We start from the raw sequence: 115,343 nt of genomic DNA on the forward strand, positions 1-115,343 counted from the left end.
GCCACCCGCCAAACCGCGAATGTTCCAACCCAAAAGCAATGAGTCTGAAACACTGTTTAGCGTGATATGAAAGGGCGAAGTTTGCCCGTGCAGGTAAAAAGTGTATTTAAAAGTAGTGCCCTCTTTAATTAACGTTGTTAATTTTTGTGCCGATGCGCCTAAGCCCAGCATCAGCAATAGTATCATATAACTTACTTTCTTCATTTTACAGTGTGTTATGCCGGTGGTTAATATTTAACAGGAGGTAATATTCTGGTTCCCCATGCAGATGGTTTATCGTCCATTTCCAGTTCCAGTTCACCACCCATCGCAACATCATCATGTTCTATCCAGGCCTGGTTAAATGGTTTGCCATTCAGGCTTGCAGATTTGATGTAAATATTTTCATCGCTCAGTTTTTTAGCGATTATCTTGAAATCCCTGCCATTCTCCTGGTGCAAAATGCTTTGCTTAAGCAAAGGCGAATTAATAAGATAATAAGACTGTCCAGCGTTAGGATACAGCCCCATCATTTGAAATGACAGCCATGACGACATAGCGCCAGAATCATCATTACCCGGTAACCCAAAATGTGAAGTATTATAGTTTTTAGCTATGATCTGACGGATGCGTTTACTACTAAGATCGGGGCGGCCTATCCAGTGATACAGGCAAGGTGTTAAAAATGATGGCTCGTTAGCTACGTTGTAATATTTGTTATCGAACAGCGTATCGAGCCTGCGCCTGAATGCCTCTTTACCGCCAGATTTAGCAATTACAATGGGAACCTGATGCGGGATGCTTAACGAATACTCCCACGAAGTTGCTTCGTATAAAAAAGCACACCAATGGCATACATACCACGGAAACTCACGCGTAAGCGGTGTATACTTGAATGTAGGATGCTGATTATTAGCTTCGCCATAAACAATATTGTCTAACCAATGCCCTGCAGCATCTCTAGGCATAATAAAGCCAGTTGCGCCATGATCCTGATAATCATCGCGCCATAAGTTACGCCAGTTATCAGCCTGCTTTAAAAAACGCTGATAGATTTTATCTTTTCCTAACCCTTTAGCAACAACCGCAATGCAGTAATCATCATAAGCATAATCAAGCGTTCGGTTACCCGAGCGTGCAAAATCATAAGATACATAACCCAGCTTGTTATAGTCAGTTAATCCGCCTCTTCCTTCTTTTTCTCCATTTCCACCGGGTGGAACGGTAGCGTCTTTAAGCATAGCTTCTAAAGCCAGGTTATAATCAATGCCCGGCAGCTTTTTAACATATGCATCGGCAATTAATACCTCAGCATTTGAACCGCCTTGTGTACGCCCGTTATAATTGCCGCTGCGCGAATCGGGCATATAGCCATCGTGCTTATAAATATTAAGCAACGCGTTCACAATTTCAATTTCGCGTTTGGGCGATATTAAAGTAATTAATGGGTTTGATGACCTGAAGGTATCCCATATGGCATAAAAATCATCATAATAAGGCTTATCAACCGTCCACAATGGATTTTCACCAGTACGATCTGCAGGCATCAGCATGGTATGATACAGCCCGGTGTAAAAGAGTTTCTTCTGGTCTAATGTGGCATCATCGTTAACTTCGATCCGGCTTAAAAGTGCTTCCCATTTATTTTGCACCTCGCCTAATACCCGTTCAAAACTCCAATGAGGGATTTCCTGGTCTACGTTTTCTTTAGCTTTCAACTCGCTGATAAAAGAAATGCCAATCTTAACCTTTAGCGTATCAGAAAGGCTGTTTTTAAATGCCAGTAAAGTACCTGTTTTTTCACCTGCATCAAACTGTTGTTTTTTACCAGGATAAAGTTTATCACCTTTCCAGGTAGTATAAGTTATAACCGGGCTGTCAAACACGGCATCAAAAAACACAGTATAAGCAGCACCATTATTCCAACCGCCACGAATTCGGCTATACCCCCTTACTTCGTAAGCCGATACCATTTCTATTTCCGATCCTACAAATTGCTGGGCCTCGCGTGCATCAGGTTCCGGCTGCTCGCCTAAAAAGAAACCTGCATCAATTTTCAAGGCTTTTTGTGCTTTTTCAGGGTAAGTAAACCGATAAATAGCAGCTCTTTCTGCGGCTGAAATTTCAGCTTTGATCTGATTCTTTTTAAGTGTAACGCCATAGTATCCCAATGCCACATGCTCATTCTCTCGCATTGAAGATTGCTCTGTTTTATTCAGCGCACCTACAAATGGCATAAGCTGAATATTACCGTATTTAGGGCCCCCACCCGTTCCACTTACATGCACCTGGCTAAAACCTGTAACTGGTGTAGGATCCGGTAACCACCCGCTATTGGGTGCCGAGGTACAATCAGGGCTGGGTTTAATCATACCAAAAGGACAAGATGGCCCCACAAAAACCCGTCCTAATCCTTCTGAACCAATCATCGGATCAACATATTGGTATAATTTTTTCTGTGCACGTGCTGGTGTACACCAGTTAAATGCTGCTATTAATAATAAAGCACTGATTGCCCTGTAATACGCCATGTTTTTGGTGAGTGTTATAATCAGCGATAAAGATGAAGTGGGCTTATGACATTACTCACTTTATTAGGTTAAATAATTATTAAGTATTAATCAGGTTATTACGTTTTTTGTACTCCTGCCAATCATAAGCGAACAAATTAAGAAGAAAACTACCCATAACTATGAACCAAATTATACCGCAAAAAAAATGCAGGCGACATCCATCAACCTGCATTTCATTATTAACTATAACTAAACTTCTATTTGGGATTATTTCCGAAAAGGCTTTTCAATTTCTCATTTAAGGCTTCACCTCTCAGATCTTTTGCAACAATCTTACCACTTGGGTCTACCAAAAAATTCATAGGGATCGCAGTTACCTCGTATAGTTTGGCCGCTGCGTTTTCCCATCCTTTCAGGTCACTTACCTGTTTCCAGATTAACTTATCATCAGCTATAGCTTTCAGCCACTTCTCACGATCGGTTGGTTTGTCCAGTGATACACCCAGGATTTCAAAACCCTTTGCATGATACTGGTCATATGCCTTAATCAGATTTGGGTTTTCCCTTCTGCATGGCGCACACCAGGATGCCCAAAAATCAACCAGTACATATTTACCCCTGTAATCAGAAAGCTTAACTATTTTGCCATCCACATCAGTCTGAGAAAATTCAGGTGCTTCAACGCCATCCTGTGTTTTTTTGGTTGAGGCAATTCTTTCTGCCACCTTTTTTCCCAAATAACTGTTTCTCAGATTTTCATTGATACCCAGAAAAACCTTTTCCGCAGCAATCGCATCAAATCCCGGGGCCAGTGTTGAATTCAGTGCCATTACCGACATATACTGATCAGGATTTTCCTTTACATATTTAAGCTTGGCCGCTACAATCTCATCGGCGATCACCTTTGCGCGCTCCTCCAACGTTTTTATATAATCCTTATCCTGTTTCTTCGCTTCTGGCTGCGCTTTAAATTCATTATCCAGTACCTTATATTTATCATAAAACGGACGCAGGTAATTGTCTACCTTACCACTCTCTTCAGTTAGCGTCGAGCCGGTAATTACAGCTTTTGAGATTGAATCTGTAGGAGTCACAAAGCTGATGTTTTCATTATCAAGAAGAAAAGATTTTGCATCTCTTTTTGGAGCTACACCACTATTCTTATTAAGCGTATGCCTGATCATGACATTTGCGTCAGTTGGCGAAGGGGTTGAACCTTTAAATTCAAATTTGCCATCCACAATCATCACAGAATCCACTTTCGGCTTCCCATTGTCATTTATAATAAGAAAAGCTTTTGCAGGCTTATTCAATTTTCCTACCTGGCCTTTAACCGTATAACCGTTCTGAGCCTCAGCAAAAAGAGACAAGCTTAGCGCCATACCTATGAGCATTATTATCTTCATATTGTTTTTCATTGTGTAAATTATTTAGTTTTTATGTTTTTTTTTGCCGATGAAGAATGATTTTCGAGCAAACGGTTATAAATTTTATTGTCATTCAGTATGGCCATTGCTTCGGTAAAAGCCTTGCTTGCCTGGTTGCGTACCTGTAATTCGTATCCCCTGCCTATAAAGAGCTGGCCGGCAATTTCTGCCTTCAGCTCCAGACACAGCGCTTTTTGTGCCACCTGGTTTCCAGCTTCGGGAAGAGTAATTTTGATTGTTTGGGCCTGCTTATAAAGCTGATCCAGCAGTGCCGCAGGAACTTCAAATGCCTTATTAAAAGAGGAGAAATCTTTATAAGTATTCATGAGGCGCTCACGCTGCTGCTGTACATAATCGAAAGCAATCTTGGTAGTTAGCCCGCTGTTCATCGTTTTGGCCATCCAGCTGCTGTAAATAGCAGTGTCAATAGGTACAAACTTATCCGGCATAATACCGCCTCCACCATATACAATCCGCTGACTTTTTCTGGTTTTATATTTCAGGGAATCCGGGAAATGAATATGGCTGGCATCTGTCAGCTCTCCCGAAGCCATCCTTCGGTTGAAATCCTGAAAGTAATCCGTTTTGCTATTACCATAAGGTTTCTGTATCGATCTGCCTGAGGGGGTAAAATACCTCGCCTGGGTTAGCCTGATGACTGATCCGTCAGGTAAAGATAAACCCATCTGCATCAAGCCTTTTCCAAAACTCCGCCTGCCAATCACTACAGCGCGGTCCCAGTCCTGCAGCGCACCTGTCAGTATCTCACTCGAAGAAGCCGTACTCTCATCAATCAGCACCACCAGCTGGCCATCAGTAAATTGACCAAAGCCGCCGGTCATGTAATTATCATGTACCCCGGAGTTAGTCACCGCATAAAATACTTCGGCCCCCTTTGGGAGAAACTCGTCCGCTACGCCGATCGCTGCCTCTACTAATCCGCCGCCATTACTTTGCAGATCGAGTATCAGCTTAGTCATCCCCTGAGCTTTCAGGCTTTTTAAAGCTTCGTCCATTTCGCGGCGTGTAGACTGGCTAAAAACAGCCAATGAGATATAACCTGTGTTTTTGTCCACCATGTAACTGGTATTGATCGACAGTTCAGCAATTGATTCACGCATCACACTCAAGTGGAGGGGCTGCTGCTGTATACGTTTAACATCCAGTTCCACTGCTTTGCCCTTTTCGCCCCTGATCATTTGCATTACCTCCTGATTCTTCAGGGATTTCCCAAAAATGGATTTACCGTCTACGCTAATGATCTGGTCACCAAGTTTCAGACCTGCTTTTGCTGCCGGGCCGTCAGGGTTCACCCCAGTAATAAAAGTACTGTCATTCACCATTGAAAACTGAATTCCGATACCCGCGAAACTTCCGGTGAGTGACTGCTTCATCGCTTCCGCTTCTTCCCTGTTCATATAACTCGAATGTGGGTCCAGGCTGGCGAGCATCGCTTTAATCGCTGCATCTACAATGGGCTCATCCGGTACAGGATCAACATAATTCTGCTGGATCAGCGACAATGCCTTTTCCAGTTTCACTTTAGGGTTCATCTGTGCATGGGTATTTAGTGCAAATAATGAGATGCCCAATACAACTATTCTGGTTAAATTTCTTTTCATCTTTATTTCTCTGTACGTAAAATTTCTATCGCCATTGCCAGCTCATCTTTCAGCTCACTCGGACTGCCGCCATAACCCTCAGAACTATATCTGACTATACCGTTTTTCACAATGATCTTTCTTGGGATTCCGCCCGATTTGAATAAAGGGGTCAGGCTTTTGAATACCTTGCTTTGTTCACCGTTATCTCCAACAGCATCATGCAGGAGTTTAAAACGGTACCCCTGAGACTTCACATAATTAACCGACTTAGCTTTATAATCCCCAAACTGCATCGTTCCTATCATATAAATCTCAACTTGAGGGTCTTTGGTATATTGATCGATCAGCAGTTGCATCCCCGGGAAAGCCATGATGCATGGACGGCACCAGGTGGCCCAGAAATCAATCACTACGATTTTGTCTTTCCAATCAGATGAATTTACAAAACCGCCATCTGCACTTTCCAGCGTGAAAGGCGGTAATGGATAGCTGACCATACCAGCCATTACATGAGCACGCATTTCGGCTTTTTTATCCTCTGGTATCAATGCCGACAAATATTTTTCGTATCCTTCAACACTACCTTTGTGCTGATCCATATAAATCTGTTTCATTTCCACAAACATGGCCGGTGTAACCGCATTTGCTTTAACACTGGCTTCCAGCAATGCAAAAACTGCTTTGCTCTCTCCCATTTCCTCCAGCATCTTCATGTGCATTTCATTCAGGTCTGCATTTCCGTACTGTCCCTTTGGAGAAAGATTTTTGAAAGCCGCGAGCCCGTCCTGGTAATTTTTCGTCGCATAAGCCAGGCTGATATGCGTAAAAATCCGGTCATCAAGCTGATTGTCCGCATTTGCCTGCTCCTTCTTTACATCGCCTCCAAAATCCTCACGGTAAGAGCCATCTGTCCTTCTTTCAAACAGGTAGGGCAGAATTTTTCTACTCAATTCGAACAGCACCTTTTTATCCCCGTTATTTGTCATTTCAGACTTGGTCAGGTTCCAGCGGTAAACTTCATTGGCAGTCTTGAAATCGAAGGCTTTAAACATCGCCAGGAACTGATCATAGTGCTTGCTGCTAAAATAATTTACTTCCAGGCCGGTATGTATAGTATAATAGATAAATGCCTGTTTGTTGGGATGCTGTATCCATTCCTGATAAGGAAAATCTTTCAGAAAATTTTCTGCCGCGTTACGATAGCCTTCATCCGTTTTCTGTGTAGCTACCCGGTTATAGGCAATAAACCTTGCAGTACTGCCCTTTGGATACTTCTTGAATATGATTTGCTCTACTTTTGCAGCTTGTTCAGCAGAGTGGAGGTTAAACGCATAGTAACGCTGAATCGCTGCCAGCAAGTCCTCATCAATCTTCTTGTTTTTCAATTCATGCTGTAATACCTGGTCTGCAAAACTTTTGAACTTTGCTTCATCCATGGTATTCTTTTTCAGCTCAAGATAGTCTGCCAGATACCTGCTTACAGCTGATCCTTTGATGGCAAATTCTCTGGTTAAAAGCGAATCAATTTTGCCTGCACTCAAAACAGGGTTCACATAGCCATTTAAAAGCATATTGCTGTTTGGTGTAATAAACCTGGCTTCAGCAATATAGGTTCCCGGAGCAGTTTTTTTATTGGTTGACAGTACAGCAGTATAGAAACCGCGGCCATGATTGTTGTCCGATGCCTCTATTTTTTCTTCTGTTCCCTGAAAGAATTTTACCGCTGCAAATACTGCGTTTGCGGGGAATTGATAGCTTGCGGTCCACAGGTTATTGACTTTAGTCATCAACAGGGTGCTGCTTCGCCATTCTGACCCCTCACTCCAGATTAAGCTGCCAGAGATCTGGTCACTAAACTCCAGGTCTCCGCCTTTAGGGTCATATTGCAGGTCAGCCTGCTGACCTGCTACAGGTGATTTTGGAGACCAGCTGAGTTGCTGTGCGACCGACCGGTTGCTGAAAAAGATGCATAGCAATAGCCAGCATATACTTGCGATATGTTTATTCATGTTGTGATTTGTGTCGTTTATCTTGGGTTTTGTTCTAATTCAGGACTAAGTAAGATATACTTGTCCCCTATCGGAAAAATATACCTGTTACTGTTAGGTGCAAGCGTATACGTCTGGTTCTTAAATGTTCTGGTTTTGGTTTGTGCAAATGCCGGATCCAGGTTCAGGCGTTTCTGGTCAAACCATCTCATTCCACTGCCAACAAACTCTTTGCGCTTTTCGTCTATCACTGTTTGTAACGCGGCATCGGCAGTGCCGGTCGGCAGATCTGTATAATCCGCAGGAAGAAAACGTTTTTTGCGTAAATTATTGACCATGCTAATTGCTGATGTGGCATTTCCGGCACGTGCAAGGCATTCCGCTTTAACGAGCATCATTTCAGGGACAGAAGGACCATTGACGATCACAAACTCACCGTTTAGCAGATATCTTGAATATGCCCTTCCTGTAAACGTGCCACTGAATGAACGCCCAAAAACTGATCTTGCACCTGTAAAAATCTGGTAGCGAAGATCTCTTGTGCCCATAGAAGTCAGCAAATCATTACTGATAGAGACTGCTGTAACAGTTACCCCTGTAGTTTTAGACAATAACACTTCAGGATCATTCAGCCTTGTAGGTACCGTACCCGGAGCAGTTGCATATTTTTGGAGATCAAGCAATGTACTTTGCAGGGTCAATGAACTGTCCGCATATAATCCGGCCCGGTTAAAATCACGCATATTCAGGTAAGTTCTCGACAGGATCGCATAAGCGGAAACCTTTGCAGGTTTCATATTGTAATCTGGTAGTGCAGGCAGCCTGGAAACAGATTCCGTCAGGTCCTTTTGAATCTGAGCGTATACCGCTGCTACCGGCTGACGCTTTAAGCTGGTATACAAATTTGGTGTAAGCAATAAAGGAACACCTAAATCAGTCGATGAAGTGGCTGAATTATATTGTTTTCCATACATATTTACCAATATCAGATAAGCATAAGCACGGTGCACAAGCGCCTCTGCATAAATCTGTTCTTTATCTGCGTTTGTTCCGCCCTGTGAATCACGCACACCGGCAATAACTTCATTACAGGTATAAATAGTTTTATAGAGCCCGTTCCAATCGCTGTCACCTTGTGAATCACTGGTATATTTAGCTGACCAGGTATATACATTACTTTGTATATCGTCCATCGCAAGAATTCGCGAAGGATCTGTGATTTCGGTATCATCACCAGAAAAGATGGGGTAACTGCATGTACCTTCAAGATTCTGGATGTTATTCATTACATACCTGAAATCAGTCGTATATTTGAGTGTTCTTACATTCTTTTGTTCAATTTCTACATATTTTCTGCAACCTGTCCCAAAAATTAAGAGTGTTGCAAATAGTATTAAATATTTTGTTCTCATGTTTTCCTTTAAAATGAAGCGTTCAATCCAAATACATAACTCTGTGTTGGTGGGAGGCCACTAAATTTGACCGTATTGACATATTCCGGATCAATTCCATCTTTATTTGCTCTCCAGATCAACCCCAGGTTCCTTACATTCGCAGAGATGGTCAGTGATTTGATCATACCCGCAGGAAGCATTCTTTGCGGAACCACATAGCCTAGTGAAACCTGTTGCAGTCTGATATTGTCTGCCTTGCGAACCAGCAGATCAGAGTTTGAATATCTGTTAATGCTGCTAAAGTTCACATCGCTCAGTCCCGGTACATTGGTTGTAGCTTCATCCCCAGGGTTTCTCCAGCGTAATGCAAGATCTGCGTTTCTGCCAAGCACGCCGGAGAAATTCCCCTGAAATGTTGGATAGCTATCAAGTGACGTCTTGGTAAACACATGACCAAAGTATCCGGTAATTTGTACGTTAGCTTCAAACTGACCATAACGGAAGGTGTTCATAAAGCCAGCTGTATAAGGAGCTACCTGTCTGCCAGCATATTTGAGATCCTGTTTGGTAAATGCTGAAGTTAAGTTTGTCGTGCTGGAGATAATATTGTTATTACGGTCATAGATCTGAGATTGTCCTTTGTTATCCAAACCTGCCCAACGATATACATAAAGGGAGCCTAGCGGCATACCAGCTACAGTACTACCGCTTCCGGCAAGAGAACTGGCATTATTTTCATAACGTACGTCAGTAACCTTATTTGTATTATAAGAGAAATTAAGGGTTGATTTCCAGCTGAACATACCAGCGTGAAGCACTTCACTGTTCAGTCCGAACTCATAACCATTGCCATTTAGCGTTCCACTGTTGAATACCAGGGATGACCAGCCGTAAGTAGCATTATAGGGGTAATTACTCAAAATCCCGGAGGTACGTTTTTTGTAAATGTCAAATGTACCTGATAGTTTGTTGTGGAATAAGTTAAAGTCCAGTCCAAGGTTATACGAGCGGGTAGTTTCCCAACTCAATGCTGAGTTTGCCGGAGTGCTGATGTTGGCCAAAGGCTGCCCGGTGCGCTGATCTGTACCTGTTATATCAATTAATGTCAGATTGGTTCCGCTAAGCGGGATAGAACCTGCAGTTCCTACTGTTGCACGTACCGAAAGATTATTGATCCATTTTATATCCGACAAAAAGTCCTCTCTAGTAGCATTCCACCTTACACCAGCAGACCAGAATGGTTTAGCTCGTTTAGATCTGTCCAGCCCAAGCTGCGTGTAATCGTCAAACCTTACGCTACCAGTAGCGAAATATTTATCATTGAATGCATAAGAGGCATTACTATAATAAGAAAGATAGCGTTTACGGGTCTGCAATATGCCACTCAGATTTTGGCCCAGGTTGCTTGAGTAACCATAAAATGTCATGTATTGATCCGTAGGATTTGCCGCGCCAATCCCCCCTGTGTCCTCGTTATATCCATAACGTGTCTCATTAGTCCTGGTACTACCTGTTTCCCTGATCTCTGCACCTGCGATAATATTCACATGATGTATATTGTGAAGGGTGAAATCAGAATTCAGCTGACCGCGGAGTCCGGTATCATAAGAGTTTTCATTAGCGGTATAAATTTTGCCGCCATAAGGTACATTATATACCAGTTTACCATTCGTAACCACAGTTCCTGTATTGACAAGAATCCTTGAATTATAACTATTTAGCTCATCCAGCATAGTGTTGTAACCTATCTGACGCTGACTGGATATGGAAACATCTGCGTTCAGCCAGCTGGTAATCTTTCCGTTCAGCCCGGCATTGAACCTGAATACATTATTCTTACTGGTATAGTTTGAATAGTTCAGCTGATCCACTGCATTGTAGCCAAAAGGAAGATAGCCTTGTGCAGTATAACTATCTGCTATAGATTGCCTGAAAATATTAGTCCGGAAAATCGGATTGCCACTTGCATCCAGAAGCAGATCATAAGGTCTCAATGACGTTAAGTTGCTGGATAAAGCATCTACACCGCTGCTATTATAAATACTTTTGGAGTATTGGTAATTCAGCAGTGTCCGTAAGGTAATGCGCTTGTTCAGAAAGCTGGTAGAAGTGTTGGCATTTAAAAATGCATTTTCTCCCACATTCTTTTTAAATACCGGGACATCTTTAACATATCCGCCTGATACATAATAGTTGCTATGTTCAGTACCACCTGAATAGGAAAGATTATACTGATTATTGATCGCGTTCTGCATCAGATTATCTTCAATCTGTTGCTGTCCGTTTCTGGAAGAAATTTCTGCCAGGGCTGCATCCCTCTGCTGCACTGTTGCTGTGCCCCGCTTTACCTTAAACATCCATTCTGTAGCCTCACTGTTATTTTGCGCATAAATTTCATTACCAGGAGTGGCCAGGGCAGGATCCGTAATAAATCCCTTATCTACCATTTCCTGCTCCAGATTCACATATTGGGCGCTATTCATCCATTTTAGTTTGGATAAAGAAGGGTTTTTGGAGATGCCGAATACATAGCTAAAGTTTAGTGAAGGATTAGAAGCCTTACCTTTCTTGGTATCAATTACAATTACGCCATTAGCTGCCCTGGATCCCCAGATAGAAGTAGCCGAAGCATCCTTAAGAAAAGTAATCTGTTCGATATCAGCTATATTCAGGTTGCTGATGATCGGATTTCCAAATGTACTTCCTGTTCTTTGGGTAAGTGTTGGCTGGTCACTTGAATTGATCATCACAAATCCATCAATAACGATCAGCGGTAAACCTCCATTGCCACCATAATTGTTTACGCCCCTGATCTGGACCGTATTATTCTTAACGTCGAATTTAACACCAGGAACTTTACCTTCCAGCCTATCCATCAGGTTCACTGCCGGAGTTTTGGCCAGTTCCTCGCTGGATACCACCGTATAGGCACCTGCAACACGATCTCTACTAATCTTTTGGTATCCTGTGGAGACCACATTTATTTCTTTCAGATCTGCCTGTACCGGTCTCATAATGACCAGAGCCGGCGAACCGCTTTTCCTGTCAACGAAGATCTCTTCAGTTTTGTTCCCAACATACGTGATCTGCAAAACGAGCCCATTTTTAGGGATATTAGTAATCAGCACCTCTCCTTTTGAATTGGTAGTATACATTTTGTTCCGTGTCTTGTCGTAAACATTTGCTCCCGGGAGCAAACGGCCGACAGAATCCTGTACAATGATCCTGACTTCTTCAGCAATCACCGCTTCGGCAATACGTTCTGTGAGCGTCCGCTCTTTAATGACAATAGTACGTCCTTCAAATGAAAAGCCAAGCGATTGAGCAACAAGTGATTGCTGAATGGCCTCAAAAACAGAAACACCTTTTACATTGATACTGACAGGTTTCGCATGCAGTACCGCATCAAGATCATAAATGATCGAATAGCCGGTTTGCTTGCGTATTTCACGCAGCACATGTTCCAGTGAAGCATTTTTCTCGACCATTGTCACTTTCTGGGCCATCGTAGATGCGCTCAACTGCATGAAAGCAACCAGTAAAATCAGGACAGTCAATCGCATAACAAGGAGAAATCTATAGACGTACGCATGACGTACCTCAAAATTTAAAGTAAAATTTTTATACATTTGTTAAGGTTTGGTTACGCAGATGCCCATGTTTTCGAAGGCAGAGCAAATGCACAGGTTAATTAGTTGATATTTAATATTGACACCCGCCAGATTCAAGACCAGAAGTGTTTCAGCACTTCTGGTTATTTTCTATGTGGGTATGTAGTTTACCTTGAAACTATAACCCTCCTTCCTTCAATCGTAAAATGAACTTTTCCTGTTGATTGTATATGATTCAGTATAGCTGAAATATTAGTCTCTCTTGACATCCATCCGCCAAGCATCAGGTTCTTCGGAGCTGATTCCTCATAACTGACCTCCACACCATACCAGCGCGCCACTTTTCGCATTGCGCTGGCCAGGTCTTCACGAAAAATAAACTCACCATTTTTCCAGGCCATGGCCACTTCTGTATCAGCAGGGGATACATCAAGTTGTAAGCCTTTCAGTATGGCTTGTTGCTGCGGTTTTAAAACAGCACTTTGAGCTGAAGGGATGTTCACTACAACACTTCCTTGTAGTAGCGTAGTAGTGACCACCGGTTCATCCGGATAGCTGTTGATATTGAAATGTGTACCTAAAACTTTAACCTGCTGATTGAGTTTTCCGGATTTCATCACTGTTACTACAAAAGGAATTACTGCCTTTCCGGATTTTTGCATGAGGTGTGCAATTTCAAAATATCCTTCCCCTGTTAAGCTCACTTTACGTTCATCCTGATCAAAGGCAGTTGGGTAGGTCAGCGAAGATGCTGCGTTGAGCCAAACTTTTGAGCCATCCGGCAGTATGACCATATATTGTCCGCCTACTGGTGTTTGTATTGTATTGGGCTTATTGGACTGGGCCTGTCCAGGTTTAGTATGGTAAACGAGTTGTCCATTTTTTGTTTTCACAATACTTAACCCGCTTTCTGCAAGTAATACGCCATTCTCAGCATTGCTTAAATCAACCCTTTTACCATTGGCAAGGGTAAGAAATGCACTGTTTTTGCCTGGGGCAATATCTTTTCCCTTACTGATGGTAAAGCGTTCCACAGGCTGATTACTTTGTTTATAATAGAGGACAGACAAACTGCAGATCATTAGAATCGCAGCAGCAACGGCCCATCTCGAAATGCGAGACAGACGCACTACTTTGGAGGGCGGAACACTGTCATTTTTAATTGCCTGCTGAATATTCATCCACATCCTGTCATTCTTTACTTCGTAATCGTGTTGCACATCAGTTTCTGCAGCTTGTTCCGCTTTCAGAAGATACCAGGTTTCAAGCCTTGCAGACACTTCAGCTGTGGCTTTGCCATCCAGAAAGGCATCAATAATATCTTCAGATTTAAGATTTTTCATAATTAATTATACGGTAGTATAAAAGGATGACAGTTTACCCGGATCAATGTTGTATGCCATATTAAAAAAAAGTTATATTTCTGTTAATCTTTGCTGCACTCATCGCTGAAATAGCGCACAACCTCATCCGAAGATGGGACCAGCAAAATATATATCAGTTGAAACTAACGACTATATAGATAATTAGAACCACTGGCTTTATGCTGATACTATTATAATAAGGTAAAGAAAAGGGCAATATGGTTCCCCAGTTTTCTGCGGAGAATGGTGATAGCTTTGTTCATTTGTGTCTTTACAGTGAGTTCAGAAATATTCATCGCCTCAGCAATCTCTTTATAGGATAGATGATCAATCCGTTTTCTTTCAAAAACTTCCCTCATTCTGGATGGCAGTTGCTGTATTTCCTGTTCTATCAATTTAGCAAGGATCTTTTCCCGGACCAGGTGATCCGAAAGTTCATATCCATCCACCATAAATCTTTCCAGATCACTCCGGTAGGAAGCATGTACGCTACTCTTTGCAATAATATTGAGTACGGTGTTTCGTACCATGGTGTACAGATAAGCACCAAGAGTTGTATGGTCAGGAAGATTAGGGGCAGTCTTCCAGAATTTTATAAATATATCCTGAACAACATCCTCAGATTCAGCATCTGATTTAAGCATTCTAAACGCATGGCGGTACAAAATAGGCCAATAACGCTGATATATTTCGGAAAAAGCCAACTGATCACCACTTTTGAGCATCAAAAGCAACGATTCATCATTCAAATCAGCAATCCCATAGTCCATTTTACAACATTATGACTGTAAAATAAGTACTATTAATATAACATCCTAAACTATAATCAAAAATACTGTTAGTATTTAAGTATTTTCTCGTAGATGATCTTATAATTACCGTGTAAGATAATACAATTAACGTCAGGTCTTCAACCGACTTGCGCTTACTTCCCATTGCTTGAGGTAATAGTAACAAATTGAGATCATTCTGGCAGTGATACTTCCAAACATTTGCTCCTATGCTGGGAACTAATAATTCAAGTAAATATAAATTAAACAGATTTGGATTTATAAGTGTTATACGCTCACCCAGCTGAAGATTGTTATGCAAGAAAAAAAAGAGTCAGACGATTTTAGGACACGTTTCCACGAATGTGATGCCAAGTTCAACACGATCTTTGATCTTACAAGCGTAGCCTCGAAGATCATACGATCAGACTTAACTATTTTAAAGGTTAACAAAGCCCTTTGCGAACTTTTAAGCTATCTACCTGAAGAAATTGAAGGGACTAAGATCCTGGATCATGCCTGTGAAGAATATATAGCGCACTGGCACAGGCTTCAGGAAGAACTGTGGTCCAAGAAAGTTCCTCATTTCAAACTACAGGCATGCTTGTACCGTAAAGACCGGAGCATCGTCTGGGTAGACGTTACCACTATTCTATATAACGACCAGGGCGAAACATTCGGTTTCACTGTTCTGGATGATATTTCCGGGTTAAAAAAACATGAAGAAAGTGAGAAACGTTTGAACGTAGCCTTAAAATATTCTGATACCGCCGTATGGGAACTCAATCTGGAGACTAATGAAGTTTTCCGTTCCCCCGACCATGATCAGATTTTTGGATACGGGCAAAGGCAAGATTACTGGACGCTGGAAAGCTATTATCCGCACATCACTGAGCAGGATTTACCTGGATTTAAAGCAGCAATCCAGCACATCGAAGTTGAAGGTGGCATTGATGTTCAAGTCCGGCTCCTTAGAGCTGACGGTATACTACAATGGCTGAACATGAAAGGAAAAACCGAAACCAATGAAGATGGAAAAACTGTAAAACTGATCGGTGTGATTAACGACATCACAAAAGATAAAATCGCCGAAAGGCACAAAGACGACTTCATCAGCATTGCCAGCCATGAACTCAAGACTCCGGTTACAAGTTTAAAAGCATCCCTGCAATTACTTGAAAGATCTACGGAACCACATTCAGGCCGAAACAAGCTGTTAGTTTCCCAGGCAAATAAAGGTATAAACCGGATCTCCCTGATCATAGACGACCTGCTCAACGCAGGCAAAAATTACCGTGAGCAGCTTGAATTCCGAAAGACAACTTTTAACCTTTATGAACTTGCAAAGGAAATATGTGACCAGTTTGCCTCCTCAGAAACTCAAACCGTCACATTGACCGGAGACAAAGAGCTCATTATCCATGCCGACTCAGAACGTATCGGAAGGGTACTCACCAACCTGATCAGTAACGCGGTAAAATATGCTCCAGGTTCAGCAGAGATTAAAGTTGAGCTGCAAGATGAAGCAGCATTTGTAAAAGTATCAGTAACTGATAAAGGGCCAGGAATCAGTAAAGAAAAGATGCCTCTTCTTTTTGACCGCTACTACCAGGCAGATAACCAACAAATACAATACTCAGGACTGGGTCTTGGCCTGTTTATCTGTGCCAATATCATCCGTAAACATGATGGAGAGATTGGGGTTGATAGCGAACCCGGTAAGGGTAGCACGTTCTGGTTTACTTTGCCGAAATCAATTCTAAATTAAACTTTGGGCTCGTCAAGCGTAAAAAAAACACGGAATACCGATATCTTTGCCAAAAAAAATTACACTGGAATTACTTCCGGTTTTCAACTTGTCTTTTTACTTTTTTTATTACGCTTACCCCACCATATTAAAAAACCAGAGATAGGTAATGATGCGCAGATAGAACTGGCTAAAAATGCCAGTATCTGGGTACCCAGGCCATAGATACGTCCGGTATGGATATCTTTATTTGAGTTACGCCATTTTAAACCCAGTGGCTTCTGACTATGAATCAGCTGATCAAATTGTTGTCCGTTACGCCTATCAAAATAAAAATAACTCATATTGCGCCAGCCGTCACTGGAATGTTTATGATATACGAATGCCATAAGGCTTTGTTCATCTTTCTGAGGGATGCTTAAACCTATAGTCTCGTAATTGTCAGCAACTTGCTTTTGTATGGATGCAAGTATATTATCCAGGGTATTGCCAGTATTATTAGAAACAACGCTTGAGATTTTAGGAGGGGTACGCATCAGCTCAACTCTGCCCGGTGAACCGAGTATACGGTATATCCCGCTTTCCCACCATCTAAAAGACCATACCAAGCCAGTGATGGCAATAATCATCACAATTGGCAGTACATAAAACCCTAAGCTGTTGTGCAGATCGTAATTTACTCTTTTCCATTTAGCACTCCACTTCACAGACATGTTTCGCTTAAGTTGCTTCATATTTTTCGGCAGCCAGAGCATAAAGCCTGTAATTAGCATGATCAGAAACAGCAATATGGATGAACCTATAACCAAGCTACCTACAGGCTTCACCAATAAAAGCTGCCGGTGCAGTTGCTCGGTAACATTAAAGAATTCGTGTTCAACGTCAATAATGCCCATTACCTTGCCAGTATAAGGGTTTACATATACATCTTCACGATAGGCAAACTGACTGAAATAGCTAAGGGACATTTTTTCCTTTTTATTAACTTTTGATGCAGAAAATATATAGCTGCGGTCTGCTTCATTGATCCGGATATCAGTTACGGGTTTCTTGTTGCCCAGTTTTTTTTGAGCTATGCATAATAACTCAGAAACCGGCCTTACAGGGCCGGTTTCTTTCACTTTTACAAGATCACTGTGAAAAAAGTCAAATAGCTCATCTTCAAACACCAGGACACACCCGCTTACAGCCACTATGACAACGATGATACCTGTAGACAAGCCTATCCATAAATGTAGCCAGGATGCGATAGCCTTAATTCGCTTCCAAAGCATATTAAAAGTCGTATGTTAATGTTAACAAATAGTTTGAGGGTGCACCTGGGAACAGCCTGATATAATCATACCCCCCTACCCAATATTTTTTACCTGTGATGTTGTTGGCATTAACCTGGATCTGCACTTTATTAACACGATAATAAGCGGCAGCATTAATCAACAGATACTCAGGAATCGTTTGGGAAAGATTGATAGATAAATTACGTTTGCCAACGTAGTTTGATCCTAAGCCAAAACCAAAGCCGCTTAACTGTCCACTTATAAAGTTATACCTTGTCCAGATATTGGCTGTATTTTTTGGTGCATTAGGCTTTTGCAAGCCAAGTTCAGCAGGCACAAGGCTCTCTACAATTTTAGCATCGTTATAGGCGTAAGATGCCAATATGCTCCAGTTTGGCAAGATACGACCCGTAATATCAAACTCAAAACCACGGGCACGTTCTTTACCAACCGGTCTTAACAGGTCAGGATTAATGAGGTCATTGGCATTATAAAGCGTATTTCTTTGTTCAATTTGATAAATTGAGGTGGTAATAGCTAAACGGTTGTCAAACCAGCTACTTTTAGCACCAAATTCTATCATGTTGCTGGTAACCGGGGCAAACGGTCCACCCGCATTGGGATTAGCAAGGTTAGCCGCGGTTTGCGGGTTGTAGCCCATCACATAGCTACCATATACATTTATATTTTTTGTTGCGCTATATATTAATCCAAGACGGGGTAACCAGGCGCTGGAGTGCGTTTTTCCTTCCGTCGAAGTCGCATAATTTATAAAGTCGGTATAATACTCATAACGTATACCAAGCAATGCTTGAAAACGGCCTAATTTAATTTGATCCTGTACATATCCTGCATTCAGATAGTAGTATGTTGGCGCAAGAGTTGTTGGTGCAAAAAATGCCTTACTATCATCTTGCATTCGTTGTGAATTGATCGAATTAGTCAAGTCGAAAGATGGGATGTTAGGTACAGGATTACCTTTAGGGTCGCGCAGATACTTCAAACTGTCCTTTGCAACGTAGCTGGCGATAGTGCCTGTATTGGTCGCATTTCTATAACCAGAAGCAGTAAGTTGTGAGGCACCGGCAGGCATTTTTTCACTACCATAGTCGTAACCAACAACAATTTTATGTTCAACACTACCGGTTTTAACATTGTAATTAAAGTATCCGCTTAAATTGTCAATATACCGTTTGCGTTTGCGTTGGAACACCTGCATATTAACCAGGTTAGGTATATCTTTACCCAACTTATCTTTGGCAAAAGCGTTTGCACTACGGTGCTCATAAAGATCTTCCTGATAACCGGTTTTTGAATAGGCCAGGTTAAAGCTTAAATTTTCATTAAAACGGTGATTGGCTGAAAGCGTAACAATATAAGTTTGTTCGTTCAGGAAGTCATTGGCCGTACTTAACGCGAGGGATTGCGGAGTAGAATAAAGATCGTTACCAATAACAGACTGCCCCCTGTCGAGCCTCGAACGAGAGCTGTTATATACCATATCAAAATTGATCTGTGTTTTTTCAGATGCCACGAATGATAAAGATGGGGCAATTACAATATTTTTGTCAAACTGCAGATCCCGGAAAGATCCTGCATCCTCGTAACCAAGGTTTATTCTGTATAGCAGCGTACTATCTTTACTGGCAGGCCCGGTAAAGTCAGCCAAACCACGTAATGTATTGAAGCTGCCTAATGACATACTAAGCTGACGGCGGGTTTCATTCAGTGGCTTTTTAGTTACCCTGTTAACCACACCTCCAGGGCTGGCATTACCATATAGTGCTGATGAAGGACCTTTTAATACCTCAACACGTTCAAGGTAGTTCGTCAGTGGTTGTTTCCAAAAGCCGGTGCTTGTACGCAGCCCATTAACCAACTGCGTGTTACTTTGGCCGTTAACACGGAATCCTCTAATGGTCAAATCATCATAAAATGTGAACTGACTTACGCCGCTGAAGTTTTTAACGACATCACCTGTGCGTATTGCCCCCTGATCGGCCATTAACTCTTTACTTGCGTAAGATACAGATTGTGGGAGATCCTTAATATCAGTTTCAGTTTTGTTGCCGATAAAGGTCGACTTGGTTTTGTAAGTTCTTTCTTTACGCCCTGTTATCTCAACTTGCTGTAAGGATGAGTTATCGGCTGAGAGGGATATATTTTGTGTAATGTTTGCACCTGTAACAACCTTTATCTTATAGTGGGAAGATACATATCCGAGGAAACTTACACGTAAAGTATAGTTTCCAGGATCAAGACTAACGGAGTAACGCCCCTTCACATCGGCAATTGCAGTTAATGAAGTACCTTGAACAATAATAGTAGAACCAGGCAGCGGATCGCCTTTGTCATCGATTACAGTCCCTTTTACCGTTTGCGAAGTCTGTTGTCCATGCGCTGGAATAGTGAAATAAAGTGAGCAGATTAAAAATAGAAATGGAATAGATAAAAGTTTTATCATTTTGTGCGGTTGAGATTATTATATGTGCCGCAAAAATACATTCTTATTTATATTAAATCCAAATAACATTTACAAAAAATAATAGGCCTGATTATTTTGTTTAAGTTATGTCTTCATTTTACCACTACTTTTCCCTTGGCACTTCCAGTCTCTACATATTCAAGAGTTTCATTCATCTGATCAAAATGAAACACAACGGCCCTGATCACATTCTGTTTAATCAGTTTGGAAATTTCATGTAATTGTTTACTATCTGCCCTCCTTAAAACCAAATTTGGTGGCGATTATGACATTTTACGAATGGGCTGGAGTGCCTCACCAAGCAGGTCCTGATTGGTAAAAGGCCCATAGGCTTCTGCCGTATCAAATAAATTTACGCCAAGGTCTGCGGCTCTGTGAATTAACGTAATCATTGCCTGTTTATCGGGTATGAAGCTATGGTGGTAACTCATTCCCATGTTAGAATGTTTTAATAAATTACTACAAATACAAAAATCATGATAATATACAGTGGCATTTGTATTTATGAAATATCCGCTTGCGTAGCCTGCTTAAGGATTCAGGCTTCACACCGAGATAAGAAAATAATTGAAACTGAGAAATTTGATTAAACAGTTCTGGACGAGTAGCTAATAGATGCGCAGGAGAACTCTTCTTATTTGTAATTGACGAACAGTATACCATAACCTATCTTTGCATCGTTAGATTTAACATTAATCTGCGAATCGTATTTAACAAAATACCTGGCATTAAAGTAAGTAATTTTTATAAGCTTTTTTGAAATTAGCAGCTACCTGTTAAAAAAAATAATCAATTATGAAATTTAAAATTCATGTCATCGCTATTACCGCATTTTTACTGTTTGGCTGTTCAAAAGAAAAGCTTCAAAATGAAGGAAACGCTGATTCGCAGATAGCTGATTCGCAGATACAAGGACTCGCATCTATTGATGGCAATACCTATTATCAAACCATTGATGGGTTAGGCTTTTCCAGTGCGTGGTGTGGCACACTTACTACAGCCAAAAACGATGCACTTTATAATACACTGGGCTTTTCTTTGTTAAGGGTACGTTTCGACCAGAATAATGACTGGACCGATGAAACAAACAATGCCGCAGCAGCGCATGCCCGGGGTGCTAAAGTATTAGGCTGCCCCTGGAAAATACCTACCGCTTTCCGATCAGGCAATACTATTCCATCTAACCAGTATGTTAATTTCTGCAATTGGCTGGGTAGTGCCGCTTCAACAATAAAATGTGATTTTGTATCTATAAAAAATGAGCCCGATGGGTCTTCAGAAGATGGTAATCTGGATGGATACCAGATACGTGATATGATTAAAGCAGGCGGATCAAATATTGGCAAACCTATTGTTTGTGCCGATGCTATTAATTTTAACGATGTTTATACTGACCCGATACTGAACGATGCCACCGCTGCCGCTAAAGTTTCTTATGTTTCCGGACATCTTTATGGAAATGGCAATTATGTACATCAAAATGCATTAAATAAAGGGAAACATGTTTGGATGACAGAATACTATGTTTCCAATAGCCGTGACAATATGGATAACTGTTTAGTTTTGGCTAAAAATATTAGTGATTGTATGAACAACAAATTTAGTGCTTACTACTTTTGGTGGGTTAATGATAATGATGCAAGTGTTAACCTGGTTAATCAAAGCGGTACAATTTATAAAGCCGGCTACACTGGCGGCCAGTTTGCCAAATGGATAAGACCTGGAAAACAAAGAATAGCATGCACCTATAATCCTGTCTCTAACGTTTATATAACAGCTTACAGTGGAGGCGGATTGGTAATAGTAGCTATTAATACAGGCACTTCAGCAGTAAGCCAGTCTTTTTCGGTAGCTAACGTTAGCGGTATTAATTCGCTAAATATTCATCGCACATCGACTAATGAAAACATGTCTTCGATAGGATCCGTTGCCATTTCAGGCAATGCATTTAAGTATACGCTTCCCGCCAAAAGTATTACTACTTTTCATCAATTTTAGCCAGCAGTACACTTTATAAGTATAGCCCAACAAAATGTATCAAAAATAGGAGATGAACAGCAGTGTACCGAAAAAGGTAGCTTTGGGATCAACCTATATTTTAAGGTTTTTTTATTTTGACTGATTTTTGTTCTTGCTTTTAAGTAAAAACATATAGCAGCCGAAAGAGGTTATAATTCCCAAAAAACCCATTAAACTATAAACAAAGCCAACAGATAATCTACTTGTAATTAGCGTAAAAAATAAGATGCCCAAAGATACAATTCCACTGTCTGAAATCAATACTGACATTACTTTTCCCCTGATTTCTGTTGGTGTGTTGAGCTGAAAGATGCTGCGGCCTGTACTTCTGAACAATTGACTCATTAATCCTAAGGCGAAAATGATTAGAAAAAGGAATAACGAAGTGCCTGCAAAGCCCAATAAAAACAAGAAAAAGCAGGAAAGCATTCCCATCCAGGGCCATAACCGGAGTAGATTATCTTGAGTGATATATTTCAGCAAGAGTCCGCCGAGTACAGCACCAAAGGCCTCTGTGGCACTAATCAACCCAAAAGATTTTGCATCTAAATGTAGTGTATTTTTTACCAGTAGCGGAAGCATGGCACCAAATGGAAAAAGAAAAAACATGAGTGTAACACTCAATATCAAGCTATTGCGCAAAACAGGAGATTGCCTGATATAAGAAATTGCAAAAACATAGCCTTTCTTTGCAAGTCCCTTACCGATATCATCTTTATGGATTGGTATAACAGGGAGCAAAAAAAGAATTAAAAAAGAGGGTATCTGTAGGCAAAAATCTGCAATAAGCAGTGGCGTGATAGTCATGACTGAGAGCAAGTATCCGGCTAAAACCGGAGCAAAAATAGCCGCCAGGTTTAAACTGGAAGCATAAAAACCCACGGCCTTTGCAATGTTTTCCTTTTTAACGATATCTGGCAGCAATGCATTTCTGATACTGGGTTCAGCACTGTCAAAAACATTCCGCAAAAAAACAACCGCTACAATATAGATCCAGTGCAAACCAGATAGGTTCCAGATCACAAAAATTTGTAAACCTGTAGTAACCATTAATCCTGAATATACTCCAATAATCAGCTTTTTGCGATCCATCCGGTCGGCAAAATAACCACCAACAAAGCTCATAAAAAACCGTGGAACTGTTCTGGCAAAAAACACCCAGCCCAGTACCTCTGCAGATCCTACTGAATCAACAATATACCATCCTAATGCAGAAAGCGTCATATAATCGCCTAATGCACCAATAAATGAACAAATTAGAAATTTAGGATAAAACGTACCTGACAGATCTTGATCTGCCAGGTTGTTTTCTGCTTTTTTATTTAGAAATAGGGCCATTAGCTGATATTGAACATAGGATTGGGAATAGCCTGGTATAAAGTTTTCTCAGCAATACGCATTTTCAATAAGGGTTTTATCATCAGGTCCGGACTAAAAAGCATTTTGCAAAAGTCATTCTTTACCTGATCCGGTACTTTACAACTTTGGATAATACGCATGCTGGTTTCTTTGACTTTTCTCCAGATCTGCTGCTCAGGTATTGCATATGCGCTAGCCGTACAACTAATGATTCCACCGATAAGGTTATTGAAAAGTGTATGCATTAATTCGCTGACAGTATCTCTGTAGTTCATAAAAGTTGACGCTTCGCCATAAAAAAGGTGTTTCTGTTCGTTCAGGGATTGGTACGTATCTGCTACTTGTACACTACCAAGATCCCGGTAAGCCAGTGCGCATACCTGATGAAATTCATCAAAAACGATCATCGTATTTTGTCCGTGAAGATCCAGGGCGATACCTTCATGAAGAAATACTTCCAGCGGCATGGCTAACAGGGTTTCAATCAACTGATCCAGGTAAATTTCTACCGGCAATCTGGACTGATCGATAAACTGACAAAGAAGTGGGTACGGGTGTAATTTAGTGGAATGCGTTAAAGCCGCTGCAACAACCATCGTTTCTCCTGGTAAACAATAGTTGATCGGATCATTTCTTAAAAGAAAAGACAATCCCGGATTTGTTTCTCCCTGAATTTTAAAATGTGCCGCACACACATCACTGATCATTCGTCCACGTTTATTAGCCATGGAGGGGATCTTCTGCATCATATCCGAAATCAACTTGCTAAATTCAATACCATTATATAAATCCCGGAGCGTTAATGATCTTTTAACGCTGGTAGCCTGAATATTAACAGGAACCTTAATGTGATAGAACGGTTGGTTTAGCGTTGCTGGTAAAAGTGCCGTTCTCATGGATAAAGTGGGCAGGACTTCCATAGCCTCATCTTCGAGTTTAAATAAAATTCCACTATCTATGTGCGCTTTATATGCTTTCGAAATAACATTTTCGTATTGCCAGGGATGAACAGGCATAATCAGATAATCCTCAGCTTGTTTATACGATAACAATTCAGCACTGTATTTCGTCCAGATATCTATTTCATCAGAATATACCAGCTGTGATCGATGTACGGCAAGGAGCTGTAAATTAACCTTCGGCGAAAATTCCGGACTGTAAGCCAGTACATCTTGCCTTGAAAATCCCATTTTGGTTTTGGCACAAACATGGATGGGATGCCCCTTAAAAGGTATAATTTCTGAATTTAATAATGTTTCCCGTTGCTGAAAAACAGATTGCTTCGCCAAAATTGCCGCTTTAATATAGTGGCTGACCTGATCAGTATGCTCAGCTTCATAATCAAACGCCATAGCCAGATGATCTAAACAATTATTAATTTCTGCCTTGATTTTTTCGCTACAGGCATCCTCCGTTTTCCACGAGTCCAGTATACAGCTCAGCAGTGTCATCACATCAAGCTCTGTTAAACCACCATCATTTCTGAGTAATACCACTGATAAATAAACCGTAATATTCCTATCATTTGCTTCTATGCAGGATAAAACTCCAGCATTGGAAGGAAGAACAATCCGTCTCACTTTAAACTGATCGTTAACAGTAGTTAAAATAAGCTGCCGCTGATCTGAACTTTCATTAATTAGTGCATAGAGCAATCTTTGCATGACTTCCTGACAAGCTTGAGCGTAACCTGCTGTTTCAGTTTGCGGCAAAACAGTTAAAGATAATTGTTGGCCTGAGTTATTCATGATGGGATTTTCTAAATAAATAATCAAGATATTGGGAAACCACACGTCTGGGTTTTCCTTCGGTTGGATACTCATGATCGACCATGCTGGGCCGGATATTTACCTCAATCACCGCAAATGCAGATTCCTGATGAGATACTGCGATATCCTCACATCTGATATCAATCCCAATTACATCAATAGCAGATACCCTTGCTATTTTTTTGGCGAGCTGAAGGTTGTCTGGATGAATATCTTCCGTTCTATCAATCGCCAGTGCACCGGCCCACCCATTTCCACAATAGCTGATGTAAATTTTTTCAGCATCGCGGGGGATATACTGAAAGTCTAGTCCCTGTAATGCCAGCGCCTGTACTACATCTTCCATCGGAACCGGAGAAAGCATTTTAAAATTCCGATCATAAACAGCCGTACCCTCTGTTTCTCTTTTATCATTTTCAATTTCTATAAGTTGTTCCAGCTGATCTTTTCCATTGCCGGTTACATAAGCCCATTCGTTTAATAGTACGCCAGCAAGCTCATCTCCAATAAGTAAAATCCGGTAATCCTTACCTGCAGCCTGCTGCTGAAGAATAGCATGGCTACTTACTTTTCGAACATTTAAGAAAGCATGCTCCAATTCTTTTTGACTGGAGATATTCATGTGGATTTCAACTCCCTTATTGGTATCGAATGGTTTAATTACCAACGGCTTGTGTTTCTTCAGGAATGACACAGCATCTTGCTGAAGATCAGTGCAGAACATAAATTCAGGAATAGGAATTCCGTGGTTTCGAAGTAAAGTATTGGTCGCTAACTTGTTTTCTGAAATGGTAGCTGCCATATGGCTTACATATGGAGACACCCCACGGTTGATGAATATTTTACGGTCTTCTTTTTGAAGCACAAAAATTTCTTCATCTCCTGGTACCAGAAGTTCACAGCTGATGCCTTGTTCCTCACACCTTTTATGTATCAGGACACTATGTATATTTTTATATCGCATGTTGATCGGTAGATTTAGGTATAACTTATCATTTAAAAGTTCATAGCAAGAGAACCAATAATCTGTCTCAGCATTTGCGGCTGTGCATCACTGTTCCAATACTTTTGGTTGGATAGATTATTCATTTTAACCGATGCTCTCCAGGTTGGTTTATTATAACTAACTGCTGCATTTAATACCGTATAGGAAGGTATGGTAATGGTATTTGCGGCATCCCAGTATACATCACTTACATAATTGCCCCCAAAGCCACCACCAAAATTTTTCAAAAATCCGCTAACACACTGGTAATTCATCCAAAGGTTAAAGACCTGACCTGGAGCACCGGCAACTTTTTTCCCGATCAGTGAGGGCGTACCTGATATAAATTTGTTGCTGTTCCGGGCATATCCGGATAGGATGTAAAAATGATCAACAGGCTCTGCATTCAATTCCGCTTCAAAACCCTTACTTCTTTGTGTACCACCCTGTAAGCTGAAGTTATTGTTGTCGGTATAAGTAGCATTATTAACCTTGATATCGTAAAAGCTTAAGGTAAAGCCCAAATGTTTATTTAGCAGATCTGTTTTCACTCCGCCCTCCCATTGGTTGGCTTGTTTTGGTTTAAGCCTGAGTGTACTGCCATCAGGCTGGGTAACCGGGCCCTGATTTAGAAAGCCATTCATGTAATTTCCAAAAACAGCAACTTTCTGATCTACAATTTGATAAATCATTCCAAATTTAGGAGAAAGGGCCGTTTGCTGGTAATTATCTTTTACCGGAAGACTATTCTCAATGCTCGCTTTGTTAACAAACTGATCCAATCGCAAACTTGCCATCACAAGAAGGCGCTTGGTTAGATTAATTACGTCAGAAGCATAAATACTATAATTGGTTTGCGTATTCTGATAATAGCCTGGTTTAGCTGCTGCCATCAGGGCATTGGCACGCTGGGCAAATAATGGAGAGAAATTTTTATTTACATTAATGGTATCATAATTAAAATAAGCGTAGTTCAATCGCGTAATTGTACTGGTAAAATCTGCGCCAATAACTGCCCGGTTACGCATCTTGCCTATTTTAAAATCACCATTAAAGTTCTGTTGAAATTGAATGAATGAGAGTGTACGGGCGCTATACATCCCAATATTCCTGGTCATGGTAGAATCCGTCAGCCATCTTGGATAAAGCTGATTGGCATAATCTACATAACCATTACTGAAATTCAAATTGGTAGATGAAACCCATTGATCAGACAATTTGTAGGTTGCCTTGGTAAAGAAATTAGAAATGGTTGTTTTAGAATCCACATCGTCACCACCTATATATTTTTTGTAGTCAATAGGAATATCCTTGAAATTTTTAAAGGTGGTATTGGGGCCGAATGATGGGTAAGGTTGCTGTGTTCTGGTTACTGCTGCAAATTCAGCATCAACAAGGAAAGTAAGCCTGTCGTTTACTTTATAAAGAAAACTTGGGGCAGCACTTATACTCTTATAGCGTCCGATATCCTGAAAACTATCTTCTGCATGATAAGCCGCATTCAGCCTTAATAATGTTGTTTTTGATGAATTTAAAGGGGTATTGATATCAGCAGTAATTCGCATCAGGCTATTGCTGCCAGTAAAAACGGCCACTTCTGTTGACGCCACAGGATTAGGTGTTTTAGTAATTTTATTAATTAATCCACCAAATGATATCGCACTTGATCCAAAAAGCGTTCCGGCAGGGCCTTTTATTACCTCAACCCGCTCAATATTGATGGGATCAGACTCTGCCCGATATTGAGTTACCATGCCATTCCTGATCGCATTTCGGGTATCGAACCCTCTAATCCAGGCACTTACCGTACCGATAGGGGTATAATAAGCTACTACGCCAGCGGCATTATTAATGACATCCTTACTGTTAAGGGATAATTGATTGCGGATAAGTTCTTTTGGAATAACAGAATAAACCTGAGGGTTCTCCAGGTTTTTTAATGGGATTCTGGCTACCTGATCGCTCTCCTTATATAAATATTTATGCGCCCTGAGCGCACTGACAGCAACTTCTTCCAGTTCTTTGGAGGTTCCATGGATCACAAAATCAACATTTATGGTTTCGCCAGATTTTACTTCAACAGTTTTGGTCTGAGTCTGGACGCCTATAGCAGAGAGTTGGATAATTTGATTTCCTAAAGGAAGATTTTTGATTTTATAAACACCACTTCCGTCCGTCACGCTTCCGAGTGTAGTTCCTGAAACGGTTAGGGTTATACCAACGGCAGCATTGCCATCAGTCGTGGTGATTTTTCCTGTAATGGTTGCTGACTTTTGCGCCTTAACCATCAGTACTGGGATCAACATTAAAAAAAGTACGAGTTTGATTTTCATATAAATTTAACCTTAAATAAATACTATAATTATTTAGATCAAATAAAAACAGTGGCCAAAGTTGTGTAATATTTTTGATAGATCAAAACATATATTACGGTTTAATCAAAAATAAATCGAGTTTGTAAATAGCTATAAATAGATAAATTACTTTTTTTTGCCGATTATTAAATTGGCAAAAAAGTGGACAAACATCGTTGAAACATGTTTACCCGTCAAGTTAAACCCAACTGGGCATAAAAAATGAGAGAATAATCTTGAGTCTACCTTATAAAAGCCAATCTGTTTGCACCCAGTTTTTATAGTCATACTGAATACTTTATACTCCCCCCATCATTATTAATCGTTATTATGACGTTTATTTATTACTTTAGTTTCATTAATAGTTTGAACCAAATATGACCTATCTTTTTTTTCGGGAAGTGAGTGGGAATGAAGTTGGAAAATCCAAACATCTTCTTCGCCAACTTTTACTGTTTTGCATATTTTTTCTTTGTATAAATGCCGTAACTTTTGCAAGTCCAGTACCACCGGACGAACCAGATTCGGTTTATCTTTTTACTTATAATAATAACGGACTTTGCTTTGCCTGGAGTACTGATCAAAAAAACTGGACATCCATTGGAGCTGGCTATGTCTACTTAAATTCTGATTATGGAAGATGGGGGTCAGAAAAAAAGATGAATTCGCCATATCTGATTCGCGGTAAAGATGGAGAGTGGGTTTGCGTTTGGCAAATCAATACCTATACCCATCAATTTGCTTCGGCAACTTCAAAGAATCTCATTGACTGGAGCCCGCAAAGTTATCCTTATCTCTCCTTAGGGAAAAATGTATTGCGTCCCGTTATTACCTACAACCAACAAAAAGAAAGTTATAAAATTACTTATGCAGATGCAGATGGTAAATACTACGTTACAGAAACCAAGGATTTTAAATTCTATACACCAGTGACTAAAGCAGGCGCCACAGCTTACCAAAACCACACAATAATTGCAGATCTTGAACAAAAAACAGAAGGCCAGGTTCACCGTGTACCCTGGTCTGTAGTGGCCGGACTTAAAAAAGCCCATCAGCTTATCCAATATAAAAATACACTCAATAAAGAAACTACTAAGGACGATCCAGAGCGTTTTGCAGGTTTAAAACCATTGGAGATAAAATTGTCAGCTCAAATGGCACTTGCAAAGCCGATTAGTAAGCTGCTAACCGGGGTCTTCTTTGAAGATATTAACTATGCCGCAGATGGTGGACTTTATGCAGAACTAATTCAAAACCGCGATTTTGAATATCATCCAAGTGATAAAAGCTATGACGATAAAAACTGGAACAGTAAATATGCGTGGTCACTAAAAGGCGATAAAGCAACGTTTACAGTCGATTCTCTAAACGGCATCCATCTAAATAATCCTCATTATGCCCTACTTAAAGTTAATGAGCCCGGGGCTTCTTTATGCAATACAGGGTTTGACGCGATCACCGTTAAAAAAGGCGAAACTTATCATTTCTCAACTTTTGCAAAAGCTTTCGAGGGCAAAAACATCTCGCTAACGGTGAATCTAGTGAGTGCTAAACAAGGTGTGTTGGCACAGAAAAAGTTATCTATTTCTTCGGGATCATGGAAAGTCCTTAAAACCTCTTTAATCTCATTGTCCAATGCCAAAGACGTGTCGCTTGAAATTACAGTAAATAGTGTGGGTAGTTTGGGGCTTGACATGGTTTCCCTATTTCCAGAAAAAACCTATAAGGGCCACAAAAATGGACTTAGGGCTGATTTGGCTACTACAATTGCAAACATCAAACCTAAGTTTGTCCGTTTTCCCGGAGGCTGTGTGGCACATGGCGATGGTATTGACAATATTTATAAGTGGAAAAACTCAATCGGACCATTAGAATCACGTAAACCAGACCGCAATTTGTGGGGCTATCATCAAACTATGGGCTTGGGATATTTCGAATATTTTCAGTTCTGCGAGGATATGGGCGCCGAGCCAGTGCCGGTAATTGCAGCCGGTGTGCCCTGTCAGAATTCGGGAACCGGAGGTGGTGGCCAACAAGGGGGAATCCCAATGTCTGAAATGCCACAGTATATCCAGGATATTATCGATCTGGTAGAATATGCCAATGGTGCTATAAATACCAAATGGGGCAAAAAGCGGGCAGAAGCAGGTCATCCAAAACCTTTTAACTTAAAATATATAGGAATTGGCAATGAAGACCAGATTACCGAAGTTTTTAAAGAGCGATTTACCATGATCTATAAGGCCCTGCAAAAAGCCCATCCAGAAATTACGGTAATTGGCTCGGCAGGACCATTTTTTGAAGGTACAGATTATGAAGAAGGCTGGAAGATCGGATCGGATTTAAAAGTGCCAATATTAGATGAACATTATTATCAGTCGCCCGGTTGGTTCATCAATAATCAGGATTTTTATGATCAATATGACCGGAGCAAATCCAAAGTTTATTTGGGCGAGTATGCGGCAAGTTTGCCTGGTGGTAATCGAACAAACTGGGAGACATCACTTTCGGAGGCCCTATATATGACTTCCCTGGAGCGCAACGGCGATGTAGTAAGCATGGCCTCCTACGCACCTCTTATTGCAAAGGAAGGTCATACACAGTGGAACCCAGATCTTATCTACTTCAATAATGATGAAGTTAAACCAACGCCCGGCTATTATGTGCAGAAGGTCTACGGTCAGAACGCTGGAGATCAATACATTCCAGCAGATCTGATTTTAACAGACCAGCCAGAAAAAGTACGCAAACGGATTGCTTATTCCATTGTGAAAGACAGCGAAACAAATAGCATTATTATAAAAATAGTGAACCTGTTACCTGTTTCTGTGAATACAACCATTGATTTAGGTGAAGTTAAAATTGATGGCATAGTGGCAACAAAAGCAACATTGGTTGGCAAACCCACCGATAAAACCGTGACCCAAACAATTGATCCCGTCACCTTAAAAAAGGATAGCCCAATAAACCTGCCAGCGTATTCATTTACTATGGTTCGATTTGTGGGAAATTGAGAGGGAATCAGGCAATGGACTAATGGGTGAAAACAAGTTAAACAGACTGGATTCAAAAATCACTCCTTGCTCCACAACATTTAGCATTGATCATCTCTCTAAGTGGGACCATGATGGGTTCGAACCATCGGCCAAATAGATTATGAGTCTACAAAATTTGGCTGTTACACAGTAGTTACAGGCTACTGTTATGGCTCTTATCGGAATGATTTATAAAAAATATCCGGTCTGAAAGTAGAAGTTGGCGATCATCCTGAATGCTTTTAAGGAAACTTCACTTTTTGATCTTCAAATAATTGGAAGGCGTTGATCCAGTTACTTTCTTGAAGTGCTGATTGAATGAAGCTTTATTTTTAAAACCAGAACGATAAGCCACCGTAAGCAGGCTTGTATTTTCATGATTTTCTTCTCCTAATAACCTAATCACTTCTTCAACGCGGTACCCGTTAATATATTGGTAAAAAGACTTTTTTGCAAATACGTTCAACGTTTCAGATATGTAGTGCCTGCTAAAGCCCGAGAGTGCAGACAGTTTTTCCAGACTAAGGTCTTCATCTGCATATAACTTTTTATCCTTTACAAACGATTCTATAATCCTGTAAATCTCCTGATGCTGAACATTATTTAGTAATAGTTTCCTATGAATACCGGTATTCTTCAGTTCCGGCATTAGCATAGTACCTTGAGTTTCAAATTTGGTGTTGATGGCGTAGTCGCTGCCTTCAAAAGCCAGCATCTTCATGTCCGGTTGCCATTCAGAAGGCATAGCAACGTATTTGTAACGGATGACCAACACCGGTACCAACCCTAGCAAGGTATACAAAACGCTCCTCACGAGAAGGGTATATCCTGGGAAAGATGTACTGACAATGATTAGCAGTATATCAGCAAATCCTACCAATATCACTAAGAAGCTAAGATTTCTGAGCAATTGCTGTTCGATTATTTTTGTTTGTTTAATCTTCTTCAAAGTCAATGCACCGAAAATAATGTGCGCACCTACAATAGGTAAAAAAACCAGTGAATTATAAAGCTGGAGTAATAAATCTGCCTTTTCAGGGTAGGTTATAAATGCAGCTACAACACAGCCATATAACGTTACACTCATAATTAAAGGAATGAATAAGAACCATAACCTTGCAGGGATAAATAGCTCGTTGCACTTCTTCTTGGCATACATATAAAGTAACGGTCCATACGATAGTTGCACAAAAGTATGCATCCTGAATATCACCGATGGGTTTTCAACACTGGTGAATATGAAGAACTTAGTTAATAAATGCCAACCAATTGCACCGAGAAATGCGGCCAGCAGGTAATCTGACTTCTCCTTCCTGTTGTTAAGACAAAGCAATAACAAAGAAATGATAATCTGTAGTAATCCTGCGGCAATAATATATTTCATTATAAGCTATGATTATCAGCAAAACTAATGATACTATGTTAAGCTAAGATTCAGTATACATTATCAGTAAATTTCAAAGCTTAAAAAATCCAACGCACAAACACTTTAACAATCTTAATATCAAATTTTTATAAGTAAATACTGTTCCAGGTTTACTTTATGTGATTTGCCTGATTCAGGTGGTCGCACACTCCATAATAGGTGCTGACATTTGTGACATCACGATGGTCCCTTTGGCTACATCGCAATTTAAAATAACTAACATATAAAAAATGAAAAAGACATTTACCCATTGCTTGCTAACCTTTTTAATTTCGTTCTGCTATTTTCAGCTAACCTATGCGCAATCAACAAAATCTCCCCAAAAAATCATTATTATCATGATGGATGGCTTCGGTGAAGATTACTACCGTAACAGCGACATGGCCACGCTGAATAAGATGGAAAAAGAGGGACTTTTTAAAGTCGTCCCATCACTTATGCCATCTATCACCAATGTAAATAATGCAGCGATTATAACGGGGGAAACTCCGGATCAGAACGGGATAACCGGAAACGTATTCTTAAACCCGGCTTCCGGGGTCGAAGAATACATGGAGGAATCAAAACTGGTACTTACACCTACAATATTTGAAAGAGCGAAAAACGCTGGTGTCAAATCCATCCTGTTTTCCTGTAAGACCAAGACAGTTACCTTACTGAACAAGGGAGCAGATGAAGCGATTTCCAGAGAAACAGTAACGCCAGAATGGATAAAACGGCTTGGGACGCCACCGGCTATTTACAGCAGTGAAATCAATTATTGGATGATGGATGCTGCACTCTACAGCCTCAAACATAGTCCGGAATTGGGCCTGACATTCATACACACAACAGATTACCCGATGCACATGTGGGCACCTGAAAGTGCAGAATCTAAGCAGCATCTGCACAAAATAGACGAATATTTGGCAAAACTTATTAAAGCTGCTCCTGATGCTGCTATTCTGATCACCGCAGATCACAACGTAAAACATAAAAACTTCTGTTGGGATCTGGAAAAAGCCCTGGCCACCTGTGGTATTTCGATCAAAGCAGCCATATCTCCGGAAAAAGACAGGTATTTCAAACACCACCTGGGCCTCGGCGGATCAGAATATATATACCTGAATGATCAAAAAGATTCTTCTAAGGTCAAACAAGCACTATTAGGATTCAAAGGCGTAGAAGAAGTCATTTCCAGATCGGAAGCTGTGAAAAGATTCCACCTTATGCCGGAACGCATTGGGGATCTTATGGTGTTGGCTGATAGTAGCACCGTTTTCGGTCACCTGGAAAATAGTGAATCAGATGACCTGCCCGCAAGTTACAGAAGCCACGGTTCACTATATGAGGCTCAAGTTCCTCTATTTGTTTACAATGCCCGTAAAGCACCTTCTTTATCCTATTTTTCATACAATTATAAACTGGCAAGCTGGCTTTATCAGCCAGTCGCTCAAAAAGTAAAGGTTATACCTGTTGATCCTATGGCCACAGGCGATGGGATCAAAATGATACACGGAACGCATATCGCTTTATATAATCCATTAAAACCTGATAAACATAAGTTGGTATTGATGATCACCGGTACAGGATCAACAGCTTACGGGGCTATTAAAATGGATAGTTGTTTTGCGGAAATGGGTTATCATGTGATCACACTTGACTATCCCAACAATATCAATAGCATTATTTGTAAGAACAGCTCAGACAGTACCTCTTTTGATCATTTCCGTGAGGAAATTGTAACAGGACATCCTGTCAGCGTGAATACGGATGTTGATTCATTGAACAGCATCATGCATCGCTTTAAGAAATTATTACAATACCTGGCGGCGAATGACGCGGACGGTAAATGGAGTGAATATCTGGAAGGTGGAGACCCTGCCTGGGGGCGTATTATTTTGGCCGGCCATTCACAGGGTTCCGGAAATGCGGGCTTTTTAGGCAAGCTTGTACCGGCTGACAGAGTCTTGCTTTTTGCTGGCCCACAAGATTACCTGGCCAAATTTAACAAGCCAGCAGGATGGCTTTCTGCTAAAGGTAAAACGACGCCATCCCGCTATTTTTCTTTCCTGAACCAACAAGATCCGTTTAACGTTAACAAACAGATTGCGAATGACATGAAATTAATGCGAATGGATAAGGCTGATACGCTTCACGTCTGGCCTGGAAAACCTGTACGTGGTCATCAACACATATTAATAACCGACACTCCCACCCCTGATGGGACACAGGGAGCCCACTCATCTGTCCTCGATCCACAGTATGTGAATGTTTGGGAATATATGCTGACTGCCGGAACTGATGAGAAGCCAGCAAAAAATTAAAATGATGTCTCTGAGCGCACCTGGCGTCAATCGCTACATAAGCGATTGATGCAGCGCTCGAGGACAATTCATTTTAATTCTTAAATAAGCTTCCAAGCATTTTATATAAAACAGCCCTCACTGCATTTTTACCTTTTCTCTTACTTCCTTCCAACTACATTTACAAAAGGCCTAACGATCCCTTTGACATTCTGACCAGTGATCTCTTCGGTCATTTGTTTCACTTCAACAGCTACGAAACCTGCTTTGCTGAAAAACGTTTTCACTTCATTAGTATCGTAAAAAGTAAAATCAGAGCGTGTCCAGGGCAGCTCTATTCCGATATTTTTTTCCATAAAGGCCAGGCTAAGTTTTCCTCCAGGTCGTAACACACGATATATTTCCTTTAAATGGGCTACAGGGTCTTTCCAGAAATAAATGGTATTTACCGTAAAGCAACCATCAAAGAAATTGTTTCCTATAGCTAATGTACCGTCTTCTTTTGCCAGACTAAATTGGGCAGTACCTTCATTTATTTTTAATGCGGGGGCCGACATGGCCCCGAGTACCACTGTCTCAGAAATATTGTTCCCATAATAACCAATCCCTATCACTTTTTGAAAAAGAAACGGAAGGTATTCCCTGCTTTTAAAGCCAATCTCTAACACCAAAGAATGGTCGGCCAATTTCAGCTGATCCACAGTTTTGGAAATCATGGTACGGCAAAAAGGTGAAACTTCACGCTCTACTTTTTTGCCTGGTCTGTCATCAGGACGACGTGCCTGCTTACTTGTTTCTTTAAAATATATCTGCTCTTCCATGTTTTGCTTTCTAAAATCTCTTTCCAGATAAATTCTATCAATGGTCTCAATTTCCCTTGAGCTTATTTAATCCGCAAAAGTGAGAAATAGCTACTCCGGAGATTTACACAAAACGGATTTTCTTTTACAAGAAAATGTAATTTTTGAAAATCTTTATAGAAAACATCCATTTTTTTTATCATTATTGCCTCTATGGCAATTAATGTTGGTAAGGATTACGGGGCCTTGAAAAAGGTAGGTGGGAATTTTGAGCCTTTTTCTAATCAGGGGCAATTTGTTAAAGAAAGCAGAGACAGATACCATTTTTCTTTTAGTGATGCTGAACTCTGGCAACTCAAAACTCCGGATTTTTATATCGTATACGGCGACATTTCATTCAAACAGCGTCAAATCTATTTCAGGCCGACTAACGATCTGCCGGATATGGTTAAATTGCGCTTCACCTTATCTGGTAATGGAACCATATATAATGCAGTAAACAAGCAGCACTATATCTTTAGTTCCAATCAGCAAAACATCATTTACATGCCACAACTGGATGGTACAGGTGAATATGATACGCACAGTAATTACCGCTTCTTTGAGGTCCATTTTGCGAAGGACAAATTTCTACAACTCGCAGAAAATTCTACCAGGGCGCTGCAGGTTTTAGCTGACCATCTGGATGCCGGACGTTATTCACAAATGGCCGAACAGAACCTGCCGATCTCCTGGGCTATGCAAAATTGTATGCAGGAAATCCTCAATTGTACTTATACAGAAGGACTACGACTCTTATTTATCGAATCAAAATGTACAGAATTGCTTGTGCTTCAGGCCGAGGCTTTTGAAAGTGATGTTTTAAAAAATGAAAATTCGCCCCCACAATCTGCATACGATAAAGATTGTATTTATCATGCCAGAGATTACCTGATTCAGAACATCCAGCAACCACCCTCTATTGCACAACTGGCAAAAGTATCCGGCATTAATGAATTTAAGTTAAAAAAAGGATTTAAGGGCTTGTTTGACAAAAGCATATTTGGTTACTTAAGTGACCACAAACTCAACTACGCTAAGCAGCTGCTGCTAGAGGGCATACCTATAAAGGCTGTAGCTTTTCAATTGGGTTATTCTTCCGTTCAGCATTTCAGCAATGCATTCAGGAAGAAATTTGCTGTCCCGCCGGGGAAAGTAAGGGTGTAAAATTCATGTTCCCTTTAGCCCCATTAACCTTCATATGGGCCGTATTTACATTTTGAGGGTTTTGCATAATTTAGAAGAAGATATCAATGTAATCTGTAGTTTCGCCATCACAGTTAAGCATCTGCTGTAGCCGCCAGTATTTTCTGGTGCCGGTTGCCTTGAAGATAGAAAGACCGGTTCGTTCACAAGGCCGTCCGCCATTAATCGTATTAATTTTAGATAGGATCCTACCGTTAAACTTCAGCGTATATCCTTTGTCGAGAAATGTACCTTTGATAGTTACATATTCCTTGGTAGCCGGGTCTGTTTGCCCACCTTCAATGCTGTATTCGTCTTCACCGAGTGATTTGATGCTAACACTTCCCGGGCTGGCCTTATTGAAGCTGATCCACTGAATAGTAAAGACATGCGAGCCTGTGTGCAAAGTCTTCGCATGGGACCGGGTCTGCGTTGCAAAAAGGAAGGTTAAAGCAATGAGCAAAATGTATTTCATAATTAATTAATCTTAAGCAGTCAGCCTGCCATAACGGGCGGGGTAATAACTTTTTACGCTGTTATAAAGTTAGTGGTGGCAGGAGGTTGTGCACTTGCTGTGTTGTCAGTAATGGAAATAACCGGTAATAAGCCTATTTTTTTACCACCATAATCTTTCTGATCAGTGCATCTTTCATTCCATTGGTAAGCGATACCGCTGTCCCGTTTTTCCAATACGTCGCCTTTGAACTGCTGTTCGGTGAAGCCATATATCCCGCAACATAAATGTCATTGTCCAATATAGCAATACTTAGTGCTTCAGCACTTTCAGAGACACTGGTAAGGGTGACGGCATTCCCGTTTTTCCAGTATTTCGCTGCAATTTCCTTGCCGCCGGCAGCAGGTCCCGATCCTGCGATATAGACATCCGTTCCTGAAATGGCAATAGCACTCCCCCGCGAATTCTGGGTACCATCTGAAATCACCTGTGGATTCCCAGAATTCTTTGAATAACTGGTTTGAAGATTGCCACTGCTGTTATACGATGCGGACCATGCCATATAAATTTCATTTCCGGCAGTAGTGATTGCCTGGTCCGCGGCATAGGTGCTTTGATCACTTAAATCAGTAAGTATTCCATTCTTCCAGTAGCATGTTAAAGGGGTAATTCCATCCGGGCTTCGCTCACCGATGACATAAATGTCATTTCCTGCAATGGCCATACTGCTTGCTATAGCGTTAACAGATCCATCAGTCAATGAAATAGCGGTGCCGTTCTTCCAATACCTTGCTGTCCACTTTGCGGTTCCGCCCATGGATTGCTGTCCGGCTATGTAAATATCATTTCCCTGTATGATGATGTCATTGGCCATGGCATCGGAAGTACCGTCTGTAAGATCAGTGGCCACCCCGTTTTTCCAGTATTTTGCTATGTACTTACCATTACCGTTTATTTCGTAACCGGCTACATAAATATCATTTCCAAGCATTGCTATGCCTTTGGCATCAGAACCCCCGGTTCCTTTACCAAGGGTAACAGCAGCACCATTTTTCCAGTAGGTTGCTACATATCCATCGCGTCCTGCAGCATACACATCCTTATCCGGCTGAGGGACAGGCTTATCATCCTGTTTTTTACTGCAGGCTGCAAAAAGAACGGGCAGCACTAAAACCGCGAAATAATAATGGAATAGATTTCTTTTTTTCATGTTGATAATTGACAAGTTGATGCAAGGCATGGCCATGCAAAGTTATCTGCATAATAATCGTTCCAAAACATACGGGTATCTCATTGTATTTGTTTATGGGATTATTTTTTACCGTATTCTTCATCTGTGACTTTCTGCAACCAGGTTACAATTCCCTTTTCTGTATTGGGAAGGATGTAAATCTGCAGCATTCCTGTATCTGGACTTGCCCCATGCCAGTGTTCTACATTGGCCGGACATTTTACAATATCCCCCTTTTTAAGGATCTGCTTTGGTTGACATTTGATCTGGTGGTATCCCGCACCATCGGTGATGATCAGGATCTGGCCCGCAGGATGTTTGTGCCAGTTGCTTCTTGCTCCGGGCTCGAAATATACGTTACCGACAACAGTGTTGTAAACCGAATCATTTTCTACCAGGCCTACATTCCAGACCTTCCCTGTGAAATTTTCAGCTGATCCAAGTGTGCCTTTCGGAAAAAATAAAATTTGGCTTGTTCTGATCCGCCTTTTTAATATTCTGGCCGCTCCCAGTGATACTGAACAGCATCAATGTAGCAATTGCGATTATTGTTAATACTTTCATAAGTTTTGATATTGGGTCTGACTATTTCCCTTTCAGGTGTTTGGTAAAAAAAAGCCTCCAGCTTGTCAAATGGGATCAGGCCGGCCTTATCGTAAAGATCAACATGCCCGGCATTTGGAACAATAACCAGTTCTTTTGGTTGCCCTGCACGTTTATATGCGTCCTCGCTGAATTCCCTTGAGTGGGCCTTATCTCCCGTTATGAACAATATCGGACGGGGTGAAATGGTTTCTGTCATTGAACGGATAAAAGTTATTGAACTTGGTATTACTGCTGAGTATAGGATGGCCCACGAGGAAAGATCCTGATTTTTCCAGGCTTGCTACTTTTACGAAAGTTCTCTGAGGCCTTTCGGTTTCCATTGTTTGTTTCCTTTTGCCCGGTACAGAACTTTTGAAACAACTTGTACGCCAAACTGCCGCTTTAAAAATGAAATCGCCCAGGATTCCCTTTGAAAATTTACCTGTTAAACTTCCCATAATAAATAAATGCCTTTCCACCAATGTAAGCCATTAGCGTTAAAGATTATCCTGATGCGTAAAAAATGTCCGTAATTGTCCGCAGCGGTCTGCAATTGTCCGCAGTTGTCCGTGCGTTAGTCCAATGGAAAATTATAATTTCATTAATCTTCAACTAGTTATGGTTTGGTTGTGCCTGAGTGGTGGTCGGGGTGACACCAGGTTGTAAACGGGCTGTAAGCATGGCAGGTCTAAGTCATTTCAACTAGTTGTTTTGACTTGGACTTGCCATGCTCTCGCGTTACTTTAGCACTGCTCTTACCCTAACGAGTACCCGACCAGTACTCGGACAGTATCCGGGCAGTATCCGGGCAGTATCCGGCCGATATAGCTTTATTAGTTAGCTATTTTGAATTTATTTACGAACAGCCCGGCCTTGTTTCGGCTGAGTCATTCCCATGCAAATGGAAAGCTTTCAGCGCAAATTCCAGAGGCATAAGAGCATCCGTGACAGCAAAGACTTTCTATTGAGCGTATCAAAAATTTATGCTTAAAAAAGAGACTGCTCCACAAGTTTATGACTTGATCCCAGTTATCTGCATGATTTACAGCAACTTATAGGGCAAGAAAAAGCCGCTCCTTTTATCAAGAAACGGCTTTTTTAATTAGTGGGCCATGATGGGCTCGAACCATCGACCAAAAGATTATGAGTCTTATAGACTCTTTTAGTATATCAGGGTGCAAATCACCATTTCTGTTCAGCAAAGCTCCAATTTAGGCATTTTTTATAATCTGCAAAATAGTCACGTAACATATAAGTAACACTAGCTAACAAGCAATTGTGGCTTTTGGTATTACATTATTAGCTATGGTTTTATACCTCTTGTAAAATAAGATCCGCAGAATGTATTTTTCAGCATCATATCTGAGCACTTTCAAGAAATAAAAAAGCCTCAGGATATCAGGAGACTTGTGGACCCAAATGGGCATTACTCTAAGTTATTTACTTTCTTTCTGTTATTCATGTACAATACCGGATTTAAATTTTCGTCATTATACATTTTCATTTGTCTGTATACCTTCATTCGTTTTACCCCCGTTTGTATCTCACCGATCAAATCATCTAAACAAATCATCAAATCTGAATGCTGTTCTTTCAATATCACCAGTTTATCTCTACAGCTATCAAGATGTTTAATTGAGATATTGGTTCTAAGAGTTTCTTCATTCATATGATAAATTTTCAATGTAAGAATAGATACTCTATCAATAAGCCATGCTGGACTTTCAGAATTCATTTTTGCATTAAACTTCAGGTCTACATCATTGTATTTATAAAAGAAATGATCATCTATCATTTCAACTGTATCTGTACGTTCCTGATTCGACTTGTCAATTCTTCTCTTCAGATCCATTCCATCCTTTAAATCGATAGCAGGGTTACGAATAATATCTTCCATATGCCATTGCACAGTATCTATCCAGCATTTCTTGTATAACAGGTATGATAAAGAGCCTACCTCATTCGTGGTATACATTGGCTGTTCAATAGTATCTAAGATATGATACTGATTTATAACAGTATCAAATATCTGGTCGCATAATTTACTTACCATATTTCTATAATTAAATTTTTGAATGATTTACATAATGATTCCTGTCAAACTGATTTGTCAGAAATTTTTATACTTTATTATAATTATGTAGGGAATAGTTCTAAAAACTATAATTTGAACCGCATAGGCGATCTAGTTCAACTCAAAATACAGACGCATCTGATTGTTGAACAAATAAATATTGAGATTGAAATAAAAAAGGATATCAATTCACAGTAGAAATATCTTATATGTGAATTATTTTAAATATACTATGAATAATTTTATGTAAATTATCAGTGATATTTAATTTAAAGGAGACATCTATTTTCAAAAATAATACTAAACTGATTAATAATTTTACCCCAATCTCTGACAGGCATCGTCCATTTTTTCTGAATATTCATAACCGATAAATAAACTGCCTTGAGTGCAGCCTGATCGTCAGGAAACAAGCTTTTGGATTTGGTGAATTTCCTTATACCGCTGTTCAGGCTTTCAATTACATTGGTGGTATAAATGATTTTACGGATCTCCAGCGGAAAGTCAAAATAGCTGGTTAGCTCATCCCAATTCTTCCCCCAGCTTAATATGGCATAGCCATATTTACTTTTCCATTTGGCTGTAAAGGTATTTAGGGCTGCTCTGGCGGCTTCTTTATTCACTGCTCCATAAATCAGCCGAAAACTCCTTACGTTCTTTCCAGACTACATATTTACAACTATCCCGTATTTGATGTACGACACAAAGCTGAGTGATCGCATCTGGAAACACTTCGGCAATGGCCTTGGTGAAGCCGGTGAGGTTATCTGTGCAGGCGATCATGATGTCGTCTACACCCCTTGCACGTAGGTCTGTCAGCACACTTAGCCAGAAAGATGCACTTTCGGCTTCGTTAATCCACATGCCCAGGATCTCTTTCAGACCATCGTTTCTAAGGCCAATGACCAGATAAATACACTTGTTAACCACCTTTCCGTTATGGCGAATCTTGAACTGAATGCCGTCCATCCAACAGGTAAAATAAACAGGTTCCAATGGACGGGTTTACCATTCTTTGATCATCTCCAGAACTTTTCCTGTAACAGTAGAACCCGCACTTTCAGAAATCTCGACCCCATACATTTCGCGAATCTGGTCTTCAATATCACGGGTACTCATCCCACCGGAATACATACCGATAATGCTTTGTTCAATCTGCTCGCTCATGCGTTGGTGCTTAGGGATCAGCTTCGGTTCAAAGCTTGAATTACGGTCGCGGGGATTGAAAGCACTACATCCCAAAGAGTTTCGCTCTTGACCTTCTTACTGCTAAAACCATTACGGGAATTACCGCTGCCGCGGCCCTCAGGAGAATGCTTTTCATAGCCCAAGTGCTCATCGAGCTCACCTTGAAGCATCTCATTGACTCCTTGTTTGAACATTTCCTGAAAGAATTCCTGGAATTGTTCCTTGGACTTAAACTGCTTGAAAAAGTCCTTTGGCAAACCTAACTTGTTCTCTTCCATATCACTGTACTTAAAGTTCTGAATTTCTTTAGAAAGAAAGAAGTCTATCTTTCTAATCCTTCAAATACAATACGGTTGACCCGACCTACTTTTTAGGTTTACACAAAATTCAAGACACTACCATTTTAAATTTTCACCTTTATTCTTTTCCAGGTTACTTAAGATGTTTTTTATAGATTGTAATTCTTCATTTGACGTTTTATCGCCTCCAAGTAATTGCATAATCAGTTTACTTGCTGATCCCTGATAAATAGTTTTTAAAAAATTATCCAATAAGTGACCTTTAGTCTTTTGCTCTTCTTCTACTACATGATAAATATGCTTCATCTGACTTTCATCTCTCCTCAGTATTCCCTTATCTGCCATGATTTGCATCAATTTTAAAGTAGAGGTATAATTAACCTCACGCACTTCATTGATACAACTATTAATTTGTCTGACAGTAGAAGGACCTGATTTCCAAAATACCTGAAGTATTTCGATCTCTCCTTTGGTAAGTTCGTTTTTCCGATTTAAGCTTTCATGTTCACTTTTCATATTCTAAAGATAGGAAACAATTCGTACGAAAAACTATTTATTCATAAATTCTTGCAAGTAAGACTTGAATTTATAATGAGTCTGTCATTCTAAAATAGAGATTCAACAGACTCACATAAGATATGTCCAATCAGAATGTGCATTTCCTGTATTCTTGCTGTATTTTTATGATTGATATTTATATTTATATCACATAAAATATTAAGCTTCCCCTCCTCATTTCCAGACATTCCAATTATGATCAATCCTTTATGCTTTGCAATTTCCACAGCTTTTAAAATATTAGGACTATTTCCACTTGTGGAAAATGCAATTAAAACATCACCATCGCTACCCAATGCCTCTATCTGCCTTGCAAATATCTGTTCAAACCCATAATCATTACCAATTGCAGTCAATGCTGAGGTATCTGTTGTCAGTGCTATTGCTGGAAGTGCTATTCTCTCTTTACAAAATCTTCCAGTAAATTCTGCAGCGATATGCTGGGCATCCGCCGCACTGCCTCCATTCCCAATTAAAAGTAATTTCTTACCTTGTTTAAAAGCGTTACTAATCTTTAGCCCAGCTGTGTTAATATCAGAGATCGAATTAGCTTTCAGGCAATCTAATGCCTTTACATGATCTAAAATTGAATTATTGATTAAGTTAATAAAATTCATTCCATTTGTTTTCTAAGATTTGAAAATAGACTATTACTAATAAAAGTGAGTTCAGGATAAGGAGTACTCGCATATGTTTTATTGATTCTACCCACTGAAAAGTTTACCATAACTGACAGATACATAATCACCAAGTGATTATGTTAATAATACTCTCCAGGTATCAAATAATTCTCAACATAATCCTTAACTCCTTCTTCTACAGTATAAAATCTATCTTTATAACCAGCAGCCCCCAATTTTCTCATATCAGCTTTAGTATAATATTGATACTTATCCTGCATATTCACTGGCATTTCAATATATTTTATATTCGGATGACGTGCTATGCTCTCGAATGTTGACTCAGTTAGATCTTTAAAACTTCTGGCATTGCCAGTACCTAAATTATATAGTCCATTACCGGCCGAATCGTTTATCATTAGCCAGTAAATAACTTTCAATATATCTTTTACATAAATAAAATCCCTTACCTGTTGCCCATCGCTAAAACCAGGATGACAAGATTTAAACAATTGTACTGTTCCACTATGATTGATTTGATTAAAAGCATGGTAAACCATACTCGCCATCTTTCCTTTATGATATTCATTGGGCCCATATACATTAAAAAACTTTAATCCAATCCATTTCGAAGGAGTTTTTTCCTGCTTTAAAGCCCACTTGTCAAACTCATTCTTAGAAATCCCATAGGGATTTAGTGGTTTTAGTCCGAATACTTTTGTATGATCGTCATTAAATTCCTGCTCATTCGCCCCATAAGTGGCAGCTGAAGAAGCATATATCAATGGAATATTCTTATCCGTGCAATATTTCCAGACTCTTTCCGAATATTCAACGTTAAAATATTCATGTACCCGATAATCAAATTCAGTTGTATCTGTTTTGGCCCCAAGATGTATGAAACAACTGATTTTATCATTAAAAGTGGCAAGCCAGTCAAAAAAAAACTCTCTATCAATTCTCTCCAGATATTTCTTATTCTTAAGGTTATTCTGTTTAGCCTCAGCACTGAAATCATCGACCAACAGGAGATTCTCAAAACCTTCTTTATTTAAAAAGCCAACTAAGCAACTACCAATAAATCCGGCACTGCCAGTCACTACTATTATTTCTTTTTTTTTCATAATTCACTTTAATATGCTTTACAATGAGTATCAGGCAAGTTTCAACCGATCAATTTCGTTTATCTTCTGTATGGTTAGCGTAGTAGATCTATTAGGAGAAAATGGAAGAACAATGACCTCACCTCCTAACTTCTCCACAAACGAGGTTTCTGACAAGTTTTCCCTGGTATAATCCCCTCCTTTTGTGTACACATCCGGTGATATCATATTAATCAATCGTATAGCCTCATCATTTTTGTCATCTCCATAAGAAATAATATGGCTGACAGATCCAAGACCTGATAGAACTTCAATACGATCCTGGAGTTTATTGATAGGTCTTTGAGCTCCTTTTATTCTTTGAATACTTTCATCTGTATTAATACCTACAATCAATATGTGTCCAAGTTCTCGTGCTCTATTAAGAAAATTAACATGGCCGCTATGAAGCAGATCAAAACAGCCGTTGGTGAAAACTATCTTTTTCCCCTGCGCTTTGTATAACTCAACAATATATTGAAGCTGATCAGGATCTGCCAAATATTTTTCATTAATTGACAGGGCTGCATTTAATTCTTGATGAGTGCAATAAGCTGTAGTTCCTTTACTAATAGCCACGGCGGCGGCGGCGGCAGAAATCTCAGCAGCAGCGGGAATTTCTGCTCCTATGTATATAGCTAGTGTAAATGCACTAAAAAAAGCATCTCCAGCGCCAGCAACCTGAATATTGGAGGGATGGTGTGCAAAACACCTGTACTTCATTTCATCTTCAGAGAAGATGACAGCTCCATCTTGATCCAGAGTAACAGCCGTAATTGCAGATTTGGTGTTAAAGAATATTTCTTTTCCCAAACCATTTATCTGCTCTACCCTATTTGTATACTGTTTTTTGACCTTAAGCAGGTCTACTAGCTCAAGATAATTCGGTTTTACTATTGATGGAGAAAGTGTCTGGAAAGCCTCCAGACGTTTAGAATCAATGGCAATAAACTTTTTTTCCTGCTGATTAAGTTTCCTCAGAGTAGAGATAACAAGTGGGGTAAGTAATCCCTTATTATAGTCAGAAATGACAATAGCATCATGCAAATAGTATTGTTCATGCAGCAATTTGATAAATGATTGCTCAAGATCTTCACCAATACTAAACTCTGTCCCGCTATCAAATCTGACCAATAGTTGAGTACCAGCCATTACTCGCGTCTTAACATTGGTAATCTGTGATTTATCCTGTAAAATATGGGGATTGATATTATGTCGCCTAAGTATTTCAATGGCTCTGTCTCCCTCATCATCAGCCCCTGCAATACTACAAAAAGTCACATTAGCACCAAGGCATTTGAGATTGATAGCTGTATTGCCCCCCCCCCCGAGAGCTGTTGAGCAAGATAGTATATCTACAACAGGAACAGGAGCCTCAGGTGCTAAGCGTGTACTTGCCCCTTTTAAATACTTATCAAGCATGAGGTCCCCAATTATTAATATTGATGGGTTGACAAATTTTGAAATAAGATGTTTATACATAAATATATAATTAAAATTGAATAATAATAAGTCAGGATTAATTAAACAGGTATCCTCGGATACAGATAGCCCAATTGCACAGACAGAAACTTGCAACCATGACTAACCAGTCATTACAACAGCACGGGCAGCCATGACTAGTAAAGAAACTAATTCAGATGGATGGAGTAGGCCTGACTTTGATGAATGGAACAGGCCTGATTAAGATGAGTATTGTGTACTATAACTATTATTGATTATTGTTTTACACGGTTCATTTCGTTTTCAGCTCCCTTAATCTCATAACGAGATTGATTAGAATTAACTTTACCAAAACGAAAACTAAGTGTCAGCAGCCCCCTTCTGGAATCCCCCAAATTTCTATAGCTGGCGTTTGTTAAATTTAGATTGTTAATTTCACCACTATTGATATTAGTATAAAAAATATCACTTATACTTAATTTTAACGATGCCCTAGGACTAATTTTCTTAGACACGCCTGCATTTAATCCCCATTTACTTCCATAAACAAATTGTGCCGAGGTAATTTTTGTTTGGTAATGACCATCAATCTGTATGTTCCAGTCACTAGGGAGCTTAAAAGAAAACAGGCCCTGCAGATATCCATTGGTTCCTTTTGTCTCCAGAAGTCCGGTATAAAAATTACTTTTCGAATGCACAAATGCTAATTCACTATAAAACTGAAAAGCCAACCATTTTGTTGGATCAAAGCCTGCATCTAAAGAAATACTCGTAACATTTGTGCTGCTGATATTACCAGGCCTACTATAATAAATCCCATCAACAATTTCAATAGTCTCACTCGATTGATCTTTTGTATCGCTATAGCTGACAGTAGCTGTTATTTTCTTTTTATAAATATAACTTAGTTCAACTTTATTGGAGAATGAGGGCAGCAAATATGGATTTCCTACCATGTAGGTAAACTTGTCAAGCGGCGAAATAAATGGATTTAAATCCTGATAATAAGGCCTGTCTATCCTTCTTCCATAATTAAACCGTAATTGGCCATTTTCCAGACTGTCCAATTTGTATAGTAGAAAAAGTGTTGGAAACAAACTAGTGTAGCTACGTTTGAAAGAGGAATCAGGTTTCATGATATTTCCAAGCTGATGGCCATTGGACACCGTGTTTTCCAAACGCAATCCCATTTGAATACTAAGGCTGCGAAAATCCTTATTCAAATTCAAATAAGCACTATTGATATTTTCCTGATACTTGAATCGATTAGTCTTATCGTAATCTACATAGGTAATATTCTTCAATATTGAAGAATAATCAGCAATATTATCTGTCTTTGTATAACTAGCCTTAATCCCTCCCGCCAGTTTCAAGCTTTCTGATAATGGATGAGTGTAATCTGCCTTTGCCGAATAAATTTTAATATCAGAGAATAATAGCCCCTTTAAGAGTTCGTCAGATTTAAGTATTCCATCAGAAGAATAGTTTTTATTGTTAAAAGATTGGTCATTGTTAGTTCTATAAGCAATGTAATCCAGGTCAACGGCAAGATCAGGCCCCTTTTTCTTAAATTGATGTCTGAAATTTAAATTTACACTTCCATTCTTAAATTCACTACTTTCTCTGTTTTTGGCAATGGTTACGGAATCTGGTACATAGTTTACATTACTAAAATTACTCGTATTAAGAATATTACTTTCAGGATACCTTAAGAGTCCTCCAAGCACTATTCCCCAGGTGGTTTTTTCAGACTGATAGTAATCTGCACCTAATGTAGAATTGAATCCATAACCAGTTTTACGAACGTTCGACAATTGGTCAAAATTAGAGTTGATACTTCCATCTGCATTTTTATACGTTCTTAAAATAGTCAGGTCAGCAAATCCGTTACGATTCATATATCCTGCATTTCCAAAAACATTAAACTTATTGTTTCTATAATTAAAATCAAGACTATTATTTGTTGAAGTATATTTATGCTGACCTAAACTTAGATTAACGCCAATATTGAATCCTGATATCTTTTGCTTCTTAGTTTTTATATTTATTATCCCTGCGTTACCAGTAGCATCATATTTAGCCGGAGGATTAGTCATAATTTCGATCTGGTCAAGCGCAGATGAAGGAAGAGATTTTAAGTACCCCTCCAGGTCAGAACCTGATAAATAGGTTGGCTTATCATCAATAAATATAACCACACCGGCTCTGCCTTTTAGGCTTATGCTCCCATTCTGATCTACTCTTACTCCTGGCGACTTTTCTAATACATCAAGTGCAGTGGTTCCTGCATTACTAATCAACGCATCTACATTTACAACAGTTCTATCTATTTTTTGCTCCACAAATGATTTTTTCTGAACGATATTAACTTCATTTAATTGTATTTTTTTTTCATTCAGCACAAGGTCCTCCAACTGGATTACAATATGCTGCGTATCAATCAAGATCAAAGTTTTATATGGCTGTCTTTCGCCCATATAACTCACAAAAATTTCATAGTGGCCATAATTAATTCCTTCAAAATTATACTTCCCATTTATCCCAGTAAGTTCCAGTTTAGCTATAGAAGAATCTTTTTTTGACGATAATGCAACGTTAGCCCCATCTAAAGGATTGCCCTTTGAATCTATAACCCTACCTGATATTTTACCTGAACCTGTCTGTGCATTCAAAGTATTTGGGAGAAAAAACAGGCAAACTAATGCCAATAACAGTATCTGTAAAAATTTCATGCTTAAGTTTTAAGTAGTAAAAGGGCAATATCAATCCTACCCATTTTTGATAGGTAAGCAAATTGAAAATCAAATATTAATTAGTCTATAGAAACGGATTTCGTAAAGCTCAATTTTCGATTGGGGTCCTTGACATACATTTGCATCACTCGTTTATGAAGCGTTTTAGACTGTTTTATTCCATCGATAAATAATCCTTCATTCGTAAGACGGACTTTAAAGTTATTCTTGTTTTTAATCAACCCTCTATGCATTAATTCGGCAATTAATTCTTTAGCTGAAACACGCTCTACATTATTACCCCGGTATGCTAACGGAGAGCTTTTGGAAATAAACAGCTGATGACTATCTTCTGTATTAATTGATGTTTTCACTGAAAATGCCATCGTAACTAATAAAGTACTTAGCAAACATAAGGTCAATATGATTCGTTCTATATTTTTCAAAGAAGAATCAGGAACCCCAGCCAATCTTTTTACCCTGTTCAAAAGTTCAGCACTATTCCTTTTGAAAGCCATACTCAAAGCAGGAACTGGAGCCTGATATTCTTTACAGCTGACTATGGCCTGTATATAATTAATTTTATTATTAGTCTGTTTAATCGTAATATCATCGCAACAATTTTCCCGTTCAACTTTGATTAATGCAGAAACCCATAGAATGGCTGGATTAAAGAAAAACATCACTTCCATCAAAGTTTGTAAAATATTGACTAAAAAATCATTTCTACGAATATGAGCAAGCTCATGTATCAGCACAGCTTCAACTTTATCTTCACTCAGTGCATTAACCAGTCCGATAGGAATAAGAATAAAAGGTTTAAAATGACCTATTACCATAGGGACTTTAGCAAGCTCCGACTCAAATAGGCTGACAGCTTGTTTAATATTCATTTCGCTGCACAGTTGTTTGATTTTTCCTTGCCAGTATTTCTCAACGGCATAAATCTTTTTTTTCCGAAGATGATATATACTGTTGATCCCCATCATCAGCTGCACACTTTTTGCACAGACTATAAAGAACCAAAAGAGTACAACATTTTTTTTATACACCTTGAAATAATGCAATATAAGACCTGAAAAATCGATAGACTTATTTGCGCCAGCATAATGTAACTCTGTTTCAAAACCATTTTCACGTATGGGCGTTACTTCTTTTATATATCCAATCAACCCTTCACTTTCGTCTGTAGAATTATCCAGCTGAGCAATAAAAGTTACACAAGTAACAAATCCAGCTATAAATAATAATCCGACTAAAATAGTATAACGTAAGTTCGATGAAAGTTTTTTGCCAAAAATGGCTAGGCAGCCGATTAAAACACCCAAAATAGCTCCCTGCCAAACTGAATGCAAAATTGTATTCCCTACCGCCTGAATGATCTGATCATTTAATTCAAAATCTACATAACCTAATTTCATATCCAAAGATTTATTGAGTATCCTCTTTAAATTTAACTAAAATCATCTCACCACAAATGAAAATGTTTATCCTAATATCTGGTAAGGTCAACAATGAAGGTCTTTAACATCTTAATGATGACAATTTAAAGGTAAGAATTTTTTCGTACGAAACAAGGGGGAAACAATTATTATTTTCCAGATCGCATAAAAAAAATTCAATACTTGGCTATAAAACACATCTTATAGTTAAGAAAACAGTACCCTTATAAGATAAAAAGAGCTTTCATGTAATTTAAAAGAAATCCTAAAAAATTTTAGTTGTAAATTTCATTTTAAAAAGTTTCCATCTCTTTGCCTGATTTTGCTTTAATCCGATCCAAAAAAAATAAAGCGGATGGTAGGAAAAAACCTTCGAAAACCCTTGTAAGATATGGTTTATTTCGCTCTCCCTAATATTTAGAGGAGGCAGCAATCTGCCAAAAAGACAAAAGATATTTGCTTTGGTGTAAAACAAATAGGTTAATACAGCATTCGAGCGTTCATATCCCAAATAGCTAAATGGAAATTTTTGTATCGCGAGATTGATCCTCAGATGCAGTCCAAAAGCATCTACCCCGGAAAGCAAAGGTGATTGCTGGATTATTGCTGGGAAACCAGCAATAAGTATATCTGTACTTCTTTGAATGTTGTCTTTAATATTTTCCTTTTCAATTGCCTCTAAAAATTTAATAGCTATATGGGCAGTTAACTGATTCACATATAATCTTTCTAACTTATTAACGAGATTACCATTTTTTATTTTTGCATTCTGATAAACCTCCTCAGAAATAGCAGTAAATGAAACTGGCAAGATCATTCCACTAAACGCTTTCGCAAAAGTGATAATATCAGGTTGTAATAAATGGCTATTAAAGCTTAGAAAATCACCTGTCCTATATATCCCATTTAGAATTTCATCTGCACCAATAAGATATTTATAATCAGTTTTATGCAAATTCACCAGATCAAGAAGACTCTTTTCTAATGACCTTAAGGAACGTCCTTGTATAATTTCCATCCAAACCAAGGCAATCTCACCTGATGTTAAAATCTTTCTTAATTCATCACGGGCATTTGGCTGATTTGCATTAAACTCAATTACATGTTCATATAAAGGTTTGAAAAACTCATGATTTCCACTCGTAGAATTTAATGAAACCAACGTTTTCCCACCAAAATTACCACTAAAAATCAGAATCTTCTTTTTACCAGGGTTAGCCATTAAAGCCAATGTAATACCTGCTTCAACAGCTGACGCACCACTTACACCCTGTAATAACCTTTCCAAACCAGTAGCTTCAGTAACCTTTTTGTTTAATAGGTTTAAATAATCCACATCATCATCGTGTTTTTTTACAATCTGCAATAGGATATCAGACCTATTATGTCCAAGAGTATTACATCCACTTCCACCAACACAATCTAATTTAAGATGTTCATTCTGATCGTTTCCTGGTTGAAGAAATGCTCCTTCAGCCTTATCGAAATAGAGATACGGATGAATTACTGAAAATTGCATGGTTGTGAATGCATTCAAGTGGTTTCTAGAAACTTGTTGTCTGAATTCAACGGATATTTCAATCTTATCCAAAACCTCTTTGTACTTCTCCGATTTTTTAAAAACCGGAAACATCCCTTCCATACAATCTTTTACATAAGAAAGTACCATGCCGTTACCACCAAAAGTTGATGAATGGGTTGAACAATGGGAAATATTGTTCCAGACTTTGAATATTTCATGCTTAGTAGAAAAAGCACCGAACGGAACTTGGAAATTCGTAAAAACTTCTCCCCAAGCAACAATATCAAAGTTTTCTATTACAGATTCAAGTAATCCTTCCGCATTTATTTTTTTTATACGGGATAAATCAAGTATCGAGATAATGCCATGTTGTTTACAGACATCAGAAAATAAACGATATTTATCCCCGGGCATTTCAGTAACTGAACAGATCACAATCAGGATCTCCCCCTTTTTAATTTCTATAAGGAAATTTTCAAAATCTGTCATTGTTAGTACTCCAGGTAATAATTCATTTTCACCAGATACTGCCCATTGACTAAAATAATCCTGGTAATAATCTTCAGCATCAAAAACCAGGACCCGGCCGTCGTAATCATGTTTTTTTTCCTGCCTTATGAAATGCCGTGCTAGTTTAATAGCTCCATGTACTGCTTCGAAATGAGAATTGCAAAAAAAACTGTGATATTGCGCCTGCTTTCTAAACTGATTTAATATTTCATTCAGCATGTATGCAACCTGCACATCTTCTTTCATCATCATATTCAATGGAGAGAGAAAGCTCGGAGACTTTTCAATCACTCTTTTTTCAATGTGGTCTAATATGCGTTGATCGGCTTTTAGGAATGAGTGAAAATTATTGTTCATATTTTATAGTTTAAAACCAGATTTGTTATCGATGACCATTAATTTGCCGATATATAGTGATAAGCCACTCATTAATCCCCCTATTATTCCAGAAAACAACAATGCATAGGAAGTATAAACAGCACCAAACCTTATTGCTAAAAGTCTATCTGAACTGAAGTGAAAATAAAGGTTAGCGAAAACCCAGATTAAAAATCCCGTTATAAAGCCAACGGCAAAACATGGAACTACCCATTTTTTAAGACTGATAAAAATTCCTATTATAAATATTGGAATAACAAAGGTCCACCATGGAAATACCTGTATTAACTTTGTCCCTGCAATCGCAACGACGATCATAGCTACTGTTTTAATAAAATGTTTCTTATTCATTGTTAATTATTTTAAATTCCAGCATACATTACCGGGAGCACTGGCTTCACCTATAGACAGGTAAAAATTTAAAGGATAGTAGACCTCCTTATTCCAATCTTTCACAAAATCATTATAGTATTTCACTCCAGAATTTCCGGATTGCCCTCCTGGATAAATTCCATAGGCTTTTGGACGATCACCAAGCTCTACAATCATTCTCCAGGAAGGACCCCAGGTCGAAGAAATTGCATTAATTGTTTCTGGATATCCAGCGGATACCAGTTTTTGATCACTTAACTGATCAATCTTCAACATATGATTGATATTGACATGATTATGGTCACCCCAAGTAATACTTCCTTTCTTTTTCTCCAAATTATATTCCTTCAAGGCTGCGTTGAAAGCATTTCTAACCACAATATTCCCATCCTCCCTTGCTGAAGTACTAACTATATCAAAATATAAATTCTGCGGGTCTTTTTGAAGAAGGTCGAGTAAAATATGATCGTCGGGCACTTTTGAATTAAATGAGTAAGCTTTTAACTCATCCCATGTATAATCTTTAATATGATTCCACCATAAATAAAAAAATCCGGCATTTTTATCCTCTAATGCATAGGTCCCCTTCCATTTGGATAAATCATGAATAGTGTTAAGCTCGTCATTAGATAACTTCCCCCGGTTAACTATACGGAGTAAAACCGGCAAGGCTTCTAATGCAAAAGCGCTTGTATTATCTAACTGTATCTGTTTCATCTTTTCGATGTCAAAAGCCTTTTCTGAGCTTAACAATTGTTTAATCCGTTGTGCCCTGTTTTCCACGAAATATCCATTATAATAATAAGCATAATGACTATTGGTGGGATGTTGATTAGCAGAGATAATAAACTGAGATAATGGATTGAGTACCTGTGGCAGACTATCATACGGAATATACTTTTCATATAAATGTGTACTTTTTGTACCATCCAGAAGAAACATCCCCTGGCCACTCCATTTTACCGGAAGATTACCCTGATGAACAACCGCTATATCATTTTCTTTAGAAGCGAAAGTAAAATTCAAAATATTACTTGTATAATATCTGATTGCTTTTTTGTAGTCATTATAACCATTGGCTTTATTCAGTTTAATATAGGCTAGAATGTCGTTAGATGGCATTTGCAACTGCCATCTTAATGCATAGTTTACAAGATCAGGTTGTGATGCTGTATACTTTCTATCACTTACGACAGGGCCATGCAAAGTATGGTATATAGTATCATTCAATGTCTTCTGATCTCTGATCTTAATAGGTTCCACATGATAGTCCAGTTTTAACCATTTCCCATCGAATTCATAGCTTTTATAATTATCAGTGATTTTCAATTTATACCAATCTTTGACATCATCACTCCCATTTGTAATTCCCCACGCTATATTATTATTAAAACCTATGATAATTGCCGGAGCACCCGGCACAGTCACTCCATATACATTAATGCCTGGTGCTGAAAGCTGCATTTCGATCCAGGTTGCAGGTAGAGATAATCCTAAATGAGGATCATTACACAGTATTGGATGCCCGGAAACAGTTTTCTTTCCCGATACTACCCAACTGTTACTACCTAACCTCGGGTCATAATCACTCTTAGCTATGATAGAACTGCTAGAAATAAAAGAATAATCAAGATATGCAGGTTTATGAATATAGCTTAGCGCTTGATTATTTTTAATCAGGCTATCATTAATTAATGGACTAATATGTTGATTCATACCTGGGAACAGCATATTAAATTTTTCCTCACCCAGTGCCAGTATCAGGTTAGTTATATTTAAATCCTCTTCATATCCAGATAACATACCAGACATATTCTTCATAATCAAAGCCGTTTTCAAATTCGTCCACTGCTCAGGTTTATAATCAAGCAATTTATATTCAAGTGGAAGCAGTCGGTTTCCCAAATTATTTATAAAAGCGTTAACTCCCCTAGTATAAGCAGACAGTACCATTTTTGTTTCCGGATCTTTTTCCATTAAAGTCAGCGATGCCTTCGCAGCAGACAACATACCAATCCTTCTTTGTTTCCGATCATAATCAACAAATCCATCTTTAAATATTTCTGATAACCGACCAGCAGCACTATAACTTATAAAATCCATTTGCCAAAGCCTCAGACTTGCAGTAATGTAACCCTGAGCTTGATAAAGATCTTCCATATTCTTCGCATAAATATGTGGTACCTTACGCTTATCAAAATAGATCTTAACTGAATCTTTAAACAGGGAGCCCGTGTGAATCATCTGATCAGTCTCCAGACTTTCATCTCTTTCATTCTGCACAACACCAATAAATGGGTCTAGAAGCTTACCCAGTGGGGGGTATTTAAAAAATGAAGTGGATAAAGCAAAAATTAGAATGCCTAAAGCAACCAGAGGAAATATAAAATTGAAGTTGTTTTTTTTCATTAGAATATATTTGTTTTTTATCGGCGATGCCCTCCACAAGGGGGGCTTTTTTGGAAACTATCATTTCATGAGAATTTCATTGAAAAAACCATTTTAACTCGTATAAAAATTAAGCTTGTTATTAAGGTAGTCAAGAAGTATGTCTTTCGTATAAGCGCTACATGGTAGCCGGTTTACAATGTCTCTCTCTTCAACAGGTAATTCAATTAAAGTAAATATCTTCCTGTCGTCACCATATTCTTTCAATACAAGACAGTCAACTAAAGGTGATTCTCCCCACCATAAGTTTAAGTTATAACTTACATTTCCATACCATCCAGTATAAACTATAATTCTAAGATCATTCTGATGTTTTTTTCCACGAATTACATAGTTGTTATAGATACTTGATGCACAATGCATCAGACCACTACATGGTCCAAAGATCATTTTAACCTGAGCTGCGCCCAACAAACTCAAATCCTGTCGGAGCGTCAGACTCTTTGAAAAGATAATTTTTTCCAAAGCCTGTTTTCCCAGCCAATCTCTGTAAAAATCTTCTTTTCCGGTATTACGTTCATCGAAAATAAGTACCTTGGTCTTACCCCTTTTGAGTATCCCTTTTAAGATTTCAAAATATGTTTCTACCTTGAGTAGTTTACTTTTAACAGCTGAAGAATCTACCATTATAATCAATTCTTCAGCTTTTTCAACCCCCTTGGCTCTGAGCCATTCATTTGCCCAACGCTCTTCCCTTTCAGTTAAATACAGCTCGGTTCTTCGTCTTAAATTCACAAAGTCATTTAAAGCCCTGTTAACAGGAAACACATAGGATTCATTTTCCAGGGGTTTTAATATAATTGTTGAGACCGAAGTAATTGCAATTTCCCAGGAGCCATATTTAATTTGATCTCTATACTTATCATGCAGGAAGTGAATCAACTTCTCTTCCTCATAAGATACAAAGATGATCATCTGATACTTCTCAAAATTAATATCCTCCCAATTATCATAAGCAATTTTATTTACATAACTATTATTGAAAAGCAAGCTTTCGACAAACCTTCTATTTTTCCATTGCGTGAAATTTAAATCAACATATTGGGCATTAAAAAATGTTTTTAAATGCCTGAACTTATCAAAAATCACACAACAATCACCAAGTAATTTAATCTCTTCGTCAAACAGAACAAGTATATTATCTAAACTATTCTTTTTAAACAAGGAGGTATTGGCTTCGATTTTTGAAAGCGTATCTGTAAAATCTTTCATTCTAGTATTTTTAGCTGATTAGACGGAAATCTTTGTTTCAGCCTTTAAGCTAAGACGATTCCGTACGAAGTTGATTAGTTGTGTTGTACTATATTCTGCGCAAGCCAGCGAATCAATATGTTTTCTTTCTTCGTCATTCATATCCTCCAGTAGCATAATTTCCTTCTTATCACCATTTTGCTTAAGAAGAAGACAGTTGATCAATGGAGAACTTCCCCACCAGAAATCTGCATTCATATTTTCAATACCATAAACACCTGTATATGTGACCATTAAAGGCACATCTTCAATATTCATCCCATTACTTAGATAGTTATTATAAATACTTGAAGAACAATGCATAATACCTGTACAAGGACCAAATATCATTTTGGTGAATCTTGAACCGAGAAGAGCTAGGTTCTTTCGTAAGCTAAATCCTTTTGAAAAAATCATTTTTGACATGTTTTTATCTCCTAGCCATTCTCTGTAAAAAACATCTTTACCGATGTTACCTTCATCGAAAATTAAAATTTTAATATTCTCAGTACTCAACAGATTTGTGAGCAATTCAAAATAAACCGATATGTTCAATAGCTTAGTTCTAGCTGAAGAAGAATCAACCATAATAAATAATTGTTCACCTTCTTTCAATCCATTCTCCATAAGCCATTTATTTGCAACATCTTTCTCTTCTTGAGAGAGATAAAGCTCACCAGGCCCCAAATCTTTAAAGCATTCAATCAAATTAGGGTATTCAGGGAATATATATTTTTTGCTTTTATCTGGTTTTAGTACTAACTCAGAAATTGAATAAATCTGAGTGTTGAACTTACCTTCATTGAATAAAGTACTGTACTTGACATGCAGATAATCCAGTAAGATTTCCTCTTTATAAGAGATGCAAAATATTTTATCATACTTATCAAACTCAATTTTGTCCCACTCCAGATTCTGCAGAGAGTTGACATGTGGGTTATTTTTCAACAAACATTCATAAAGTTCCTGATTACTTTGATCCGTATAATTCAAATGGATACTGGCGTTTCCAATAAAGGTCTCAATGTATTTAAGTTTATTAAATCTAAAACAGCAGTCTCCTATAAAATTCATCTTTTCTTCATCCAGCATCAGAATATTGTCAATTTTATTATTGAAGTTTTTACTGTTATTATTTCTTAAAATATTTAAAGTATCGTGAATACTCATCATGATTAAATAGATTATTTTAAAATTCAGTTAATTAATAACGTTATAGAATTATCACCCACCTCAGAAAACCCATTTTTTCACTGTGTGTTATATTTTGAAAGTGTCCCGGTTATGATTCAGGTAGGGATCTGTTTTCATGAAACATGAAATTATTTTTTGCATTGCCGTAGCAAGTCTTAATAATTGATGCGATTTTTTTTGCATGATGGTGAATAAAGAAATGGTTACCTTCAAGCACTGCTGAATCAAATTCCGAGGTTGTAAAACGACCCCAATTATTAATTTCAGCTACTCTATCTTCCTGGCTCCCCATTATTGCAAAAATTGGAAGGTTAATTGGCAGATGAAATTCAAGCTCATTATTTTCTGCAATTTCAAAATCTGCCCTCAGTATAGGTTCGAAATAATTAAAGAATTCAGGATTACTAATAATTTCATCAGGGACACCCCCAAGTTTTTCAAGTTCAGTAATAAACTGATCTTTTTCCATCGTATGTCGCATTACATTAGTATTACGTTTAGTTGTTGGCCCTATATTGCCACTAACAATAATTGCCAACGGTGGCGTACCTTTATTTTCGAGCATACTTGCTACTTTTAAGGTTAAATAGGCCCCCATACTGTGTCCGTAGATAAGAAAATCTGGTGATTCCAGTTTTCCCGACAATTGAGAAAAAATATCGTAAGAAGCAGTTTCAAAATCTTTAATTAATTTTTCATTCATTCGTCCTCCTCTGCCTGGCAACTCTAGTACTTCTACTTCAAAAACACCTAATAATGGTTTTATAAATTCAAAGGAATAACGATTCCCACCAGCGAAGTGTAACATGAACAATTGTGTTTTTTTCATATTTTAAAGAATTAGTATCAATCTGATACAGTATAATTAATTGCTCCTAAAACCCAATTCTCTAAAAGACATTATGTCTTCTTCTTTCAAATAACCTTCATCCATTTTAAAAAGCTTACTCCCATATCCATAATATTTATCATCATGTGTAATCGCAATAATGGTAAATCCTGCTTCGTTCAATAAAGGCAATATTATAGTATAAAATTTCTTTCTGAAATATGGATCCTGATCTGCAGCCCATTCATCTAATACCAATATCGGTTTGTTTTCCATCAGGCACACTACAAGAGCAAGTCTTTTTCGTTGTCCTGCAGAAAGATCAACTGTAGATAAACATCGTTCATGCAAGGTTACTTTATCCTCAATTTCAAATAAGGCCAGATAGTAATCCCATTTACCGAGATCTAGTTTCTCTGATCCTAAAATTTCATCAAACAGGTAGAAATTACTAAAAACAACTGAAAAATAACGCTTGAACAAAGGATAGTTTTGAGCTTGCAACAGATGGTTATTTAATCTTATTTCCCCAGCCGTTGGAGGGCACAAGCCTAACAGCGTATGAATAAATGTTGTCTTCCCGCTTCCATTCCCTCCATAAATGAAAATGGTTTCCTGCCGTTTGATACTCAAATTTATTGGCCCAATATTAAAGAATGAATGTTCGCCTTTATATTCAAATTCAAGATCATTAACAGTCAATTCTTCGAACGAGCCTCCAAATTCAGAATTGCTCACCTGATTCATCACTACATTTACACCTTCTAATTCTTTTCTAAGGTTCATCAGTTGATCGGCAGCAACCTTTGCCCGCATAAGAGAAGGCAACTGCACCATGATGGATTCGATAGAGCCTAAAAGATATAACAATGAAAAAATAAAGGTCACTACGTTTGCCGGCTTAATCTCTAGTAAAAAACTAAAAATCAGGAGTACAGACGAGATTAGAATATAAAACAATATCTGACCAGTCATTTGGTTATTTATAAATCCGGTTCCTGCAGATAAACTATGCTTAAATGATTCTTCTGCATTTGTACTAATCCTATCATTGTAAATAAACTCCCCTTTCTTTGTATCCATAAATATTTCTTTAAACCCGTTCAAAATATCATTCAGATTATTCTGGAATTTATTTTCCATTTTGCGGCTTTTCTCCAAACTTTTCATATTAGCTTTTGAAGAATAATAATAGACAGCAATGCCTAACATGGCTACAAAAAAAGTGATCAGAAATAAAACAAAGGAAATAGAGGCGAGATATGCAAAACAGGACACTGCTAGTATTACTGATATTGAAAAATCAATGACACTTAATGAGGCATTCGTAAGTGCGCCTACATCATTCAATATTGCAGTTTGGATATGTGTGATCCTACCTGATAGTTGATAATAATTAGCATTAATAACCAATTTTAGAATCTGTTTTCTCAGGCTCCAGCTAATTTTAAGAGATATACTAATACTGGTAAGTGATAGCGTTCTTCTTGCCCAGACATAAATCAGAATGATTGAAGCAAATATAATGATGTAATCACGACTGATTACTGTAAGGCTACCTCCGATCATCAGACCAATTACCTTTGTAACCTGATTGATAAACAAGAAACTGCAGAGTCCTGTCACGATGCCCAGTAATATATATTTAACAGCCCCCGCTCTACCAATAATAGGCAGAACCAACTTTAATAATTGTTTCACATTTATATTTTTTAGGTGATTTCCGATTTAGACCAACAGGCATTGAATACACAAATGGCTGGGGTGTCAGAGACTGGCAGTTATATTGATTCAGCAAGTTGCAAAGCCGGATTGTAAAGAATTTCCTTCTCTCCAAAAAGTCTTTCTGAGATAATTCCTCTATCCAGACATTCCTGAACTAGCATATTAGATTGAACAATAGGGTTAGACTCATCCGTATACTTAACAGTACTGATAAATTCTAACCATGGTTCTTGTCCCATGGCATATACATATGCCTCCTTTGGATTGAACATATTGATCAGGTGTATTCCTTTTTCGAAATTGGAACCAGCAAGTCTCCTCGATTGATCTTTATCTCTTGCAAGATCTTCGGTTAACAGCGGTCCGTACAACCAGGTAAGTGGAGCACCATCACATTCCATCCCCAGAAAGATAACATCCACATCACCAATAGCGCGCTGCACATGTTCATATAATTTAGGTTCTAGTATTCTTGAATCTGCAGCAAAGAAAAATGTATACCCACTTACAGCTACATGAAAACATGATTTTGATTGAATATTCAGGTCACTATGCTCGCCGGTAAACGGAATTCCAGTCACGGTACAATTTTCGAACAGAATTTCTTCCATTTCATCTATCTCAATTACATTCTTAAATCCAGCGTTATTGAAAACCAGTTTCAAATTTGGATCCTGTAATGCACCCGAAGTAGTTCTGGGAACAATAATATTCTTAATCTTATGACGTAGGGGAAGTAATGTTTCAAATAAGATATGATCCTGATGATTATGGGTAATCAGCACATAATCTATCGTATCAGGAAGATCAATATCCGAAAAATGATCCACACTAGACTGATAGCCATAATAACTGATCAGAGGATCTACGAGAATGCTTACATCTTTGGTTTCAATTAATATACAAGCGTGACCAAAATATCGCATCCTGGTATATGGTCCATCATATTTTTGATATGTTGGCTGTTTTTCCTGCATAAAAAAAGTATCAAACAATGGTAAATCCCTTTCCTCAATTCCTAACCTGGCTGCGATATCATCTTTAGACCCACCTTCTCTTTTCATTCTGCTCAGCAGGTCAATCGCCTCATTATCAAAAGGAATATTTAAATGTAATACGTTTGGCTCATCAAGTCTTGGTGTGCTTAGACAAAATGGACGTTCATCATTATCTGTATTCCATAAAGCTATACTCTGAGATTTTTTATTATAAAATTCACTCTTATATAGTAGTGATTCAAAAAATCTGAATGATGGATTATTATTCAAATCATAAGTCAATTCTACATACCCCTTAAGAATCTCCGGTACTTTACTATATAACTCTTCAAGAGAGTAGCCTTTAGCATTCTTTTTTAACATATCATCCAGCTCCTTAATCGCTTCGGCCAATAAGACTTGTTTTTCCTGATTATGCAATGTGGCTTCCTTAAGTTTTTTAATATCTTCCACCCGATTAATCTTATAATCCATGAAAGGTCCACCTAACATTTTAGGGTTCTTGACTGCGGCAGCATGTATTTGCGGCGACTGAATATAAGAACTCATAATTTTAAGATGTCTGCCTACAATATTCATTGCTGCAGTAGCGGGAGAAATTAAATGTGACCAGGCGTACCACCTGTCATACAAAGGTTCAATAATTAAATTCGGTTTAGTATACCATTTTTCCTGATTCATAATTTGTTTTCTATAAGGTTAGCACTGCTTTAAATAAGATTTTTCAAATATTTTGCGGTATAATGTCTTTCCTCAGGGAAGGTAATATCAATTCCCTCAAGTATTTTTAGTGTATGTTCAGTGGAGTAGCTATTAATCCGCACAGCATATTTAATATCAGGTCCATCATCAGCAGATGATTTTGTCGCGCTAAAGTCGATCAGTGGTGTGATAGGCAAAGGGGAGTGTTCAGACAATTCATATAACTTCATCAACCAGTTTTCACCATCTATTTCTACAAGCTCCTTGGATACTTCATCTGCATTGTGCAGGAATTCTTTGAGAAATATGTTTCTTACATTGGTTAAATGAAAAATATTTGTTTTTAGATCCGTTTGTAGAGACAAATTTAAAATTGACTTAGAGACAAAGTCCACTGGAGTAATAGGAACTGTGTACTCCCTTGGGTATACCCCCATTTCGTAACATGATTTCAATAGTTTTGGGAACCATTGTTCTTTAGGCATTTTCCCTGTAATTTTATCTCCCGATATCAAACCAAGTCTATGAATTTGTACCGGTAAACCTGCCGCCATACTTTTCAGCATAATTTTTTCACCAACCCATTTTGACCCGGCATACCCCGATACACTTGAATGCTCTTCATGATCAATAGGATCAGCTTCATAATTCATTTTTCCATCGCTGGAAGAGAAAATTGAAAGCGTTGAAGTGTATACTACCTTTTTTAATTTTTTGGTTACTGCCAGACGGACTATTTCAATATTACCGCCTACATTGGAAGGTTTAAGCTGCTGATAAGATGATATCAAATCCATATAAGCAGCTGTATGATAGATATAATCAAGATTATCTGAAAGATTTTCATAATCAGCAACTGAAAGTCCAAGATTTGGTTTAGATAGGTTTCCTGGTACAGCAATGATTCTGCTCTCATAATGAGATTTGTAGATATTGTAATACTTTAATTTTTCTATAACTCTACTTTTTGCTTTTCCAGCATTTTCTCCCCGGACAAGACAGTAAATAATAGTTTTGGTATGGTCTAGTAATTCCTTCAGAAGGTAAGCGCCAACGAAACCAGTTGCTCCAGTAACCAATACCTGCTTAGGTACTTCACTATATCTTTTTAACTCCGATATTTTTTGAAAAGAAACGTCCAATTGGCTTTCTATTTCTAGATTGATGTAAGACAATGACTTTTTATCGGTAGCATTAGTACCAGTTATAAATATTGCCATTTCCTGAATACTTGGATTACTGAACAGATCTTTAATTTTCAGTCCAATATTCATTTTACGATTAATAACCGACATCATTTTTACAGCGACCATTGAATCTCCGCCAAGCTCAAAATAATTATCATTAACACTGATCATCTCTTTATTTAAAATCTGCTCCCAGATAGTTGCCAACTCAGCTTCAGCTAAGCTACGCGGTGCTATATATTCCTTTTCAGAGTCAAGCAGTTGCCCTTTCATTTTTGAAATACTATTTCTGTTGACCTTACCATTTGGCATCAGAGGTAAACTATCGAGTTGCATAAAATGAGATGGAATCATATAATTGGGAAGAATATTTTTCAGATATTCTCTAAGATTCGAAATCTTCTGCTCCTGTTCAGAAACGATATAAGCGATCAGTTCATGTCTTCCCGTGGTGTTTATTTGTTCTAGAACTACTGCTGCTTTGATCCCATTATAATTAACGAGCACATTTTCAATTTCAGATAATTCAATTCTATGCCCGTTAATCTTTACCTGGCTATCAATTCTTCCACTGAATACTAGGTTCCCATTTGTCTGCCATTTTCCAAGGTCACCGGTTTTGTATACCCGTTCATTACTGTTAAAAGGACTTTGCAGAAATTTCTCAGTAGTAAGTAATATGTTATTCATATATCCTCTCGCCAATCCTGCACCACCGATCACGATTTCTCCAGTGACTCCTTCCGGCAATAGTCTCATATCTTTATCAACAATATAAACATGGGCTCCAGAAATAGGTTTCCCAATTGGGATAAGGTAATCCCCCGGGTCTTTTCCCTGATTCAGTTTAAAAATTGTTGCTGCTACACATATTTCTGTGGGTCCGTATGCATTAAAATAAGTTCCCTGATCAGTATAAGCTCTCACACTTTGCAAATCAACCTGTTCGCCACCAGTTAAGACCTTCTTCAGTGTTCTTATGGCATCAAGCTTTAATATTTTAAAATATACAGGCGGTAGGCTTGCAAAACTAATTTCATTTTTCTGTAGAAATTCTTCCAGTAAATGAGGGTCTTTCTTATCTGTGTCGTTAATAATAAACAAACAAGCTCCCGAAGTGATTGTGGTAAAGATCTCATAAATTGACGCGTCGAACGACGAGGCAAAGAATTGAAGTACCTTATCTACCGGTTTTAATTCAAGTATAGAAAGATGGGCCTGGATGGTGTTGAAAAGTGCAGCATGCTCCACCATTACACCTTTCGGCTTACCAGTAGAACCAGATGTATACAATACATATGCCAGACTTGTATTATTGATCTTAATGACCGGTTTTATTGTGTCAGATGAGGTATAAAGAATAAGATCTTTATATTCTTTTTCATCCAGTACAATTTTACATTGGCTGTCAGCCTGCATATATTTGATACGTTCGACAGGATATGATGAATCAAAAGGTACATATGCACCTCCCGATTTTAACACACTAAGCATTGCGATGATCATCTTCTCCGTCCGGTCAAGACTGATTCCAATAAGATCATCTGCTGAAATATTATATTTTGAATATAAATAAGCCGCTCCATTATCCGACAATTCATCGAGCTGTCTATATGTGAGTTGTTTATTTTCATAACTGATCACAAATCTATCTGGAGTCCTTTTAACCTGCTCATTAAAAAGGTCTAAAACACTGAGATCATTTTTATATGCAGGTATTACCCCTCCTAAATTAAACAGTCTTTTCTTTTCTGTTTCATCCAGATAATCGAGTTGATTAATTGCCAACAAGGGATGTCTGACAATACAGTGCAATAGCTGTTCGAAATGACGCAGCAACTGATCAGCTTTTTCATGGTTAAAAATATCACTATTGTACTCTAAGTTGACTACCAGATTCCCATCTGATTCTACAAAGGCAAATAATAAATCAAACTTACTTACTATATTTTTCTTTCCATCGTATGAAGATACCTTCAGCCCCGTATGGCCAACATTTCCCTGTCTTTGAGCAAATTCCTGTCCCTGAAGAACAATCATTACATCAAAAAGAGGGTGCCTACTCATGTCTCTTTCTATCTGTAATTCATTAACTAAGGTGTCAAAAGGAAACATCTGATTTACATAGGCTCCTAGTGTAACTTGTTTAACCATTTTTAAAAGTTCCAGATAGCTCGCTGTCCCTTTAGATCGTACCCTTAAAGCCAAAGTGTTTACATAAAACCCAATCTGCCCTTCCAGATCCGCATGATATCTTCCAGCAATTGGACTTCCTACGATTATATCTTCTTGTCCGGAATACCGGTTTAACAACCCATTAACAACAGCAAGAAGCCCCATAAACAAAGTTGAATCCTCATTTTGAAGCAACAACTTAAAGGCACTTGTAAGCCCGGTATCGATAGCTGCTTTTATTGTTCCTCCCTTATAAGTTTTGAAAATCGGACGAGGTCGGTCACCCGACAAATTTAAGACAGGGAGTTCGCCTGAAAACTGTGTTAACCAATACTCTTTCTGGGCCGACAGAGTTTCTGCTATAAGCTGTTGCTGTTGCCATACTGCGTAGTCCTTGTATTGGATTCTTAGTTCTGGTAATAACGCAGGAGTACCGTTTAGCTGAGAGCCATAGAAGTTTAGCAACTCTCTCATTAAAACTCCCATTGACCATCCGTCACTAATAATATGATGAGTTACATAGCTTAAAACCCATTTTTTATCTTCAACCTGATACAATGTTGCTCGCAGAAGTGGCCCCTTTACTAAGTTAAAAGGTAAGCTAAAATCATTCTCCACCATTTCCCGTAGGCGGTTGTCATTTTCTTTAAAACTTCTTAAATCCACTATATTTACAGTAAATCCCAAATCTTCACCAGTCATGATAAATTGCATTAACTCACCCTGCTCATTTTCCATGAACACAGTTCTCAGTATCTCATGACGATCAATCAAACATGTAAAGGCATATTGTAAAACATCTATATTCAATTCTTCGTCAAACACATACGCTCCAGGAACATTATAAGCTAAATTTCCATCTTCAAATTGACTCAGTATCCAAATTCTTCGTTGAGATGATGATAAAACATAGGCATTACAAGATACCGCCTTGGGAATTTCTAGATAATCCATTTTTTTGGAATTATCAATTAATATGGCCTGATCTTCAAGTACAATTGTTGTAAAAAGATCATAAAAATCCAGTTTAGCACCGAACCTTTTATAGATTTGACTTGCCAGACGTGTTGTTCTTAAACTGTGTCCACCTAAATCAAAGAAATTCGCTTTTACTCCGATCTCTGATTCGTCGACCCCCAGAACCTCACTCCATAGACTGACCAATCGAATTTCTGTTTCACTCTTAGGGGCTTGATAAATGGTATCAGATATACGGCCGGATGTATTTATTTCAGGAAGAGCATTCCTATCCAATTTCCCATTGGACATCAAAGGTAATTCCTCAAGCTGAATTATATTTTGCGGAATCATATAAGCTGGCACATTTTTATTCAGATAATCGCGGACAACCTGAACATCAACAACCTCATTACCTACCACATAAGCTATAAGCTCCCGTTCTCCATCTTTATTTAGCTGGTCTACGACAACCGCATCAGCTATATTCGGATAACGCTGTAATGCATATTCAATTTCTCCCAGCTCTATACGATATCCTCTTATTTTGATCTGGTTATCCTTTCTCCCTTCATAAACCAAATCTTCTTCTGAATTCCACCGACCAAAATCACCTGTTTTATATAATTTTTCCCCCTCAAAAAATGGATGATCAATAAAAGTATTTCTGGTTAAATCAGGTTTGTTTAAATAACCAGCAGATAAACCATAACCACCAATTGCTATTTCACCAATAACACCAAATGGAACCAGCTTATTTTTATCATCCAACAAGAAAACACTTGTGTTTCCAAATGGTCTGCCTAGCGGGACTTTATCATATAAAATATCTAAATCTATCTTTTTGATTAATTTCCCTATGGTTGTCTCTGTAGGTCCATAGTGATTATATACCTCACATTTACCACCATGTAACCTAATATGATCAATAATATCCCGGCTAAATTGCTCACCACCCAGAATTAAACACTTATTAGGAATCAACAGCCTATTATCATCCTGAAGTGCTTTCCAATGAGTCGGTACAATTTTAATACAATCCAGTTCTGCTGATGCAATTTTTTCATAACTCATTGCGTCAGATGCTGAAAACACTTGAAGTGTCCCTCCAAATAATAAACTTGTGTAAATAATTGTATTTCCTAAATCAGCTGCAACCGTCGACAAAAGACCAAATTTTTCGCAACTTTTAATATTCGTAGTTTCAGTAATTCCATAGTAATAATCTATCAGTGAAAGATGCCTGATGGTAACACCCTTAGGCTGACCGGTTGAACCTGATGTGTAAATAATATAAGCCAGATTATCTTTAGCTATTTTAACTGCCAAATTATCAGTAACCAGCTCCAATTCATCCAGCTGCACGTCAATTGCAAAAATATGATGCGCATAATAATCAAGTTCAAAAATATAATCAGCCTGGGTAATCAGTAAATTTAGGCCGGAATCTTCTAACATATATTTTTTCCGTCCTACAGGATAATCAGGATCAATAGGTAGATAAGCTGCTCCTGACTTTAAAATGCCCAGTATGCTAATAATTATTTTTTCTGATCTGTCTAACATGATACCGATGATATCATTTGTTTTGATTGCATGATTAGTCAGTAAATAGTTGGCCAGTTTATTAGCATGATCATTCAATTCACTATAGGTCAGTGTTATATTTTCGAAGATAACTGCTATCTTATCGGGAGTTTTTAAAACCTGCTGTTCAAATAACTCTATTATATTTGTACTTTGAGGGTAATTAGCAAAAGATTGATTAACCTCATTTAATAAATATCTTTTTGTAGAAGCGTCCAGATAATCCAATTGAGAAATTGGGACTGAAGGCTTCTTCACAATAGCCTCCAGCAGCTGTTCAAAATGCAGGAATAATTGTTCAATAGTGCTCTTATGATAAATCTGACTGTTATAAACGACATTCAGATTGAGTTCATTATCGTTATCAGAGAAGAAAAATGTGAAATCAAATTTACTGTTTACTTCCTCCGATTGCTCTAACCCACTTACACTTAACCCATTCAGACCTTCTTCATTCTGATTGAATTTTTTTTCTACATTCTGAAGCACTACCATGACATCAAACAGTGGATGTCTGCTGGTATCACGTTCTAGGCTCAAATCATTGACCAGCTCATCGAATGGATAGATTTGATGTTGATAAGCACCTAACGTAACATCTTTTACTTTACTGAGTAAGGTTAGGTAGCTATCATCGTTACTAAAACGCGTTCGGAGTGCGATCGTATTTACAAAGAATCCTATTTGAGATTCCAGATCTGCGTGGTCCCTGCTCACCATTGAAGTACCAATAATGATATCCTGCTGATTAGTAAATTTATTTAGCAATACGTTCACAACAGAAAGCAATCCCATAAATAAGGTTGTATCTTGTTTCTGAAGTATATTTTTAAAATTGCTTATTAAATCCAATCTTATTTTTCTACCAATAACACCTCCTTTATAAGATTTGATGACCGGTCTGGGTTTATCTGCTACAAATTCTAAAACCGGTATTTTACCATCAAACTGATCTAACCAATATGCTCTGTGTAAGTCCAGATTTTTACCGCTTAGTTGAATTTCTTGCCAGGCTGCATAGTCCTTATACTGGATTCTCAAAGGTTTTAAAGGATTAGTCTGGCCATTTACATAAGAATTATAGATCATTAAAAGCTCTTTAATAATAATTCCCATAGACCAATCATCACTGATAATATGGTGGATTACATAGCTGAATATCCATTTCTGTCCTTTTACCTTATGTAAGGCTGCCGCTATTAATGGTCCCTTATCTAAATCAAACGGAGTCAATAATTGCTGTCTGGTCTCTTCTGTAATGTCATTTTCTTGCTTAAATACAGAATCTATATAAGTCATATTAAAATTCAGTTCTGCAGAATCAAGGATAAATTGTCTCACTTCACTTTTATCATCTTCTCTAAAAACAGTACGAAGACTTTCGTGACGCTCAATTAAAGAATTCAGTGCATACCGTAAAGCATCTATATTAATATTTCCTTCAAAAACATAGGAACCAGATATATTATAAGCTGTATTGCCACCTTTAAATTTACTTAGTATCCATAATCTTCTTTGTGAAGAAGAAAGCACATAACTTTTTGCTGGGGCAACCGGCGTAATTCTTATAAATGCCGTTTTTGCTGAAGTATTAATTAATGAAGCCAGTTGTTCTAAAGTTGGATATTCAAAAGGGTCATTTAAATTAAGCTTTACTTCAAATGTTTTGGATATATGACTTATCAAACGAATAACTTTCAAACTATGTCCACCCAGTTCAAAAAAGTTTGAACTGATCCCGATCTGATCAGGATCACGTCCCAATACCTCACTCCATATCTCTACCAGCTGTCTCTCAGTTTCTGTACGCGGAGCAACGTGAACTGAAACCAGCCCCAGTTCTTTCCCCCCATATCCCTGTAATGCTTTACGGTCTGCCTTGCCACTCATCGTCAGCGGGATCACATCCAGCTGGACATAAGCCTGTGGCACCATATATGAAGGCAATAACTGCCCCAGGTAACTCTTCAGTACCAACGGATCCACATCTCCCTCACCAGTGATATAAGCCTTAAGTTCACGCTCCCCTAAATTATTTAAGGGTGCAAGAACAACTGCTCCGCTTATAGCAGCATGCCCCTGTAACGCATTATCAATTTCTCCAAGCTCGATCCGGTAACCACGGATCTTAACCTGTTCATCCATGCGACCAATATACTCCACATTACCATCAGCAAGCCAGCGCCCCAGGTCTCCAGTACGGTACATCCGTTCTCCCAAGCGGTAAGGATTTGTTACAAACTTCTCTGCCGTCAATGCTGCCTGGTTCAGATAACCACGCGCAAGACCCACACCTCCCAAACAAATCTCCCCCGCTATACCGATACCGCATAACTGGTCCTGACGATCCAAAATGAATATCTGTGTATTGCTAATCGGCTTGCCGATTGGAATCCGTTCATCTATCGGTGACGTTGGATAATATGTGACATCAATACTTGCCTCTGTTGGTCCATATAAATTATGTAATGGAACATCCAGTTTATTATACCAATGATGAACAGAAGATAAAGGCAGGGCCTCTCCGCTGGTAAATACTAAACGTAAACCAGATAGCCTTTCCAATGATGCTTCCTCTTCAAAAATAGTCTCGATAAACAGGTTCAGCATCGATGGAACAAAGTGTAAAGCCGTCACTGACTCACGGAAAATCAAATCCGACAGCTGTTCTGGTGATCCGCTGTCCTCAGCCGAACACATCACCATACGCGCCCCCCAGCATAATGGAAGAAATAGTTCCCATACCGAAACATCAAAGCTGAAGGTCGTCTTCTGTAAAATAATGTCATCCTGACTAAAACCATAATGGTTCCACATCCACCACAAACGATTCAATACACCACCATGCTCAAGCATACATCCTTTGGGTTTCCCTGTGGAACCTGAAGTATATAAAACATACATCAGATCCGATGGACTGTGCTCCAATGGCTGCACCGAATCGCTGTAAGCTGATGAAACCGAACAGAAATGATCAAGTTCTGCCCTATCAAGCAAGACCTTACACCCACTGTCTGAAATCATAAACTCAATACGCTCTTCAGGATACCCAGGATCTATAGGAACATACGCACCTCCAGATTTCAGTACTCCTAACAAACTAATAATCAACCATTCACTGCGATCCAGCCTAACCCCGATTAGCTCACCAGGAACAATCTGATAAACAGAACGTAAATACGCTGCCAAACGGTTTGACTCCTGGTCAAGTTCACCATAACTCAAATGCCTCCCTTCAAATACAACAGCAGTCTTTTCCGGATGCTCCAACACCTGTTCAGCAAACAGATCTACCAAGGTCTGTTCCTTCGGATAAGCAACACTTGTAGCATTAAAATCCTCCAACAGCGCTAACTTCTCTGACGTAGACAGGTAATCCAGATTTCTCAGTAATGAGGTGTCATTTTTTATAATTGAAGATAAAAGGTTCTCCATGTGTGATTGAACAAGTTCTGCGGTTGCCTGATCATACACATGGTTATTATATCCTATAGTGATTTTAATGGTGTCCCTAGAAGCTATAGTTATCCAGAAATTATAGTTTGTCTGATCAAATGTCTCTACTGAAGACAGAGAAATATGATCTGAATTCACATTTTCGGCACTCTCAACTGATACTCCATCCATCTTCTGTACTGGATAATTTTCAAAAACCAATATATGGTCGAAAAGGTTCTGTCCAAGAGCAGAATTCGAATTTATATCTGCAAGTTGTACATAGTGATGGTCCGTACCCCGTAAGAAATTTCGCTGAAATTCTTTAACTAAAGTCCTAAAAGTAGTTTCATTGTCTGTCTGAACACGTACGGGTATTGTATTGATAAACAGCCCTATCATATCTTCAACTCCTTCCAGCTCTGCGGGTCTGCCAGATACTACAGTACCAAATACAATGTCATTTACATTGTTGTATTTGCTAAGCAATACCGCCCACAAAGATTGAAAGAATGTATTTTCTGTGATCGACTGGCCACTGCAAAAATCCCTGATAAATTCACGTTGAGCTCCCTCGATGTAAAAAGTATGTTGTCTGGAGACAGGTTCATCAACTTTTTTAAGTTGGAAAGCTGAAGGTATGCTGCTCAGCTGTTGATAATTATCCAAATAGTTTTGCCAATAGCTTAAAGACAGAGCCTTATCTACCTTTGCCAGCCACTTTATGTAAGTAGAATAAGGAATAATTTTCTTAAGATCTGCTTTCCTTCCTACCAGGAGATGATAGTATATTTCAAAAAACTCTCTGATTAAAATACTAAGACACCAGCCATCCATTAAAATATGATGGTGGCTCCATATAAACTCATAAGTATTATTTTCAAATTCTAAAATGGTCAGCCGCATCTGGGAGCCTTTGTGCAGATTAAATCCTTTTTCCCTATCCTGAATTCTGTAAGTCTCAGCAGAAGTTTTTCCTTTAGACAGAACAATATGTTCAAAATCAGAAACAGTGTCTTTCCTCACAACCTGAAGCAAATTTTCACCAAAATTCTGAGTAAAAAAAGTTCTGGCTATTGCATGTCTGGATACCAATCCATGATAACTTTCCCTTAAAACTCCAATATCAAGATTTCCGGTTATTGTAAAAGAAATCTGTGCAAAATAGTTGGGTGAGCCTGGGTTTTGCAGCCAATGATAATATAGCCCCTCCTGCAATGGACTTAATGGATAAACATCTTCAAGCATAATAGTAGAGTATTATTTCGCTTTAGCTAATAGGTTAAAAAATCAGATAAATGTGCTGCCCGTCGTAAAGCTGGCAGGGGGTAGGTTGGACGATCGTCCTTAAGATCTGCTCAATTCTTCCAATTGTGCTTGATTCAGACCTTTATAGGTCAGGTCTACAGGACTCAATGTAGTTTTGTCCTCTTCGGATAGTAAGACAATAAAGTTTTCCAGCCTTCTTTGAAAAGACTGAAGTAAATCCTCAATGGTTGCATCATCAAATTGTTTATTACTAAACTCGATCAGAATACTGATTTTACTATCGACGATTATTCCTGAAACATTCAATATTGAATCGCGGCGCCTATTACCTGAACTTTCCATACCATGATACTCACCAACGAAATCAAATAATCTGCTTCCTTCCGCATTTTCTATACCAGTACCGAAATCACCGAGATAATTAAAATTGATTTGCGGATCTATTTCATATTGTTTTCCAGCCAGATAGCGGAGTATACCAAAACCGATTCCTTTATTAGGAACCCTGTGTAATACTTCCTTAGATGTCACCAAATGTTTAATCAGATCTTCATCATTATTAATTTCCAGTACTACCGGATACATAGTGGTAAACCACCCCACTGTTCTGCTTACATCAACTTCATTCCCAATTGATTCCCTTCCATGTCCTTCCAGATTGATCACTATTTTGTCTAGTGAGAATATTTCTTTAATTGATAGACTTAATACAGCAAGCAATATATCATTCGTATCGGTTTGATAAGCATGGTGACATTGCGTGAGAAGTTTTTTAGTCAATTCCTGGTTCACATTGAAAGACTTAATAACGGCATCACTTCTTAAATTTGTTCCAAGAGGATGATCGAGTGGCAATGGATCAGTCTTCGTTACTCCAATTGCTGTCCAGAATGGCTCTTCATTCAGTAAGTCTGTATGTGTTTTATATTCTTCCTGTTTTTCCATCCAATATTTAAACGAATCAGATTTTAAAGGAATGACCAAAGGCTCCCCAGATAGATACTGCTGATAAAGCGAAGATAAATCTTCAAAGATAATCCTCCAGGAAACACCATCAATAATTAAGTGGTGTGCTAAAATCAATAGTCGGTGTTCACCTGGCTTTCTGAACAGACATACTTTAAATAATGGTCCTTTCTCAAGGTCTAACGTAGATTGGATACGTTCACATTCCTCAATAAATGAACTTTCTGTATAGTTATCTATAATCTCAAATACATAGCCCTGATCTATTCCCTTATTCATCTGCTTCCATCCATTCGAAGTATTTTGATACACCATCCTTAAAGCGTCATGGTGATGAACAATCTTATCAAATACCTTCTTTATTCCCTCTTCAGAAATCTCATCCTTACTTTCTAAAAGAACAGATTGATTATAGTGATGTGCATCTTCAGAACTATTTCCGAAAAAGTATTGCTGTATGGGGCTGAGTAGAATCTCACCTTCTATAATATCCTGGTCAATTTTCCGGGTGACTAGTTTTATTTTTTCTTTAAGATCATCTAGAACTGGCAATAATAAAATATCTTGTATCGAAACCGAATATCCTTTTTTTCTCAATCTGGAAATGATTTGAATTGATTTTATCGAATCGCCTCCCAATGCAAAAAAATCATCCTTCATGCCAATGTATTCTTTTTTCAGAACTTCTTCATATACTTCTACCAGTGCTCTCTCTGTTTCATTAACCGGAGCAACATATACTGTTCCGCTATTCATTCCCTTACCTGGATCAGGTAATTGTTTTCTGTCTATCTTACCATTGATTGTTAAAGGCATGGAGTCCAGCTGGACAAACAGAGATGGAATCATGTAGGCTGGAAGTACCCTATGCAGATAAGTCCGGATCTCACCGATCAACAATGGCTCTGAACCCGTCAGGTAAGCTATCAGTTCATGATCTCCATCACCCCCAGCTTTCACCACTACTGCAGAAGAATCTATATCTGGATGCCGTAACAAAGCCTGCTCGATCTCTCCAAGCTCTATACGGTAACCACGGATCTTAACCTGATCATCTTTTCTTCCAAGAAAAATCAACGTCCCGTCAGAGGCCCAGCGCCCTGTATCTCCTGTCCGATACAACCGTTGTCCCAATCGGTAAGGATCTGCCACAAATTTCTCCCTGCTCAGAGGCTCTTTATTTAGGTAACCCAAAGAGACACCAGCTCCACTAATACATAACTCTCCAGAAACCCCTATCGCACATAAACGCAGGTTCTCATCCAGCACATAAGCAGCTGCCCCAGAAATAGGACGTCCAATATGGACAGCTTCACCAGCTTCCAGTTCCTGAACAGTACAGCCTACGGTGGTTTCTGTTGGCCCATATTCATTATAAACCCGCATCCCGGGATTGATCTGTTTAAGGATTTCAACATGTTTAGAAACCACTTCCTCCCCACCAACTATCGCACATTTCAAGCTCTCAGAGCTCAGGTTCAAGTCTTTCAGATAACGGATATGTGAAGGCGTCAGTTTAATACTGTCTATCCCACTTTCCAGACTTAAAGTATGAGTGAATATATCGGAAAGTGACTTCTCTTGGTTATAGATGTAAAGTGATCCTCCGCCGGTCAATGCACAAAAGATACTGGTTACTGTCAAATCAAAACTCAAAGAAGTAAACAAACCAAAATTACCTTTTACAGTTCCATCAAAATAATAACTGTTGGCCCACTGGATATAGTTAGCCAGGCTACCATGACTAACACAACACCCTTTCTGCTGACCTGTCGAACCTGAGGTATAAATAATATAAGCCATGTCCTCTTCGGCAATCTCATCAACTACTGGGGCAGCTGAAGTACCCAGCTCATCCAACTGGATGTCTACCGCAAAAACATTTCCCTCATAGTAGGATAAATCAAACATATAGGAAGTCTGGGTAAGTAAAATCTGTAACCCGGTATCCTCCAGAATATATTCTTTACGGGATTGCGGATAATCCGGATCGATCGGCACATATACTCCTCCCGCCTTCAATATCCCAAGAATTGATATCAGCAGCTTATCAGATCTTTCCTGCATGATACCTACCATATCACCTTGCTGAAGCTTGTACTCCTCCTTTAAATAATGTGCCAACTGGTTGCTCTTTGCAGCCAGTTCATGATAACTCAACGTCAATCCGTCATAGCTCAATGCCATATCGCCCGCATTTATCGAAACCTGTTCCTCAAACAAGGACAATACCGAACGGTAGGTTTCCCCGGAATCGAAATTTGCATTAAAACTATTTAATAAAACATTCTCTTCTGCCTTGCTGATATAATTAAGTTCCTGAACAGGAAGATCAGGGTTAGCAACAATAGCTGACAATAGCTGAGCAAAATGATCGTGCATCCGCTCAACATAAGCTCTACTATAAAGATCACTGTTATATTCTATCGATAAGCTAAGCTCCTGGTCCGATTCCATAAACATGAATGTCAGATCAAACTTACTAACTACATGCTCCCCTCCTGTAAATGAACTCACCTTAAGGTTATTCAGTTCCTGTCCACCTGCATTCCGATTATCGTGAAAATCTATTAATACATCAAACAACGCATTTCTGCTCTGGTCATGGGCTATATTCAATGAGCCTACCAATTCATCAAAAGGATAAACCTGATGCTCATAAGCACCAAGGGTTACCTCACGGAAATGCCTTAGCAGCGAAAGATAACTGTCTTCACCTTTAAAACGTCCCCTTAAAGCCAACATATTTAGATAAAAACCAATCTGCCCCTCCAGGTCCGCATGCTCCCTACCCGCTATAGGACTGCCGATAATCATCTCGGTCTGTTGTGTATATTTGTATAGAAGTGTATTCAATGCCGCAAGCAGCCCCATAAACAACGTACCATTTTCGCCCTGGCTTAACCCCTTGATCCCAGCGGCATCATCTTTGGAAAGGGTACGGTTCGCTACCCCCCCTGCATAACTTCGTACAGACTTTCGTTTCTGGTCTCCTTCCAGATCAAGTACAGGAAGCTCGCCTGATAATTGTTCCAGCCAATAAGACCGGTGCCCTTCTAAAGACGTTCCGTTTAATTGTTCCTGCTGCCAGGCAGCATAGTCTTTATATTGTATACGCAAAGGAACAAGTGGGTTACCTAAGCCGTTGAGATAAGAATGGTATAACTGTAGCAATTCCCTGATCAGAATTCCCATTGACCAACCATCACTAATAATATGGTGCATCACAAAGCTGAAAATCCACCGCTGTTCCGAAATCTGATACAAACCAGCGCGGATCAGCGGACCCTTCTCAAGATCAAAATTACGGGAGAAATCCAGTGATACCAGTTCCTTTGCCCGATCTTCTGCATCCTGATCCTGGCAAAGATCATAAAAAGACAATTTAAATCCAGATGATTCAGGAAGCTGGATAAATTGTCTGACCTCCCCCGATTCGTCTTCCCTGATAACAGTACGCAAGATCTCATGACGCTCAATTAAAGCTGTGAATGCATATTCAATTGCATCCCTGCTAAAAGTCTCTTCAAAAACATAAGCTGAAGACATATTGTAAGCAACGCTCTCAGTATTGAATTTGCTTTGAATCCACAATCTACGTTGTGAAGAAGATAAAGCATAATTAGCTCCATTCTCAACTGGTAAAATATTAATATAAGCTACTTTCTTCGCTTTTAAGATCAATTCGGCCTGTCCCTCAAGTGTTTTCGTAACAAAAACATCTTTCAAATCTATTTTCACATCGAACTCTTTATAGATCTGGCTCGTTAAACGGATCGCTTTCAAACTATGTGCACCAAGCTCAAAGAAATCACTTTTTGTTCCTATCTGATCTTTATCAATGCCCAATACTTCACTCCAGATATTAACAAGCTGTTCTTCTGTTTCATTAACCGGAGCAACATATACTGTTCCGCTATTCATTCCCTTACCTGGATCAGGTAATTGTTTTCTGTCTATCTTACCATTGATTGTTAAAGGCATGGAGTCCAGCTGGACAAACAGAGATGGAATCATGTAGGCTGGAAGTACCCTATGCAGATAAGTCCGGATCTCACCGATCAACAATGGCTCTGAACCCGTCAGGTAAGCTATCAGTTCATGATCTCCATCACCCCCAGCTTTCACCACTACTGCAGAAGAATCTATATCTGGATGCCGTAACAAAGCCTGCTCGATCTCTCCAAGCTCTATACGGTAACCACGGATCTTAACCTGATCATCTTTTCTTCCAAGAAAAATCAACGTCCCGTCAGAGGCCCAGCGCCCTGTATCTCCTGTCCGATACAACCGTTGTCCCAATCGGTAAGGATCTGCCACAAATTTCTCCCTGCTCAGAGGCTCTTTATTTAGGTAACCCAAAGAGACACCAGCTCCACTAATACATAACTCTCCAGAAACCCCTATCGCACATAAACGCAGGTTCTCATCCAGCACATAAGCAGCTGCCCCAGAAATAGGACGTCCAATATGGACAGCTTCACCAGCTTCCAGTTCCTGAACAGTACAGCCTACGGTGGTTTCTGTTGGCCCATATTCATTATAAACCCGCATCCCGGGATTGATCTGTTTAAGGATTTCAACATGTTTAGAAACCACTTCCTCCCCACCAACTATCGCACATTTCAAGCTCTCAGAGCTCAGGTTCAAGTCTTTCAGATAACGGATATGTGAAGGCGTCAGTTTAATACTGTCTATCCCACTTTCCAGACTTAAAGTATGAGTGAATATATCGGAAAGTGACTTCTCTTGGTTATAGATGTAAAGTGATCCTCCGCCGGTCAATGCACAAAAGATACTGGTTACTGTCAAATCAAAACTCAAAGAAGTAAACAAACCAAAATTACCTTTTACAGTTCCATCAAAATAATAACTGTTGGCCCACTGGATATAGTTAGCCAGGCTACCATGACTAACACAACACCCTTTCTGCTGACCTGTCGAACCTGAGGTATAAATAATATAAGCCATGTCCTCTTCGGCAATCTCATCAACTACTGGGGCAGCTGAAGTACCCAGCTCATCCAACTGGATGTCTACCGCAAAAACATTTCCCTCATAGTAGGATAAATCAAACATATAGGAAGTCTGGGTAAGTAAAATCTGTAACCCGGTATCCTCCAGAATATATTCTTTACGGGATTGCGGATAATCCGGATCGATCGGCACATATACTCCTCCCGCCTTCAATATCCCAAGAATTGATATCAGCAGCTTATCAGATCTTTCCTGCATGATACCTACCATATCACCTTGCTGAAGCTTGTACTCCTCCTTTAAATAATGTGCCAACTGGTTGCTCTTTGCAGCCAGTTCATGATAACTCAACGTCAATCCGTCATAGCTCAATGCCATATCGCCCGCATTTATCGAAACCTGTTCCTCAAACAAGGACAATACCGAACGGTAGGTTTCCCCGGAATCGAAATTTGCATTAAAACTATTTAATAAAACATTCTCTTCTGCCTTGCTGATATAATTAAGTTCCTGAACAGGAAGATCAGGGTTAGCAACAATAGCTGACAATAGCTGAGCAAAATGATCGTGCATCCGCTCAACATAAGCTCTACTATAAAGATCACTGTTATATTCTATCGATAAGCTAAGCTCCTGGTCCGATTCCATAAACATGAATGTCAGATCAAACTTACTAACTACATGCTCCCCTCCTGTAAATGAACTCACCTTAAGGTTATTCAGTTCCTGTCCACCTGCATTCCGATTATCGTGAAAATCTATTAATACATCAAACAACGCATTTCTGCTCTGGTCATGGGCTATATTCAATGAGCCTACCAATTCATCAAAAGGATAAACCTGATGCTCATAAGCACCAAGGGTTACCTCACGGAAATGCCTTAGCAGCGAAAGATAACTGTCTTCACCTTTAAAACGTCCCCTTAAAGCCAACATATTTAGATAAAAACCAATCTGCCCCTCCAGGTCCGCATGCTCCCTACCCGCTATAGGACTGCCGATAATCATCTCGGTCTGTTGTGTATATTTGTATAGAAGTGTATTCAATGCCGCAAGCAGCCCCATAAACAACGTACCATTTTCGCCCTGGCTTAACCCCTTGATCCCAGCGGCATCATCTTTGGAAAGGGTACGGTTCGCTACCCCCCCTGCATAACTTCGTACAGACTTTCGTTTCTGGTCTCCTTCCAGATCAAGTACAGGAAGCTCGCCTGATAATTGTTCCAGCCAATAAGACCGGTGCCCTTCTAAAGACGTTCCGTTTAATTGTTCCTGCTGCCAGGCAGCATAGTCTTTATATTGTATACGCAAAGGAACAAGTGGGTTACCTAAGCCGTTGAGATAAGAATGGTATAACTGTAGCAATTCCCTGATCAGAATTCCCATTGACCAACCATCACTAATAATATGGTGCATCACAAAGCTGAAAATCCACCGCTGTTCCGAAATCTGATACAAACCAGCGCGGATCAGCGGACCCTTCTCAAGATCAAAATTACGGGAGAAATCCAGTGATACCAGTTCCTTTGCCCGATCTTCTGCATCCTGATCCTGGCAAAGATCATAAAAAGACAATTTAAATCCAGATGATTCAGGAAGCTGGATAAATTGTCTGACCTCCCCCGATTCGTCTTCCCTGATAACAGTACGCAAGATCTCATGACGCTCAATTAAAGCTGTGAATGCATATTCAATTGCATCCCTGCTAAAAGTCTCTTCAAAAACATAAGCTGAAGACATATTGTAAGCAACGCTCTCAGTATTAAATTTGCTTTGAATCCACAATCTACGTTGTGAAGAAGATAAAGCATAATTAGCTCCGTTCTCAACTGGTAAAATATGATTAAAATCACGACTGATCAGATTCTTTTTCAGATAAGCAACCAGTTTTTCCTGATGCAATTCGATAGACTCTAAAAGATCCTGAGGCATCTTAACTTCATGCGAAGTTATTTCCAAAACACCATTTGTTAAAGAAAGGTTCACATTTAACTTTCTCAATGCTGTCATTATTGACTTAATATCTTTCATACTTTTGTATTATTCTAAGACCTTAAACTTTTTGTATAAATTAACTCTAGCACATACTTACGTATATCTTTCTCTCCCCTTTAAACGGCATCCTTCCATGCGCCATTAACATGTTGTCCAACATGAGCAGATCACCTTTCTGCCAACTGAATTTAATTGCACTCTCAAATTGTATTCTTGTAATTTCTTCCAAATAGGCTTCGGGAATTTCCTGTCCATCTCCATAGAAAGCATATTGTGGAAATCTATGTCTATTTTTAGAATGCATTATCTTAAGCATTTTATAGATATCCTGCGGAAGATTAGATGGGTGAAATTGATTTGCCTGATTAAACCATATTTTTTCTCCGGTTAGCGGATGGGTTCCGATTCCAAGTCCATTCTGACTTAAGGCGATATTTTCCCCTTCCCAGAAAAAATCTATCTCATTTTCCTGACAGTATTTTTCAAGAACTTCTTTTTCAGTGGTTTCAAAAGTGTCCATCCAACTTTTCCCTATCCCTTTTGCCCCACTTAAGTATCGAGTGTATTTTACTCCGTGTTTCTCAAAATCCCTGACTATGTCCGGGTTCAGTTGCGACAGTATATATCTGCTATCCACAATAGGGGTTTCTCCCCCCTCTTCCGCGGGAGTCTGACAAAAGAAAAATATCAGATGTGGCCATTTATTGGAATACGACATTTCATTATGTAACGATATACTATATTCTTTTGGATATTCTGTGGAAGTGTAGACACTGGCAGACAATTTTGTTCTAGGAGAATTGCCGTCAACATAATCAAAGCCTGATGTTTCTTTAAAAACATCTTTAACTGATAAAAACTCTTCCTTTCCCTCAATCTCAAAATTTCTGAAGAGAACACCACCATCTTCAAGACATAACTTAGTTATTGAAGACTTTTCTTTTTCTAAGTACGCCAGCAGATCATTCAATCCAAGCTGACTGTTTCCTTCCGGTTTAACAACATTTATATGTTGTGTTCCTTTACTCATTCTCTCGATGATTATATTCCCCATAAGTAATATTTAATTATTTAATTAATCAGTGAATCAAACAAAAACCACTAATCTCTCAACCACAAAATATTTTCGATTTCATTAGCCATAGCTTCAATATTCGGTTCGTTAAAAAAGTTTATTAAGTCGACCTCAACATTAAATTGTTCATGAATTTTCAGCAAAATTCTTATTGCAGTTAAACTATGACCACCCAGCTCAAAGAAATTAGTATGTACCCCGATTTGCCCCATTTCGACACCTAAAACCTCACTCCAAATAGTGACTAGTTTTTCTTCGACCGGATTGCGGAATTTGGTAAGGTCATGATGATCAGCAATCATCATTTTTTCATTATTAGTGAGTTGTTTACGGTCAATCTTTCCATTCGGCAATAAAGGAAATTCTGCTAGCCGTATAAAAATTGCAGGTATCATATACACAGGGAGCTTTTCTGCCAGATGAATACGTAGCATATCATTTGTAATTTCTTCACGGCATAAAATGTAAGCTATCAGCGTTTTCTCATTATTAACTGTTTCTTTAGAAAGTACGATCGCATTTTCTATCTCCTTTATCCCCAATAATGTACTCTGTATTTCTCCTAACTCAATTCGAAAACCTCTGATTTTTATCTGGTCATCTATTCTGCCAATAAATTCAACATTTCCATCTGCAAGCCATTTGCCCAGATCTCCTGTTTTATACATCAATTTCTCCCTTCTAAATGGATTCGGTATAAATTTATCCGCTGTTAGTTCAGGGTTATTCAGATAACCATTTGCTAATCCATTTCCACTTATACAAATCTCACCCACCACACCAATGGGCAAAAGCTGTTGTTTGGGGTCTAAAATGTATACTTCATTATTCCCGAATGGTGAGCCCAGTGAAATATGATCCTCAATGTTCCCTAGGTCAATATGTTTTAACAATTTGCCAATGGTTGTTTCAGACGGTCCATAATGATTATAAACCTCACAATCGGCATCATTACGTCTCAACATATCCAGTACATCATCAGTAAGCTGCTCTCCCCCGAAAATCAGGCATTTGTTTGGTAAAACAATTCCTGAGGGTGCTTGTAAAGATTTCCAATGTGAAGGAACGATCTTTAAACAATCAACTTTAGAGGAATACATCTTATCTGGATTAATTATTTCCTTTGCCGTAAACAGCTGAAGTCTTCCACCTGTTAACAGTGAAGTGTAAAGCACCGTATTACCTAAATCAGCAGCTATTGTTGACACTAATCCAAAACTTTTACAGCTACCAATATTTGTTCGCTGAATGATTCCCATTACATAGTCAACAAGGGCAAAATGACTAACCATAACCCCTTTTGGTTTTCCGGTTGAACCAGACGTATAGATTACATAAGCTATATCATTTGATTCATAAACAGGCAAAAGTTCTTTATCCAGTGTTACTCCCTCCTTTAGAAAATTCTCTATTTCATTTTGATCAAGGGTAATTTTACATTTACTGTCAGCCAGCATATATTCAATCCGTTCCTTAGGATACTCAATATCTATTGGAACATAAGCAGCACCAGCTCTCAAAATCCCCAAGATGGAGATAATCATCCATTCACTGCGTTCTAATAAGATACTCACCCGATCTCCAGGCAGGACACCATGCTTACTTATTAAATAAGATGCTAAGAGATGACTTTGTTCATTTAATTCATGAAACGAATATTGCTTTCCATCACAGACCAATGCAATTTGATCCGGTACACTGATCGCTTGTTGTTCAAATAGCGCTGTAATTGTATCCATCATTTCTGGATAGACTACTGAACTTCTATTAAATCCGTTAAGAAGTTTATGTTTATCTTCTGAACCCAGATAGTCCAGTTCTCCTATGGGAAGCGTTGGATGTACCGAAATAATTGTCAATACATTAATAAGATGGTCCATCATTCTCTCAGCAGTTTCAGACAGATAGATATCACTATTATAAACCAGTCCTAACTGAAGTATATCATCCACTTCAACAAATTCAAAAGAAAGATCAAGTCTGCTTGTCAGGTTTTCACTTCCTTTATACTCTTTTACAGATAATCCGTCAAAATCTACCGGTTGTTGTTTCATGGAATCACCATCCTGTAAAACCAACCAGACATCAAAAAGAGGATGTCTGCTAACGTCTCGTTGAATTTTCAATTCATCTACCAGCACATCAAATGGAAAATCCTGATGCGTATAAGCGTTTATCGCTACTTTTTTTATATTTTGTAATAAAGTACTATAGCTTTCTGATGCACTAAAAGTTGTCCTCAGTGCAAGGGTATTCACATAAAAACCAAGCTGCCCTTCCAGGTCTGCATGTTCTCGGCCTGCTATGGGACTGCCAATGATTATATCTTCCTGACCTGTGTAACGGTGCAATAGCACCTTCACCGCTGCAAGTAAACCCATAAAAAGAGTCGCTCCTTCTTCTTGTAAGAATCTCCTGAAGCTTGCAATCTGCCCGCCATTCAGTCTTTTTCTGATCGTCCGCCCATTATACGTTTTCACCAGAGGTCTGGATTTGTCACCCAAAAGCGACAGTACAGGCAACTCTCCGCTGAACTGCTCCAGCCAATAGCCCTTGTGTGCCGCAAATGCGGCTCCTTTCAGCTGCTCCTGTTGCCAGAAAGCATAATCTTTATATTGTATATTAAGCCCTGTAATCTCTTCCACTTCCCCACTCTGATAGGATCCATAATACCCCATCAGTTCTTTAATCAGGATACCCATCGACCACCCATCACTAATGATGTGATGCATCACATAACTCAAAACCCAACTCCTTTCAGATACCCGGTATAAACAGCCATACATTAGCGGCCCTGAGGTCAAATCAAATACCGTTGTAAAATCTTTCTCCACCAGGCTACGCAATACAGTAAGCTCTGTTCCCCTCAAATCCTGCTCATTGATCACAAAACCACCTGTACCTGCATCCTGTATATATTGTCTGACTTCCGCTTCTTCATCTGAACGAAAGACAGTCCGCAGAATTTCATGACGGGAAATCAAAGCATCAAATGAACGCTGTAAAATCTCCAAATCCAATTCCCCCTCAAACCAGTATGCCCCAGGTACATTATAAGCCACATTACCCGCCGAAAACTGGCTCAGTATCCATAAACGACGCTGTGAGGAAGAAAGCACATAACTTTCTGCTGGAGCAACAACAGGAATCCCTGTATAACCCATCTGATGACTCCCTTCAATCAGCAATGCCTGATCTTCCAGTATAGAAACCGAAAACACTTCTTTCAACTCCAGTTTTACACCAAATACTTTATAAACCTGGCTGGTCAAACGAATCGCTTTCAAACTATGTCCACCCAGTTCAAAAAAGTTTGAACTGATCCCGATCTGATCAGGATCACGTCCCAATACCTCACTCCATATCTCTACCAGCTGTCTCTCGGTTTCTGTACGCGGAGCAATATAAACTGCTCCAGTACCAAGCTCCCTACCAGCTAGTTCTTCCAATGCTTTACGGTCGACCTTACCATTTACAGTCAGCGGGATCATATCCAGCAGCGTATAAGACTCTGGCAACATGTACGAGGGCAATAACTGCCCCAGGTAACTCTTCAGTACCAACGGATCCACATCTCCCTCACCAGTGATATAAGCCTTAAGTTCACGCTCCCCTAAATTATTTAAGGGCGCAAGAACAACTGCCGAGGTGATAGCACTATATCCCTGTAAAATATTCTCGATCTCTCCAAGCTCCACCCGGTAACCACGAATCTTAACCTGCTCGTCCAACCGGCCAATAAATTCTACATTCCCGTCAGCAAGCCAGCGCCCCAGGTCTCCAGTACGGTACATCCGCTCTCCCAAGCGGTAAGGATTTGTTACAAACTTCTCTGCCGTCAATGCTGCCTGGTTCAGATAACCACGTGCAAGACCAGCACCTCCCAAACAAATCTCCCCAGGAACACCAACAGGCTGAAGTGCTCCCATTTTACTCAGAATATAAACCTGTGTATTGGAAATTGGTTTACCAATCGGTATAGGGTCAGATACCACGGTAATTGCATGGGTCAGAGAAAACGTCGTATTCTCTGTTGGCCCATAACCATTGATAATCTCAACAGATGGATATCTGTTTTTTATCCTTTGGATATGACCAGGAGATAATTTATCTCCACCGGTAATGATCTTATTTAACCCCGCAAAAATCCCTGTATCCTGATCAACCAGTGTGTTCAGCCAACCTGAAGTAAACCACATGATATTAACTTCCTCTTCGCGGATCAATGCACTTAACTTAACCGGATCAAGCAAATTATCTTTACTGCACAAAACAAGTTTTCCGCCGTTCAACAACATACCCCAATATTCAAATGTAACTGCATCAAAAGAAACAGAACCCGTACTTAATAAAATATCTGATTCACTAAAAGAAACGTAATTGCTTGACTTCACAAGCCGCACTACATTCTTGTGTTCTACCATTGTACCCTTAGGTACACCCGTTGATCCCGAAGTATACATTACATAAGCAAGATCTGTAGGTTTATTCACAGCCAAAACGACCGACGGGTAAATGTTTTTTTTCATTTTCTCCAGTTCATCTGCGTCGATAACCAGTTTACACCCACTGTCTGAAATCATAAACTCAATACGCTCTTCAGGATACCCAGGATCTATAGGAACATACGCACCTCCAGATTTCAGTACTCCTAACAAACTAATAATCAACCATTCACTGCGATCCAGCCTAACCCCGATTAGCTCACCAGGAACAATCTGATAAACAGAACGTAAATACGCTGCCAAACGGTTTGACTCCTGGTCAAGTTCACCATAACTCAAATGCCTCCCTTCAAATACAACAGCAGTCTTTTCCGGATGCTCCAACACCTGTTCAGCAAACAGATCTACCAAGGTCTGTTCCTTCGGATAAGCAACACTTGTAGCATTAAAATCCTCCAACAGCGCTAACTTCTCTGACGTAGACAGGTAATCCAGTCGACCAACCGCTACCGAAGGAGCTTTTAAAATCGTCTCCAGTAAATGTTCAAAATGTCCAAGCATACCCCAAACGGTACCTTCCTCATAAATATCATTGTTATAACCAAGCTGTACTTCCACTCCTTCGTCCTGTTCGATAAAAGTAAACTGAAGATCGAACTTGCTGATCACATCCCGGCTATCTTCATAAACACTCGCTTGAAGCCCCGACAAATGTTTCTCCCAGAATTGCTGCTGAAGTTCTGGCTGTTGTAATACCACAAGTACATCAAACAACGGATGACGGCTCATATCACGTTGCAGGTTCAGCGAATCTACCAGCTCATCAAATGGATAAACCTGATGCTCATATCCACCAAGGGTAACCCTTTTTACCCGGTCAAGTATTTCTCTATAATTTTCTGCCCCGCTAAAGGTCGTTCTCAGTGCAAGGGTATTCACATAAAAACCAAGCTGCCCTTCCAGGTCTGCATGTTCTCGGCCTGCTATGGGACTGCCAATGATTATATCTTCCTGACCTGTGTAACGGTGCAATAGCACCTTCACCGCTGCAAGTAAACCCATAAAAAGAGTCGCTCCTTCTTCTTGTAAGAGTCTCCTGAAGCTTGCAATCTGCCCGCCATTCAGTCTTTTTCTGATCGTCCGTCCATTATACGTTTTCACCAGAGGTCTGGATTTGTCACCCAAAAGCGACAGTACAGGCAACTCTCCGCTGAACTGCTCCAGCCAATAGCCCTTGTGTGCCGCAAATGCGGCTCCTTTCAGCTGCTCCTGTTGCCAGAAAGCATAATCTTTATATTGTATATTAAGCCCTGTAATCTCTTCCACTTCCCCACTCTGATAGGATCCATAATACCCCATCAGTTCTTTAATCAGGATACCCATCGACCACCCATCACTAATGATGTGATGCATCACATAACTCAAAACCCAACTCCTTTCAGATACCCGGTATAAACAGCCATACATTAGCGGCCCTGAGGTCAAATCAAATACCGTTGTAAAATCTTTCTCCACCAGGCTACGCAATACAGTAAGCTCTGTTCCCCTCAAATCCTGCTCATTGATCACAAAACCACCTGTACCTGCATCCTGTATATATTGTCTGACTTCCGCTTCTTCATCTGAACGAAAGACAGTCCGCAGAATTTCATGACGGGAAATCAAAGCATCAAATGAACGCTGTAAAATCTCCAAATCCAATTCCCCCTCAAACCAGTATGCCCCAGGTACATTATAAGCCACATTACCCGCCGAAAACTGGCTCAGTATCCATAAACGACGCTGTGAGGAAGAAAGCACATAACTTTCTGCTGGAGCAACAACAGGAATCCCTGTATAACCCATCTGATGACTCCCTTCAATCAGCAATGCCTGATCTTCCAGTATAGAAACCGAAAACACTTCTTTCAACTCCAGTTTTACACCAAATACTTTATAAACCTGGCTGGTCAAACGAATCGCTTTCAAACTATGTCCACCCAGTTCAAAAAAGTTTGAACTGATCCCGATCTGATCAGGATCACGTCCCAATACCTCACTCCATATCTCTACCAGCTGTCTCTCGGTTTCTGTACGCGGAGCAATATAAACTGCTCCAGTACCAAGCTCCCTACCAGCTAGTTCTTCCAATGCTTTACGGTCGACCTTACCATTTACAGTCAGCGGGATCATATCCAGCAGCGTATAAGACTCTGGCAACATGTACGAGGGCAATAACTGCCCCAGGTAACTCTTCAGTACCAACGGATCCACATCTCCCTCACCAGTGATATAAGCCTTAAGTTCACGCTCCCCTAAATTATTTAAGGGCGCAAGAACAACTGCCGAGGTGATAGCACTATATCCCTGTAAAATATTCTCGATCTCTCCAAGCTCCACCCGGTAACCACGAATCTTAACCTGCTCGTCCAACCGGCCAATAAATTCTACATTCCCGTCAGCAAGCCAGCGCCCCAGGTCTCCAGTACGGTACATCCGCTCTCCCAAGCGGTAAGGATTTGTTACAAACTTCTCTGCCGTCAATGCTGCCTGGTTCAGATAACCACGTGCAAGACCAGCACCTCCCAAACAAATCTCCCCAGGAACACCAACAGGCTGAAGTGCTCCCATTTTACTCAGAATATAAACCTGTGTATTGGAAATTGGTTTACCAATCGGTATAGGGTCAGATACCACGGTAATTGCATGGGTCAGAGAAAACGTCGTATTCTCTGTTGGCCCATAACCATTGATAATCTCAACAGATGGATATCTGTTTTTTATCCTTTGGATATGACCAGGAGATAATTTATCTCCACCGGTAATGATCTTATTTAACCCCGCAAAAATCCCTGTATCCTGATCAACCAGTGTGTTCAGCCAACCTGAAGTAAACCACATGATATTAACTTCCTCTTCGCGGATCAATGCACTTAACTTAACCGGATCAAGCAAATTATCTTTACTGCACAAAACAAGTTTTCCGCCGTTCAACAACATACCCCAATATTCAAATGTAACTGCATCAAAAGAAACAGAACCCGTACTTAATAAAATATCTGATTCACTAAAAGAAACGTAATTGCTTGACTTCACAAGCCGCACTACATTCTTGTGTTCTACCATTGTACCCTTAGGTACACCCGTTGATCCCGAAGTATACATTACATAAGCTAAATGATCTGCTTTGATCATAACAGGATTAAGCGGGGCGCAGACATCCTCCATATCTCCCATTTGTAAATCCAATGCAATTATGCTCCCGCTATAATACTCAAGGTCAAACACATAATCCACCTGGGTAAGCAAAACTTGTGCTCCTGTATCCTTTAGAATGAACTCTTTACGAGTCCCCGGATAATCAGGATCGATAGGAACATAAGCCCCTCCTGCTTTTAATATAGCTAAAATACCTACAATCAGTAATTCCGACCTATCCAGCATAATTCCCACCAGATCATCAGGTCGTATCGTATAATTTGATTTCAGATATTGAGCCACACGCCCAGACTGTTCATCCAATTCCCGGTAACTCAAATGTTTTCCTTCAAATACAACAGCAGTCTTTTCCGGATGCTCCAACACCTGTTCAGCAAACAGATCTACCAAGGTTTGTTTCTCCGGATAAGCTATCCTTGCTGCATTAAATTCCTCCAACAGCACTGACTTTTCTTTTTCATTCAGGTAATCCAACTGACCAACCGGTACCAAAGGGTCTTTTAAAATCGTCTCTAACAACTGTTCAAGATGATCGAGCATAGTTACCACTGTGACCTCCTCGTAAATATCATTATTATAGGACATCAGAATATCCACACCTTCGCTTAATTCGATAAAAGTTAACTGAAGATCGAACTTGCTGATCACATCCCGACTATCTTCATAAACACTCGCTTGAAGCCCCGACAAATGTTTCTCCCAGGATTGCTGCTGAAGTTCCTGCTGCTGCAATACAACTACCACATCAAACAATGGATGTCGGCTCATATCACGCTGCAGATTCAGTGATTCTACCAGTTCATCGAATGGATAAGCCTGATGCTCATATGCACCAAGAGTCCCCCTTTTTACTGCACCAAGAATTTCTTTATAATTTTCTGCCTCGCCAAAGATTGTTCTCAGTGCAAGGGTATTCACATAAAAGCCAATCTGTCCTTCCAGATCTGTATGCTCTCGGCCTGCTGCAGGACTACCAATAATTACATCTTCCTGTCCAGTGTAACGGTGCAGCAGTACGTTCACCACCGCAAGTAAACCCATGAACAGAGTCGCGCTTTCCTCTTGTAATAATCCTCTGAACCTTCCCATCAGTTCTGCGTTCAGATTTTTTCTGATCGTTCGGCCATTATAAGTTTTCACCAATGGTCTGGCTTTATCGCCAAAAAGCGACAATACGGGCAACTCTCCACTGAACTGCTCCAGCCAGTAAGCCTTATGTACTGCAAAAGCTGCACCTTCCAGTTGCCCCTGCTGCCAGGAAGCGTAATCTTTATATTGTAAATTAAGTGCCGTAAAAACGTTTTCATCTCCAAGAAGAAATGCATCATAATATCCCATGAGCTCCTTAATCAGGATACCCATTGACCATCCGTCACTAATGATATGGTGCATCACATAACTGAAAACCCAGTTCCTTTCAGATACCCGGTATAAACAGCCATACATTAGCGGTCCTGAGGACAGGTCAAATACTCTCAGTGCATCTTCTTCTATCAAGTTACGTAATACTGCACGGTCTGTCCCCCTCAAGTCCTGCTCATGAATCACAAAACCAGCTGTATCTGCGTTCTGTACATATTGCCTAACCTCATTATCTCCCTCCGCACAGAATACTGTCCGCAGAATCTCATGTCGAGAAATTAAAGCTTCAAATGAGCGCTGTAAAACCTGCAAATTCAATTCTCCCTCAAACCAGTATGCCCCAGGTACATTATAAGCCGCGTTTCCTTCAGAAAACTGACTTAGGATCCATAAACGACGCTGTGCAGAAGAAAGTACATAATTTTCAGCAGGAGCCACCTGAGGAATCTGCTTATCTGAAGTTTGCGGCCCATATTTTAATAAAAAATTCTTGAGCTCCTGTTTATTTTCTTTAATTTTTACTATAAGCTCATGATTTACCTGAGCATCCCTAGAAAACACTTTTAATTCACCATCAACTAATTCAAGCAAAATATTATTATCAGTAATACGCCTTAATAAATCATTCATAAATTATAGATTAATGTTTAATGAAATTCGATAGGACACACCTGTTTGACCAGAGGAATCCTTAGGGTAGATATTGAATTTTGTAAAGAATCAGATAGTTGATTCTGGAGAAGGAATGATTTGTAAAACCCCCATATAAACCCATTTTTTTATAGTGCTCAGGATAGCAACGTTAAAAAGTTCTATGAACTCTTGCTTAGCACTGATATTAGAAACACCAACCTGAATGAGCAGATTTTTCAACCCTGCTTCGGGTAAAGATTGTATATAATCTCTTATTTCAAGAATAGCCTGTCCTAAAAACTTCGGGTGATCAAAGCTATGGAGTAACATCCTATAAGCATTGACCAGAGGAATTTCAACATCTTCAAGGGCACAGGCATTACGTAGAATAAAAACAAAAGGACCTCCAGAATTGTCAGCTAAATCAGCACTTATCAATTGACCACCTTTTGAACTATCAAACAAAGTCCAATCCCACTTGGTAGATATGATCTTCACCTTTTTTGAAATACAAACCTTCTGTCTGACCAGCCATTCATCAGGTTCATTAAGTAGTTTCATAGTTTCATCTATATATAAAAGCTGATCCAAGTATATTTGAAAATGGTTTTTTGATTTGTCAAAGAAGAGATCCAGTTTTTGCCTTTCCAAGGAGAATAAATCAGCAAGAAAATCCAGTTTTGAATTATGCGGATCCGATTTAATCAGACTGTCAATAAATGTGTTAAAACTATCAATCTCACCATGAAGGCCATTAATAGAATGTGCATCCAGATAATCAGTTAAAACAGCAGGAGACGCATGACTAAGAAGAGTAATTGTTCTCTTATATATTCCGGTCAAAAGTTTCTTTCTTACATCTGATACCGAAAGACATATAATAATTTTATTATCTTTTTTATAATTTCTATTAAAAAAAGGGGCAACAATAGTATTTGTTTTCACGGCGCTATCTGTAGCTTTTAGTAGCAAATAAACTGATCCTATACTGCCAAATAATAAGCCACCATTTAAATTCAGTTCTGCTAATGAAATCTCAGCATTTTCATAAGCCTGGAAGAGCAGATTTTCCATCACACCACTTTCATTCGCTAAAGAGTTATGTAATAAACTTAAGCCTATCCCTGCAATTCCATTATATAATTCAAATGATATTATATTACCAGAATTTAGAAATTCACTTACTTTATTCAAACTTTTGCCAGTAACTGTCTGTCTTTTTGAAATCAAAACCCCCATCATCCCATCCGACCAGTTTATACTATCGCCAGGCAAAAGTATTTCATGGTTACCATTCAGATGACTTTTTTTATACTCAGACAATGTTTTTTTATCAAGTATATCTCTTCTATAATCACCCCAATTATCGGCAATATCAATCCAGCTGGAAGACATAATTCTGTCTGTTTCATTTAGGATAAAGGCCAAAACAGGAGCATCACAGTAATAATTAAGTTTGTCAAATACATATTGAATACCCGGAATACCATGAGCGAATCCACACGATCCATTGATGTGATTTTCATTTTCACTTCTCCAAAAAATTCCATCTGGTGATAACTTTGCTCCGGATACAATTTGTACTACATATTGGTTGATATAATTCACAAGGAAATTTTCCTGTGAGATTAAATAAAGTTCCAAAATTATCAGCAATGCTCCCGCTCTTCCATCATATAAATAATCAGAGGTATATTTAGAATAGAGAAACGCTTCATTTGACGACCGAATTAATTGCAAACATATTTTTACTAACTCCGGATCATTATCAATTTTATACCGCTCAATCAACAAATAGATAACACCACTTCGCCCTGTATAAAGACCATAATCAGCAGAGGGATTTTGGATACAATAAAGAATTAACTTATCAATTGCTAAATCGGCTGTTTCGATATAAGTCTTTTTACCTGACTGTGTATACAACTCCATTAAAAAAAGGATGATCCCGCTAATTCCTGTATCCAGACACTCGATATTTCCTGAATTAACCCGATTTTTTTCCATTATATCAGAATTACTCCATGGCAATGGAGTTTGATACCGGAGATATTCAGCAACCAAATAATCACCATAACTCTCTCCAAGTTTCTTGATATCTGTCTCTTTTATGATCTTCGTATTTGTCATCAGCGTTATATTTGATTTTTTTTCATCAGTTTAAGTATTCTGTAATAGTCATCCGGATAATCTGTTTTAACCCTATATTCCAAACAATCTGCTAAATATTTCTCCACCTTAGATCTTCCCGATATATGTATATACTTCGTTTTGGAGGGTACACCGGTAAACTCAAAAAAATAAGGTGGAACACTTGCATCAGCATGCATATAATGAATGTCTTGCTTTGCTTCATCTGCTAATGCACGAAAAAGGAACTGTTCAAAAATCACGTTAAATGAAGAGACGTTTATCTTATGCAGATGACTTATATTCTTATCTACAAATTGAAAAGCTTTTTCTGTGTAGGTTTTATAGAAATTAATATTGTGCCCTCCAAGAATCCCAGCATTGATAGCTTTAATACTGTTATTTATATTGATAGATTTATCCAGAACACCAGGATAGTAGTTGAGGTTCAATGCTATTGGGAAAAATATTTGTCTGTAGAAATTATCATAGCTTTCTCCTTCTTCTTTATTTTGGCAAATTAGAGAAGAGCCTTCCAAAGTCTGATTAAACTTCTCCCAGATATAAACATCCCCATCTACATGAATAAATGGTTTACTCTGAATACGATAAGCATATATTTTTCCTAATGCCCATAAATTAGGATGGTAGTCATTTAAATCATCTAAAACTACTTGTGTACTCGTATAAGGTAATTCCAATTTGTTTATCAGTAGATCATATCCGGATTTGTCTGTGACCAGTTCAACTTCATCGTAAAATTTCGTGAATTGCCGGGCACTTAATATCCAACTGAAATAATTATACTTTTTATCGAGCCAACCACATTTGTTAAAATCAGAAAATTGAGTGATATCATTTGGAATACCTGGTTTGGACCATAGACTTTGTACTATTTTCATAGAATAATATTAGAGGTAACTGTTAGATATCTATTTCAATCATTGTTTGCTTATTAGCGGCATGATATTTCTGGCTGATGATAAAATCTATGTGCCCGGAAATATTCTCTATTGTTGGTTCATTAAATAGCTTGACAATATCTATTTTAACTGAGAAAACAGTATTGACACGATGGATCACTTTGACAGCTTTCAAACTATGTCCACCCAGTTCAAAAAAGTTTGAACTGATCCCGATCTGATCAGGATCACGTCCCAATACCTCACTCCATATCTCTACCAGCTGTCTCTCAGTTTCTGTACGCGGAGCAACGTGAACTGAAACCAGCCCCAGTTCTTTCCCCCCATATCCCTGTAATGCTTTACGGTCTGCCTTGCCACTCATCGTCAGCGGGATCACATCCAGCTGGACATAAGCCTGTGGCACCATATATGAAGGCAATAACTGCCCCAGGTAACTCTTCAGTACCAACGGATCCACATCTCCCTCACCAGTGATATAAGCCTTAAGTTCACGCTCCCCTAAATTATTTAAGGGTGCAAGAACAACTGCTCCGCTTATAGCAGCATGCCCCTGTAACGCATTATCAATTTCTCCAAGCTCGATCCGGTAACCACGGATCTTAACCTGTTCATCCATGCGACCAATATACTCCACATTACCATCAGCAAGCCAGCGCCCCAGGTCTCCAGTACGGTACATCCGTTCTCCCAAGCGGTAAGGATTTGTTACAAACTTCTCTGCCGTCAATGCTGCCTGGTTCAGATAACCACGCGCAAGACCCACACCTCCCAAACAAATCTCCCCCGCTATACCGATACCGCATAACTGGTCCTGACGATCCAAAATGAATATCTGTGTATTGCTAATCGGCTTGCCGATTGGAATCCGTTCATCTATCGGTGACGTTGGATAATATGTGACATCAATACTTGCCTCTGTTGGTCCATATAAATTATGTAATGGAACATCCAGTTTATTATACCAATGATGAACAGAAGATAAAGGCAGGGCCTCTCCGCTGGTAAATACTAAACGTAAACCAGATAGCCTTTCCAATGATGCTTCCTCTTCAAAAATAGTCTCGATAAACAGGTTCAGCATCGATGGAACAAAGTGTAAAGCCGTCACTGACTCACGGAAAATCAAATCCGACAGCTGTTCTGGTGATCCGCTGTCCTCAGCCGAACACATCACCATACGCGCCCCCCAGCATAATGGAAGAAATAGTTCCCATACCGAAACATCAAAGCTGAAGGTCGTCTTCTGTAAAATAATGTCATCCTGACTAAAACCATAATGGTTCCACATCCACCACAAACGATTCAATACACCACCATGCTCAAGCATACATCCTTTGGGTTTCCCTGTGGAACCTGAAGTATATAAAACATACATCAGATCCGATGGACTGTGCTCCAATGGCTGCACCGAATCGCTGTAAGCTGATGAAACCGAACAGAAATGATCAAGTTCTGCCCTATCAAGCAAGACCTTACACCCACTGTCTGAAATCATAAACTCAATACGCTCTTCAGGATACCCAGGATCTATAGGAACATACGCACCTCCAGATTTCAGTACTCCTAACAAACTAATAATCAACCATTCACTGCGATCCAGCCTAACCCCGATTAGCTCACCAGGAACAATCTGATAAACAGAACGTAAATACGCTGCCAAACGGTTTGACTCCTGGTCAAGTTCACCATAACTCAAATGCCTCCCTTCAAATATAACAGCAGTCTTTTCCGGATGCTCCAACACCTGTTCAGCAAACAGATCTACCAAGGTCTGTTCCTTCGGATAAGCAACACTTGTAGCATTAAAATCCTCCAACAGCGCTAACTTCTCTGACGTAGACAGGTAATCCAGTCGACCAACCGCTACCGAAGGAGCTTTTAAAATCGTCTCCAGTAAATGTTCAAAATGTCCAAGCATACCCCAAACGGTACCTTCCTCATAAATATCATTGTTATAACCAAGCTGTACTTCCACTCCTTCGTCCTGTTCGATAAAAGTAAACTGAAGATCGAACTTGCTGATCACATCCCGGCTATCTTCATAAACACTCGCTTGAAGCCCCGACAAATGTTTCTCCCAGAATTGCTGCTGAAGTTCTGGCTGTTGTAATACCACAAGTACATCAAACAACGGATGACGGCTCATATCACGTTGCAGGTTCAGCGAATCTACCAGCTCATCAAATGGATAAACCTGATGCTCATATCCACCAAGGGTAACCCTTTTTACCCGGTCAAGTATTTCTCTATAATTTTCTGCCCCGCTAAAGGTCGTTCTCAGTGCAAGGGTATTCACATAAAAACCAAGCTGCCCTTCCAGGTCTGCATGTTCTCGGCCTGCTATGGGACTGCCAATGATTATATCTTCCTGACCTGTGTAACGGTGCAATAGCACCTTCACCGCTGCAAGTAAACCCATAAAAAGAGTCGCTCCTTCTTCTTGTAAGAGTCTCCTGAAGCTTGCAATCTGCCCGCCATTCAGTCTTTTTCTGATCGTCCGCCCATTATACGTTTTCACCAGAGGTCTGGATTTGTCACCCAAAAGCGACAGTACAGGCAACTCTCCGCTGAACTGCTCCAGCCAATAGCCCTTGTGTGCCGCAAATGCGGCTCCTTTCAGCTGCTCCTGTTGCCAGAAAGCATAATCTTTATATTGTATATTAAGCCCTGTAATCTCTTCCACTTCCCCACTCTGATAGGATCCATAATACCCCATCAGTTCTTTAATCAAGATACCCATCGACCACCCATCACTAATGATGTGATGCATCACATAACTCAAAACCCAACTCCTTTCAGATACCCGGTATAAACAGCCATACATTAGCGGCCCTGAGGTCAAATCAAATACCGTTGTAAAATCTTTCTCCACCAGGCTACGCAATACAGTAAGCTCTGTTCCCCTCAAATCCTGCTCATTGATCACAAAACCACCTGTACCTGCATCCTGTATATATTGTCTGACTTCCGCTTCTTCATCTGAACGAAAGACAGTCCGCAGAATTTCATGACGGGAAATCAAAGCATCAAATGAACGCTGTAAAATCTCCAAATCCAATTCCCCCTCAAACCAGTATGCCCCAGGTACATTATAAGCCACATTACCCGCCGAAAACTGGCTCAGTATCCATAAACGACGCTGTGAGGAAGAAAGCACATAACTTTCTGCTGGAGCAACAACAGGAATCCCTGTATAACCCATCTGATGACTCCCTTCAATCAGCAATGCCTGATCTTCCAGTATAGAAACCGAAAACACTTCTTTCAACTCCAGTTTTACACCAAATACTTTATAAACCTGGCTGGTCAAACGAATCGCTTTCAAACTATGTCCACCCAGTTCAAAAAAGTTTGAACTGATCCCGATCTGATCAGGATCACGTCCCAATACCTCACTCCATATCTCTACCAGCTGTCTCTCGGTTTCTGTACGCGGAGCAATATAAACTGCTCCAGTACCAAGCTCCCTACCAGCTAGTTCTTCCAATGCTTTACGGTCGACCTTACCATTTACAGTCAGCGGGATCATATCCAGCAGCGTATAAGACTCTGGCAACATGTACGAGGGCAATAACTGCCCCAGGTAACTCTTCAGTACCAACGGATCCACATCTCCCTCACCAGTGATATAAGCCTTAAGTTCACGCTCCCCTAAATTATTTAAGGGTGCAAGAACAACTGCTCCGCTTATAGCAGCATGCCCCTGTAACGCATTATCAATTTCTCCAAGCTCGATCCGGTAACCACGGATCTTAACCTGTTCATCCATGCGACCAATATACTCCACATTACCATCAGCAAGCCAGCGCCCCAGGTCTCCAGTACGGTACATCCGTTCTCCCAAGCGGTAAGGATTTGTTACAAACTTCTCTGCCGTCAATGCTGCCTGGTTCAGATAACCACGCGCAAGACCCACACCTCCCAAACAAATCTCCCCCGCTATACCGATACCGCATAACTGGTCCTGACGATCCAAAATGAATATCTGTGTATTGCTAATCGGCTTGCCGATTGGAATCCGTTCATCTATCGGTGACGTTGGATAATATGTGACATCAATACTTGCCTCTGTTGGTCCATATAAATTATGTAATGGAACATCCAGTTTATTATACCAATGATGAACAGAAGATAAAGGCAGGGCCTCTCCGCTGGTAAATACTAAACGTAAACCAGATAGCCTTTCCAATGATGCTTCCTCTTCAAAAATAGTCTCGATAAACAGGTTCAGCATCGATGGAACAAAGTGTAAAGCCGTCACTGACTCACGGAAAATCAAATCCGACAGCTGTTCTGGTGATCCGCTGTCCTCAGCCGAACACATCACCATACGCGCCCCCCAGCATAATGGAAGAAATAGTTCCCATACCGAAACATCAAAGCTGAAGGTCGTCTTCTGTAAAATAATGTCATCCTGACTAAAACCATAATGGTTCCACATCCACCACAAACGATTCAATACACCACCATGCTCAAGCATACATCCTTTGGGTTTCCCTGTGGAACCTGAAGTATATAAAACATACATCAGATCCGATGGACTGTGCTCCAATGGCTGCACCGAATCGCTGTAAGCTGATGAAACCGAACAGAAATGATCAAGTTCTGCCCTATCAAGCAAGACCTTACACCCACTGTCTGAAATCATAAACTCAATACGCTCTTCAGGATACCCAGGATCTATAGGAACATACGCACCTCCAGATTTCAGTACTCCTAACAAACTAATAATCAACCATTCACTGCGATCCAGCCTAACCCCGATTAGCTCACCAGGAACAATCTGATAAACAGAACGTAAATACGCTGCCAAACGGTTTGACTCCTGGTCAAGTTCACCATAACTCAAATGCCTCCCTTCAAATACAACAGCAGTCTTTTCCGGATGCTCCAACACCTGTTCAGCAAACAGATCTACCAAGGTCTGTTCCTTCGGATAAGCAACACTTGTAGCATTAAAATCCTCCAACAGCGCTAACTTCTCTGACGTAGACAGGTAATCCAGTCGACCAACCGCTACCGAAGGAGCTTTTAAAATCGTCTCCAGTAAATGTTCAAAATGTCCAAGCATACCCCAAACGGTACCTTCCTCATAAATATCATTGTTATAACCAAGCTGTACTTCCACTCCTTCGTCCTGTTCGATAAAAGTAAACTGAAGATCGAACTTGCTGATCACATCCCGGCTATCTTCATAAACACTCGCTTGAAGCCCCGACAAATGTTTCTCCCAGAATTGCTGCTGAAGTTCTGGCTGTTGTAATACCACAAGTACATCAAACAACGGATGACGGCTCATATCACGTTGCAGGTTCAGCGAATCTACCAGCTCATCAAATGGATAAACCTGATGCTCATATCCACCAAGGGTAACCCTTTTTACCCGGTCAAGTATTTCTCTATAATTTTCTGCCCCGCTAAAGGTCGTTCTCAGTGCAAGGGTATTCACATAAAAACCAAGCTGCCCTTCCAGGTCTGCATGTTCTCGGCCTGCTATGGGACTGCCAATGATTATATCTTCCTGACCTGTGTAACGGTGCAATAGCACCTTCACCGCTGCAAGTAAACCCATAAAAAGAGTCGCTCCTTCTTCTTGTAAGAGTCTCCTGAAGCTTGCAATCTGCCCGCCATTCAGTCTTTTTCTGATCGTCCGTCCATTATACGTTTTCACCAGAGGTCTGGATTTGTCACCCAAAAGCGACAGTACAGGCAACTCTCCGCTGAACTGCTCCAGCCAATAGCCCTTGTGTGCCGCAAATGCGGCTCCTTTCAGCTGCTCCTGTTGCCAGAAAGCATAATCTTTATATTGTATATTAAGCCCTGTAATCTCTTCCACTTCCCCACTCTGATAGGATCCATAATACCCCATCAGTTCTTTAATCAGGATACCCATCGACCACCCATCACTAATGATGTGATGCATCACATAACTCAAAACCCAACTCCTTTCAGATACCCGGTATAAACAGCCATACATTAGCGGCCCTGAGGTCAAATCAAATACCGTTGTAAAATCTTTCTCCACCAGGCTACGCAATACAGTAAGCTCTGTTCCCCTCAAATCCTGCTCATTGATCACAAAACCACCTGTACCTGCATCCTGTATATATTGTCTGACTTCCGCTTCTTCATCTGAACGAAAGACAGTCCGCAGAATTTCATGACGGGAAATCAAAGCATCAAATGAACGCTGTAAAATCTCCAAATCCAATTCCCCCTCAAACCAGTATGCCCCAGGTACATTATAAGCCACATTACCCGCCGAAAACTGGCTCAGTATCCATAAACGACGCTGTGAGGAAGAAAGCACATAACTTTCTGCTGGAGCAACAACAGGAATCCCTGTATAACCCATCTGATGACTCCCTTCAATCAGCAATGCCTGATCTTCCAGTATAGAAACCGAAAACACTTCTTTCAACTCCAGTTTTACACCAAATACTTTATAAACCTGGCTGGTCAAACGAATCGCTTTCAAACTATGTCCACCCAGTTCAAAAAAGTTTGAACTGATCCCGATCTGATCAGGATCACGTCCCAATACCTCACTCCATATCTCTACCAGCTGTCTCTCGGTTTCTGTACGCGGAGCAATATAAACTGCTCCAGTACCAAGCTCCCTACCAGCTAGTTCTTCCAATGCTTTACGGTCGACCTTACCATTTACAGTCAGCGGGATCATATCCAGCAGCGTATAAGACTCTGGCAACATGTACGAGGGCAATAACTGCCCCAGGTAACTCTTCAGTACCAACGGATCCACATCTCCCTCACCAGTGATATAAGCCTTAAGTTCACGCTCCCCTAAATTATTTAAGGGCGCAAGAACAACTGCCGAGGTGATAGCACTATATCCCTGTAAAATATTCTCGATCTCTCCAAGCTCCACCCGGTAACCACGAATCTTAACCTGCTCGTCCAACCGGCCAATAAATTCTACATTCCCGTCAGCAAGCCAGCGCCCCAGGTCTCCAGTACGGTACATCCGCTCTCCCAAGCGGTAAGGATTTGTTACAAACTTCTCTGCCGTCAATGCTGCCTGGTTCAGATAACCACGTGCAAGACCAGCACCTCCCAAACAAATCTCCCCAGGAACACCAACAGGCTGAAGTGCTCCCATTTTACTCAGAATATAAACCTGTGTATTGGAAATTGGTTTACCAATCGGTATTGTACCTGAGCCATGATAATTCTTGCCATTAAACAGAAAGGCGGTAGCACAAATACTTGACTCTGAAGGGCCGTAGGCATTAAAATACATTCCTGTACGACAAAATGAAATTCCTTTATCTAAAATAGCGGTCTCCCCTGCTGTCACCAGCTTTTTTAGTGTGCTTATTGAATCCATCTCTAAAAGCTTAATATAGGATGGAGGTATAGTGGCCAGGTCAATTTTATGATCTGTTATATATTTCGCGAGTAAACCCGGATCTTTTTTTAGCTCCTCATTAATGACATACAATTGCCCTCCTGAAATCAATGCAACGAAAATTTCAGAAACAGATGCATCAAATGAAGAAGCCGCAAATTGCAGGCTTCGTGTTTCTTCATTTACATCGAATATTATTTTCTGCGATAGGATCGTATTACAAATAGTCCCATGATTAATCATTACTCCTTTCGGATTTCCGGTAGATCCGGATGTATAAATCACATAGGCTAAATGATCCGCTTGGATAACAGAATGAATTGAGGGGTTACAGGATTCCATATCTCCCATCTGTAAATCCAATGCAACCACACTTCCCTGGTAATAGTCAAGGTCAAAGATATAATCTGCCTGAGTAAGCAGTATCTGTGCACCTGTATCATTCAGAATAAATTCTTTACGTAATTTAGGATAACCAGGGTCTACGGGTACATAAGCAGCTCCTGATTTTAACACGGCTAAAATGGCAACTATCAGCAATTCTGACCGATCCAGCATAATTCCCACCAGATCATCAGGTCGTATCGTATAATTTGATTTCAGATATTGAGCCACACGCCCAGACTGTTCATCCAATTCCCGGTAACTCAAATGCTTCCCTTCAAATACAACCGCAATATTTTCAGGGTGTAATTCTACCTGTTTTTCAAAGAGATCAACTAGAGTCTGCTCTTTCGCATAAACTATATTAGTTGAATTGAAACTTTGAACAAGTTGAAATTTCTCTTTGTCAGTCAGATAATCAAGCTTACCGATAGCTACAGAAGGATACTTTAGTATGACCCCAAGTATCTGTTCTAAATGCTGTAGTAACCTTTCGGCCGTTGTTTCTATATAAATATCATCATTATAGGTTAAATTAATCGTAAGCGCTTCTGCTATTTCCACAAAATCAAAAACCAGCTCAAACCTGCTTGTACTAATCTCGTTTTGCTTATTTTCAAGGAACATAAATCCATTGGATTTACTGTTTTCCACAAAATCAAACATCTGAGAGTCTTGTAAGATAACCTGAACATCAAATAAAGAATTTCTGGTCATATCACGCTCAATCTTTAAATCATCAACGAGTTCATCAAATGGGTAGTCCTGATGAGAATAAGCATCAATAGTTATTTTTTTAACATTGCTTAACAGCTCCCGATAAGTGTCTGCAGAACTGAATCTTGATCTTAAAACTGTTGTATTTGCATATAGACCAACCTGTCCCTCCAGTTCCGGATGTTCCCTTCCTGCTATAGGACTTCCAATAATCAAATCCTCCTGTCCGGTGTAGCGGTGTAAAAGTACATTCACTGTGGCTAGTAAACCCATAAATAAGGTTGCCCCTTCTTCGTTCAGGAGTGTTCTAAGTTTTGCTATTAATACTGGTGGTAATTTTCTTCCGATCGTCCGGCCATTATAGGTCTTTACCAATGGTCTCGGCTTATCACCCAATAAGTTAAGTACAGGAAGTTCCCCACTAAGTTGTTCCAGCCAGTAAGTCTTATGTACAGCAAGTGCTAACCCTTTCAGCTGCCCCTGCTGCCAGCATGCATAATCCTTATATTGCAACGGAAGTGCTGTAACAACGTTTTCTTTATTATACATGAAAAATCCATAATAGCTCATGAGCTCCTTCAACAGAATCCCCATTGACCAGCCATCACTAATAATATGGTGCATCACATAACTAAAAACCCACCTTGTTTCCGTTACCCGATACAGACACGCACGCAGCAAAGGCCCTGAAGACAGATCAAACACTGTCATAAAATCTTCCCCTACCAACCTGTGTACCAATTCAATATCATTTTCGCAAAAATCCTGAACTCCGATCTCGAAACCATGGACATTTTCATCCTGTATATATTGCCTTACGTCGCCTTCTTTATCTATGCGAAATACAGTCCGCAGGATCTCATGTCTTGCAATCAAAGCATCAAAAGAATACTGCAAACTCTGTACATCCAGTTCGCCTTCAAAAAGATAAGACCCAGGTACATTATAAGCTATGTTTCCTTCCGAAAACTGACTTAGAATCCATAAACGACGCTGTGAAGAAGAAAGCACATAACTTTCTGCAGGAGCTGCAAGAGGGATTTCTGTATATCCAGTTTGATAGCTGCCTTCGATCAATAGCGCCTGGTCTTCCAGTATTGAAATCGAAAATACTTCATTAAGCTTCAGTTTTACTCCGAATACTTTGTATATCTGGCTAATTAAACGGGTCGCCTTTAGGCTATGGCCACCAAGTCTAAAAAAATTTGAACGAGCTCCGATCTGACCAATCTCACGGCCCAGAATTCCGCTCCAAATTTGTATCAAACGCTCTTCCGTTTTATTACGTGGAGCGATGTAATCAGTATTTATCCCCAGTTCCGTCTCACCCGATTCCTCCAGTTTTTTCCGGTCTACCTTCCCATTTGCCGTGAGTGGAATTTCATCCAGCTGCATATAAAACTGCGGTAGCATGTAAGCCGGCAGTACTTTTTCCAAATAACTATTTAAAACCATAGGATCAAGAATATTCTGGCCAGTCACATAAGCTCTTAACTCACGCTCCCCTAAATTATTTAACGGAGCAAGAATAATTGCTGAAGTAACTCCTTCATGTCCCTGCAGAATATTTTCTATTTCTCCGGGTTCTATCCGGTAGCCCCGGATCTTGACCTGGTCGTCTCTGCGCCCAACGAGTTCTATATTTCCATCGGAAAGCCAACGACCTAAATCACCCGTGCGGTACATCAGTTTGCCAATGTGATGAGGATTAGGCACAAATTTTTCTGCTGTTAACACAGGCTGATTCAGATAACCAAGTGCAAGCCCATCCCCTCCCAGACAAATCTCGCCTGTTACACCAATTGGCAGCAACTGATCTTCATTACCCAGAATATAAACCTGAGTATTGGAGATTGGCCTACCAATCAGAATATTGAAATTGCTTCTTATTCTAAAAAATGTACTATAAGTTGTGTCTTCAGAAGGCCCGTAAAGATTCCTTATCTCAGCCCGCTCAAAATCTAGTTTCGAAAGATAACTTGATGGAATAACCTCTCCTGCCATATTTAGTACCTTAATGTTTGTGAGATCAGTACCCTCAGACAATAATAATCCAACTACACTTGGCACCGTGTTCAATAAAATATGGTGATCTGATAAAACATAATCTTTAACAGACAATGCATTTTTTAGCAGACGCATTTTTTTTCCGCTCACAAGTGTGTAGAGAATTTCAAATATGGACAGATCAAAACAAATTGACGTAACCGCGAATACCACCTCATAGGGAGAGGTCGAAAATTCATTTTTACACCAATGTAAAAATGAACTTAAATTACTATGCTGGATCATCACTCCTTTAGGTTTACCAGTAGAACCTGAAGTGTAAATGATATAAGCAAGGCTGGATGGATCGTTAACCAGTTTTAAATTTTCATCAGAAAATGAACTCTCTGAGGAGACAAATTTTTGAAATTTATTCTGATCAATTACGAGTTTACAGGCGCTGTCCTGGAGTAGATATTCTATTCTTTCGACTGGATAATCCGGATCAATAGGAACATAAGCACCTCCTGATTTTAAAACACCCAGGATCCCAATAACCATAGACTCATTTCTTTCCAGCTGAATTGCGATTAAATCTCCTGGTCTAATATTATGATTGGTAAGTAAGTAATTTCCAAATCTGTTAACGCTTACATTCAATTGCGCGTAACTCCATATCTTATCTTCAAAAATCAAAGCTATTGCATCAGGATTACGTCGAACCTGTTCTTCAAATAATTCTATAACTGTTTGATCAGATGAGCCTGGAGATGGTTTAGCATTGAATGATGTCAATAAATCATATTTTTCCTTTGTTTGTAGATATGGTAATTGAAAAATCGGTAGTAGAGGATCAATATAGCATGCTCTTATTAAATTATCAAAATGATCTAACATACTGACAATAAATACCTTATCAAAAACATCTTCAATATAATCAACAGATAAAATTAGAGGGTCAGTCTCTGAATATTCAAGGAGATGAAAAACAAGGTCTTCCTGTTGCGCTCCGTTATTCAAAAATTTTATGGAAGAATTGAGAGTGTTGTTTTCATTCAGATAAATGTTCTTCTGGTATGAAAAATAAACATTATATATATTTCCCGGTCGATCCAGATCTTCCAAAATATCAAAAAGAGGATATTGCTGATGTTTATAACAATCCTTTAGCTCATTCCTGACCTGTAAAATAACCTCAGCAAATGAATTCCCTTTCTCTATAGGTATAGAGAAAGGTAGAACATTGACAAACGTTCCAAGCGTATTTTTGAATTTCCTGTTTCTCCTGTTAAAGACAGGTATACCGATGACAGGCGAATCATTACCATAACACTTATTGAGGATGAATAAGATCGATATAAAATAATGAAATGGTGTGCAACGATTTTGTTTACAAAATAAACTTATTTTGTCATAAACTACTCTTTCAATACTGAGTTCCAAACGTTCTGAATTCTGACCATGATTCAATGGCGTCTTCAAAGAGGTCGAGAAGGCTTTGGTTGAAGGTAAATCCTTAAGTCTGCTTTTCCAGAATGCCTTATCTTCAATGAATTCATCAGATAATCTATAGAATTTTTCACCATTGATAAAATCAAGGTAAGGTCTTAAACTATTTTCATCAGGCTCTTGAAAGTTTAATTTGTCAGGTGAATAATATTGAATTACTTTATTGAAAAACAAAGACATTGAATACCCGTCGAAAATTAAATGGTGAACTTTTGTGTACCAAAAAAATTTGCGGTCTGTGCATTTAAGAATCCTAATTTTAAGAAGATTACCTGATTGATCGAATGGCACAGTAATATCTTCAGACATCCAATCCAAACAAGCTTTATCACTATCATTATTTAATGAAAAATCAATCGTGTCAATGTCAATCTTGCGCGATTGATTCTCCTGAAATCCTTTCTGATCCTCAAAGATATTGTATCCCATTTCAATTACATCAGCTTGCGACAATACCAGTTCAATTGATCTGATTAGTTCAGCCTGATCTAAATCTCCTTCAATAGCGGCATAACCCCCAACATTATACAGTGGTGATGCTGCATAAATATTTTGGGTTAACCAGATTGTTTTCTGATTAGCAGATATATTCATCATTCTATGGATTATTTAAATATTTGGATTACTAAGCCGTGTCAAAAAATCTACGGGAAGAGAGAATTCTTCTTCGATATCAAAATCAATACTTATAAAAGCATGAGGTTTTCTTTTGGAACCGGGACTAGAATGTTCCTGTTTAATAAATCTACGCGAACTAATAATTTCTTATGATTATAATATTCAACCAGCTCACATTGAAGACCTGTTAATGCACCTCCTTTTATGACCAATTGTTTTCCAACGCTAATTCTGTTATCAGACACTTCAACATCAACAGATTCTTTTGTAGCAAGCATGATATTATTCATTACAGAATCACTAACCCTCGACACTATATTATCCGTTTTAATGTAATAGAGGCATCCTTCCGTATCAAGGGTCTGAAAATAGCTGTTCATGCCATCCAGGTAAATAAAAAGATAAGAAGGGAACAACGGAACATCAATATATTTCCGTCTGTCACTCCATACTTTAAGTTTTTTTACGGTTGGAAAAAAAGATTTAATGTTTACTTCAGCCAGCCTGTTATGAATTCTCTTTTCGTGTTTGGGCCTAGTATAAATTACGTGCCACCCTGGGATAAGTTTGCTCATACAAATTATAAGAGTAATTATAAATATTTGGTGTTTTATATATAAAGAGATGGAACAGATTTGACCACATCTTATATAGCTATCGCAGAAGTAAGTCACATACTTACTTTAATCCAGAAGGATAATATATGCTATTGATTGTTAAAATATGAAGACCTTAATGAGCTATATATTTCTAAAATCAATGATATCACCATAGTCCTAAACTATAAATTTCAATTGACGTCTTCAACTATTTTACATGAAAACCAGGTTTCTATATATGAAACGGAAACTTTATTAATTTACAAACTATATAATCAAGTCTTTTATCGAAACATTGCTAATCATGTCTGTCTTATTAATCTCAAAGCAATTTATAATTCCAATAATAATAATTGTATTATTACATTTAGAAAAATAAAACTTATATTAATCGGATAAAACAATAAATAGAGATTAATTAAACTATTTACCGAACCATATAACTTATTAAATCCAATATGATTTCATGCTACGTCATTGATAATGAGGATTATAACACCAACCTCTTAACAGAATTCATTAAAACTACCCCTGGTCTCACATTAAAAGGCACATCAAAGAATCCTCTTGAGGCCTTGGATATACTCAAAACAAATCCTCCTAAAATTCTTTTTTTAGATATGGACATGCCACAAATATCCGGCATCGAATTATCAAAACTCATTGACAAAAAAATCTTTATAATCTTTGTAACAGTGCATTCAAAATATGCTGTGGATGCATTCGATCATAATGCATTGGATTTCCTTTTAAAACCTTTTTCTTACCCTCGATTTCTATTTGCAGTTGAAAAGATTAAAAAACATTTGCATAACAAAAGTGAACATACACATTTCGAAGATTCATTTTATATCAGAACAGGTATCAAAGGAAAGCATATCAGACTTAATTTTAATGAGATCGTATATATCAAAGGTGCATTAAACTACGTGACTATACATACTGAATCTGCAGAATATTTAACCTATATAACTATGAGAGATCTCGAAGAATCGCTACCTCCCAGGTTATTTATAAGAGTTCAAAAATCATATATAGTTAATGAAAAAAAAATCCTTTATGTAAGTAATGGTAATATCATGACTACTAATAATATTGTTATAACGGTAGGACCAAGTTATAAGGAATCATTTTACTTGAGATTAAATGTGAGTACGATTGATCAGAAAAAAACAGGTCCAAACTGAGATGATTAATTTTGATACTTTCAGAGCTTCTTTATCTAAATCAGGATTGGCTTTTTTAGAAACCCTAATGCCTATTATTCCCTCCTTTTTCTTAATGGCTACTACATTGAGTACTGATTACTAGCTATAAAAGCATCTCTATGCATTCTAGCAAAGGCAATGAAGTCAATTACCTTATCTTTATATTTAAGATAATTTCGTAATGGATCACAAGAAAGACTATTAATTTTTGAGCCCAGATCTCTTATAGATTTTCGATAATCCTGATCAAAGGACGACTACCTATGGTAACTTCGCCGACGAAAATCAGCTCCAAAAAACAATAAAAGCTGCTTCAAAATTTCTTCTGAAACAGCTTTATGTGGTCGCTAATGCGCAAATTTCGAACTTTTTCCTTTCTGATTTAGCTTTAATGGCCGATTTTTTCGAAAAAATAAATAATGGTGATTTCCTTCCAATCAACCTAAGTCAATAAACCAAATTCTATTCTTTATTTTCGACTATATGAAAATAGTAATGATTCCACGAGACAATTTACATACTTGGTTCTTGTATGTCCTCGCTTTACCACATAATGCCGCCTGTAAGACATTGAAAGATAAGACCTATTGTAACAAATGTATTAATTCGGTGTCTTAACATTAAGACAATCTTTAACAAATTCATAAAGAAATATCAGAAAACAACGATTCTTGACATACAGGAACTGAGTTTAGATGAAGGCGTATATTGGCTTAAAGGCGCGAATGGCTCAGGAAAAAGCACCTTGCTGAAATCTTTAGCTGGCATTTTACACTTTGAAGGCGATGTTTTGCTTAACAAGCTAATCAGTATAAAAAAACATAAGCGTGATTACCGCAGGTTAGTGAACTTTGCGGAAGCAGAACCGATCTTTCCTGAATTTCTTACCGGAAAAGAGTTGATTGATATGTTCGCTGAAGCAAAAGGTGGAACAAATGAACAAAAGGCATTTTACCCCCAGACAATTGGACTTCAACCATATCTAGATCAGCCGTTGGGTACTTACTCCAGCAGTATGTTGAAAAAACTTTCGCTGATATTGACTTTTATGGGCAAGCCAAAACTCATTTTATTGGATGAACTGGATATTCTGGCGATACTGGTTCTTCCCCACTTTTGGTGGTTAAGATGGAGCTAATACGAGCCTTTTTTCCAAAAGACCAAGTGAACACCTCCCGTACATTTGCCGTTTTAACGTTTTAACGTTTTAAGTTTGTTCACATTCCCTTCCACTGGCCCATTGCTCCAGGCTAGGTCGAAAGCATTTTTTATCGATTTCAGATCTTGCCTTAATCCATTTGCAAATCCACGTAACTCATTAATTGAAGAGTTTATAGCTTTTGAAATCCATGATTCTAAACCCTCACTACTTCGATCCCTAAGCATCATTTGCCGGAACTCCCTTATAAACCACAATGACTGCCTTAAGGTAGCTGAGGAATCACAAAGATCATTCAGTATATCAGCTTCATTTTTTGAAAGCTTTTTTGCCTCCTTAAAAAATAGCTGGGATGTGATTGATGGCCTCCAGAAACTTAGATTGGTTGGTAATACTTTTTTTTCTCTTTTTTTACTACCAATGGCCATTTTGTACCTCGCCAGACCATCGGACAATGTAGAATATGCACCTCGGTAGCCAAGGTTTGATAACTCCTGATGTAACGTTTTTAGCTGGATTTCCGGTACCTCTATCTTTCTTTTCTTTATATAGTTGAGAAATTTCTCTAGGCCAGTTGGCGAGCTGTACCTCTTTTTTGGTAATTCCTCACAATTCTTATACTTTCTGACCGTTATACGGCTCATCTTGAATCTTCTTGCTATCTCCTTGATGGGAACACCTTGCTCAAGCAGCAATTTCACTTCTTTAAATTTCCTTTGTTGAGCGGAGGGGACGGTACTTTTTAGGATTCGTGGTTCAGTTGTCTTAGTCTCACGGTTAGCTTCTCTGACTTTTTTCAGAGCTAAATATTCCCGATCCAAGATCTTCCGCATTGCCTCACCTAGGTTTTTCAATAGATGCCAACGATCTGTAACCTGGATAGCTTCTGGGGCACCTTTTGTAGAAGCTCTCTGGTAATTACCATATCTGTCTCTGGAAATAACTTTGACTTGGTTTCTTTCCAGTAGCCAAAGGCTAAGTGTTTTTTCCTCTCGATCACCGAGTAATCCGATTGGGCGATTCGTTGATAGGTCTACAAGTATACTCCCATATCGTTCTCGCTTCTTTATCGCCCAGTCATCGACACCTAGAGCAATCACATTATTATTGCTGGGAAGTTCCGTTTTTTCTATTATCCGCAATAAGGTAGTATCAGATATAGGAATCGAAAGCTGGTTACAGATGCGTTCAGCAGATTTTCCACCAGATTCGATGACTATATTTAATAATTTAATATTTAGCCTGTCGGTTCTTCTTTGATAAGGCTTGAAATGGTCAGAGTATCGCTCTGTAAATACTTTCAACGGGCACTCCAGGGTATTACAATAAAATTTGCGTGCCCGCAAAACGATTTTAGAACACTTTCCGAATGCAGGAAGGTCAGCAAATTTTCTTGTATAATAACTGTGAACCTTTGATGAGGCTTCCTCACAATTTGGACAAAATGACTTTTTACTCTTGCTTGAAATATAGATAATAAAGCTATCTGTTTCATTATCTACTGATACAACCTTAAATTGATTGACATTATTGAAGATTACTTGGCTGGCATTCATTAAGTTAGTAACGATAGAATGCCAGATTATTTCATTTATTACCACCAAAAGTGGGGAAGAACCAGCATAGTCCAGAATATCCAGAGCGCAATACACTCTATTCAGGACACTTTATTGTTGGTGAATTAATATGTTACCAACAAGGATTGTACTAACTAAATCATTTGCCTGGAGGTTTTATAAAGAACATTCGGGAATACTCCTTTTCTTTTTTGTGACCGTGATCAGCTATTGCTTTTTCATCAAAACAGCAGGAATTTACAGAAAGGAGGAATCTGTTTTCTATCACTTGATGCTAATAATGACTTTCCTGACTTCACCAGCTATTATGGGTGCAGTATTTGTACTTTGGATATTCTACACCATTAAGAGTTGGCAGTTTATTGGGCAGGAACTTAAGAAAGATCAATTTAAGTTCCTTTCTTACAGTATTACATCCTCTAGCAAAGCAGCTCAGTTCTTTGCCTGGTGTTATGTCCAGTAGATGATCTCGTTACCACTAATTGGCTACTGACTATTTGCGTCAATACTTGGGCTGATCTATCATTCTTTATTAATCCCTGCTATTACCTTTGTTTTTATTCTAATCCTAATCAGCCTAAGCGTCGTTGTATATTCGAATTTCACCAACCAAGTAGAGCGCTCAAGGTCAAATGGCACGCTCCTTCAACTTACGTCAGGTCGCAAAAAGCACTTTTCAACACTATTTCTTTACCAACTACTAGACAGAGGTAAGTTTTCTTTTTTGCTCACCAAAATATTTTCATGGCTGATCATTATCGGAATGATCAATCTGTGAACACTTTGTCCGTTGGAACAAGCTCATGAACATCAAACCGGTGATGCATATGGAACATAAAGCCGGAGACAAAGTTTTTGTTGACTATGCCGGTCAGACACTCGGACTCATCGACCGTAGCAGCGGAGAGATTATCGACGTTCAGTTTTTCGTAGCCATCCTTGGAGCCAGTCAGTTGACCTATGCGGAAGCCTCGATGAGCCAAAGGAAAGAAGGCTTCATTGAATCGGTTGAAAATGCATTGCACTTCTTTGGCGGCGTTCCGCGGGTGATCATGCCAGACAACCTGAAGTCTGCAGTAACACGTAGCGATCGGTATGAACCTATGGTGAATGAAACGTTTTTGGAGTTTGCCGAACACTACGACACCACCATTATCCCTGCTCGTGCTTACAAACCAAGAGATTATGTGTAAAAATTACATATGTAAACTACCCACTATAAATAACTGTTTATAAGATTTTTAACCTTAGAATAGTTTACATAACGTTATTGATAGAGGTTCACAATGTAGTGGCTGTTAAAACAATAATGTTATGTCTACAAACTACGCCTCATTCGAGGAACTCACTAATTCGGCTTCAAAATATCTGGAAGATATAGGACAAAGCAAACAAACAGTAATCATATACAATTGGATTTGGAAAAAGGTAAAAGTGTACATGGACAATGTGCATATAGAAAAGTGTACCCCTAAAACCATTGTAGATTATCTGAACCTTACTTATGGCGATCAACTTATCGCAAAACTTACCCATCATCAGAAACATTGTTTAAGATGCGCACTTTGTTTAGCCCAGTTTGCAGAAACAAACAAAATGATAGAGATAATCCAACGACGGGGAGTTATTGTACTTGAAGGTGAAATAGGCGGGCAAATGAAACAGTATATCAATTATAAGCGATCACTGCGGTTGAACCAAAAGACATTGCGGGGATATTCCTGGTATTTATGGTTGTTTTGCAAGTTTGTTACGTAACACTTTTACGTGTAATTAAACAAAAATTCTTGTTGAACCTGACTGCTGGACGACTGCCAAATTCAGTGATGCGGGGTAAAATATTCCATTATAAGCGAAATAAGTCCTTTTTCCATCGAAGAATAGCTTTTTACTTTATGAACCTAGCAGGGCTCTAACCAGTGACCAAAAGATCATTAGTCTTTTACGGATCAATACCAAAACTTGTGGGGAAGCGTGAAAATTTTTAGTTTTGGGCTTTGAATTTTACAGATGTTATCAAGTTACCAAGAGCTCCTACGTTTATTATTACCCGATTTTATATTAGAGAATTTTGAGTTGAAATCTGCTCGTAAAGAGCATGATATTTTACATATTGCTCTGGAAGAGGTGAATTCTATTCCAGTGGCATTTGAAAAGGATAAACTGGAGTCCAAAGGTTTCTTTCCTACCATCACCGTCCAGGATTTCCCCATGCGCGGACATCAGGTCTTTTTTCATATCAAACGACGCAGATGGCTGAACCATACCACAGGAAAAGTGGCTTACCGAGACTGGAGCCTGGTTGCTAAGGGAACGCGAATGACAGGGGAATTCGCGGCTTTTTTAAAACAACTCAGTCAGTACCGCCCCGAATGATATTCAAACGATCGGGAACTTTTATGGAGTAAAAGGCAGAAATCTTGGGCGTCAGTACAAGGATTTTTTAAGTGGTTTTAAGAGTTGGGATCAAAAAGAACATGCCAGTAAATGGTTGCTTTATCCAGACAATCTGGGTACACAACTTTCCATAGATGAGACCAGCGTGTCCCATGGCGAGCTTTATACCATTGTCACTAATAAAGCTGCCAGAGGTAAAAAAGGGGCAATTGTAGCAATTGTTGCAGGTGTAAAAGCAGAAACTGTCATTGAAGTGCTTAGAAAAATTCCATTGAATAAAAGGCGGAAGGTGAAAGAAATTACGTTGGATATGGCTGGTAATATGGAACTGATTGCCAAAAGAGCATTTCCTGTTGCGGTCAGGGTAACCGACAGGTTTCATGTACAGCAACTGGCCACAGAAGCCTTGCAG

The 115,343-nt window shown here is 39.1% G+C and carries 59 protein-coding genes and 1 pseudogene (2 of these 60 only partly in view); 12 read left to right on the forward strand and 48 right to left on the reverse strand.

Annotation, left to right across the window (positions count from 1 at the left end; genetic code table 11):
• From AY601_RS13805 to AY601_RS13845, 9 genes are all read right to left on the reverse strand, one after another.
• On the reverse strand, positions 1–204 hold the start of the coding sequence (locus tag AY601_RS13805) for a hypothetical protein (protein ID WP_068402068.1). The gene continues 360 nt to the left of window position 1, outside the view; 204 of the gene's 564 nt are visible here — the first part of the coding sequence; its start codon is at positions 202–204; its stop codon lies off the left edge, out of view.
• Between the two features lie 23 nt (positions 205–227).
• Complete coding sequence (locus AY601_RS13810) at positions 228–2,510, reverse strand: GH92 family glycosyl hydrolase (RefSeq protein ID WP_068402070.1); 2,283 nt, start codon at positions 2,508–2,510, stop codon at positions 228–230.
• 239 nt (positions 2,511–2,749) lie between these two features.
• A complete protein-coding gene (locus AY601_RS13815; RefSeq protein WP_198163524.1) occupies positions 2,750–3,898 on the reverse strand; it encodes a TlpA disulfide reductase family protein in 1,149 nt (382 codons plus the stop codon).
• A 20-nt stretch (positions 3,899–3,918) separates the two neighbouring features.
• On the reverse strand, positions 3,919–5,541 hold the full coding sequence (locus AY601_RS13820; RefSeq protein ID WP_068402074.1) for a S41 family peptidase: 1,623 nt from the start codon (positions 5,539–5,541) through the stop codon (positions 3,919–3,921).
• Between the two features lie 2 nt (positions 5,542–5,543).
• Positions 5,544–7,532, reverse strand: a complete 1,989-nt coding sequence (locus tag AY601_RS13825; RefSeq protein WP_068402076.1) for a TlpA family protein disulfide reductase — start codon at positions 7,530–7,532, stop codon at positions 5,544–5,546.
• A 17-nt stretch (positions 7,533–7,549) separates the two neighbouring features.
• Positions 7,550–8,923, reverse strand: a complete 1,374-nt coding sequence (locus AY601_RS13830; RefSeq protein ID WP_068402079.1) for a RagB/SusD family nutrient uptake outer membrane protein — start codon at positions 8,921–8,923, stop codon at positions 7,550–7,552.
• Between the two features lie 8 nt (positions 8,924–8,931).
• Positions 8,932–12,534 carry a SusC/RagA family TonB-linked outer membrane protein gene (locus AY601_RS13835; RefSeq protein ID WP_084359260.1) on the reverse strand — a complete coding sequence of 1,201 codons (3,603 nt, stop codon included), beginning with the start codon at positions 12,532–12,534 and terminating at the stop codon, positions 8,932–8,934.
• A gap of 149 nt (positions 12,535–12,683) precedes the next feature.
• Complete coding sequence (locus tag AY601_RS13840) at positions 12,684–13,859, reverse strand: FecR family protein (protein ID WP_068402083.1); 1,176 nt, start codon at positions 13,857–13,859, stop codon at positions 12,684–12,686.
• A 212-nt stretch (positions 13,860–14,071) separates the two neighbouring features.
• The gene (locus AY601_RS13845; protein ID WP_068402085.1) at positions 14,072–14,650 is read right to left on the reverse strand and encodes an RNA polymerase sigma factor; all 579 of its coding nucleotides are present in this window, start codon (positions 14,648–14,650) and stop codon (positions 14,072–14,074) included.
• Between the two features lie 316 nt (positions 14,651–14,966).
• Here AY601_RS13845 and AY601_RS13850 point away from each other — a divergent pair, with 316 nt between their 5' ends.
• Positions 14,967–16,418, forward strand: coding sequence for a PAS domain-containing sensor histidine kinase (locus AY601_RS13850; RefSeq protein WP_068402088.1), 1,452 nt, complete (start codon positions 14,967–14,969; stop codon positions 16,416–16,418).
• 83 nt (positions 16,419–16,501) lie between these two features.
• On the opposite strand, the gene AY601_RS13855 is transcribed toward AY601_RS13850, so the two are convergent.
• From AY601_RS13855 to AY601_RS25355, 4 genes are all read right to left on the reverse strand, one after another.
• The gene (locus AY601_RS13855; protein ID WP_068402090.1) at positions 16,502–17,671 is read right to left on the reverse strand and encodes a PepSY-associated TM helix domain-containing protein; all 1,170 of its coding nucleotides are present in this window, start codon (positions 17,669–17,671) and stop codon (positions 16,502–16,504) included.
• 1 nt (position 17,672) lies between these two features.
• The gene (locus AY601_RS13860; RefSeq protein ID WP_068402092.1) at positions 17,673–20,138 is read right to left on the reverse strand and encodes a TonB-dependent receptor; all 2,466 of its coding nucleotides are present in this window, start codon (positions 20,136–20,138) and stop codon (positions 17,673–17,675) included.
• A gap of 113 nt (positions 20,139–20,251) precedes the next feature.
• Positions 20,252–20,410, reverse strand: a complete 159-nt coding sequence (locus AY601_RS26365; protein WP_084359262.1) for a zinc-binding dehydrogenase — start codon at positions 20,408–20,410, stop codon at positions 20,252–20,254.
• A 12-nt stretch (positions 20,411–20,422) separates the two neighbouring features.
• Entirely contained in the window at positions 20,423–20,596 is a 174-nt protein-coding gene (locus AY601_RS25355) for an aldo/keto reductase (protein WP_198163525.1), read from the reverse strand.
• Between the two features lie 358 nt (positions 20,597–20,954).
• Here AY601_RS25355 and AY601_RS13865 point away from each other — a divergent pair, with 358 nt between their 5' ends.
• The gene (locus tag AY601_RS13865; RefSeq protein WP_068402094.1) at positions 20,955–22,157 is read left to right on the forward strand and encodes a glycoside hydrolase family 30 beta sandwich domain-containing protein; all 1,203 of its coding nucleotides are present in this window, start codon (positions 20,955–20,957) and stop codon (positions 22,155–22,157) included.
• A 111-nt stretch (positions 22,158–22,268) separates the two neighbouring features.
• Here the strand turns inward: AY601_RS13865 and AY601_RS13870 are convergent, their stop codons facing one another.
• From AY601_RS13870 to AY601_RS13885, 4 genes are read right to left on the reverse strand one after another with little or no spacing between them, the layout of a single operon-like run.
• Entirely contained in the window at positions 22,269–23,516 is a 1,248-nt protein-coding gene (locus AY601_RS13870) for an MFS transporter (RefSeq protein ID WP_068402096.1), read from the reverse strand.
• A complete protein-coding gene (locus AY601_RS13875) occupies positions 23,516–25,285 on the reverse strand; it encodes an IucA/IucC family protein (protein ID WP_068402098.1) in 1,770 nt (589 codons plus the stop codon). Before AY601_RS13875 ends, AY601_RS13870 begins: the two co-directional genes overlap by 1 nt.
• Positions 25,278–26,270, reverse strand: a complete 993-nt coding sequence (locus AY601_RS13880; RefSeq protein WP_068402100.1) for an ATP-grasp domain-containing protein — start codon at positions 26,268–26,270, stop codon at positions 25,278–25,280. The genes AY601_RS13875 and AY601_RS13880 overlap by 8 nt, the downstream gene beginning before the upstream one ends.
• Positions 26,271–26,302: 32 nt before the next feature.
• The gene (locus AY601_RS13885; RefSeq protein WP_068402102.1) at positions 26,303–28,624 is read right to left on the reverse strand and encodes a TonB-dependent receptor; all 2,322 of its coding nucleotides are present in this window, start codon (positions 28,622–28,624) and stop codon (positions 26,303–26,305) included.
• 398 nt (positions 28,625–29,022) lie between these two features.
• Here AY601_RS13885 and AY601_RS13890 point away from each other — a divergent pair, with 398 nt between their 5' ends.
• Complete coding sequence (locus AY601_RS13890) at positions 29,023–31,659, forward strand: alpha-L-arabinofuranosidase C-terminal domain-containing protein (RefSeq protein ID WP_068402104.1); 2,637 nt, start codon at positions 29,023–29,025, stop codon at positions 31,657–31,659.
• 274 nt (positions 31,660–31,933) lie between these two features.
• Here AY601_RS13890 and AY601_RS13895 read toward each other — a convergent pair whose 3' ends face one another.
• Complete coding sequence (locus tag AY601_RS13895; protein WP_068402106.1) at positions 31,934–33,064, reverse strand: helix-turn-helix domain-containing protein; 1,131 nt, start codon at positions 33,062–33,064, stop codon at positions 31,934–31,936.
• Positions 33,065–33,336: 272 nt separating this feature from the next.
• Between AY601_RS13895 and AY601_RS13900 the strand changes: the two genes are divergently transcribed.
• The gene (locus AY601_RS13900) at positions 33,337–35,412 is read left to right on the forward strand and encodes an alkaline phosphatase family protein (protein WP_084359268.1); all 2,076 of its coding nucleotides are present in this window, start codon (positions 33,337–33,339) and stop codon (positions 35,410–35,412) included.
• A gap of 140 nt (positions 35,413–35,552) precedes the next feature.
• Here AY601_RS13900 and AY601_RS13905 read toward each other — a convergent pair whose 3' ends face one another.
• Positions 35,553–36,212 carry a class I SAM-dependent methyltransferase gene (locus tag AY601_RS13905; RefSeq protein ID WP_068402110.1) on the reverse strand — a complete coding sequence of 220 codons (660 nt, stop codon included), beginning with the start codon at positions 36,210–36,212 and terminating at the stop codon, positions 35,553–35,555.
• Positions 36,213–36,404: 192 nt separating this feature from the next.
• Here AY601_RS13905 and AY601_RS13910 point away from each other — a divergent pair, with 192 nt between their 5' ends.
• A complete protein-coding gene (locus AY601_RS13910; RefSeq protein ID WP_068402112.1) occupies positions 36,405–37,397 on the forward strand; it encodes a helix-turn-helix transcriptional regulator in 993 nt (330 codons plus the stop codon).
• A 70-nt stretch (positions 37,398–37,467) separates the two neighbouring features.
• Here AY601_RS13910 and AY601_RS13915 read toward each other — a convergent pair whose 3' ends face one another.
• From AY601_RS13915 to AY601_RS14060, 28 genes and pseudogenes are all read right to left on the reverse strand, one after another.
• Positions 37,468–37,890 carry a hypothetical protein gene (locus AY601_RS13915; RefSeq protein WP_068402114.1) on the reverse strand — a complete coding sequence of 141 codons (423 nt, stop codon included), beginning with the start codon at positions 37,888–37,890 and terminating at the stop codon, positions 37,468–37,470.
• 133 nt (positions 37,891–38,023) lie between these two features.
• The gene (locus AY601_RS13920) at positions 38,024–39,079 is read right to left on the reverse strand and encodes a hypothetical protein (protein WP_068402116.1); all 1,056 of its coding nucleotides are present in this window, start codon (positions 39,077–39,079) and stop codon (positions 38,024–38,026) included.
• Between the two features lie 101 nt (positions 39,080–39,180).
• Positions 39,181–39,612 carry a cupin domain-containing protein gene (locus AY601_RS25365; protein WP_198163707.1) on the reverse strand — a complete coding sequence of 144 codons (432 nt, stop codon included), beginning with the start codon at positions 39,610–39,612 and terminating at the stop codon, positions 39,181–39,183.
• Positions 39,591–39,902 carry an alpha/beta hydrolase gene (locus AY601_RS25940; RefSeq protein ID WP_198163526.1) on the reverse strand — a complete coding sequence of 104 codons (312 nt, stop codon included), beginning with the start codon at positions 39,900–39,902 and terminating at the stop codon, positions 39,591–39,593. Before AY601_RS25940 ends, AY601_RS25365 begins: the two co-directional genes overlap by 22 nt.
• A 1,209-nt stretch (positions 39,903–41,111) precedes the next feature.
• A complete protein-coding gene (locus tag AY601_RS13940; RefSeq protein WP_068402125.1) occupies positions 41,112–41,738 on the reverse strand; it encodes a DUF4254 domain-containing protein in 627 nt (208 codons plus the stop codon).
• A 290-nt stretch (positions 41,739–42,028) separates the two neighbouring features.
• Positions 42,029–43,225: pseudogene (locus tag AY601_RS26370) on the reverse strand (IS256 family transposase).
• Between the two features lie 117 nt (positions 43,226–43,342).
• Positions 43,343–43,762 carry a BlaI/MecI/CopY family transcriptional regulator gene (locus AY601_RS13955; protein WP_068402128.1) on the reverse strand — a complete coding sequence of 140 codons (420 nt, stop codon included), beginning with the start codon at positions 43,760–43,762 and terminating at the stop codon, positions 43,343–43,345.
• Positions 43,763–43,851: 89 nt separating this feature from the next.
• Complete coding sequence (gene gmhA / locus AY601_RS13960) at positions 43,852–44,421, reverse strand: D-sedoheptulose 7-phosphate isomerase (RefSeq protein ID WP_068402130.1); 570 nt, start codon at positions 44,419–44,421, stop codon at positions 43,852–43,854.
• Between the two features lie 143 nt (positions 44,422–44,564).
• The gene (rfaD, locus tag AY601_RS13965) at positions 44,565–45,548 is read right to left on the reverse strand and encodes an ADP-glyceromanno-heptose 6-epimerase (RefSeq protein ID WP_232324599.1); all 984 of its coding nucleotides are present in this window, start codon (positions 45,546–45,548) and stop codon (positions 44,565–44,567) included.
• 30 nt (positions 45,549–45,578) lie between these two features.
• Entirely contained in the window at positions 45,579–47,048 is a 1,470-nt protein-coding gene (locus AY601_RS13970) for a PfkB family carbohydrate kinase (RefSeq protein WP_068402132.1), read from the reverse strand.
• 236 nt (positions 47,049–47,284) lie between these two features.
• On the reverse strand, positions 47,285–49,741 hold the full coding sequence (locus AY601_RS13975; RefSeq protein ID WP_068402134.1) for an outer membrane beta-barrel protein: 2,457 nt from the start codon (positions 49,739–49,741) through the stop codon (positions 47,285–47,287).
• Between the two features lie 80 nt (positions 49,742–49,821).
• On the reverse strand, positions 49,822–51,162 hold the full coding sequence (locus tag AY601_RS13980; RefSeq protein WP_068402136.1) for a M56 family metallopeptidase: 1,341 nt from the start codon (positions 51,160–51,162) through the stop codon (positions 49,822–49,824).
• Between the two features lie 286 nt (positions 51,163–51,448).
• Complete coding sequence (locus AY601_RS13985) at positions 51,449–53,119, reverse strand: aminotransferase class III-fold pyridoxal phosphate-dependent enzyme (RefSeq protein WP_198163527.1); 1,671 nt, start codon at positions 53,117–53,119, stop codon at positions 51,449–51,451.
• A 456-nt stretch (positions 53,120–53,575) separates the two neighbouring features.
• Positions 53,576–53,944: a hypothetical protein gene (locus tag AY601_RS13990; protein WP_068402140.1), complete on the reverse strand. Its 369-nt coding sequence runs from the start codon at positions 53,942–53,944 to the stop codon at positions 53,576–53,578.
• Positions 53,945–53,950: 6 nt separating this feature from the next.
• Entirely contained in the window at positions 53,951–56,374 is a 2,424-nt protein-coding gene (locus tag AY601_RS13995) for a penicillin acylase family protein (protein ID WP_068402142.1), read from the reverse strand.
• A 93-nt stretch (positions 56,375–56,467) separates the two neighbouring features.
• Positions 56,468–57,625 (reverse strand): hypothetical protein, encoded by a 1,158-nt coding sequence (locus AY601_RS14000; protein ID WP_068402144.1) that lies wholly within the window; start codon positions 57,623–57,625, stop codon positions 56,468–56,470.
• A gap of 18 nt (positions 57,626–57,643) precedes the next feature.
• Entirely contained in the window at positions 57,644–58,816 is a 1,173-nt protein-coding gene (locus AY601_RS14005; protein WP_157287924.1) for a hypothetical protein, read from the reverse strand.
• Positions 58,817–58,925: 109 nt separating this feature from the next.
• Positions 58,926–59,666, reverse strand: coding sequence for a thioesterase II family protein (locus AY601_RS14010; RefSeq protein WP_068402147.1), 741 nt, complete (start codon positions 59,664–59,666; stop codon positions 58,926–58,928).
• Between the two features lie 36 nt (positions 59,667–59,702).
• Positions 59,703–61,367, reverse strand: a complete 1,665-nt coding sequence (locus AY601_RS14015) for a cyclic peptide export ABC transporter (RefSeq protein ID WP_198163528.1) — start codon at positions 61,365–61,367, stop codon at positions 59,703–59,705.
• An 80-nt stretch (positions 61,368–61,447) separates the two neighbouring features.
• Complete coding sequence (locus AY601_RS14020) at positions 61,448–63,070, reverse strand: MBL fold metallo-hydrolase (RefSeq protein WP_068402151.1); 1,623 nt, start codon at positions 63,068–63,070, stop codon at positions 61,448–61,450.
• A 29-nt stretch (positions 63,071–63,099) separates the two neighbouring features.
• A complete protein-coding gene (locus AY601_RS14025) occupies positions 63,100–73,680 on the reverse strand; it encodes a non-ribosomal peptide synthetase (RefSeq protein ID WP_068402153.1) in 10,581 nt (3,526 codons plus the stop codon).
• 99 nt (positions 73,681–73,779) lie between these two features.
• Positions 73,780–81,675 carry a non-ribosomal peptide synthetase gene (locus AY601_RS14030; protein ID WP_068402155.1) on the reverse strand — a complete coding sequence of 2,632 codons (7,896 nt, stop codon included), beginning with the start codon at positions 81,673–81,675 and terminating at the stop codon, positions 73,780–73,782.
• A 46-nt stretch (positions 81,676–81,721) separates the two neighbouring features.
• Entirely contained in the window at positions 81,722–82,693 is a 972-nt protein-coding gene (locus AY601_RS14035) for a TauD/TfdA family dioxygenase (protein ID WP_068402157.1), read from the reverse strand.
• A 47-nt stretch (positions 82,694–82,740) separates the two neighbouring features.
• On the reverse strand, positions 82,741–92,349 hold the full coding sequence (locus AY601_RS14040; RefSeq protein WP_068402159.1) for a non-ribosomal peptide synthetase: 9,609 nt from the start codon (positions 92,347–92,349) through the stop codon (positions 82,741–82,743).
• Between the two features lie 90 nt (positions 92,350–92,439).
• Positions 92,440–94,482, reverse strand: coding sequence for a lanthionine synthetase LanC family protein (locus AY601_RS14045; RefSeq protein ID WP_068402161.1), 2,043 nt, complete (start codon positions 94,480–94,482; stop codon positions 92,440–92,442).
• Positions 94,483–94,487: 5 nt separating this feature from the next.
• Entirely contained in the window at positions 94,488–95,384 is an 897-nt protein-coding gene (locus tag AY601_RS14050) for a DUF6734 family protein (protein WP_068402163.1), read from the reverse strand.
• Between the two features lie 22 nt (positions 95,385–95,406).
• Complete coding sequence (locus AY601_RS14055; RefSeq protein ID WP_068402165.1) at positions 95,407–107,970, reverse strand: non-ribosomal peptide synthetase; 12,564 nt, start codon at positions 107,968–107,970, stop codon at positions 95,407–95,409.
• An 89-nt stretch (positions 107,971–108,059) separates the two neighbouring features.
• Positions 108,060–108,566, reverse strand: a complete 507-nt coding sequence (locus AY601_RS14060; RefSeq protein WP_068402167.1) for a UpxY family transcription antiterminator — start codon at positions 108,564–108,566, stop codon at positions 108,060–108,062.
• 482 nt (positions 108,567–109,048) lie between these two features.
• Here AY601_RS14060 and AY601_RS14065 point away from each other — a divergent pair, with 482 nt between their 5' ends.
• Together AY601_RS14065 and AY601_RS14070 are read left to right on the forward strand one after the other, a co-directional pair.
• A complete protein-coding gene (locus AY601_RS14065; protein WP_068402169.1) occupies positions 109,049–109,777 on the forward strand; it encodes a LytR/AlgR family response regulator transcription factor in 729 nt (242 codons plus the stop codon).
• Between the two features lie 706 nt (positions 109,778–110,483).
• Positions 110,484–110,936 (forward strand): ABC transporter ATP-binding protein, encoded by a 453-nt coding sequence (locus AY601_RS14070; RefSeq protein WP_257722248.1) that lies wholly within the window; start codon positions 110,484–110,486, stop codon positions 110,934–110,936.
• 53 nt (positions 110,937–110,989) lie between these two features.
• Here the strand turns inward: AY601_RS14070 and AY601_RS25725 are convergent, their stop codons facing one another.
• Positions 110,990–112,513, reverse strand: a complete 1,524-nt coding sequence (locus AY601_RS25725; RefSeq protein WP_157287926.1) for an ISL3 family transposase — start codon at positions 112,511–112,513, stop codon at positions 110,990–110,992.
• A 130-nt stretch (positions 112,514–112,643) separates the two neighbouring features.
• On the opposite strand from AY601_RS25725, the gene AY601_RS14080 reads away from it, so the two are divergent.
• From AY601_RS14080 to AY601_RS14100, 5 genes are all read left to right on the forward strand, one after another.
• Positions 112,644–112,997: a hypothetical protein gene (locus AY601_RS14080; RefSeq protein WP_068402173.1), complete on the forward strand. Its 354-nt coding sequence runs from the start codon at positions 112,644–112,646 to the stop codon at positions 112,995–112,997.
• A 364-nt stretch (positions 112,998–113,361) separates the two neighbouring features.
• A complete protein-coding gene (locus tag AY601_RS14085) occupies positions 113,362–113,727 on the forward strand; it encodes a DDE-type integrase/transposase/recombinase (RefSeq protein WP_198163529.1) in 366 nt (121 codons plus the stop codon).
• 121 nt (positions 113,728–113,848) lie between these two features.
• Positions 113,849–114,292 carry a hypothetical protein gene (locus tag AY601_RS14090; RefSeq protein WP_068402178.1) on the forward strand — a complete coding sequence of 148 codons (444 nt, stop codon included), beginning with the start codon at positions 113,849–113,851 and terminating at the stop codon, positions 114,290–114,292.
• Positions 114,293–114,544: 252 nt separating this feature from the next.
• On the forward strand, positions 114,545–114,910 hold the full coding sequence (locus AY601_RS14095) for a transposase (protein WP_068395501.1): 366 nt from the start codon (positions 114,545–114,547) through the stop codon (positions 114,908–114,910).
• A 10-nt stretch (positions 114,911–114,920) separates the two neighbouring features.
• Positions 114,921–115,343: the beginning of a transposase gene (locus AY601_RS14100; RefSeq protein WP_068402180.1), read on the forward strand. The gene runs 531 nt beyond the window's last position; only the first 423 of its 954 coding nucleotides appear in the window; its start codon is at positions 114,921–114,923; its stop codon lies beyond the right edge, outside the window.

The sequence above is a fragment of the Pedobacter cryoconitis genome (genome assembly GCF_001590605.1).
Lineage (GTDB): Bacteria > Bacteroidota > Bacteroidia > Sphingobacteriales > Sphingobacteriaceae > Pedobacter > Pedobacter cryoconitis_A.

What these genes read in the sequence shown, in the direction of transcription:
- AY601_RS25355 (WP_198163525.1), bottom strand. Translation starts at nt 20,596, where the DNA reads ATGGGAATGAGTTACCACCATAGCTTCATACCCGATAAACAGGCAATG.
- AY601_RS14085 (WP_198163529.1), top strand. Translation starts at nt 113,362, where the DNA reads ATGGAACATAAAGCCGGAGACAAAGTTTTTGTTGACTATGCCGGTCAG.
- AY601_RS14080 (WP_068402173.1), top strand. Translation starts at nt 112,644, where the DNA reads ATGTTACCAACAAGGATTGTACTAACTAAATCATTTGCCTGGAGGTTT.
- AY601_RS14095 (WP_068395501.1), top strand. Translation starts at nt 114,545, where the DNA reads ATGTTATCAAGTTACCAAGAGCTCCTACGTTTATTATTACCCGATTTT.
- AY601_RS14040 (WP_068402159.1), bottom strand. Translation starts at nt 92,349, where the DNA reads ATGAATGATTTATTAAGGCGTATTACTGATAATAATATTTTGCTTGAA.
- AY601_RS13975 (WP_068402134.1), bottom strand. Translation starts at nt 49,741, where the DNA reads ATGAAATTTTTACAGATACTGTTATTGGCATTAGTTTGCCTGTTTTTT.
- AY601_RS14010 (WP_068402147.1), bottom strand. Translation starts at nt 59,666, where the DNA reads ATGAAAAAAACACAATTGTTCATGTTACACTTCGCTGGTGGGAATCGT.
- AY601_RS13870 (WP_068402096.1), bottom strand. Translation starts at nt 23,516, where the DNA reads ATGGCCCTATTTCTAAATAAAAAAGCAGAAAACAACCTGGCAGATCAA.
- AY601_RS14055 (WP_068402165.1), bottom strand. Translation starts at nt 107,970, where the DNA reads ATGATGAATATATCTGCTAATCAGAAAACAATCTGGTTAACCCAAAAT.
- AY601_RS14000 (WP_068402144.1), bottom strand. Translation starts at nt 57,625, where the DNA reads ATGAAAGATTTTACAGATACGCTTTCAAAAATCGAAGCCAATACCTCC.
- AY601_RS13905 (WP_068402110.1), bottom strand. Translation starts at nt 36,212, where the DNA reads ATGGAAGAGCAGATATATTTTAAAGAAACAAGTAAGCAGGCACGTCGT.
- AY601_RS14020 (WP_068402151.1), bottom strand. Translation starts at nt 63,070, where the DNA reads ATGAATCAGGAAAAATGGTATACTAAACCGAATTTAATTATTGAACCT.
- AY601_RS13900 (WP_084359268.1), top strand. Translation starts at nt 33,337, where the DNA reads ATGAAAAAGACATTTACCCATTGCTTGCTAACCTTTTTAATTTCGTTC.
- AY601_RS13915 (WP_068402114.1), bottom strand. Translation starts at nt 37,890, where the DNA reads ATGAAATACATTTTGCTCATTGCTTTAACCTTCCTTTTTGCAACGCAG.
- AY601_RS14050 (WP_068402163.1), bottom strand. Translation starts at nt 95,384, where the DNA reads ATGAAAATAGTACAAAGTCTATGGTCCAAACCAGGTATTCCAAATGAT.
- AY601_RS13865 (WP_068402094.1), top strand. Translation starts at nt 20,955, where the DNA reads ATGAAATTTAAAATTCATGTCATCGCTATTACCGCATTTTTACTGTTT.
- AY601_RS14090 (WP_068402178.1), top strand. Translation starts at nt 113,849, where the DNA reads ATGTCTACAAACTACGCCTCATTCGAGGAACTCACTAATTCGGCTTCA.
- AY601_RS13855 (WP_068402090.1), bottom strand. Translation starts at nt 17,671, where the DNA reads ATGCTTTGGAAGCGAATTAAGGCTATCGCATCCTGGCTACATTTATGG.
- AY601_RS13985 (WP_198163527.1), bottom strand. Translation starts at nt 53,119, where the DNA reads ATGCCCGGGGATAAATATCGTTTATTTTCTGATGTCTGTAAACAACAT.
- AY601_RS13995 (WP_068402142.1), bottom strand. Translation starts at nt 56,374, where the DNA reads ATGAAAAAAAACAACTTCAATTTTATATTTCCTCTGGTTGCTTTAGGC.
- AY601_RS13895 (WP_068402106.1), bottom strand. Translation starts at nt 33,064, where the DNA reads ATGAAATATATTATTGCCGCAGGATTACTACAGATTATCATTTCTTTG.
- AY601_RS13890 (WP_068402104.1), top strand. Translation starts at nt 29,023, where the DNA reads ATGACCTATCTTTTTTTTCGGGAAGTGAGTGGGAATGAAGTTGGAAAA.
- AY601_RS13875 (WP_068402098.1), bottom strand. Translation starts at nt 25,285, where the DNA reads ATGAATAACTCAGGCCAACAATTATCTTTAACTGTTTTGCCGCAAACT.
- AY601_RS13835 (WP_084359260.1), bottom strand. Translation starts at nt 12,534, where the DNA reads ATGTATAAAAATTTTACTTTAAATTTTGAGGTACGTCATGCGTACGTC.
- AY601_RS14005 (WP_157287924.1), bottom strand. Translation starts at nt 58,816, where the DNA reads ATGATGAGTATTCACGATACTTTAAATATTTTAAGAAATAATAACAGT.
- AY601_RS13955 (WP_068402128.1), bottom strand. Translation starts at nt 43,762, where the DNA reads ATGAAAAGTGAACATGAAAGCTTAAATCGGAAAAACGAACTTACCAAA.
- AY601_RS13880 (WP_068402100.1), bottom strand. Translation starts at nt 26,270, where the DNA reads ATGCGATATAAAAATATACATAGTGTCCTGATACATAAAAGGTGTGAG.
- AY601_RS13815 (WP_198163524.1), bottom strand. Translation starts at nt 3,898, where the DNA reads ATGAAGATAATAATGCTCATAGGTATGGCGCTAAGCTTGTCTCTTTTT.
- AY601_RS14045 (WP_068402161.1), bottom strand. Translation starts at nt 94,482, where the DNA reads ATGACAAATACGAAGATCATAAAAGAGACAGATATCAAGAAACTTGGA.
- AY601_RS13910 (WP_068402112.1), top strand. Translation starts at nt 36,405, where the DNA reads ATGGCAATTAATGTTGGTAAGGATTACGGGGCCTTGAAAAAGGTAGGT.
- AY601_RS13825 (WP_068402076.1), bottom strand. Translation starts at nt 7,532, where the DNA reads ATGAATAAACATATCGCAAGTATATGCTGGCTATTGCTATGCATCTTT.
- AY601_RS13940 (WP_068402125.1), bottom strand. Translation starts at nt 41,738, where the DNA reads ATGGTAAGTAAATTATGCGACCAGATATTTGATACTGTTATAAATCAG.
- AY601_RS13920 (WP_068402116.1), bottom strand. Translation starts at nt 39,079, where the DNA reads ATGAAAAAAAGAAATCTATTCCATTATTATTTCGCGGTTTTAGTGCTG.
- AY601_RS13970 (WP_068402132.1), bottom strand. Translation starts at nt 47,048, where the DNA reads ATGTATAAACATCTTATTTCAAAATTTGTCAACCCATCAATATTAATA.
- AY601_RS14030 (WP_068402155.1), bottom strand. Translation starts at nt 81,675, where the DNA reads ATGAAAGATATTAAGTCAATAATGACAGCATTGAGAAAGTTAAATGTG.
- AY601_RS13990 (WP_068402140.1), bottom strand. Translation starts at nt 53,944, where the DNA reads ATGAATAAGAAACATTTTATTAAAACAGTAGCTATGATCGTCGTTGCG.
- AY601_RS14035 (WP_068402157.1), bottom strand. Translation starts at nt 82,693, where the DNA reads ATGGGGAATATAATCATCGAGAGAATGAGTAAAGGAACACAACATATA.
- AY601_RS13810 (WP_068402070.1), bottom strand. Translation starts at nt 2,510, where the DNA reads ATGGCGTATTACAGGGCAATCAGTGCTTTATTATTAATAGCAGCATTT.
- AY601_RS13850 (WP_068402088.1), top strand. Translation starts at nt 14,967, where the DNA reads ATGCAAGAAAAAAAAGAGTCAGACGATTTTAGGACACGTTTCCACGAA.
- AY601_RS25940 (WP_198163526.1), bottom strand. Translation starts at nt 39,902, where the DNA reads ATGACAGAAACCATTTCACCCCGTCCGATATTGTTCATAACGGGAGAT.
- AY601_RS13840 (WP_068402083.1), bottom strand. Translation starts at nt 13,859, where the DNA reads ATGAAAAATCTTAAATCTGAAGATATTATTGATGCCTTTCTGGATGGC.
- rfaD (WP_232324599.1), bottom strand. Translation starts at nt 45,548, where the DNA reads ATGAAAAAAAAAGAAATAATAGTAGTGACTGGCAGTGCCGGATTTATT.
- AY601_RS13980 (WP_068402136.1), bottom strand. Translation starts at nt 51,162, where the DNA reads ATGAAATTAGGTTATGTAGATTTTGAATTAAATGATCAGATCATTCAG.
- AY601_RS13830 (WP_068402079.1), bottom strand. Translation starts at nt 8,923, where the DNA reads ATGAGAACAAAATATTTAATACTATTTGCAACACTCTTAATTTTTGGG.
- AY601_RS13860 (WP_068402092.1), bottom strand. Translation starts at nt 20,138, where the DNA reads ATGATAAAACTTTTATCTATTCCATTTCTATTTTTAATCTGCTCACTT.
- AY601_RS14060 (WP_068402167.1), bottom strand. Translation starts at nt 108,566, where the DNA reads ATGAGCAAACTTATCCCAGGGTGGCACGTAATTTATACTAGGCCCAAA.
- AY601_RS14065 (WP_068402169.1), top strand. Translation starts at nt 109,049, where the DNA reads ATGATTTCATGCTACGTCATTGATAATGAGGATTATAACACCAACCTC.
- AY601_RS13820 (WP_068402074.1), bottom strand. Translation starts at nt 5,541, where the DNA reads ATGAAAAGAAATTTAACCAGAATAGTTGTATTGGGCATCTCATTATTT.
- AY601_RS14025 (WP_068402153.1), bottom strand. Translation starts at nt 73,680, where the DNA reads ATGCTTGAAGATGTTTATCCATTAAGTCCATTGCAGGAGGGGCTATAT.
- gmhA (WP_068402130.1), bottom strand. Translation starts at nt 44,421, where the DNA reads ATGAATTTTATTAACTTAATCAATAATTCAATTTTAGATCATGTAAAG.
- AY601_RS25725 (WP_157287926.1), bottom strand. Translation starts at nt 112,513, where the DNA reads ATGAATGCCAGCCAAGTAATCTTCAATAATGTCAATCAATTTAAGGTT.
- AY601_RS13845 (WP_068402085.1), bottom strand. Translation starts at nt 14,650, where the DNA reads ATGGACTATGGGATTGCTGATTTGAATGATGAATCGTTGCTTTTGATG.
- AY601_RS13885 (WP_068402102.1), bottom strand. Translation starts at nt 28,624, where the DNA reads ATGAAAATCAAACTCGTACTTTTTTTAATGTTGATCCCAGTACTGATG.